Source organism: Halobellus salinus, assembly GCF_014646875.1.
Classification (GTDB): domain Archaea; phylum Halobacteriota; class Halobacteria; order Halobacteriales; family Haloferacaceae; genus Haloquadratum; species Haloquadratum salinum.
In genome coordinates this window covers 1-113,484 of sequence record NZ_BMOC01000001.1, presented here as the reverse complement: position 1 = coordinate 113,484, position 113,484 = coordinate 1, and the positions used below count along the sequence as shown (strand labels likewise).

At 67.6% G+C, this 113,484-nt stretch carries 108 protein-coding genes, 1 tRNA gene and 1 pseudogene (1 of these 110 only partly in view); 58 read left to right on the top strand and 52 right to left on the bottom strand.

The genetic code is table 11. From position 1 onward, the window contains the following. On the top strand, positions 1-1,184 hold the 3' portion of the coding sequence (locus IEX72_RS00535; RefSeq protein WP_188785382.1) for an iron-containing alcohol dehydrogenase family protein. Its footprint begins 31 nt before the window's first position; the window shows 1,184 of its 1,215 coding nt (coding positions 32-1,215); the start codon falls outside the window, past its left edge; it ends in the stop codon at positions 1,182-1,184. 15 nt (positions 1,185-1,199) lie between these two features. On the opposite strand, the gene IEX72_RS00530 is transcribed toward IEX72_RS00535, so the two are convergent. Continuing rightward, positions 1,200-1,787 (bottom strand): hypothetical protein, encoded by a 588-nt coding sequence (locus IEX72_RS00530; protein WP_188785380.1) that lies wholly within the window; start codon positions 1,785-1,787, stop codon positions 1,200-1,202. 115 nt (positions 1,788-1,902) lie between these two features. Here IEX72_RS00530 and IEX72_RS00525 point away from each other — a divergent pair, with 115 nt between their 5' ends. After that, complete coding sequence (locus IEX72_RS00525) at positions 1,903-2,517, top strand: molybdenum cofactor guanylyltransferase (RefSeq protein WP_188785378.1); 615 nt, start codon at positions 1,903-1,905, stop codon at positions 2,515-2,517. Between the two features lie 29 nt (positions 2,518-2,546). Here the strand turns inward: IEX72_RS00525 and yqeC are convergent, their stop codons facing one another. The 4 genes from yqeC to IEX72_RS00505 form a co-directional block, all read right to left on the bottom strand. Further along, positions 2,547-3,284, bottom strand: coding sequence for a selenium cofactor biosynthesis protein YqeC (gene yqeC, locus IEX72_RS00520; protein ID WP_188785376.1), 738 nt, complete (start codon positions 3,282-3,284; stop codon positions 2,547-2,549). A gap of 84 nt (positions 3,285-3,368) precedes the next feature. Next, on the bottom strand, positions 3,369-3,740 hold the full coding sequence (locus IEX72_RS00515) for a CBS domain-containing protein (protein WP_229663679.1): 372 nt from the start codon (positions 3,738-3,740) through the stop codon (positions 3,369-3,371). 62 nt (positions 3,741-3,802) lie between these two features. Next, on the bottom strand, positions 3,803-4,675 hold the full coding sequence (gene epsC / locus IEX72_RS00510) for a serine O-acetyltransferase EpsC (RefSeq protein ID WP_188785374.1): 873 nt from the start codon (positions 4,673-4,675) through the stop codon (positions 3,803-3,805). A gap of 206 nt (positions 4,676-4,881) precedes the next feature. Then, entirely contained in the window at positions 4,882-7,302 is a 2,421-nt protein-coding gene (locus IEX72_RS00505; RefSeq protein ID WP_188785372.1) for a heavy metal translocating P-type ATPase, read from the bottom strand. A gap of 264 nt (positions 7,303-7,566) precedes the next feature. On the opposite strand from IEX72_RS00505, the gene IEX72_RS00500 reads away from it, so the two are divergent. Genes IEX72_RS00500 through IEX72_RS00490 form a run of 3 tightly spaced genes read left to right on the top strand, consistent with a single transcriptional unit; the run spans position 7,567 to position 9,888 of the window. Beyond that, positions 7,567-8,580: a zinc-dependent alcohol dehydrogenase gene (locus IEX72_RS00500; protein ID WP_188785370.1), complete on the top strand. Its 1,014-nt coding sequence runs from the start codon at positions 7,567-7,569 to the stop codon at positions 8,578-8,580. Continuing rightward, positions 8,577-8,984 carry a 6-pyruvoyl trahydropterin synthase family protein gene (locus IEX72_RS00495; protein ID WP_188785368.1) on the top strand — a complete coding sequence of 136 codons (408 nt, stop codon included), beginning with the start codon at positions 8,577-8,579 and terminating at the stop codon, positions 8,982-8,984. Before IEX72_RS00500 ends, IEX72_RS00495 begins: the two co-directional genes overlap by 4 nt. Before the next feature lie 4 nt (positions 8,985-8,988). Continuing rightward, a complete protein-coding gene (locus IEX72_RS00490; protein ID WP_188785366.1) occupies positions 8,989-9,888 on the top strand; it encodes a class I SAM-dependent methyltransferase in 900 nt (299 codons plus the stop codon). 104 nt (positions 9,889-9,992) lie between these two features. Here IEX72_RS00490 and IEX72_RS00485 read toward each other — a convergent pair whose 3' ends face one another. The 7 genes from IEX72_RS00485 to IEX72_RS00455 form a co-directional block, all read right to left on the bottom strand. Next, complete coding sequence (locus IEX72_RS00485) at positions 9,993-11,597, bottom strand: hypothetical protein (RefSeq protein ID WP_188785363.1); 1,605 nt, start codon at positions 11,595-11,597, stop codon at positions 9,993-9,995. Continuing rightward, positions 11,594-12,469: an ABC transporter ATP-binding protein gene (locus tag IEX72_RS00480; RefSeq protein ID WP_188785361.1), complete on the bottom strand. Its 876-nt coding sequence runs from the start codon at positions 12,467-12,469 to the stop codon at positions 11,594-11,596. The genes IEX72_RS00485 and IEX72_RS00480 overlap by 4 nt, the downstream gene beginning before the upstream one ends. Before the next feature lie 355 nt (positions 12,470-12,824). After that, positions 12,825-13,634, bottom strand: a complete 810-nt coding sequence (locus IEX72_RS00475) for an ABC transporter permease (RefSeq protein ID WP_188785359.1) — start codon at positions 13,632-13,634, stop codon at positions 12,825-12,827. Next, complete coding sequence (locus IEX72_RS00470) at positions 13,624-14,544, bottom strand: ABC transporter permease (RefSeq protein ID WP_188785357.1); 921 nt, start codon at positions 14,542-14,544, stop codon at positions 13,624-13,626. The genes IEX72_RS00475 and IEX72_RS00470 overlap by 11 nt, the downstream gene beginning before the upstream one ends. After that, positions 14,544-15,674 (bottom strand): ABC transporter ATP-binding protein, encoded by a 1,131-nt coding sequence (locus IEX72_RS00465; protein WP_188785355.1) that lies wholly within the window; start codon positions 15,672-15,674, stop codon positions 14,544-14,546. Before IEX72_RS00465 ends, IEX72_RS00470 begins: the two co-directional genes overlap by 1 nt. Before the next feature lie 70 nt (positions 15,675-15,744). Then, positions 15,745-16,920 carry an extracellular solute-binding protein gene (locus IEX72_RS00460; protein WP_188785353.1) on the bottom strand — a complete coding sequence of 392 codons (1,176 nt, stop codon included), beginning with the start codon at positions 16,918-16,920 and terminating at the stop codon, positions 15,745-15,747. Positions 16,921-17,021: 101 nt separating this feature from the next. Then, the gene (locus IEX72_RS00455) at positions 17,022-18,536 is read right to left on the bottom strand and encodes an aldehyde dehydrogenase family protein (RefSeq protein WP_188785351.1); all 1,515 of its coding nucleotides are present in this window, start codon (positions 18,534-18,536) and stop codon (positions 17,022-17,024) included. 433 nt (positions 18,537-18,969) lie between these two features. On the opposite strand from IEX72_RS00455, the gene IEX72_RS00450 reads away from it, so the two are divergent. Then, positions 18,970-20,169: an iron-containing alcohol dehydrogenase gene (locus IEX72_RS00450; RefSeq protein ID WP_188785706.1), complete on the top strand. Its 1,200-nt coding sequence runs from the start codon at positions 18,970-18,972 to the stop codon at positions 20,167-20,169. A 46-nt stretch (positions 20,170-20,215) separates the two neighbouring features. Here IEX72_RS00450 and IEX72_RS00445 read toward each other — a convergent pair whose 3' ends face one another. Next, positions 20,216-21,013, bottom strand: a complete 798-nt coding sequence (locus IEX72_RS00445) for an IclR family transcriptional regulator (protein WP_188785348.1) — start codon at positions 21,011-21,013, stop codon at positions 20,216-20,218. Positions 21,014-21,879: 866 nt separating this feature from the next. On the opposite strand from IEX72_RS00445, the gene proC reads away from it, so the two are divergent. The 4 genes from proC (at position 21,880) to IEX72_RS15330 (ending at position 26,094) form a co-directional block, all read left to right on the top strand. After that, on the top strand, positions 21,880-22,653 hold the full coding sequence (gene proC / locus IEX72_RS00440) for a pyrroline-5-carboxylate reductase (RefSeq protein ID WP_188785346.1): 774 nt from the start codon (positions 21,880-21,882) through the stop codon (positions 22,651-22,653). Then, the gene (gene proB, locus IEX72_RS00435) at positions 22,650-23,477 is read left to right on the top strand and encodes a glutamate 5-kinase (RefSeq protein ID WP_188785344.1); all 828 of its coding nucleotides are present in this window, start codon (positions 22,650-22,652) and stop codon (positions 23,475-23,477) included. The genes proC and proB overlap by 4 nt, the downstream gene beginning before the upstream one ends. Further along, entirely contained in the window at positions 23,474-24,838 is a 1,365-nt protein-coding gene (locus IEX72_RS00430; protein WP_188785343.1) for a glutamate-5-semialdehyde dehydrogenase, read from the top strand. The genes proB and IEX72_RS00430 overlap by 4 nt, the downstream gene beginning before the upstream one ends. A gap of 212 nt (positions 24,839-25,050) precedes the next feature. Next, positions 25,051-26,094, top strand: a complete 1,044-nt coding sequence (locus tag IEX72_RS15330; protein ID WP_268238866.1) for a PAS domain-containing sensor histidine kinase — start codon at positions 25,051-25,053, stop codon at positions 26,092-26,094. A gap of 31 nt (positions 26,095-26,125) precedes the next feature. Here the strand turns inward: IEX72_RS15330 and msrA are convergent, their stop codons facing one another. Next, positions 26,126-26,653, bottom strand: a complete 528-nt coding sequence (gene msrA / locus IEX72_RS00420; protein ID WP_188785339.1) for a peptide-methionine (S)-S-oxide reductase MsrA — start codon at positions 26,651-26,653, stop codon at positions 26,126-26,128. A 257-nt stretch (positions 26,654-26,910) separates the two neighbouring features. On the opposite strand from msrA, the gene IEX72_RS00415 reads away from it, so the two are divergent. Both IEX72_RS00415 and IEX72_RS00410 read left to right on the top strand, forming a co-directional pair. Next, on the top strand, positions 26,911-27,231 hold the full coding sequence (locus IEX72_RS00415; protein ID WP_188785337.1) for a rhodanese-like domain-containing protein: 321 nt from the start codon (positions 26,911-26,913) through the stop codon (positions 27,229-27,231). Positions 27,232-27,242: 11 nt separating this feature from the next. Next, positions 27,243-27,653 carry a desampylase gene (locus tag IEX72_RS00410; RefSeq protein ID WP_188785335.1) on the top strand — a complete coding sequence of 137 codons (411 nt, stop codon included), beginning with the start codon at positions 27,243-27,245 and terminating at the stop codon, positions 27,651-27,653. A gap of 57 nt (positions 27,654-27,710) precedes the next feature. On the opposite strand, the gene IEX72_RS00405 is transcribed toward IEX72_RS00410, so the two are convergent. After that, entirely contained in the window at positions 27,711-28,202 is a 492-nt protein-coding gene (locus IEX72_RS00405) for a hypothetical protein (RefSeq protein ID WP_188785332.1), read from the bottom strand. A gap of 250 nt (positions 28,203-28,452) precedes the next feature. Between IEX72_RS00405 and IEX72_RS00400 the strand changes: the two genes are divergently transcribed. The 3 genes from IEX72_RS00400 (at position 28,453) to IEX72_RS00390 (ending at position 31,143) form a co-directional block, all read left to right on the top strand. Further along, positions 28,453-28,671: a hypothetical protein gene (locus IEX72_RS00400; protein WP_188785331.1), complete on the top strand. Its 219-nt coding sequence runs from the start codon at positions 28,453-28,455 to the stop codon at positions 28,669-28,671. A gap of 2 nt (positions 28,672-28,673) precedes the next feature. After that, positions 28,674-29,900: an ABC transporter substrate-binding protein gene (locus tag IEX72_RS00395; protein WP_188785328.1), complete on the top strand. Its 1,227-nt coding sequence runs from the start codon at positions 28,674-28,676 to the stop codon at positions 29,898-29,900. Between the two features lie 121 nt (positions 29,901-30,021). Continuing rightward, a complete protein-coding gene (locus IEX72_RS00390; protein ID WP_188785705.1) occupies positions 30,022-31,143 on the top strand; it encodes an MFS transporter in 1,122 nt (373 codons plus the stop codon). A 48-nt stretch (positions 31,144-31,191) separates the two neighbouring features. On the opposite strand, the gene IEX72_RS00385 is transcribed toward IEX72_RS00390, so the two are convergent. The 4 genes from IEX72_RS00385 to IEX72_RS00370 all read right to left on the bottom strand — a co-directional run bounded on the left by IEX72_RS00385 (position 31,192) and on the right by IEX72_RS00370 (position 36,408). Further along, positions 31,192-32,490 carry a hypothetical protein gene (locus IEX72_RS00385; RefSeq protein ID WP_229663678.1) on the bottom strand — a complete coding sequence of 433 codons (1,299 nt, stop codon included), beginning with the start codon at positions 32,488-32,490 and terminating at the stop codon, positions 31,192-31,194. A 111-nt stretch (positions 32,491-32,601) separates the two neighbouring features. Further along, entirely contained in the window at positions 32,602-34,302 is a 1,701-nt protein-coding gene (locus tag IEX72_RS00380; RefSeq protein ID WP_188785326.1) for a potassium transporter TrkG, read from the bottom strand. A 1-nt stretch (position 34,303) separates the two neighbouring features. Further along, the gene (locus tag IEX72_RS00375; RefSeq protein WP_188785324.1) at positions 34,304-34,993 is read right to left on the bottom strand and encodes a potassium channel family protein; all 690 of its coding nucleotides are present in this window, start codon (positions 34,991-34,993) and stop codon (positions 34,304-34,306) included. 167 nt (positions 34,994-35,160) lie between these two features. Further along, the gene (locus IEX72_RS00370) at positions 35,161-36,408 is read right to left on the bottom strand and encodes an MFS transporter (protein WP_188785322.1); all 1,248 of its coding nucleotides are present in this window, start codon (positions 36,406-36,408) and stop codon (positions 35,161-35,163) included. A 424-nt stretch (positions 36,409-36,832) separates the two neighbouring features. On the opposite strand from IEX72_RS00370, the gene IEX72_RS00365 reads away from it, so the two are divergent. Then, positions 36,833-37,492: a helix-turn-helix domain-containing protein gene (locus IEX72_RS00365; protein ID WP_188785320.1), complete on the top strand. Its 660-nt coding sequence runs from the start codon at positions 36,833-36,835 to the stop codon at positions 37,490-37,492. Between the two features lie 120 nt (positions 37,493-37,612). Here the strand turns inward: IEX72_RS00365 and IEX72_RS00360 are convergent, their stop codons facing one another. Both IEX72_RS00360 and IEX72_RS00355 read right to left on the bottom strand, forming a co-directional pair. After that, positions 37,613-38,389 (bottom strand): MOSC domain-containing protein, encoded by a 777-nt coding sequence (locus IEX72_RS00360; protein WP_188785318.1) that lies wholly within the window; start codon positions 38,387-38,389, stop codon positions 37,613-37,615. Positions 38,390-38,417: 28 nt separating this feature from the next. After that, entirely contained in the window at positions 38,418-38,672 is a 255-nt protein-coding gene (locus tag IEX72_RS00355) for a hypothetical protein (RefSeq protein ID WP_188785316.1), read from the bottom strand. Positions 38,673-38,795: 123 nt separating this feature from the next. On the opposite strand from IEX72_RS00355, the gene IEX72_RS00350 reads away from it, so the two are divergent. After that, positions 38,796-40,169 carry an aminomethyltransferase family protein gene (locus IEX72_RS00350; RefSeq protein WP_188785313.1) on the top strand — a complete coding sequence of 458 codons (1,374 nt, stop codon included), beginning with the start codon at positions 38,796-38,798 and terminating at the stop codon, positions 40,167-40,169. Between the two features lie 290 nt (positions 40,170-40,459). Here IEX72_RS00350 and IEX72_RS00345 read toward each other — a convergent pair. From IEX72_RS00345 to IEX72_RS00325, 5 genes and pseudogenes are all read right to left on the bottom strand, one after another. Next, a pseudogene (locus IEX72_RS00345) lies at positions 40,460-40,813 on the bottom strand (RNA-guided endonuclease TnpB family protein); the annotation flags it as partial. A 121-nt stretch (positions 40,814-40,934) separates the two neighbouring features. Continuing rightward, positions 40,935-42,182, bottom strand: a complete 1,248-nt coding sequence (gene glyA, locus IEX72_RS00340; protein WP_188785311.1) for a serine hydroxymethyltransferase — start codon at positions 42,180-42,182, stop codon at positions 40,935-40,937. Between the two features lie 205 nt (positions 42,183-42,387). Then, positions 42,388-43,257: a methylenetetrahydrofolate reductase gene (locus tag IEX72_RS00335; protein ID WP_188785309.1), complete on the bottom strand. Its 870-nt coding sequence runs from the start codon at positions 43,255-43,257 to the stop codon at positions 42,388-42,390. Positions 43,258-43,473: 216 nt separating this feature from the next. Next, positions 43,474-44,568 carry a hypothetical protein gene (locus IEX72_RS00330; protein WP_188785307.1) on the bottom strand — a complete coding sequence of 365 codons (1,095 nt, stop codon included), beginning with the start codon at positions 44,566-44,568 and terminating at the stop codon, positions 43,474-43,476. Positions 44,569-44,703: 135 nt separating this feature from the next. Further along, entirely contained in the window at positions 44,704-45,657 is a 954-nt protein-coding gene (locus IEX72_RS00325; protein WP_188785306.1) for a succinylglutamate desuccinylase/aspartoacylase family protein, read from the bottom strand. Between the two features lie 124 nt (positions 45,658-45,781). Between IEX72_RS00325 and IEX72_RS00320 the strand changes: the two genes are divergently transcribed. The 4 genes from IEX72_RS00320 (at position 45,782) to ilvA (ending at position 53,730) form a co-directional block, all read left to right on the top strand. Then, on the top strand, positions 45,782-46,516 hold the full coding sequence (locus IEX72_RS00320; RefSeq protein WP_188785304.1) for a creatininase family protein: 735 nt from the start codon (positions 45,782-45,784) through the stop codon (positions 46,514-46,516). A 371-nt stretch (positions 46,517-46,887) separates the two neighbouring features. Continuing rightward, entirely contained in the window at positions 46,888-49,482 is a 2,595-nt protein-coding gene (locus tag IEX72_RS00315) for a GcvT family protein (protein ID WP_188785302.1), read from the top strand. A gap of 401 nt (positions 49,483-49,883) precedes the next feature. Further along, positions 49,884-52,436, top strand: coding sequence for a GcvT family protein (locus IEX72_RS00310; RefSeq protein ID WP_188785300.1), 2,553 nt, complete (start codon positions 49,884-49,886; stop codon positions 52,434-52,436). Between the two features lie 13 nt (positions 52,437-52,449). Next, positions 52,450-53,730 (top strand): threonine ammonia-lyase, encoded by a 1,281-nt coding sequence (gene ilvA, locus IEX72_RS00305; protein WP_188785297.1) that lies wholly within the window; start codon positions 52,450-52,452, stop codon positions 53,728-53,730. 87 nt (positions 53,731-53,817) lie between these two features. On the opposite strand, the gene IEX72_RS00300 is transcribed toward ilvA, so the two are convergent. After that, positions 53,818-56,463 carry a hybrid sensor histidine kinase/response regulator gene (locus tag IEX72_RS00300; protein ID WP_188785296.1) on the bottom strand — a complete coding sequence of 882 codons (2,646 nt, stop codon included), beginning with the start codon at positions 56,461-56,463 and terminating at the stop codon, positions 53,818-53,820. A 211-nt stretch (positions 56,464-56,674) separates the two neighbouring features. Between IEX72_RS00300 and IEX72_RS00295 the strand changes: the two genes are divergently transcribed. Beyond that, a complete protein-coding gene (locus tag IEX72_RS00295; RefSeq protein ID WP_188785294.1) occupies positions 56,675-57,118 on the top strand; it encodes a universal stress protein in 444 nt (147 codons plus the stop codon). Between the two features lie 38 nt (positions 57,119-57,156). Here the strand turns inward: IEX72_RS00295 and IEX72_RS00290 are convergent, their stop codons facing one another. Beyond that, on the bottom strand, positions 57,157-57,318 hold the full coding sequence (locus IEX72_RS00290; RefSeq protein ID WP_188785292.1) for a hypothetical protein: 162 nt from the start codon (positions 57,316-57,318) through the stop codon (positions 57,157-57,159). 482 nt (positions 57,319-57,800) lie between these two features. Between IEX72_RS00290 and IEX72_RS00285 the strand changes: the two genes are divergently transcribed. Further along, a complete protein-coding gene (locus IEX72_RS00285) occupies positions 57,801-59,567 on the top strand; it encodes a BCCT family transporter (RefSeq protein WP_188785291.1) in 1,767 nt (588 codons plus the stop codon). Between the two features lie 283 nt (positions 59,568-59,850). On the opposite strand, the gene IEX72_RS00280 is transcribed toward IEX72_RS00285, so the two are convergent. Then, a complete protein-coding gene (locus IEX72_RS00280) occupies positions 59,851-60,069 on the bottom strand; it encodes a hypothetical protein (RefSeq protein WP_188785290.1) in 219 nt (72 codons plus the stop codon). A gap of 57 nt (positions 60,070-60,126) precedes the next feature. Continuing rightward, a complete protein-coding gene (locus tag IEX72_RS00275; protein WP_188785289.1) occupies positions 60,127-60,696 on the bottom strand; it encodes a hypothetical protein in 570 nt (189 codons plus the stop codon). 93 nt (positions 60,697-60,789) lie between these two features. Between IEX72_RS00275 and IEX72_RS00270 the strand changes: the two genes are divergently transcribed. Then, a complete protein-coding gene (locus tag IEX72_RS00270) occupies positions 60,790-61,209 on the top strand; it encodes a hypothetical protein (protein ID WP_229663677.1) in 420 nt (139 codons plus the stop codon). Here IEX72_RS00270 and folP read toward each other — a convergent pair whose 3' ends face one another. Next, complete coding sequence (gene folP / locus IEX72_RS00265) at positions 61,210-63,687, bottom strand: dihydropteroate synthase (protein ID WP_188785288.1); 2,478 nt, start codon at positions 63,685-63,687, stop codon at positions 61,210-61,212. A 246-nt stretch (positions 63,688-63,933) separates the two neighbouring features. On the opposite strand from folP, the gene IEX72_RS00260 reads away from it, so the two are divergent. Next, positions 63,934-65,649, top strand: coding sequence for a formate--tetrahydrofolate ligase (locus IEX72_RS00260; protein ID WP_188785287.1), 1,716 nt, complete (start codon positions 63,934-63,936; stop codon positions 65,647-65,649). A gap of 57 nt (positions 65,650-65,706) precedes the next feature. On the opposite strand, the gene IEX72_RS00255 is transcribed toward IEX72_RS00260, so the two are convergent. Beyond that, entirely contained in the window at positions 65,707-66,303 is a 597-nt protein-coding gene (locus IEX72_RS00255; protein WP_229663676.1) for a hypothetical protein, read from the bottom strand. A gap of 188 nt (positions 66,304-66,491) precedes the next feature. Between IEX72_RS00255 and fdhF the strand changes: the two genes are divergently transcribed. Further along, a complete protein-coding gene (fdhF, locus tag IEX72_RS00250) occupies positions 66,492-68,627 on the top strand; it encodes a formate dehydrogenase subunit alpha (RefSeq protein WP_188785286.1) in 2,136 nt (711 codons plus the stop codon). A 360-nt stretch (positions 68,628-68,987) separates the two neighbouring features. Here the strand turns inward: fdhF and IEX72_RS00245 are convergent, their stop codons facing one another. Beyond that, a complete protein-coding gene (locus IEX72_RS00245) occupies positions 68,988-70,868 on the bottom strand; it encodes an aldehyde ferredoxin oxidoreductase family protein (RefSeq protein WP_188785285.1) in 1,881 nt (626 codons plus the stop codon). An 82-nt stretch (positions 70,869-70,950) separates the two neighbouring features. Then, on the bottom strand, positions 70,951-71,331 hold the full coding sequence (locus IEX72_RS00240) for a Rid family detoxifying hydrolase (RefSeq protein ID WP_188785284.1): 381 nt from the start codon (positions 71,329-71,331) through the stop codon (positions 70,951-70,953). A gap of 221 nt (positions 71,332-71,552) precedes the next feature. Between IEX72_RS00240 and IEX72_RS00235 the strand changes: the two genes are divergently transcribed. The 5 genes from IEX72_RS00235 (at position 71,553) to IEX72_RS00215 (ending at position 77,391) form a co-directional block, all read left to right on the top strand. Then, complete coding sequence (locus IEX72_RS00235) at positions 71,553-72,947, top strand: NAD-binding protein (RefSeq protein ID WP_394354587.1); 1,395 nt, start codon at positions 71,553-71,555, stop codon at positions 72,945-72,947. A gap of 42 nt (positions 72,948-72,989) precedes the next feature. Further along, on the top strand, positions 72,990-74,855 hold the full coding sequence (locus tag IEX72_RS00230; RefSeq protein WP_188785283.1) for a BCCT family transporter: 1,866 nt from the start codon (positions 72,990-72,992) through the stop codon (positions 74,853-74,855). 155 nt (positions 74,856-75,010) lie between these two features. Continuing rightward, positions 75,011-75,937 carry a D-2-hydroxyacid dehydrogenase gene (ddh, locus tag IEX72_RS00225; protein ID WP_188785282.1) on the top strand — a complete coding sequence of 309 codons (927 nt, stop codon included), beginning with the start codon at positions 75,011-75,013 and terminating at the stop codon, positions 75,935-75,937. 116 nt (positions 75,938-76,053) lie between these two features. Continuing rightward, complete coding sequence (locus IEX72_RS00220) at positions 76,054-76,998, top strand: bifunctional 5,10-methylenetetrahydrofolate dehydrogenase/5,10-methenyltetrahydrofolate cyclohydrolase (RefSeq protein WP_188785281.1); 945 nt, start codon at positions 76,054-76,056, stop codon at positions 76,996-76,998. A 228-nt stretch (positions 76,999-77,226) separates the two neighbouring features. After that, positions 77,227-77,391 (top strand): hypothetical protein, encoded by a 165-nt coding sequence (locus tag IEX72_RS00215; protein ID WP_188785280.1) that lies wholly within the window; start codon positions 77,227-77,229, stop codon positions 77,389-77,391. A 260-nt stretch (positions 77,392-77,651) separates the two neighbouring features. Here the strand turns inward: IEX72_RS00215 and IEX72_RS00210 are convergent, their stop codons facing one another. Next, positions 77,652-78,323, bottom strand: coding sequence for a potassium channel family protein (locus tag IEX72_RS00210; RefSeq protein WP_188785279.1), 672 nt, complete (start codon positions 78,321-78,323; stop codon positions 77,652-77,654). Positions 78,324-78,413: 90 nt separating this feature from the next. Between IEX72_RS00210 and IEX72_RS00205 the strand changes: the two genes are divergently transcribed. From IEX72_RS00205 to IEX72_RS00195, 3 genes are all read left to right on the top strand, one after another. Continuing rightward, entirely contained in the window at positions 78,414-79,109 is a 696-nt protein-coding gene (locus IEX72_RS00205; RefSeq protein ID WP_188785278.1) for a DUF7114 family protein, read from the top strand. A gap of 76 nt (positions 79,110-79,185) precedes the next feature. Then, positions 79,186-79,257, top strand: a tRNA-Thr gene (locus IEX72_RS00200). Positions 79,258-79,354: 97 nt separating this feature from the next. Then, positions 79,355-79,558, top strand: a complete 204-nt coding sequence (locus tag IEX72_RS00195; RefSeq protein WP_188785277.1) for a hypothetical protein — start codon at positions 79,355-79,357, stop codon at positions 79,556-79,558. Between the two features lie 61 nt (positions 79,559-79,619). On the opposite strand, the gene IEX72_RS00190 is transcribed toward IEX72_RS00195, so the two are convergent. The 4 genes from IEX72_RS00190 to IEX72_RS00175 form a co-directional block, all read right to left on the bottom strand. Beyond that, positions 79,620-80,876, bottom strand: coding sequence for a DUF5305 domain-containing protein (locus IEX72_RS00190; protein WP_188785276.1), 1,257 nt, complete (start codon positions 80,874-80,876; stop codon positions 79,620-79,622). A 4-nt stretch (positions 80,877-80,880) separates the two neighbouring features. Then, positions 80,881-82,044, bottom strand: coding sequence for a signal peptidase I (locus IEX72_RS00185; RefSeq protein WP_188785275.1), 1,164 nt, complete (start codon positions 82,042-82,044; stop codon positions 80,881-80,883). A 153-nt stretch (positions 82,045-82,197) separates the two neighbouring features. Next, positions 82,198-83,163, bottom strand: coding sequence for a hypothetical protein (locus IEX72_RS00180; protein ID WP_229663674.1), 966 nt, complete (start codon positions 83,161-83,163; stop codon positions 82,198-82,200). A gap of 85 nt (positions 83,164-83,248) precedes the next feature. Then, positions 83,249-84,793: a DUF1102 domain-containing protein gene (locus IEX72_RS00175; protein WP_188785274.1), complete on the bottom strand. Its 1,545-nt coding sequence runs from the start codon at positions 84,791-84,793 to the stop codon at positions 83,249-83,251. A gap of 415 nt (positions 84,794-85,208) precedes the next feature. Between IEX72_RS00175 and IEX72_RS00170 the strand changes: the two genes are divergently transcribed. The 3 genes from IEX72_RS00170 to IEX72_RS15080 all read left to right on the top strand — a co-directional run bounded on the left by IEX72_RS00170 (position 85,209) and on the right by IEX72_RS15080 (position 86,971). After that, positions 85,209-85,784, top strand: coding sequence for a DUF7344 domain-containing protein (locus IEX72_RS00170; RefSeq protein WP_188785272.1), 576 nt, complete (start codon positions 85,209-85,211; stop codon positions 85,782-85,784). Positions 85,785-86,348: 564 nt separating this feature from the next. Next, a complete protein-coding gene (locus IEX72_RS15085) occupies positions 86,349-86,675 on the top strand; it encodes an EamA family transporter (RefSeq protein ID WP_229663673.1) in 327 nt (108 codons plus the stop codon). After that, positions 86,672-86,971 carry a DMT family transporter gene (locus IEX72_RS15080; RefSeq protein WP_229663672.1) on the top strand — a complete coding sequence of 100 codons (300 nt, stop codon included), beginning with the start codon at positions 86,672-86,674 and terminating at the stop codon, positions 86,969-86,971. Before IEX72_RS15085 ends, IEX72_RS15080 begins: the two co-directional genes overlap by 4 nt. A 46-nt stretch (positions 86,972-87,017) precedes the next feature. On the opposite strand, the gene IEX72_RS00160 is transcribed toward IEX72_RS15080, so the two are convergent. Together IEX72_RS00160 and IEX72_RS00155 are read right to left on the bottom strand one after the other, a co-directional pair. Next, on the bottom strand, positions 87,018-87,368 hold the full coding sequence (locus IEX72_RS00160; RefSeq protein ID WP_188785270.1) for a hypothetical protein: 351 nt from the start codon (positions 87,366-87,368) through the stop codon (positions 87,018-87,020). A 60-nt stretch (positions 87,369-87,428) separates the two neighbouring features. Next, positions 87,429-88,070, bottom strand: a complete 642-nt coding sequence (locus IEX72_RS00155) for a metal-dependent hydrolase (protein WP_188785267.1) — start codon at positions 88,068-88,070, stop codon at positions 87,429-87,431. 133 nt (positions 88,071-88,203) lie between these two features. Here IEX72_RS00155 and IEX72_RS00150 point away from each other — a divergent pair, with 133 nt between their 5' ends. After that, positions 88,204-88,689: a hypothetical protein gene (locus IEX72_RS00150; RefSeq protein WP_188785265.1), complete on the top strand. Its 486-nt coding sequence runs from the start codon at positions 88,204-88,206 to the stop codon at positions 88,687-88,689. A 67-nt stretch (positions 88,690-88,756) separates the two neighbouring features. Here IEX72_RS00150 and IEX72_RS00145 read toward each other — a convergent pair whose 3' ends face one another. Together IEX72_RS00145 and IEX72_RS00140 are read right to left on the bottom strand one after the other, a co-directional pair. Beyond that, positions 88,757-89,779: a cell division protein FtsA gene (locus IEX72_RS00145; RefSeq protein WP_188785263.1), complete on the bottom strand. Its 1,023-nt coding sequence runs from the start codon at positions 89,777-89,779 to the stop codon at positions 88,757-88,759. 73 nt (positions 89,780-89,852) lie between these two features. Continuing rightward, positions 89,853-90,749, bottom strand: coding sequence for a DUF7139 domain-containing protein (locus tag IEX72_RS00140; protein WP_188785261.1), 897 nt, complete (start codon positions 90,747-90,749; stop codon positions 89,853-89,855). Positions 90,750-90,894: 145 nt separating this feature from the next. Here IEX72_RS00140 and IEX72_RS00135 point away from each other — a divergent pair, with 145 nt between their 5' ends. Then, complete coding sequence (locus IEX72_RS00135) at positions 90,895-91,584, top strand: riboflavin synthase (RefSeq protein WP_188785259.1); 690 nt, start codon at positions 90,895-90,897, stop codon at positions 91,582-91,584. Positions 91,585-91,615: 31 nt separating this feature from the next. Here the strand turns inward: IEX72_RS00135 and IEX72_RS00130 are convergent, their stop codons facing one another. Then, positions 91,616-92,620, bottom strand: coding sequence for a PrsW family intramembrane metalloprotease (locus IEX72_RS00130; protein ID WP_188785257.1), 1,005 nt, complete (start codon positions 92,618-92,620; stop codon positions 91,616-91,618). 242 nt (positions 92,621-92,862) lie between these two features. On the opposite strand from IEX72_RS00130, the gene IEX72_RS00125 reads away from it, so the two are divergent. From IEX72_RS00125 to IEX72_RS00085, 9 genes are all read left to right on the top strand, one after another. Next, positions 92,863-93,237 (top strand): DUF7532 family protein, encoded by a 375-nt coding sequence (locus tag IEX72_RS00125; protein WP_188785255.1) that lies wholly within the window; start codon positions 92,863-92,865, stop codon positions 93,235-93,237. Next, positions 93,234-94,763, top strand: coding sequence for a DUF402 domain-containing protein (locus IEX72_RS00120; RefSeq protein ID WP_188785253.1), 1,530 nt, complete (start codon positions 93,234-93,236; stop codon positions 94,761-94,763). The genes IEX72_RS00125 and IEX72_RS00120 overlap by 4 nt, the downstream gene beginning before the upstream one ends. Positions 94,764-94,890: 127 nt before the next feature. Then, entirely contained in the window at positions 94,891-96,120 is a 1,230-nt protein-coding gene (locus IEX72_RS00115; RefSeq protein ID WP_188785701.1) for a translation initiation factor IF-2 subunit gamma, read from the top strand. A gap of 21 nt (positions 96,121-96,141) precedes the next feature. Beyond that, positions 96,142-96,594 (top strand): twitching motility protein PilT, encoded by a 453-nt coding sequence (locus tag IEX72_RS00110; RefSeq protein WP_268238865.1) that lies wholly within the window; start codon positions 96,142-96,144, stop codon positions 96,592-96,594. A gap of 3 nt (positions 96,595-96,597) precedes the next feature. Continuing rightward, positions 96,598-97,176: a DNA-directed RNA polymerase gene (locus tag IEX72_RS00105; RefSeq protein ID WP_188785251.1), complete on the top strand. Its 579-nt coding sequence runs from the start codon at positions 96,598-96,600 to the stop codon at positions 97,174-97,176. Beyond that, complete coding sequence (spt4, locus tag IEX72_RS00100) at positions 97,177-97,374, top strand: transcription elongation factor subunit Spt4 (protein WP_188785249.1); 198 nt, start codon at positions 97,177-97,179, stop codon at positions 97,372-97,374. A 3-nt stretch (positions 97,375-97,377) separates the two neighbouring features. Then, positions 97,378-97,935, top strand: coding sequence for a GTP-dependent dephospho-CoA kinase family protein (locus IEX72_RS00095; RefSeq protein ID WP_188785247.1), 558 nt, complete (start codon positions 97,378-97,380; stop codon positions 97,933-97,935). Between the two features lie 97 nt (positions 97,936-98,032). After that, a complete protein-coding gene (locus IEX72_RS00090) occupies positions 98,033-98,350 on the top strand; it encodes a 30S ribosomal protein S24e (protein ID WP_188785245.1) in 318 nt (105 codons plus the stop codon). Positions 98,351-98,366: 16 nt separating this feature from the next. After that, positions 98,367-99,977, top strand: a complete 1,611-nt coding sequence (locus tag IEX72_RS00085) for a bifunctional N(6)-L-threonylcarbamoyladenine synthase/serine/threonine protein kinase (protein ID WP_188785243.1) — start codon at positions 98,367-98,369, stop codon at positions 99,975-99,977. A gap of 52 nt (positions 99,978-100,029) precedes the next feature. On the opposite strand, the gene IEX72_RS00080 is transcribed toward IEX72_RS00085, so the two are convergent. Further along, on the bottom strand, positions 100,030-100,527 hold the full coding sequence (locus tag IEX72_RS00080; protein ID WP_188785241.1) for a zinc ribbon domain-containing protein: 498 nt from the start codon (positions 100,525-100,527) through the stop codon (positions 100,030-100,032). Between the two features lie 88 nt (positions 100,528-100,615). Between IEX72_RS00080 and IEX72_RS00075 the strand changes: the two genes are divergently transcribed. Next, positions 100,616-101,560 carry an NAD-dependent epimerase/dehydratase family protein gene (locus IEX72_RS00075; protein WP_188785239.1) on the top strand — a complete coding sequence of 315 codons (945 nt, stop codon included), beginning with the start codon at positions 100,616-100,618 and terminating at the stop codon, positions 101,558-101,560. Between the two features lie 84 nt (positions 101,561-101,644). Here IEX72_RS00075 and IEX72_RS00070 read toward each other — a convergent pair whose 3' ends face one another. Continuing rightward, complete coding sequence (locus IEX72_RS00070; protein ID WP_188785237.1) at positions 101,645-102,568, bottom strand: NAD-dependent epimerase/dehydratase family protein; 924 nt, start codon at positions 102,566-102,568, stop codon at positions 101,645-101,647. A gap of 304 nt (positions 102,569-102,872) precedes the next feature. Continuing rightward, entirely contained in the window at positions 102,873-104,318 is a 1,446-nt protein-coding gene (locus tag IEX72_RS00065) for a carotenoid oxygenase family protein (protein ID WP_188785235.1), read from the bottom strand. Between the two features lie 127 nt (positions 104,319-104,445). Between IEX72_RS00065 and IEX72_RS15325 the strand changes: the two genes are divergently transcribed. From IEX72_RS15325 to IEX72_RS00035, 7 genes are all read left to right on the top strand, one after another. Beyond that, complete coding sequence (locus IEX72_RS15325; RefSeq protein ID WP_268238863.1) at positions 104,446-104,574, top strand: hypothetical protein; 129 nt, start codon at positions 104,446-104,448, stop codon at positions 104,572-104,574. Position 104,575: 1 nt separating this feature from the next. Next, positions 104,576-105,391 (top strand): hypothetical protein, encoded by an 816-nt coding sequence (locus tag IEX72_RS15410; protein ID WP_326838249.1) that lies wholly within the window; start codon positions 104,576-104,578, stop codon positions 105,389-105,391. Between the two features lie 45 nt (positions 105,392-105,436). Continuing rightward, positions 105,437-106,093 carry a DUF6517 family protein gene (locus IEX72_RS00055; RefSeq protein ID WP_188785233.1) on the top strand — a complete coding sequence of 219 codons (657 nt, stop codon included), beginning with the start codon at positions 105,437-105,439 and terminating at the stop codon, positions 106,091-106,093. Between the two features lie 83 nt (positions 106,094-106,176). After that, the gene (locus IEX72_RS00050; protein ID WP_188785231.1) at positions 106,177-106,497 is read left to right on the top strand and encodes a helix-turn-helix domain-containing protein; all 321 of its coding nucleotides are present in this window, start codon (positions 106,177-106,179) and stop codon (positions 106,495-106,497) included. 124 nt (positions 106,498-106,621) lie between these two features. Then, on the top strand, positions 106,622-106,909 hold the full coding sequence (locus IEX72_RS00045) for a DUF5808 domain-containing protein (RefSeq protein WP_188785229.1): 288 nt from the start codon (positions 106,622-106,624) through the stop codon (positions 106,907-106,909). 59 nt (positions 106,910-106,968) lie between these two features. After that, entirely contained in the window at positions 106,969-107,628 is a 660-nt protein-coding gene (locus IEX72_RS00040) for a non-canonical purine NTP pyrophosphatase (protein ID WP_188785227.1), read from the top strand. Positions 107,629-107,730: 102 nt separating this feature from the next. Further along, on the top strand, positions 107,731-109,596 hold the full coding sequence (locus IEX72_RS00035; protein ID WP_188785225.1) for a PINc/VapC family ATPase: 1,866 nt from the start codon (positions 107,731-107,733) through the stop codon (positions 109,594-109,596). A 23-nt stretch (positions 109,597-109,619) separates the two neighbouring features. Here IEX72_RS00035 and IEX72_RS15075 read toward each other — a convergent pair whose 3' ends face one another. Beyond that, positions 109,620-109,805: a hypothetical protein gene (locus IEX72_RS15075; protein WP_229663671.1), complete on the bottom strand. Its 186-nt coding sequence runs from the start codon at positions 109,803-109,805 to the stop codon at positions 109,620-109,622. Further along, positions 109,780-110,163, bottom strand: a complete 384-nt coding sequence (locus tag IEX72_RS00030; RefSeq protein WP_229663670.1) for a hypothetical protein — start codon at positions 110,161-110,163, stop codon at positions 109,780-109,782. Before IEX72_RS00030 ends, IEX72_RS15075 begins: the two co-directional genes overlap by 26 nt. 103 nt (positions 110,164-110,266) lie before the next feature. On the opposite strand from IEX72_RS00030, the gene hisE reads away from it, so the two are divergent. Continuing rightward, entirely contained in the window at positions 110,267-110,569 is a 303-nt protein-coding gene (gene hisE, locus IEX72_RS00025; RefSeq protein WP_188785216.1) for a phosphoribosyl-ATP diphosphatase, read from the top strand. Here hisE and IEX72_RS00020 read toward each other — a convergent pair. The 3 genes from IEX72_RS00020 to IEX72_RS15475 all read right to left on the bottom strand — a co-directional run bounded on the left by IEX72_RS00020 (position 110,566) and on the right by IEX72_RS15475 (position 112,999). Next, the gene (locus IEX72_RS00020) at positions 110,566-111,219 is read right to left on the bottom strand and encodes a potassium channel family protein (protein WP_188785214.1); all 654 of its coding nucleotides are present in this window, start codon (positions 111,217-111,219) and stop codon (positions 110,566-110,568) included. The genes hisE and IEX72_RS00020 overlap by 4 nt on opposite strands. 3 nt (positions 111,220-111,222) lie before the next feature. Beyond that, the gene (locus IEX72_RS00015; RefSeq protein WP_188785211.1) at positions 111,223-112,671 is read right to left on the bottom strand and encodes an APC family permease; all 1,449 of its coding nucleotides are present in this window, start codon (positions 112,669-112,671) and stop codon (positions 111,223-111,225) included. A gap of 79 nt (positions 112,672-112,750) precedes the next feature. Then, positions 112,751-112,999, bottom strand: coding sequence for a Rossmann-fold NAD(P)-binding domain-containing protein (locus IEX72_RS15475; protein WP_394354584.1), 249 nt, complete (start codon positions 112,997-112,999; stop codon positions 112,751-112,753). 97 nt (positions 113,000-113,096) lie between these two features. On the opposite strand from IEX72_RS15475, the gene IEX72_RS00005 reads away from it, so the two are divergent. Continuing rightward, a complete protein-coding gene (locus IEX72_RS00005; protein ID WP_188785209.1) occupies positions 113,097-113,279 on the top strand; it encodes a hypothetical protein in 183 nt (60 codons plus the stop codon). The last annotated feature ends 205 nt before the right edge of the window (positions 113,280-113,484 follow it).

Here is a 113,484-nt window from a genome sequence, read left to right as displayed (position 1 = left end):
ATCGCCCGGGCACGATCCGGGTCGGCACCGGGTGTGTCGACGAACTGGGCGCGGAACTCGGCAGCCGCGGGCTCGACCGGGCGCTGCTCGTGGCGGGGCGGACCGTCGGTACGACCCCTGCGGTCGTCGACCCGATCCGGGCCGGTGTCGGTGACCGACTCGTCGGGGAGTTCCCGGAGACGACCCCCGACAAGACGCTCGGCACCGCGCTCGCGGGGCTCCGGGCGGCACGGGCACACGACGCCGACGCGGTCGTCACGGTCGGCGGCGGCAGCACGCTCGACACCGCGAAAGTACTGTGTGCCCTCTCGACGCACGGCGACGCCGCCGCACAGGTCGCCGAGGAGGCGGTCGAAACGGGCCACCTCTCGGTTGCGGACGACGCCGACCCCCTCCCGATGCTCGCCGTCCCGACAACGCTCGCGGGTGCGGACCTCTCGGATCTGGCAGGGATCACGCTCACCCTCGACCGCGAGGTCACCGGGAACCGAACCCCTCCGAGCGGCGGCGTCCGCGACCCGCGGCTGATGCCGACGGCGCTGTTCTACGACGCCGACCGCTACCGGACCACCCCGACCCCCGTCCTCGCGGCGTCGGCGATGAACGGCTTCGACAAGGGCGTCGAAATGCTGTACTCCCCGCTTTCGACCCCGATCACCGATGGCACGGCCGCCCGCGGCCTCCGATTGCTCCGGTCAGGACTCGGGACCCTTCTCGACGATCCGATGGACGGCGACCGACTGGCCGACGTGCTCGCGGGGGTCGTGGCCGTCCAGTACGGCCTCGCCGGCACGGAGGGGTACCGCGCGTCGATCATTCACGCGTTCGGCCACGGCTTCTCCCACGGCTCCGGCGTCCACCAGGGCACCATCCACGGGATCGTCGCCCCCCACGTGCTCCGGTACGTCTTCGACCGGGTCGACGGCCGTCGGGACCTGTTGGCGTCGGCGCTCGGCGTTGCAGGCGCCGACGCGGATCCCGCTGAGGCCACCATCGACGCCGTCGCGGGCGTCCGTGACGACCTCGAGCTCCCCGCCCGGCTCCGCGACCTCAATGGCGTCGAGCGGGCGGATCTCCCGTCGATCGCCCGAGCGATCCGCGCCGACGACCTGCTCGGTGTCGCGCCCGACGGGATCGACCCGAGCATCGACGGGATCGAGTCGGTCCTCGACAACGCGTGGTAGCGTCCCGAACACGGGTCAGGCGTCGGCGTCTACGTCGGCCTCGTCGATCGCCGCCGCCAGCCGCGACCCCTCGGGGACGGCCTCGCGGAACGCGGCCGACTGCACGTCGACGTCACCGTTGACCGAGCAGAAGCCGAGCCCGCCGTGAGACGCGTTATCGAGGTTTACTAGAAACGCCACCGTCCGGGCGGCGGAGACCCCATCGACCGAGAGTTCGGGGGCAACTGAGGCGTAGAGCGACCGGTGCTCAAGCACGTGTTCGACACACCCGACTGTCGGCGCAAAAAGCAAAAGCAAACGAAGCCCGGGACCGTCACGACCCAGCCGGGTTCGGAGGTCGTGGGCGTCATCCCGGAAGAAGTACCGTTCGGCCCGTCGGTACTGCCGGAGGATCTCGTTGGCTCCCGACGCCATCCGGACGGCGGGATCGGCCTTCAACTCCGCGAGGTAACTCACCCGTTCCGGCGGCGCAGTGCGGGCGTAGACGTCGACAACGCCCCGGGTGCCGTAGTGGTTGTACGGCTCCTCCAGCCGGATTTCGGGGTCGTCGAACGTAGCCTCGAAATGGTCGACCACCGCCGTCGCCAGTTCGTCCTCCCGCATCGTCGGAAGGGAGTCTCCGCGCGGATATATGAACTCGGGTGTCGGCGCCGACCCGCGGCCGCCACCGCGACCCGTCACTCGTCACTTTCTTGCGCCACGGTCGGGAAGTTCGGGTATGCGCGCAAGCCTCGTACTCGCGGGCGGTCGCTCGACGCGGTTCGGCGACGCCGACAAGGCGGTCGCCGAGCTCGCGGGGACCCCGATGATCCGCCGGGTGGTCGACAGGGTTGCAGGCGCCGTCGACGAAGTGGTTATCAACTGCCGCGCCGATCAGGTCGACGTCATCCGCGACGCCCTGGGTGGGAGCGGTTTCGACCCGGCGTTCGCGGTCGACAGAGACCCAGACGAGGGGCCGATGGCGGGGATCGCCCGCGGGTTGGAAGCGGTTTCCGCGGCGTACACGTTCGTGGTCGCCTGCGATATGCCGTTCGTCGACCCCGCGTTCGTGGAGTTCCTGTTCGAGCGGGCCGCCGGCCGCGACGCCGCGGTGCCGCGCCCCGACGAGTGGTACCAGACCACACAAGCGGTCTACCGGACCGACGCGATGGCGGCGGCGTGCCGGCGGGCGCTCGACCGCGACGCACACCGGATCGTCGCGCCGCTCGCAGACCTCGACGAAGTCGTGATCGACGGCGACGAAGTCGACCGCGTCGCGGCCGCCGACACCTTCGACAATATCAACACCCGCGAGGAGTTCGCGGCGGCGAACGACCGATTCCGGGAGGCGTAGGCGGGTCCGACCGGCCACCGGCGCCCCGGTCACACCACGTCGACGACGGGATCCGCGGCGCGCATCTCCGCGAGCACGACCCGCGGCACGTTGACCCGGTCGTGGATCTCCCTGGCGACCTCGCGCGCGCTCGCTTCGAGGTCGGAGTCGTCGACCATGTTCAGTAGTGGAACGTACGTCGCGCCGTTCGGCACGTCCTTCCGGCCGCCGCGGTCGCTCGCGAACACGTCCGCCACGGCCGCGGCCGTGATCTCCTCGCCCGGTTCCAGCCCGGTGATCCGGTTCACCTCCGGGACCCGGTGGACCAACCCCTCCGAGAGCGGTTCGCCGACGACGTGAGCGCTCGCGATTGCAACCACCGTGTCGGCCGTTTCGGGGAGCCGTGGTTCGTGGTCGTCGGGCGCTTTGAACCGCCGCATCCGGGCGCCGTCGGCCTTCACCAGCATCGGCACGTCGAAGTCGGCGACGCGGTCGATGGTGTCGGGGTCGTACCCGCGGTACCGGTCCTCGCGTTCCTGCTCGGGCACGACCCCGAGCGGCCACTCGTCGGGGTCGGACCGGTCGAGTGCGGCCTCGACGGTCCCGACGGGGTCCTCGGTGATCACGACCCGTCCCGCCCACTCGTCGAAGATGGGGATCCGGACGGTCGCGGTGACGACCGCACGGTCCAACCGTCCGCCGAGCGCCGCCATCGTGGTTTTTTTGCCCCCAGCGCCGACAACACAGGTCGTCCCCGTGGCGGCTCCGAGCGCGCCGACGATGTCCATACCCGTGTCACGCCGCCGGCCCGCTTGAATCGTGTGGTCGGCGACAGCGACCCGCACCGCGGACCGACCCGGTCTCGGCGCCGCCTACGAGATCTCCGCGGTGATATCCGTCGAGGAGACCATGCCGACGAAGTCGTCGTCGACAACCGGGAGGTGGCTGATGCCGAAGTTCTCCATCATCGCAGCCGCCTCGGTGAGCCGCAACCCCGGCGGCACGGTCTCGACGGCGTCTGTCATCACCGCCGAGACGGGGGTATCCGCGGGATCTACCCCCTGTGCGACGGTGTCGATCACGTCAGTGCTGGTCACGATACCGACCTCGGTCGTCGGGACCAGGAGCGCGTTGATGCCCTCATCACGCATCAGGCTCGCGGCCTCAGCGACACTCGCGTCCGGGGTGATGGTCACGAGCGGCGTCGACATCACGTCGCGAACGGGCGTCGAACCGTTTGACATAGGTGTCCCGATGCGGGCGAGTGGCTTCGGTTTTTCGTCCGCGGTGTCGGGGGCGACCCTGACTACCCCTGGTAGCGCTTCCGCTCTTGGGTCGGGTGATCCTTGATATACACCTTGGTGTGGTCCGGCACGTCCTCAGTGATCCAGGAGTTGGCGCCGATGCTGACGTGGTCGCCCACCGTGATCGACCCGAGGACCTTCGTGCCCGCACCGATCACGACGTGGTCGCCGATGTCGGGGTGGCGTTTGTAGTCCTTCTTGAGCGCGTGTTCGTCGCCCTCTTCCTCCTCGAAATGGAGCGCCCCCAGGGTCACGTCCTGATAGAGCCGGACCCACTCCCCGACGGTCGCGCTCTCGCCGATGACAACGCCCGTGCCGTGATCGATAAAGAAGTATTCGCCGATCTCCGCACCCGGGTGGATGTCGATCCCGGTCCGGGTCTTGGCGTACTCGGTCAACTCGCGGGCGTACTCCTCGGCGCCGATGTCGTAGAGCACGTGGGCGACCCGCTGGACCGTGATCGCCAGGAACCCTGGATACGATCGGACGATCTCCATGTACGTCTTCGCGGCGGGATCACCCTTGTACGCCGCCTCGACGTCGCGTTTCAGCACGCGGCGGATCCGGGGCAGGCTGTCGAGGAGCGCCGACACCGTCTCGCGCGGACGCGTCTCGCCGTCGGAGTACGGACAGATACCCGCCCTGAACAGGTCGCCGATCGTATCGAGGTGGTCCAACACCGCGAGTTCGTCGCGGGCGAGTTCGGGGGCGTTCCAGCAGGTGGGAAACAGCAGTTCCTGTAGTAGCTCGACCTCCTCCCGACGGTGGTTACGGTCCGGAAAGCACGCCGTCACGCCGGTCGGGAACGGCTCGGAATCGTCCTCGTAGGCGGCAGAGAGCCGCTCGTGTGCGTCACCGTCGTATCGGTACTCCATACGTCCATTCACTCCAGGACGGTATTATATTTGTCCGGTCGGCCCTCACGGTGGCAGTCGCGGTCTGGGTGGCCGACTCCTGGACAACGAGGGTCCCGATGTTGGCGGGCGTGCCGGCTCGCTCGCCACCCGTGTACGGCGACACGTCGTCGCCGGCGGGATTGATCGCGTCGTTGAGCGGCGTTACCGACCGGAGCGCCTCGTCGTCACTCCCTCTCGGGCCGCAACCGCGACAGCCGCATCGCGTTTGCGGTCACGCCGACGGTCATCCCGGCATCGCCCGCGAGCACCGCGAGCCAGATCGGGACGTAGCCGAACGGCACTCCGACCGCGAGCAGCGCTTTTACGCCCAGGCTGGCCCAGACGTTCTGCCGAATCACCCTGGTGGCGTCGCCCGCGAGTTCGTAGAGGTACGGGAGCTTCGAGAGGTCGTCGGCCAGTAGCGCGATGTCGGCGGTCTCCAACGCGGTGTCGGTTCCCGCCGCACCCATCGCGATACCGACCGTCGCCGTCGCCAGCGCCGGCGCGTCGTTGATGCCGTCGCCGACCATTGCGACGCCGCCACCGCCGTCGCGCCCGTTGACGAGGTCATCGATCGCCGCGACCTTCTCGTCGGGCAGGAGTTCCGCGCGGAACCCGTCGACCCCGACCTCGCTGGCGACCGCGCGGGCGGTCCGCTCGTTGTCGCCGGTCAGCATCACCGTCCGCGAAACGCCGACGTCGCGCAGCCGGGCGACCGCGCGGGCGGCACCGGGTCTGACTTCGTCGGCGACCGCGATCACCCCCTCGATCTCGGTGTCGGTATCGCCGGACTGCGTCCGGCGGCCTGCCGGGCCGTGCCCGGCTCTGCCGACCAAGACGACCGTCTTGCCCTCCGACTGGAGTTCGGGGACGATCCCCGCCAGAAGGTCGACGCAGTCGTTCCGCTCGCAGAGCTGTCGGGAGGTCGTCGTCACCGTCCCGCCATCGGTCGCGGCGTGGACGTGCGAGAGGTCGAACCCGAGCTCCTCGAACAGCCCCGGCTTGCCCGCCACGTGGGGGGTGTCGTCCAGCCGACCGCGGACGCCCTTCCCGGTGAGGCTCTCGAACCTGTCAACGTCGGGTGCCGCCGACTCGGCGATCCCGGCGTCGCCCGCGGCGGCGACGATCGCCTCCCCCACCGGGTGTTCGCTCCGGGCTTCGAGCCCGCGGGCGCACCGGAGCACGTCCTCCTCCGAATTCCCGTTCACGCCGATCACGTCGGTCACGGCGAGCTCGCCGGTGGTGAGCGTGCCCGTCTTGTCGAACGCGACCGTGTCGACCGCGCCCATCGCTTCGAGGTGTGTGCCGCCCTTGATCAACACGCCGTTCTTCGCGGCGCTTGTGATCCCAGAGACCACCGAAACGGGCGTCGAGATGACGAACGCACACGGACACGCCAACACGAGCAGCGTCAGCCCGTAGACCAGCGCGGTCGGCCACGTCACGCCGAACACGAACGGGGTCGACAGGGTGACAACGATCGCGAAGGCGACGACCGCGGGCGTGTAGTACGCCGAGAACCGCTCGACGAACTGCTCGCGGTCGGTCGTGTCGGCCTGGGCGTCCTCAACCAGCCCGACGATCCGCGAGAGCGTGGTGTCGGTGGCGGCCGCGGTGACCCGGACCTCGAGGTAGCCGTTCTCAACGAGCGTGCCGGCGTAGACGTCGTCACCGGTGGTCTTATCCACCGGGACGCTCTCGCCGGTGATCGGCGACTGGTTCACCGCGCTGTCGCCGCCGACCACCTGCCCGTCGGCGGGGATCTTCCCCCCCGGCCGCACCACCACGACGTCGCCGGACGAGACGGCGTCGACCGGGACGGTCGCCTCTGTTCCGTCCCGTTTCACCGTGGCCTCCTCCGGGGAGAGGTCCATCAGCTCCCTGAGGGAGTCGCGGGCGCGGTCCATCGAATATCTCTCGAGGAGTTCGGCGAGGCTGAAAAGCACCGCGAGCGTCGCGGCCTCGAAGTACAGCGCCTCGCCGAACCCGACGCTTGCGAGCAGCGCCCCGAGGATCGCAACCGACATGAGGAAGTCGATGTCGAGTTGCAGGTGGCGCGCGGAGTAGTAGCCGCCCCTGAGGATCGCCTGGCCGCTCACCGCGACAGCGAGGACGAAGAGGGCGTCAGCAAGGTGGAGTTCGCTCCCGAGCACCGAGCCGACCTGGACGTTCGACCCGGTGACGAGGAACTCCAAGAGCAGGCCGACCCCGAGGACGACCGCGCCGATCCACGTCTTCACCGCGCGGGGGCTCCGCCAGACCGACCCGCTGTGTCCGCCTCCACCCTCGGCGTCGGCCTCGGGTCCCGTTTCGGTCACCTCGTACCCCGCCCCGCCGACCGCGTCGACGAGGTCCGGCACCGACACCGACCCGGCGTCGTAGGTGACCGTCACCCGACCGGTTGCGGGGGCGGTGTCGCGGTCGGAGACTCCTTCAACCCGGTCGAGAGCGGCCTCGACTTTGTTCGCACACGAAGCGCAGTCCATCCCCGGCACCTCGAACCGCGCGGTCGCTGCCTCTCGGCCCCCCGCGCCGGGGTCCGAGCCGCCGTTCACAGGGCTGTCTGACGGCCCCTTCCGCGCCCGGTCCCGTGTCGAAGGTGGCATTACTAGCCCAGAGCGGCTGGGCTCGTATTAACGTAGCTGCTATTCCCCCCGGACTGAATGATATTCCTTAGTACTATTCCGACGCCGAATTACTAACGTCGGGCTCGAACGACACCCGTCGCAGTGGCCAACAGCATCATAACGCTGCGGCCCGGACTTGTAGTACCCACGGCGTATGTGTGTCGAACTCGTTCAAACCGAACGACCGCCCGGTGTCGTGCGCCTGGATCTGTGTCCCGAAGGCGCCCGCCTCCTCCTCACGCGATGAACCGACACTCGCTTTATTTCACCGGTCCGTCGTCGGCGGCAATCAGGCCCACATCGGTCGAGGTGGCCGCCGACGAGGTGCTCGTGGAGACGCGCGTCTCGGGGATCAGCACCGGGACTGAACTCCTCATCTATCGCGGCGACGCCCCGACCGACCTGCCGGCCGACGAAACATTAGACACCCTCGACGGCGACCTCTCCTTTCCGGTCCGCTACGGGTACGCGGCCGTCGGCGACGTGGTTGACACCGGCTCCGAAGTCGACGACGAGTGGGTCGGCCGGACGGTGTTTGGGTTCACTCCCCACGAAACCCACTTTTCGTTGCCACCCGAGCGGCTCCTGACCGTGCCGGAGTCGGTCGCCCCCGAGGCGATGGCGACGTTCCCGTCGGTGGAGACGGCGACGTCGCTGGTGCTCGACGGCCGGCCACGGGTCGGCGAACGGGTGGTGGTCTTCGGCGCGGGCGTTGTCGGGTTGTGTACGATCGGCGTCCTGTCGTCGTTCCCGCTCGGTCGCCTCATCGCGGTCGAACCCATCGAGAGCCGCCGGAAGCGGGCCCGGGAGATGGGCGCGGACGCGGCGGTCGCCCCCGGACGCCTCGACGGCGTCCTCGACGTTGACGCCGACCACGACGGCGCTGATCTGGTGTACGAACTCTCCGGCACCCCGACGGCGCTCGACGACGCGGTGGCCGCGGCGGGCTACGACGGCCGCGTGATCGTCGGGTCGTGGTACGGCGACAAGCCGGCGACCCTCGACCTGGGGTCGACGTTCCACCGCGACCGGATCTCAATCGAGTCGAGCCAGGTGAGCACACTCGCGCCCGAGGCCCGCGGCCGGTGGGACAAACCGCGGCGGGCCGAGACCGCGGTCGAACGCCTGCGGGAGATCAACGCCGACGACCTCGTTACCCACCGCGTGCCGTTCACCGACGCCCCCGAGGCGTACCGCCTCCTCAACGACCGCGACGACAACGTGCTCCAAGTACTTCTCACGTATTCGAACTCATGACACGACCCCACACCGACCAGGCGTACGAACTGACCGTCACCAGAGCGTTCATCGCACAGCACTACCTCACGGTCCCGAACCCCGGGCCGGAGGGCGAGGTCAACAGCCACCGCTTCAGGGTGGAACTCCGGTTCGCCGGCCCGGAACTCGGCGAGTACGGCTACCTCGTCGACATCGACGCGGTGGACGACATCCTCGACTCCCTGGCGGATCGCTACCGGGACACGCTCCTCAACGACCTCCCGGAGTTCGAGGGACTGAACCCCAGCATCGAACACTTCTCCCGGCTGTTCGGCGACCGCGTCGCCGGCGCCCTGTCGAACCCGACGCCGACGCACCTGACCGTCCGGATCTGGGAGGACGACACGTCGTGGGCGAGCCACACGCGACGGCTCGACGGGTAGCCGGATGGAGCACGCCCTGCCGCGGTATCTGGAGTCGAAGCGGTCGGTCGACGAGCGGGCGCTGTCGATGCGGGTTCGCGACCGGTTTCTCGACGCGCTCCCGCCGGCGCCCACCATCCTCGAAACCGGGTGCGGGACGGGCGTCACCGTGCCCCGACTGGTGTCGTGGGGCGTCGACGGCGGCCGGTACGTCGGCGTCGACGCCGACGACCGGATCGTTGCGTTCGCGCGTCGCGTCCGCCCGAAGTCCCTCAACCGCGCGGGGTATACGGTCTCGGAGGGGTCGCCGCCGGCCGGAGACGGGACCGGCCGCTCGACCGACCCCGACCCGGAGTTCACGGTTGAGGGCCTCGCGGTCGGCTTCGAGACCGGCGACGCGCTTGAGGCGCTGTCGGCCGCCGAGGGCGTCGACGCGGTGATCGCTCAGGCGTTCGCCGACCTGGTTTCCCCTTCGGAACTGGTGTCGGCGGTCGAGTCCGCGCTCCGGCCCGGCGGGGTGGCGTACCTCCCGATCACGTTCGACGGCGGCACCATCGTCCAGCCCGACCACCCGGCCGACGACGCGGTTGAGGCGGCGTACCACGCCGCCATCGACGGCCGCCCGGGGCGGGACGTTCGGGCCGGGCGGCACCTCATCGACCTGTGCCGGAGCCGCGATGGCGACCTGCTCGCGGTCGGGAGTTCGGACTGGATCGTCCGCCCGCGCGGCGGCGAGTACCCGGCCGACGAGCGGTACTTTCTCGACCGGCTGCTCGGATTCGTCGAGGGGACGGTCCCGGCCGGTGACCGGACGGTCGAGGCGTTCGACGACTGGCTCTCGACCCGCCGCGACCAACTCGCCCGCGGCGAGTTGACCTACGTCGCCCACCAGTACGATCTACTCTACCGGACGCCGACCGGGTGAGCCGGGCGGCGATCGGTCCGGTGGCCTGTAACGACCACTCCCGCTGTGTCCCGCCGAGCGCTGCCCCCGTCGACAGCGCCCGGCGGACCGAGATCACGTGATCGTTACTGATCGACCGTGTACCGACGGTACCGACGGACCGCGTACCGGTAGCACCCGTACGGGACGCCCAGGGTGAGCAGGAGATACACCGCGAGCCCGGCCGTGGTGGCCGTTGTGAGCGCGACCCCAGAGAGGGCGTACCACGTGACGACGAGCGCGATCGCGGTCCCGCCGCCGACGACCGCGAGGTACGAGACCGTGACAAGCGTGGACGGGACCACGGTCTCCGACCCCCAGAACTCCCGTTCCTCGGAGATCGGATACGCCGTTCCGATGCCGACGGCGAAGGCCGCCGCCGGGAGGCACAGCACGCTCCCCACGACTCCGAACGCAGCGGCCGCGAGGGGTGCACCGAGCCACGCCCCGATCCCCGACAGCAGGCAGACCACCGGGACTCCGACCGCGAGTCCGGCCACCATCCGTCCCCGGACGATGGTTCGAGCGTCGGTTCCGGTGAGGAGCAGCAGGGGGAGCTGCGGCCGGTCGTCCCCCAGCGGGTTCAGTCCGAACGTCGCCCCCGCGAGGTACGTCCCGAGGCCGGCTCCGGTTCCGGCGACCAGCAGGCCGAGGGCGTCGCCGGACGACTGGACGACCGTCGACCCGATCGGGCCGAAAAAGAACACCACGATCACGAGGTGGCTGACCTCCTGGGGATGCCGCACAGCGCGAACCAGATGCCCCCACGCGATCCGCCCGCTCCGGGTCGCAGCGAACGGCCTCGGCGCGTCGAACCCGCCGGAGCCGGTCCGGCCTGTCCCCCCAGACTCGACCGTCGTGTCGCTGTACCACAGCGCCGTCGCCTGTCCGACCGCCACCGTCAGCCCGACGGGCGTGAGCACGAGAACGCCGGCGAGGACGGCGACCGCAGCGGGGGTGACCGGCTGCGACAGCGGCGTCCCCACGAACGCGAGCGCGACGTACTCGGTAACCGGCGCGACCGCGACGGTGTCGAGGAGCGACGCAACCGCGGTCGCGTCGTCCGCGAGCAACTGCCCCGCCATCTGTGATCCCGCGACCGCGAGGAGCACGCTCCCGACGCCGACCCACTTCGCCACGCGGCGGACGCGGGGCAGCCGGCGGAGGAGGCGCAGCGCGGCGATCCCGACGGCGTACCCCCAGACGGCGGCCCAGCAGACGGTCGGGACGGCGACGGCCGCAGCCGTCACCACGAGCGTCGGCGACCCGAGCCCGAGCGCGAACGCGACGACTGTCGCCGCGACCGGCAGCCCGATCCACACCGAGAGGCGGACGATCTCCGACCCGATCAGTCCGACGACGACCGCACGCGGGTGCACCGCGGTCAAAAGTAGTGCCTCGGCCTCCGACCCCCCGATCCGCTCGACGGTTCTGAACGCCGCGATCGAGACGAGGGAGACCGGCAGGAGTGTCGCCGCAGGGGCGAAAAACGGGATCGCGGAGACCGAGCGCGCGGCGCGCCCGATCAGGTACGTGGTCGGAAGCGTCACCACGAGGCCTCCGACGAAGAACAGGGCCGCGACCGCGAACCCCACGAGCCGCCGCCAGTCGGCGGTGGCCCGGCGCACGCTCCGGCGAAACTCCGCACGGGCGATGCGGCGGCCGTGACGCAGGTCACGCCGAACCGTCATCGCGCGTCAGTCCCCGTGCCGCCGGGCGAACCTGTTCTGTCATCCGCGTCTGCCGTCGCCGGGTCGCCCGGTGTGTCGCCCGTGTCCGTCGTCGCCTGCTCGTCCCGCCCGTCGTCGTCTGGTCGTTCGGCGCCGCCGGTGACCGCGAGGAACGCGTCCTCGAGCGAGCCACCCTCCCCCTCGGCGCGCGAGCGGACCGCCTCGGGTGTGCCCTCCGCGACGACCCGTCCGTCGAACAGCACCCCGACTGTGTCGGCGACGGCCTCGATCACCGGGAGGATGTGCGTCGAGAGGAACACGGTGGTTCCGGTGTCGCGGAACTCCACGACCGACTCGCGGATGCGGCGGGCCGCCCGGGGATCGAGCCCCGAGGTCGGTTCGTCTAAGAACACCACGTCGGGGTCGTGGAGGACGGTCTGGACGAACGCCGTCTTCTGTTTCATCCCCTTCGAGTACGCCCCGATCCGCTTGTCGGCGTCGTCCGTCAGGTCGAACCGGTCCAGATACCGGTCGATCCGGTCGGCGGCGACGTCGCCGGGGAGGTCACGGAGGTCGGCGACGTACTCCAGTTGCTCGCGCGCGCTGAACTCCTCGTACAGCGGCGGCGTCTCGGGCAGATACCCGACGCGAGGCGCGAACGCCCGGCGGTCGGCGACGTTGACGCCGTCGATGCGGACGGTGCCGGCGTCGGGCCGCGCGAGTCCGGTCAGGATCCGCATCGTGGTGGTCTTGCCTGCGCCGTTCGGGCCGAGAAAGCCGTACACCGTCCCGGTCGGAATCGAGAGCGACACGCCGTCGAGCGCCACCTCGCTGGCGTAGGTCTTCCGAAGGTCAGTCGCCTCGACGGCCGGATCCGAACTTCTGGAGGGCATCGATACCCAGTGGTTCGGATCCGACCGACTAACAAGTGTGGATGGGTGCACTGCGGGTTTCACCTTCGCTACGTTCGAACCGACAGCGCCACCGTGCGACGGCGACCGGGGGACCGTCGTACGGGGGAACCGCGGCACGTGGCAGCCGGGAGACGACCGGAGTCGGGACCGAACGCCGTCACCGACAAGTCCCGGAATCCCAGTCGCGCTTTCCAAAAACTACCAGAACAGAATACATTCTATAAATAGTAGGGTTCTTCAGCATATTGGAAACAGATCGATTCTATCGCACGAATACAACTAGATCAAAATACATATTTTGAAATGTATAATTCGGAGGTGAGACACAGTCACCTCATCCGAGACGCTTCGCGACGAAATCGATGTTCATCGCCAGCGCCGCCACGGCGAGCCCGACGACGGAGATCAGGATGAGGAACGTCGACACAACGCTCACCGTCGGCGTGAGCGACTGTCGGAGGGAGTTCCACGCCAACACCGGGATGGTCTGGGTCTGGAAGTTCGACAGGAACAGCGCCATCACGAACTCCTGGAGGCTGATGATGAACGCGAGCAGCGCCGACACGACGATGCCGTTCTTGACGTTCGGGAGGACCACGTGGACGAAGGCCCGGATCGGGTTCGCACCCAGATCCATGCCGGCGTCCCGCAGCTGCCAGTCGAAGCGCTGGAACACCGACTGCATAACGAAGAACACCAGCGGCGTCGCCCACAGGCTGTGAGCCAGGATGATTCCGATGTACGACGACTGCAGCCCCAGCGCGCTGAAGTACACCAGCAGGGTCACCCCCAAGATCACCGGCGGGATCAGGAGCGGCAGGATCACGACCGGCGTCAACAACCCACCCAGCCGCCCCTTCCGGGCTTCGAGCCCGAACGCAGCGGTGATCCCCATAAACGTCGCCAGGACGGTGGTCCCGATCCCGACTATGAAGCTGTTGTCGAACGCCCTGAGCCACTGGATGTCGGCGAAGAAGGCGCCGTACCACCGCAGCGAGAAACCCTCCGGCGGGAACTGGAGGTTCCCCGACGCCGAGAAGGACGTCGCGATCACGATGAAAATCGGCAGGAGCATCGCCACGAAGATCGTGGCGTACCCCAGCCGGAACGCGGCGACGCCCAACCTGTCTGACTCAAGCCGCATCCGAGACGTCACCCCCGAACCGGCCGAGGACGGCGTAGATGACCACGATGCTCACGAACATCAGGACGAGCATGATCGTCGACAGCGCGGTCGCGACCGGCCAGTTGAAGTTGAGCAGCATCTGCTCTTGGACTTCCAGCGCGAACGGCCGGTCGCTCCCCGCGCCGAGCAGTGCCGGGGCGGAGTACGCGCCGACGCTCCACGCGAAGGAGATGATGGTCGCGACGGTGATCCCCGGCATAATCTCCGGGAGGACAACCTCGAAGAACGACCGTGCGCGGCCGGCGCCGAGGTCCCGCGCCGCCTCGACGAGTTCCCACTCGACAGTCGAGAGAACGCTGTAGATTGCGAGCATAGCGTAGGGGAAGACGATGTACACCTGCCCGACGACGACGCCGAGCGTGTTCGGCACGACCTGTACCGGCGCGCTGAGCAGCCCGATCGCGAGCAGGAGGTTGTTGGCAGTGCCGTTCGGGGCGAGCAGCGGCACCCACGCGTACGTCTTGATCACGAGCGTCGTCAGGAGCGGGAGCACGACCGAAAACAGCAGCGCCGACTTGAGCAGGCCGTCGGCGCGCCACGTCGCGTACGCGTAGAACGTCGCGAGCACGACTGCCACCGCGGTCGCGATGATGCCGAGTCGGAACGAGTAGACGATGATCCCCTGGAGGAGCCCCGACTGCAACACCTCGAGGTACGAGGCGATCGTGAACGTCCCCTCGGCGTACGGGAGACTCTGGGACTGTTCGCTGACGCTGATCCGGACGAGCATCGCGAACGGGACGACGAAGATCAGCAACTCGAACAGGATCAGCGGGCTCATGAGGAGCAACGACCGCCGGGACCCCGACTGGGCCTCGAACGGCGCCCAGAGCCGATCCAGAGTCGAACTTCCGGTTTCGACGCTCATCACTCGTCCCTCACGCGGCTGCCGTCGGGACGGAACACCAGGATGTCGTCGGTGTTCCACCCGAGTTCGACCTGCTCTCCCTCCTCGATCCCGGTCTGGTCGGTCACGCTCTGCTCGACGAACAGGTGCTCGCCGCCGGTGTCGACCACGTAACGGATACTCGACCCGCGGTAGATGGTGTTCTCGACGGATCCGACGACGGTGTCACCGCCGGTCCCGTCGGCGCGGGCCGCCGTTCCCTCCCGCTCGTTGGCCCCGTTCGACCGTCGGATCTGCATAAACTCCGGGCGGAGCGAGACCGTGAACGACGCTCCGGGCTCGACTGCGTCGGCCGCCGGCACTCGGATCGTCGCGCCGAACTCCGTGGAGAGGCGGCCGTACTGGTCGTTGACGTCGGTCACCTCGCCGGCAACGAAGTTGGTGTCGCCCAGGAACTCCTCGACGAACCGGTTCGTCGGGTTCCGGTACACCTCGGTCGGTTCCCCGACCTGCACCAGTCGGCCGTCGTTCATAATTCCGATCCGGTCGGCGAGCGTGAACGCCTCGTTCTGGTTGTGGGTGACGTAGACGAACGTCTTGTCGAACTCCTTGTGGATGTCCTTGAGTTCGATCTGCATCTCCTCGCGGAGCCGCTTGTCGAGGTTCGACAGCGGTTCGTCCAGTAGGAGCACGTCAGGGTCGACCGCCAGCGACCGGGCCAGGGCGACGCGCTGTTTCTGCCCCCCGGAGAGGTCGGTGGGACTGTGCTCCTCGTACCCGTCCATGTGGACGCGTTCGAGCATGTCGCGCGCCTTCTGCTGGCGCTCGTCCGTGCCGTCCCCGCGCATCTTGAGCCCGAACGCGACGTTCTCTAAGACGGTCTTGTACGGGAACAGCGCCCAGTTCTGGAACACCATCGAGGTGTCGCGGTCGTACGCCGCCTGATCGGTGACGTTCTCGCCGCCGATGTACACCTCGCCGGACGTGGGCGTCTCGAGCCCGCTTATCATCCGCATCGTCGTCGACTTCCCGCACCCACTGGGGCCCAGCAGGCAGAGTAGCTCCCCGTCGCGGATCGACAGGTCGACGTCGTCGACCGCCTGGAGGTCCCCGTACGACTTCGAGATCCCCTCTAAGGTTATATTTGACATCTGGTGTTGCCCCGTGAGTACGCCTTCCCGCGTGCGATCCGGCCGTGTAACAGTAACTCACCAGACATCCCTAGTTGGAGCTCGCCTCCATCTCCGAGATCCGGTCGGCGAACGTCTCGAAGTTCGAGTTGACGTACTCGAAGTCGGGCCACGCGATGAGTTCGGCCTCCTCGCTGTTGTTCGGGAGGTCTTCGTCGAGTTTGTCGGTAGCGTACTCCATGTTCTCGTTGGTGAACAGCGTGGGGCTGTTCTCCGACCACGCCGTCTGGGTGTCGGCGTCGAGCAGGAAGTTGAGGAAGTCCTCCGCCATCCGCCGCTTGTCGGTGCCGCGGACCGGACACCAGTGGTTGACGAACCCGCTGTTCCGCTCGGGGGCGGTGTGGCTCAGGTTGTCGTAGTCGTCGATGTCGAAGGCGGTCTGCTCGTAGTACCACTGGGCGTAGTCGATGATCCCGTTCTCGAAGAACTGCCAGATGTCCTCGCCCGAGGTGGCCCACCCCTCGATCGGCCACTCGCTCCCTATGTAATCGAAGACCTCCATCGACAGTTCCTCGTCGTAGACCTCCCCGGCGAGTTCTATGTCGTCCATCGCGACCGCGGCGTCGTGCTGGGGGAACCACCAGAAGCCCTTGTCGATCCCCAGTCCGTTACTGTTCTGGACCGTATCGGAGGCGAGGTCCGACCACTCGGTCGGCTCGAAGTCCTGGTCGTTCCGGTAGATCAGCGTCGTCGGCGCGCCGTCGATCGGAACGCCGAATTCCGTCGTCCGGAAGTCGGTGTAGTAGTCGATGACCTCGTCCATATTGGGGACGTTCTCCGACCGGACCGGCAGGAAGAGGTCGTCGGCGCGGCCGAGGAGATAGAAGTATCCCTCGGTGATCGTGACGTCGAACGGCGGTTCGTCCTCCGGCGCCGACCGGATCTGCGCGAGGATCTCGTTCCACCCGCGGTTGACCTGGAGGGTGCCGCCGGTCCGCTCCTCGTACATCGGTTTGATCGTCTCCTCGAAGCGGTCAGCGTAGTTTCCGCTCCAGACCATCACCCGGAGCGTCTCGCCGCTGAAATCCGGGCCGCTCCCGCTGTCACCGGCTGTGCCACCGTTGCCACCACCGCCCCCGCCGGCGAGTGCGGAGCAGCCGGCGAGTGCGGTCGCGGTCCCCGCACCCGCGGCCGCCAGGAATGTCCGACGACTGGAACGGGTGTAGTCTGTCGACTCTCCCTCGGAACGCTCGGTACCATCAGACATAGGTATATGATTGTCTTTGGAGCATATTATAAAAAAGTGTCCGTGGTCGAACGGACAGCGTGGCCTCCGGCCCGTGACGGGGAAGTGGCGAACACGCCGCGCTACAGTTCGGGTTCGTCGAGGTTCACGTACACGCTCTTCTGGCGCTGGTAGTGGTCAAGCGCCTCCAGCCCCAGATCCTTCCCGAAGCCCGACTGCTTGAACCCGCCGTAGGGGGCGTCGGGCATGATCGGCCCGTACTCGTTGACGTACACCAGGCCGGCGTCCAGGTCGTCGGCGGTCTGGTGGACCAGCGACGTGCTCTCGGTTCCGATCCCGGACGCGAGCCCGTACTGCGTGTCGTTCGCCAGTTCGATCGCCTCGTCGTACGTCTCGAACGTCTGGATGGTCTGGACCGGCCCGAAGATCTCCTCGGACCCGACGGTCGTGTCGTTCGTCACGCCGCCGAAGACGGTGGGTTCGACGTAGTGACCGCCGGCCAGCGCCGGATCGTCGGGCGTGCCGCCGCCGCAGAGCAACTCGGCCTCCTGCTTGCCGGTCTCGATGTACTCCGTCACCGTCTCGAACTGACTCGCCGAGGTCAGCGGCCCCATCGTGGTCTCCTCCTCGAGCGGGTCGCCCAGGACGTAGGATTCGGCTGCCTCAACGAACCGCTCGGTGAACTCGTCGGCGATCGACTCGTGGACAAGCGCGCGGGAGAACGCGTCGCAGATCTCGCCGGTGCTGTAGAAGATGCCGTCGGCGACCGACTGTACGACCGTGTCGAGGTCGGCGTCGGGGAAGACGACGAACGGGGATTTGCCACCGAGTTCGAGCGTCACCGGCGCGACCCGGTCGGCCGCCGCGTGCATGACCCCGCTACCGACGCCGGTGCTGCCGGTGAACGAGATTTTCCGGACGTCGTCGTGTCCGGCGACCGCCTGCCCGACTTCGCTTCCGGATCCCGGCAGGACGTTGAGCACCCCGCCGGGGAAGATCCCCTCGGAAAGTTGGGCGGCCCGGATCGTCGACAGCGGCGTGTCGCCCGCGGGCTTCAGCACGCAGGCGTTCCCCGCGGCGAGCGCGGGGCCGAGTTTCCACGCGGCCGCCCACAGGGGGTAGTTCCACGGCACGATCTGCCCGACGACGCCGTACGGCTCCTGTTTCGTGTAGAGGTGGAGGTCGTCGCCGGCCGGCACCTCGCTGCCGCGCTGTGCGCGAACCGCCGAGGCGTAGAACTCCAGGGTGTCGATCGCGCCCTCGACCTCGCCGCGGGCCTGCGAGATCGGCTTGCCGCAGTCCAGACACTCCAACAGCGTGAGTTCCTCGACGTGGTCCGCCAGCGCGTCGGCCCACTCGAACAGCCGCTTCGAACGGTCGCGGACGCTCGCGCCGTCCCAGCCGCCCTCGAAGGCGTCCCACGCCGCGTCGACCGCGTCGTCGACGTCGCCGGCGTCACACTGCGGCACGCCGACGATCGACTCCCCGATCACGGGGTCCTCAACTCCCCGCTTCGGTCCGTCGGTCCGGCGTTCGCCGTCGATCCACGCGCCGAACTCGATGTCGGCGGTCGCCTCCCGGTGTTTCGAGCGGTGGCGATCGGCGATCGTGCTGCTATCCGCTTCTGAACTTCCCATACACCCTCTCTTCATCACCGAGTGAAAAAAGTTCCCACGACACGGGCGGCACTGTTCAGATGAGGGCGGTGCGACTGGAGACACCTCGAAAGCCCCGCTTCGCTTGAGTCGGGGAGCTCGCTGCGCGCGCTCCCTGCGGTCGCGTGCTTGTGTCGCCCGCTTTCCTCCAGCGAAGCGCCCCTTTCAGTCCCCGCCGGCGGCCGGTTAGCCAGCCGATGGGCGGGACTGAACGGGGGCTTTCGAGGTGGCCACAGGGTCACCAGCTTCTCTGAACACTACCACACGGGCTTCCTGCCGACAATAAACACGTAATTACGTCTTCATCACATACTTTTTTAAACTGGGTTAACGGAGCTTACATACGGATGCGACATCATAGCCGCAACTGTCCGACGAGCAGCATGGAATGCCCGTCCGCGTGGAGGCGCGGGCGATGAGCCTCGGCGAGTACACCTTCTCGTTCCCGATCTGGGTCGAGTTCGGGAACGGGAAGAGCGAACGGACCGGCGAGGTGATCGACGCGAAGGGGTGGGAGAGTGCGCTGGTCGTCACCGACCAGGGGATCAGAGCGACCGGTATTCTCGACGGTGTTGAGTCCTCGCTTGCCGCCGCAGGGGTCGACTACGAGGTGTACGACGATGTCGAACCCAACCCGACAGTGGCGATGGTTCACGACGCTCTGGAGACGCTGAACGCCGGCGGCTTCGACGTGGTTGTCGCGGTGGGCGGCGGCAGCGTCATCGACACCGCAAAGTGTGCGACCCTTCTGAAGACCAACTCCGGTGAGCTCTCGGAGTACGAGGTGAACGACCCCGAAGACGTCACCACGGGCAGCATCGCCAACCACACGCACCCGCTCATCACAATCCCGACGACCTCCGGAACGGGGAGTGAGGTGGACTACTGGGCCGTCATCACCGCCCCCGACAGGGAGTTCAAGATGGCGATCGGCCAGCCCCCGCTGTACCCCGACGGCCCGTACCTCGGCGCCGACATCTCGCTGGTGGACCCCGAACTGACCGCGTCGCTGCCGCCGCGGCAGACCGCCGCGACCGGGTTCGACGCGTTCTCCCACGCCCTGGAGAACCACGTCGCCGCGGGCGCTCCGGAACTCGTCAAACCCTACACCACACACGTGATGGGGCTCGTCCCGGAGTACCTCCCCGACGCGTACGAGACGGGCGACATGGAGGCTCGCGAGCAGCTGCTGTTCGGATCGCACACGGCTGGGTTCTGTGAGAACTTCGCCGGGTTCGGCGCGATCCACTCGCTGGCGGAGGTGACCGGCGGAATGTACCCCGAGATCCCGCACGGCGAGGCCATCGCGGTGTTCACGCCGCCGGTGATGCGGTACAATCTGGAGGAGTACCCCGGTCGGCACGCCGAGGTCGCCGAGGCGATGGGGCTGGACACCGACGGGCTGTCGGACGTCGAGGCCGCCCACGAGGCGGTTGAGGCTGTTGAAGCTCTGATCGACGACGTCGACCTCCCGTCCAGCCTGCGCGAACTCGGCGTCGACGAGGCCGACCTCCCGGAGATCGCCGAGAAATCCCTCGACACGATCGAGATCCACGACAACCCCCGCGACGCCGACGCCGAGGACCTGCTCGACGTCGCCCGCGACGCGTACTGACACCCGAAACGGTCCGTTCGATTCCGTTTCATGTCCGCGCCGCAGCCTACGTCCCGGTCGCGGCTGCGAGCTCGGATTCCAGCGAGTCCACGACGTCGTCCAGCGCCCGCGGGATCTCCCGGTTGAGCACCGGCCCGTCGATCCGGTACGTCGGCCCGGAGACGCTGAGCGCCCCCAGAACGGTCCCGTCGGCTCCGGTCACGGGCCGTCCGACGCTCCGGAGTCCGTCGGTGTAATACCGGTCCCCGACGGCGTAGCCCCGTTTGCGGGTCCGCCTGAGTTCCTCGAACAGGTCTTCGCGGGACGTGATCGTGTGGCCAGTCAGCGACGCCAACCCCCACTCGTCGACGATGGCCTCGACGCGCTCCCGGGGGTACGCAGACAGGATTGCGAGCCCCGACCCGGTGGCGTGGATCGGGTAGTAGGTCCCGATGTTCGCCCGATACCGCTTGGAGCCGCCCTCGGTCCCGTACTTCGCCCACTTGTGGTACGACTCCGCGACCGTGATCACCCGACCGTGATCGTCGACGACGAAATCACACTCCTCTTCGGTGCGTTCGGCGAGATCCTCGACGGCGGCTTTGACCGCCGAGAACCAGTACCACCGTTCCCGGGCGTACTCCCCGAGGTTGAGGAATTTGAACCCCAGGTGGTACACCGCCCCGGATTTGGTGAGGTAGCCGGCGCGTTCGAGCGTTGTGAGGTGCTTGTGCGCGGTGCTTTTCGCCATCCCGTGGGCGTCGACGATGTCGGACACCCGCGCGCCGTCGGCCTCCCGGATCGTGGCGACGATCTCCAGCGATGTCCGGGTCGTCTTCACCGTGCGTTGATCGGGGTCTGCCATCCGTGTGGCCGTCACACTCGACGTGACTAATAATTTCGTATATTCGAACCACTCCCCGACCGACAGAACCGAACTCTCCAACCTCGCGGGGTCCTCGCTGGCCAGCCGTGTTCCGACCCAACCCCGTCCCGTTTTCGCCGTTGACCGTGGTCGTCGGGCCCGCCGCCGTCAGAGCACCCCGGCCACCCTGCCGGAGTCTTGCGGTTCACCACCCTGTCGGAACGCCACACCCACACACCGTGGCAACGACCCGGAGACCGAATCCCCTCCCGACACCCCTGCCGACGCGATGCTATGTCACCCCGGCCACCCCACATTACGGGGCTGTCTCCTCCCGGCCTGGGTCCCTCCGGAGCGCACTTATTCGATATCATCGAACTTTTATATAACACGCGACCGACGACGCAGTAACATGTGTACCTATGTTAGGCTGTGGGCCCCAGACCCGAACGGGCGGCCCGCATCGGTGCTTCGACACGGCCGGAAGTGCTTGTGACACGTACGGGGTGCTCCCTGCCGAATATCTTATCTCTAAGCAAACAGTTCGTAGAAAATATCGAAACACCAAAATGAAAATTACGAATTAGAAGAATTTTTGATCGGTTTCGATTGATTTTCCGAACGAAAATATCTGCTGAACTATGTATATAGCAAACAAACCATTCGCTTCGTATTCGCACGGCCCCGGGATCGTCTTCCCCCCCCAGACCTCGGAGTCGCCGCCGGTTGCACGCGCCTGGCTCCCGCCCCCAGTGAGATCGTGTGCCACGTTCGATCGAAGCCCGTGCAGACCCGTGCGGCGCCACGCCGTCCCCGGCGCGAAACCAAAGTTCGTATATCGGCGGCCCCACCTACGGGAGAGTACAATGATCGACGTCAGCGTGATCGGCTGCGGAAACATGGGCGGCGCCCTGCTCACGGGGCTCTCCCGGGCCGGCGGCTACCGGATCACGGCCTACGACGTGGACCCGGACGCCCTCGAGGCGGTCTCGGAGCACTGCGACCGGACGACGACCGATCTCGGTGACGTCCGCGATTCCGAGGTCGTCGTGCTCGCGGTGAAGCCCGATATCGTCCCGCTCGTCCTCGAAGATCTCGACCTCCGACCGGGCCAGACGCTCGTCACCATCGCCGCCGGCGTCTCGCGCGCACAAGTCGGTGCCGAGACCGACGCCACGGTCGTCCGGATCATGCCCAACCTCGCAGCGGAGACGCGGGCGATGGCCGCGGCGGTGTCGTGGGACGACCCCGACGAGCACGTCGGTCAGATGCTCTCAGACCTCGGCGCGTACGTCGAGGTCGACGAGGACCTGATGCACGTCGCCACCGCGCTGAACGGCAGCGGCCCGGCGTTCGTTTTCTATCTGATCCAGGCGATGCAGGAGCGTGCGGTCGAGGAGGGGCTCGACCCCGACGACGCCCGGACGCTCGCCGCCCAGACATTCAACGGCGCCGCCGAGACCGTGCTCCGATCCGATCGCGACCTCGATTCGCTGATCGACGCGGTCTGCTCGCCCGGCGGGACCACCATCGAGGGGATGGAGGTGCTGTTCGACAGCGACGCCGACACCGCCGTCGGCGACGCCCTGACCGCCGCCCGGAAACGCTCGGAGGAACTCGCGGGAGCGGACGCGGAATGAACGCCGTCGCAGCCGAGGAGGTGACCCGCGCCCGAACGCTCGCTGCGAACGCCGGACGGGTCGTGGTCAAAGCCGGGACCAACTCCCTCACGAACGACGCTTCGAAGCTCGACGACGGGAAACTCGACAAGCTGGTCGACGACATCGCCGACCTGATGGCTCGCGACAAGGAGGCCGTCTTGGTCTCGTCGGGGGCGATCGGCGCCGGCAAGGGGCGGGTCGGATTCGACCCCGACGACACCGTCGAGGAGTCCCAAGCGGTCTCGACCATCGGCCAGAGCCACCTTATGCGGCGCTACACCGAGAGCTTCGAGCGGTACGGGTTGACGGTCGCCCAGATCCTGGTGACTGACAACGACCTCGAGGACCCCGAGCGGTTCACCAACTTCAAGAACACCATCGAGACCCTCCTGTCGTGGGGTGTTGTACCGATCATCAACGAGAACGACGCGGTCGCAACAGCTGAGATCCGGATCGGCGACAACGACATGCTTTCGGCGTCGGTATCAGTCGCGGTCGGCGCCGACCTGCTGGTCACGCTGACCGACGTCGACGGCGTCTATACGAGCAACCCCAAAGACGACTCCGACGCGGAGCTGATCGACGCAGTCGGGCGGAACTACGACGAAGTCGAGCGGATCGTCGAGGAGACCGCAAGCGGCTCCTTCGGCGGGATCCGGACGAAAGTCAAGGGGGCTCGAACCGTGAGCGAACACGGGATCCCCGCGATCATCGCCCGCTCGACCCGCCCTGACGTGCTCGAAGCCATCGCCACCGAACAGTCCGTCGGAACCATATTCGTCCCCGTCAACGACCACGTATGAGCGAACACACCACCACCGATCGATCCGCCGAAGCCAAGATCACCGACGCACAGTCCGCGGCCTTAGCGCTCGCGAACCTCCCCGAGTCGACCCGGAATGACGCGCTGCACGCGGTCGCCGACGCGATCGAAGACAACGCCGACGCCATTCTCGACGCCAACAACCGGGACGTCGAGGCCGCCGAGGAACTGCTCGAAGCCGGCGAGTACACCCGGGCGTTCGTCGACCGGCTGACGCTTTCGGCGTCGAAGCTCGACGGCATCGCGGAGATGGTCCGCAGCGTCGCCGGCCAGGACGACCCCCTCGGGCGAACGCTCGCGGCCCGCGAACTCGACGACGACCTCGAACTCTACAAGGTGTCGGTGCCGATCGGCGTCCTGGGTGCGGTGTTCGAGTCCCGCCCCGACGCCCTGGTACAGATCGCCGCTCTCAGCCTCAAGTCCGGGAATGCAGTCGTGCTCAAGGGCGGCAGCGAAGCCACCCACTCCAACCGGCTCCTCCACGAGACCATCGTTGAGGCCGCCGCCGACGCCGGGGGTGAGGTGTCGGACGGGTGGGCCCAGCTCATCGAGGCCCGAGAGGACGTCCGGACGCTGCTCGAACGCGACGACGCCGTCGACCTGCTCATGCCCCGCGGGAGCTCGTCGTTCGTGAGCTACGTCCAGAACAACACCTCGATTCCCGTGCTCGGCCACACCGAAGGTGTCTGTCACGTCTACGTCGACAGCGAGGCGGAGTTGGGGATGGCCGAAGACGTCGCCTACGACGCGAAGGTCCAGTATCCCGCGGTGTGTAACGCCGTTGAGACCCTGCTCGTACACGAGTCCGTCGCGCAGACGTTCCTTCCGGAGATCGCTGACCGGTACCGCGAGGCGGGCGTCGAACTCCGCGGCGACGAGCGCACCCGCGAGATCATCGACGCCGAAGTCGCAATAGAGGACGACTGGCGGACCGAGTACGGCGACCTGATCCTCGCGATCACGGTCGTCGACTCCGTGGCCGATGCGATCCGCCACATCAACGCCAACGGCTCGAAACACACCGAATCGATCATCACCGAAGACGACGACGCCGCGGCGCGGTTTATGCGCGGCATCGACGCCGCGAGCGTGTTCCACAACGCCTCGACCCGGTTTGCCGACGGCTACCGGTTCGGGCTAGGCGCCGAAGTCGGCATTAGCACCGGCAAGACCCACGCCCGCGGCCCGGTCGGACTGGAGGGGCTGACCACCTACAAATACCACCTGGAGGGTGACGGCCAGTTGGTCGCCGCCTACGCCGGCGAGAACCCCCGGCCGTTCACCCACACCGAGTTCGACGGGGCGTGGACACCCGGGCGGCTGTCGGACCGGGACGCCTGATACTTCGTCCCACGGACGGGGACCGGCGCTGGTCGACGGAACACGGACGGGGACCGGCGCTGGTCGACGGAACACGGACGCTCCTGTCCGGCCGTTGATCAAACGTCCGGTTATGTGACTGGGAGGCGAATACACCCGTGTTTAACCCGGTGAGAGTTGCGGTTGTCCGATGGATATAACACGCGTCCGTGGATGTGTGTTGGTGTCACACCGTGTCAAACCGACAGACGGTCGACGGCACCCCGTACGACCACCTCCTTGAGCACGTCCAAGACTCGGTCGTGGAGTTCGAGATCGTTGAGGGTGACCCGATCGTGCGTGAGGCAAACGCCGCGTTCGTCGAGACGTTCGGCTACGCCATCGACGACATCCGGGGTGAACCGCTCAACGACTGGATCGTCCCGGAGTGGCTCGACGCGGAAGCCCGCGCCCTCGACAGCCGGACGGCCGCCGGAGAAACCAACCACCAGCGGGTGAAACGCGAAACCGCGACGGGGCTTCGGGAGTTCCGCTACCGGGGGATTCCCTACACTGAGGGGGAGGCGGAACTCGACGGGTTCGCGGTGTACACCGACATCACGGAGCTGACCTGGACCGAGCACCGACTCCAGGTCCTGACCCGGGTGCTCCGGCACAACCTTCGGAACGAGTCGAACGTCATCCTGGGCCACACCGCCCGGTTGCTCGACCAACTCGGCGCGTCGTCGACGGAGGCGGTCGGGGCGGCGGCCACGATCGAGACGGCGGCTGCGAACCTGGAGAAACTCACCCGCGAGGCCGACGAGATCGATTCGCTGCTCTCCGCCCCGGAGTTGGACGCCGGCGGGATCGACTGCGTCCCGGCCGTCTACGACGCGGTGTCGGAACACCGGCAGCTGTTCCCGCGCGCGGAGGTCGTCGCGGACCTCCCCGAGCGGCTGGTTGTCCGTGGCGACAGCCACCTCGAATCCGCGATCCACGGCCTGATCGACAACGCGATCGTCCACAACCCCTCCGAGTCGCCGTACGTCGAGGTGTCGGCGGCGGCGCTCGGCCCGCGGTGGGCCGCCATCCGGGTGGCCGATGACGGGCCGCGGATCGCAGAGCACGAGCGCGCGGTGGTGACTGGCGACGCGGAGCGGACCCGGACGCGACACGGCAGCGGACTCGGGCTGTGGCTGGTGAAGTGGGTGACAGAACGCTCCGGTGGGGAGCTCTCGTTCGAGGAGAGCGCGTACGGCGGCAACGTCGTCCAGGTTCGGCTTCCACGGACCTGAGGGGTGGCTCCCGGCTTCGCCGGGACCGACGCTACTGCGCGACGTTCTCCGCGAACCGGTTCCGCACTTTCTCGACTTTCGGCTTCGCGTGCATCCGGCAGTACGCGTCGCGCGGGTTCTTCTCGAAGTAGTCTTGGTGTTTCTCCTCGGCCCGCCAGAACCGTTCGAGGGGTTCGACCTCGGTCACGACCGCGTCGTCGTACTCGGGGGCGAGCGCGTCAATGTACGCCTCGGCCTGCTCGCGCTGGGTCTCGTCGTGGTACAGCACGATCGAGCGGTACTGCGACCCCACGTCCGGCCCCTGGCGGTTCAACTGCGTGGGGTCGTGGGTCGCGAAGAACACCTCCAACAGGTCGTCGTAGCCGATCCGGTCGGGGTCGTATTCCACTTGGACAACCTCCGCGTGGCCGGTGCGGCCGGAACAGACCTCACGGTAGGTGGGGTCGTCGGTGTCGCCGCCGGCATACCCCGACGTGACCGACTCCACGCCGTCGAGGACGTCCATCGCAGCCTCGGTACACCAGAAACACCCGCCGCCGAATGTGGCTTCGGTTGGCATACGCGCCGTTTGGGTGCCGATCGGTATGTAGCTGACGCGCGTTGAGCGCCGATCGGAACAGCCCGGCATACACGGACTCTCCGGTGGCGGGGTCGCGCGCTCCGAAACCGGTTTACTCGGAGGCCGTCTACGCGGTGGTATGACGGACACCGATCCGACAGTCGCCGTCGAACCCCGCCACGCGACCGGCGACGGGGCCGCAGCCGAACAGCACGGGCGTGCAACGAACAACGGGCGCTCTCCGACGGGGCAATAACATGGTCGAGGAAATCTCCACCGAGGACGTCAAACAACGGATCGACGACGGGACCGACACCCAGATCATCGACATCCGGTCGCCCGCGGAGTTCGAGCGCGGCCACATCCCCGGCGCGAGGAACATCCCGCTGGCGGAACTCCCGCGCCGGGTCGACAACGTCGAGTGGGGCGACGACGTGGTCGTGGCGTGTCCCATCGGCCAGTCGTCGATCCAGGCCGCCCGGCTCATCGGGAGCTACGAGGGTGTCGACAACGCGTCGGTCAAGAGCATGGCCGGCGGGTACCGGGAGTGGTCGTACGACCTCGAACCCGGCGACTGACACCGAGTTCCGTGCTCTCGTTCACCCGCGACGCCTACGACGCGATCGTCCGCCACGGGCACGGCGGCGGCGACAGAGAGGTCTGCGGCGTGCTCGCCGGCGACTACGGCGACGGGGAGAGCCACGTCACCGACGTCTCCCCCGTCGAGAACGCCGCTGACACCCCACAGACCCGGTACGCGATGGACCCGGAGGAACTCCTCGCGGTGATCGACCACGTCGAGGACGCCGGATCGGACGTCGTGGGCTTCTACCACACCCACCCCGCGGGGCCGACACACCCCAGCACGACCGACGTCGACCGCGCGACGTGGCGGGGGTACTCCTACGCCATCTGTGCGTTCGACGGCCACCCCTTCCTGGGGTCGTGGCGGTGGCGCGGCGGCGGCTTCGCGGGCGAGCGGGTCGCCATCGAGGGGTAGGTCGAGCACCCTCCCCGCCGGCGGTCGGCGGCGACGGGCCCTGCGGAATCGACCGTGCTACGCCCCGCCGGCTTTAGGCCGGCAGGCCGCGACGAACCGCTCGACGATCGATTCGAACTCGGCGACGTCGACGTCGGAGCCGACCCGCTCGAACGGGACGGTCGTCGCGTCGTGCGGCACGCCCCGCAGGGACTGGAACGCCCGCTCGAACTCGTGGTAGTCCGCCGCGTCCCACCCGACCGCGTCAACGTCGGGAGCGTTGTCCAGCACCATCCTCGCGGGCCAGACTTTCAGCGTCCCACTGACGTTCGCGGTGAACACGCTTGGGTCGTTCCGGTAGCCGGCCTGGTGGGCATCCACTTTCGCTTGGAAGTTGGCGTGTTTCGCCTGCCCGATGGACACTCTGTCGCCGATGTCCGTGGCGAACTCGTAGAGTTCGACGAACGCGTCGGCGGTCGCCGCGGTGACGTCACCGTTCGCTCGCTTGCGGTCGATATCGGCGAACAGCTCCGACTCGGATTCGACGTACGCTGGGCCGGTTCGGGTCACAGTCTCTGCCCAGCCGCGGCCTGGACACAAATAGCTGCTCATCGGCCCCGGCGACGTGCGGGTTCCGTCGGTGTCGCCCGGCGGCCCGCGGAGCCGGCGAACGGGGAGTGCTGCACCCGACCGTGAGTGCTGTTTCGTTTGGAGTGCTTCCGGCGGGACCAGTAGGGAGACCGAGTTGGAGGGCCTCACACACCCGCACAGTCCCGCTCGGTGTCGGCGCGGGCGCTCGTCGTGGACGGCTTGTGGCGTCGTGCTGAACGGTCGCGACGAAGCGCGGCTCGCGGCCGCAATCGCGGCTGTTCGGGACCACGCGGCCGGTGAGGCGACCGTGATCGACCACGCGGCCGGTGAGGCGACCGTGATCGACCACGCGGCCGACAGCACCGACCCCGATGCGGTGGCGGACCTCGTCGGTCGGAGTGACCGGGACAGACCGTCAACCTCAACAGTTCACTACACCTCGAAATAACTGTGAGAACGTACGGGACGGTCGACAGGCGGCAGTTTCTGGCGGCGGCCGGGACGGCCGGCGTCGGGGCGATTGCGGGCTGTAGCAACGACAACGGCACCACAGCCGGCGACGCCGGCGACAGCGACGAGGAACCGATCAGGGTCGGAGCGATACAGCCGCTCTCGGGGAACTTCTCGGTGTGGGGGCGGGTCCACGCCTCGGGGCTCGCGTTCGCCGTCGACGAAATCAACCGGGACGGTGGCGTGCTTGACGGCCGGGAGCTGAACGTTATCGAAGCCGACTCCGGGAGCGATCCCGCCGAGGCGGCGTCGATCTTCGAGCGGTTCGCCGAACAGGAGGAGGTTGTAGCCGCCACCGGACCGGTGAGCTCCGACGTGGGGATCCGCACCGCCCGCACCGCCGAGGAGCTCGGAATCCCGATGTACATGCACCTGGCCGGATCGAGCGACACCATCACCCCGGAGACGCGGCACGCCTTCCGTGTCGGGCTCCTCCCCGCAGAGCCGACGATGCGGGCACAGGCGGCGCTCGCCGAGACGCGGGGGTACGAGTCGATCAGCGCCATTGTCGCCGACTACGCGTGGGGGCGTTCCGTTCGATCGGCGATCGAGGCGGCCTTCGCCGTCGACGTGGACATCCAGGTGGCCCCCGTCTCCGAGAGCGACTTCTCCACGTACGTCCGGCAGATCCCCGACGATGTCGGGATGGTGGTGACGAGCGGACACCCGCCGGGCGTGCTGACGATCACCCGGCAGCTCTACGAGTTGGGCTACGACCCCGAGGTCGTGACCGGCTCCTCGTGGCCGCCGGACGTGGTGCGGTCGACGCTGGGTGCGGACTCCGAGCGCGGGTTCACCCACGTCCACCTCGCCGACCCGTACAGCGACGAGTTCGCCGAGGTCGCAGAGCGGTACGCCCGGGCGGTGGGCGCGCAGTTCAACACCCACACCGCCCACGGATACGTCACGGGCAAGCTCATCGCCCAGGCGATCGAGAACGCCGGCGAGGCCGACCCCGAGGCTGTCACGGAGGCGACGCGCGCCATCGAGTTTGACACGCTGTTTGCGAACCCGATCCAGTACGCCGACTCCGGGGAGCTCAAAAACCAGATCCAGGTGTACAGCACCATCACCGGCGACCCACCGTCGCACTACCCCGAGGGCAACTACGGATACACCGAAGTGTTCCGAACCGACCCGCTGCCGGCGATCCCGGCAGAGGCCTGACGCGCGGTCGGTCCTGCGCCCGCGAATCGGAAACCACGTCAGGGAGCCCCGCCGACACGAGGACGTGACCGAGTCGAACGGGGTGAGAGAGTCGGTGGACGCGACCGGCTACGCGCGCCGGATGCTGGTGGTCGTGTCCCTGGGGTGGGCGACGCTCCAGACCGGCCGGTTCCTGCTGTCACCGCTGCTGCCGACGATCATCACCGACCTCGGGATCACCGAGGCCACTGCGGGGATCGCGCTCGCGATCTTCCAGGGCTCTTACGCCGTGGTCCAGTACCCCAGTGGAGAGTACTCCGACCGGTGGAACCGGACCACGCTGATCGTGCCCGGGATGGTGGTCATCGCGGTTGGGTTCGGGCTCTTCGGGCTCACCACCGGGTTGGTGACGTTCCTGCTCGCGTCGACGGTTGTCGGTCTCGGGAAGGGGCTGTTCGCCATCCCCTCGCGAGCGCTACTCTCGGATCTCTTCACCGATGACCGCGGCCGCGCGCTCGGGATCTATGCCGCGGGCACCGACGCCGGCGGGCTGTTGTCCTCCGGCATCGCGGTCCTCGCGTTGACGTACTTCACGTGGCGCACGCCCTTCTTCCCGATCGCGGTCGGACTCGCAGCCCTCACGGTCGTCTACACCGTCACGACTCGGGACGGGTATCACGTGGGGGAGACGACGCTGGACCTCCGGAGTACGGTCGGCCGGTTGGTCGAGAGCAACCGGCAGCGGGAGACCCTCGTCGCCTTTTCGCTGTTTTATTTCATGGTCGGCGGGTTCATCAACTTCGTTCCGACCTACCTCGCGCGGGCGAAGGGGTTCTCAGAGAGCCTCGCGGGACTGACGTTCGCGATCGTCTTCGCGGTCGGGTTCGCGGTCAAACCCGCCGCCGGGATCCTGGGCGACCGGATCTCCCGGCGGGCGGTCGCGGTCGGGGGGCTGTCGGTCGCCGCAACAGCGATGACCGCACTCATCCTCGTTGGGTCCACCCTCGCGATCTGGGTCGCGATCGGGGTGTTCGCGCTCGGGTACAAGACCGGATTCCCGCTCGCGGACGCCATCATCCTCGACGGCGCGCCCGCCGACGGAACGGGTGCCGATTTGGGGGCGGCGCGGGCGCTGTTCCTGATCGCGAACGCCATCGGGCCGGCGTATGTCGGCATCGTCGCCACCTACGCCAGCTACGACCTCGCGTTCGCCGGGTTCGTGGTCTGTCTGGTCGCCGCGGCCGCGCTGTTGGCGAGGCGGTGACGCCCGGGCGAGAGCGGGTCGGTGGGGCAGGCGGTGTCCCGCTGGCCGTCACCGGAGTTCGTGGCCGCAGGCGCACTCGCCGATGCAGTACGTGGTGCCGCCGCCCGGGAGCGCCACCCCCAACCGCGCCAGCGACGCGAGCAGGCCGTTCGAGGTGTCGGTGTCGGGGCGGACCCGACCGGCGGTCGCGCCGTATGGCTTCGACCCAACCGGGATGGTCCCCGCGACCGCCCGCTCGGCGTGATCGATCACTTTCACTTCGTCGTCGCTCTGGACCGGAACGTAGAGCTTCTCGCGGGCGGGACCCCACGTGCCGACGAACCCCGACCCGCCGAGATCGATTCGGCCGGCGACCTCGCGCGCGGCGAGGTCGATCACGGTCACGTCGTCGGAGCCGGGGGTGAAGACGTACCCGAACTCCGAATCCGGCCCGATCTCGCTTGTCAACGGGCGCGCCCCCAACCCGTCGTCGGCGGTGAGCCGAACCACCTCCTCGGGGGCTTCCGGGTCGCTCACGTCCCAGATGCTCTCGGTCCCGGTGTCACCCCCGCTGTTCTCCACGAGCAGCGTGTTGCCGTCCCAGGCGACGGTGTTCATCCACGGGGCGACGGCGTCGGCGTCGGCGTCGGGGTCGACCGACACCTGGGTCACGATCCCGAAGTCCTCGTAGTCGATAACGGTCAGGGTGTCGCCGAAGATGTCGGGGACGTACGCGTACTGTCCGTCGGGGTGGATCGAGACGTCACACGGCCCGGGGCCGTCGGTGTCGCCGCGGCCGCCCTCGTCGGTCCGGTCGAGTTCCGCCGTCACCTCGCCGAAGGTGTCGGAGGTGGGGTCGGCGTCCACCCGGTACTGTGTGTGGGCGGGTTCCCGCGCGCTCACCACGAGGTGCTTTCCGTCCGGGGTGACCTCCTGCCAGTTCGCCCCCGATCCGGTGTCCAGCGACGCGACCTCCGACAGCGACCCGGCGGTGACCGCCCGAACCCCCCGGTCGACGTTCAGCCACACGACGTCGTCACCGTCGGTAAGCAACCCGGGAAGGTACTGGTTTGAGGGGAACGACGCCGTCGCGCCCAGATACGTCGTGGCCACGACGTCGTCGGCGTCGGTGTCGATCACGCTCACGGTCATGTCGCCCGTATTGAACACGTACACTGTGGGTGGCCCCGGCCCGTCGTCTGCGTCCCCGGACCCGGGGATCGAACGGGAACACCCGGCGGTTGCAGCGGCACCCGCCGCTGCCGATCCCGCGAGCAGCGTCCGCCGGGAGACGCCGTCGTCGTCCGGATCGATGTCGTCTGTTCCGCGGTTGGGGTAGAGCACCGGGTCCGCAGTGTGGTCGCACATGCGTCGTGATACCACCTCAGGGCGGATAGAGACACCGGCTGCGACCGTCGCGGCCGGGTGTCGGACGTTGGAGGATGCGACGTTTGCCGACGTCGAACGGTCCGGAGGGAGTTACGGGTCCACCCCGGAAATCGCGGCCCGGACGAACACGAGCACCGGGATGATCTCCAGCCGGCCGATCCACATGTGCAGCACGAACATCCCCTCCGCCACCGGCGACATCGTGGGGCCGGTGATCCCCGACGACAGCCCGACGTTGCCCTGTGCGCTCGCGACCTCGAACAGCGCGTCGGCGTAGCCGAACTCGGGACCGGCGACGTTCACAAGCACGAGGCTCCCGACGGCGAGCCCAAGCAGCCACAGGATCGTGACGATCGCCGCCTCGCCGAACTCCCGTTCCATCGTCTCGCGGTCCAGCACGCGGCCGTCGATCCGGGCGGTGATCACCGCGTCCGTCGGGAGAAACACCCGCGAGAACTGCCAGGCGATCCCGCGGGCGACCGTGTACCCCCGAACGATCTTGATGCCGCCCACGGTCGACCCGGCGGCGCCCCCGAGCACCATCGCACCCACGACCAGGATCTTTCCGCCGGCGACCCACCGCCCGATCGGCGCCGACTGGAACCCGGTGGCAGTCAGGGCGCTGATCCACTGGAACGTCGAATCCCGGATCGCGTCGAGTTGGGCTGCCGAGACCGGATCGACGGCGAACGGGAGCACCGACTGGGTCGCGAAGGCGTCCGGCACCGTCGACACCGACGTCACGTTCTGGACGGACAGGACGACCACACCCGCCCCAAAGAGCGCGAACAGCCACCGGGTCTGGAGGTCGGCCGCGAGTTCCCGGAGGCTCCGGTCCCGGAGCACCACGTAGTGGACGGGAAACGCGATCGCGCCCGCGGTCATGATCGGGAGCAGCGCCACCTCGACCAGCGGGGCGTTGTACGTCGCGATCGAGTTGTCGGTGACGGAGAACCCGCCGGTCGTGAGCCCGGTCATGGCGTGGTTGAGCGCCTGCCACGCCGCCTCCGGGGCCGACAGCGACGCAGCGTACGCGCTGCCGCTGCCGCTGCCGCGGATCGCCCCGAAGAGGAGCACGAACGAAACGAGGGTGTACCCGACCACGAGCTTCCACACGGTCCGGACGGTCGAGACGATACTCGGGTGGATCTTCTCCTCGCGGGCCTCGCTCCGGTAGAGCGCGTAGCTCCCGCTGCCCGGACGCGACAGGATCGAGACGGTCAGCACGATCACGCCGACCCCGCCGACCCACTGGATGAACGACCGCCACCACTGGAGCGTCCGCGGGAGCGACGGCTCGTGGACCGCCATCGTCAGGCCGCTGCCCGTCCACCCGCTCATCGACTCGAACAGGGCGTGCAGCGGATTCCGGAAGTACGCCAGACTGGAGCGCGTGGTGGTTCCACCGACGCGGATCGGCTCCCATCCGCTCGTGGCGAGCCCCGCAGGGACGAACGTGTCCATCACCGCCGGCGGGGTCACCCACGCGGCCAGGACGAAGGGGAGCGCGCTGAAGACAGCCACCAGCAGCCACCCGCCGGCGGCGATGACCATCCCGTGTTTCATCTGTGGCGCCGGCGCGTCGGCGAACCCGCGGGCGGCGAGGCCGCCGACGCCCGCGGTCACGCCCCCTGCGAGCAGGAACGCGAGCGCGGCGTGGTACTCGCCGACCCCGAGTGCAACGACTGTGGTGAGCGTCATCAGCCCTGCCGTCATCAATAGCAGCGACCCGATGTCCCGCGCAACGATCCGGAACTCCCTCCGGAACGCGCCACGGCTCCGTTCGGACATTTCAGCCGTGGTCCTCGAAGTGGCCGAACACGTCCGTTACCCCGGGAGTCGCTCCCGCGCCGGCGTACACGGTGAGGAGGTCGCCCGCTCGGATGCGGGTGCTGCCGCGAGGCGTGATCAGTTCGGGCCCGTCGTCGCCGTCACGTTCCACGGCAACGATCAGCGTGTCGCCCCCGAGAAGCCCGGCATTGTTGGCCTCCCGAAGGGTCTTGCCGGTGATGGGCGCGTCGGCCTCGGCGGCGATCTCGAACACCTCCGCCTTCTCGCCGATGTGCATGAAGTCCACGATGGAGGGGTATCTGACCGCGCGGTAGAGATACTCCGCGATGAGCCGCTGGGGGTTCTGCATCGTGTTGACGCCGATCTGCCGGAAGAGACTCATGTGCTCGGGGTTGTGGACGACCGAGACCACCTCCGGAACATCGAGTTCCAGCGCCAACAGACAGACCATGACGTTCGTCGCGTCCTGGTCGGTCGTCGAGATGATCGCGTCCGCACGGTCGGTCCCGGCGTCCAGCAGCGTCTCCTTCGTTGTCGCGTCGCTGTTGAGCACGAGGCAGTCGTACTGGCGTGACGCCCGTTCGGCCCGTTCCTCGTCGCGTTCGATGACGACGACCTCGTTACCGCTCTCGGTGGCGATTTCGACGAGTGGGCTGCCGATGTCCCCCGCCCCGACGATGACGATGTACATCCGACAGCGGATTCACCAGGGGCAGTCGAAAAACTACCGCCTCACGACGATTGCCGCCGAACGCCACCTCCGTTGACGGCGTTCGGCGGGACGTGCGTGCTCTGTCCCACACCGTGCGCGCCGAGGTCGGCTCCGCGACTGATCGGGGGAGTGGCCGGTTCCACCCCTCACGCGGGCTCGGGTGCCCACCACGCCAATACGGCCCCGGCGACCGCTATGGCGCCCGCCACCAGGAACGCGACATCGAACCCCGCGGCGTCGACGACGGCACCACCGACGATGGGCGAGACGAACGCGCCCGCCAGCCCGACGCTTGTCTGGAACGCCACCGCGGTCGCCGCCACGTTGGCGTCGACGAGCTCTCGGACGTAGCTAAACGAGAGCCCGATCGTGAGCTGGATTGCAAAGCCCACACACAGGAGGGCACCGACGACCACCGGCACCGACCCGAGTCGGGTGAACGCCAACACCAGCGGCGCCGCCACCCCGAACGATCCGAGGACGACCGGTCGCCGCCGTCCGCCGAACACCCGATCCGAGAGCACTCCGCTGGAGACGCGCGAGAGCACGCCCACGGCGGGAAACACCGCGATGATCGCCCCGCTGGCCGCCAGCGACAGCTCGATTTGGTCGGCCAGGTACGAGGACCCCCACGAGTTGACGAACAGGTACAGCGCGTAGCTCAGAAACCCCAGACCCCCGGCGATCCACACCGGTCGGCTCCGAAGGACGGTCCCGAACTCCCCGAGCGTGGGGGCGTCTGCGCGGGCGCCGCCCAACCCGCGGCTGGTGTGCCAGAACAGCCCGAACCCGGCGAGCGCGACGCCGGCGTACGCCGGAAAGATCGCGGGCCACCCGAACCGCGCCGCAAGGAGGGGTCCGGTGCTCTGGCCGAGCGCGAACCCCAGCGGGCCGCTGGCGGTGAAGACCCCGACCGCCGTCGCCCGGTGGGCGGGCTCGACCGCGCGGCTAACGATATCGATACCGGCGTTCCACACGACCACGTACGCGACGCCCGCAACGATGCGAGAGGCGATCAACGGCCAGTACCCCCCGGCGCGTCCGGCGACCCACCCCCACACCCCGGCCACGAACAGCGTGAACACCGCAGCCGCCATCACCCGCCGGGAGTCCGTCCGGTCGAGCACCGCGCCCGCGGGGAGGCTCGTGACGACCGCGGTCCCGAACATGGCCCCCACGAGCAACCCGGCCAGCGTCGACCCGACCCCGAGGGAGTCGCGGACAAGCGGCGTGACGCTGGCGGGGGCGATCTCGTACGCCGCCATGCCGGCGGACACCAGCGCCGACCCCACGACGAGACCGTACGCCGTCCAGTCGCGGTCGGTTGTGGCTGGGGCCGAACCCCTGTCTGCGGAGCCGTCGCCGTCGGCGACCGCGTCGCGTTGGGGCGCCATTGCTTCCGAGTCTGTGCCCCGGCAGACATAAATCGGGCGTTACGCGGGCGGTGGGTCGCCGAGCGAAAGTTGGCGGACAAACCACGCGGGCGGGACCCGAACGGGCCGCGGGCTCGCACCGCTGTCTCCCCACTATTCGCACTGAGGCCGCTCCTACCGAAACAGGACTTCGGCGACGGGAGTCGGACGTTTTCCGTTCCGACACTCGTGGGGTGATATGGCGTCCCCGGCATCACACTACCGGAGCGACGACGCTCGGCGCAACCGATAGTATAACACGGGAGGGCTGCGAATCCGGCAGCAAGACAGCCGTCGCGTCACTCCGGCCGCACCGTCGACCGCGTTCCGACCGCTCGCGGACGCTCCACGGCGGCTCGACCGCGCCGATCTCGGCCTGACGTGACACCGGCGGCCACTGAAGCCTATGTCGATCACAGCCAAAGTCCACATCAAGCACGACTACCTCTCGCTCGCTCCCACGCTGCGGGCTCTCGACGGTGTCAAGATCCGCGTGATCACGCAGGGGACGACCGACCCGGGGACGACGTACTTCCCGTTTCTCATCGAGTACAACGACGCCGAGACACTCGAAGCGACGCTCGCCGAGGACGGGACGGTTGAGGCGTTCGAGTTGATCGACCGCACCGACGACACCGCGATCTACTACATTCAGCACACGCCGCAGACGCGGCTCATAAGCAGTATCGTCACCGAGGAGAACGGGTTTCTGGTCCACACCGAAACCAAAGACGCCGGGTGGTTGGTCCACCTGCTACTGCCGGACCGCGCCGCGTTGAACACCATCTGGGAGTACGCGATCGCCAACGACATCGCCCTCGACATTATCGAGATCTACAGCAACGAAGACGCCGGTGGGGAGTCGTCGTACGGCCTCACCGACGAACAGCGGACGGCGCTCCGACTCGCGTTCTCGGAGGGCTACTTCAACGAACCTCGGGACATCTCGCTTGGCGAGGTGGCCGATCGGATGGGGCTGTCGTCGACCGCGATGAGCGGTCGGCTCCGGCGCGGGATGCGGAACCTCATCGCGGCCACGATCGCCGAGCGCGAGCGGTCCGGGTGACTCGACGGAGGGCCCGACACGGGGCCGCACACGGTGTTCGGTGCGGTTCCCGAGACCCGTTTTCGCCCCTGATCGCCCCGAGTTCGGAGCGGTCGCGACCCCGCCACCCCCGCGTCCGGGTCAGTCCCTGTTGACGTCGGTCACAGCGTCCCCGACCCGGAGCGTCGGCCGGCTGGCGGCCTCCGGAACCCGCGCGAGGATCATCACCGCGAAGAAGTGCTCGAACGCGTCGGGGTCGGCGAACTCCGGGAACGTCTCCCGGCGCTTCCGGACGAACCGCCGTCTGAACGCCGGCACCGCCTCGCCCGTGTCGGGGTCCCGCGACGGCACGACACACCGGCCACACGGCGTGATCCCCTCGAACCGCACGCCGCCGACCGCGAACGCCGGGGCGTCGTCGCCGACGAACCGGTCCTCCCAGAACGCGGGGACGCCGCTCACTTCGACGTTCGCGCGGAGTCGGCGCCGGACGCTCTCGACGGTTAGGCCGTCGAACCACGACGCCACGGCTTCGAGCGTCGCGGTGCTGACCACCGATGGCCCCATTCCCGGACGGTCCACGAACCCCCGATCTTCGTTCCGTTCGAGCGTGATCCCGTCGCCGAAGACGTCGCTAAACCACGCTGACGCGCGGTCCCGTTCCGCCGGGAGGGTGAACTGCGCCGTCTCCCTCGACTCCGTCCCGACGCTCAGCGTCCCGGACTCGGGATCGAACGCCGCGTTGAGGTCGTGGACCGCGGCGGTTCGTTTCCCGTTGAGCGGGTCGTTGTCCGCGTCTCCGAGCGCGTACTCGCGGTCGCCGCCGAGCGTCCCACCCGCCCGCACGCTCGCGGTGTCGACATCGATACCGTCCAACCCCTTCACCGGGTAGATCCGGAGGCGTTCGAGCCGCGCCATACCTCCCTATGGGTGAATACCGGCATCATCATTTCGTTCCGCCCACCGGCCGCAGCGAGGTGGCGCCTTTGTCGTATCCGAGCCAGGCGCCGAGCACGACCGCGGCCACGATCAAATACACCGGGAACAGCGCCGCGAGGACGTACCCCAGAGCCAACGGCGTGAGGGCGCCGGTCCAGTGGAGTGACCCGACCGTGATGAGTCCGAGGACCGCGCCGGCCACCACCCCAAACCGGTACGCGCTGTCGGCGTCCGGGTCGGGCGGGGGCCGTTCGTCTTCCATACGTTGTGTACGGACCTGACAGTCATACATCGTTTGTCGGCCGTGTTCCCCTTGGCGACCGGGATAAAAATACGGTACTATCAGGGTGACGTTTTATGAGGATCTGTGTCCTCCCTCTATGAGATGTCAGGAGACGCTGACCATCCGAACTTTCCGAGTGTCGATCAGTCCGATCGTTCCGTCCCACGGAACCTCCGCCAGACGGGCGATCCGGGGATTGAGATGCTCGTTTCGACCCGCGTCCGTAAATCACCCTTCTTCCACAAGTCGTTCAACGAGAACAGCGCGTGGCGCTGTACCGTGTATAACCGGCTCTATCACCCGCGCGGCCTCGTCGAACCCGAAGACGGCGGTGCGATGAAAGAGTACGACGCACTGACTAACGATGTCACGCTGTGGGACGTCGCGGTCGAGCGACAGATCCGCGTGAAGGGCCCCGACGCCGAAGCGCTGACGAACTACGTCGTCTCCCGCGACGTGACCGGCATGGACCCGATGGACGGCAAGTACGTCATTCTCTGTAACGAGGACGGCGGCGTGCTCAACGACCCGGTTCTGCTGCGCCCCGAGGAGGACGAGTTCTGGTTCTCCCTTTCGGACTCGAACCTGATGCAGTGGCTTCAGGGCGTCAACGTCGACAACGACTTCGACGTCGAAATCGACGAGATCGACGTCACCCCGATGCAGATCCAGGGGCCGAAGGCGCTCGATGTGATGGTCGACGTCGTCGGCGAAGAAGTCAAAGACGTCCCGTACTACGGTCTGATGGAGGCCGAGATCGGCGGTGCCGACGTTCTCATCAGCCAGACCGGCTTCTCCGGCGAGGAGGGCTTCGAGGTCTACGTCAAGGACGCCCACGAGGACGCCGAGAAGGTGTGGGACCCGGTCCACGACAGCGTCGTTGACCACGGCGGCCGCCAGATCGCGCCCGGCCACCACCGCCGCATCGCGGCCGGGATCATGTCCTGGGGGCAGGACCTCGACTTCGAGACCTCCCCGTTCCAGGTCAACCTGGGCTACCAGGTCCCCGACGACAAGGACGCCGACTACATCGGCAAGGAGGCCCTCGAAGAGCAAAAAGAGCAGATCGAGAGCGGCGACTACCCGTTCACGCACAAGCTCATCGGCCTCAAGATGGCCGGCGAACCCATCCGCGACTACGCGCCGGACTTCTGGCTCGTCTCCGACCCCGAAACGGGCGACGAGTGCGGGTACATCACCTCGCCGTGGTGGAACCCGGACCTAGAGACCAACATCGCGATGGGCTACGTGCCCGCCGAGAAGATCGAGGAAGTCACCGACACGCCGCTCAACGACGAGATCTACGACGAGGAACTCGACTTGGAGTTCGAGGTCCACCTCCCCGACGAGTACTCCGAGGAATCCGGCGAGCCGACCTTCGCCACCGTTGCAAAGGTTCCGTTCAAGGAGTCGGTCAACCCGAGCGCCCGCGAGCAGGCCAAACTCAACGCCCGGAAGGAAGCCGAAGGCGAATAACTTGACATCCTCCCCGCGTTAAAGCGCGAGGATTCCCCGAAGGGGATATTCAGGTTGCGCGTTTCCTCGGGTCTCAAGTACGCTTTCGCGTGGAACGTCAGCGGTAGCCGTCCAGTTGTGACCAAGGACGTGCTTTCCAGCGCGTACAGCCCTGTCAATGGGGCCTTCCTCCCCGCATACAGCGGGCGTCAACAGCGTGGAACGACGTTCCACGAGCAATCGGGCGTAGCCCGATGATGACGACTGGCTCTTCACTCAGCGAGGTCGCACGGTTCGCGTCAGCCGAACTGCTACGCCGTGCACGGTTCTCCCTCCCGTTGTGCGATGTTCTCTGAAGCGTTCAGGTCGGCGTGGCGTTTCCGTCCACACTCCGAACACGAAAAGTGGTCGACATCACGAGTTCCCATCGAACCACACGCCGAACACTCCTGACTGGTATGGGAGGGGTCAATCTTCTCGACACGGATACCAGCGCGTTCGGCTTTGTACGTAATGAACTGTTGGAGTTGGTGGAAGTGCCACGAGTGGACACCCGACCACGAACTGTTCTCGCGGATACCTTCGAGGTCTTCTATCCGAACGACGGGGTTCTCGAACTGTTCCGCGAACGTGATGAGACGACGGGAGAGTTTATGATTCAAATCCATATCAGGCTGTGCTATCGACGGTGGTTCGTGAAAGGCAGTGTCGGATTCATCCCCGCACTAAAGCAGGGGCTTTCTCCTCGATTCTCCGTAACGGGGTGACACCCGGCGGGACACGGTATCAGTCGTACAGCGGGTACTCGTCGGTCAGCGCTTCGACCCGTGCCGCCACGTCGGCGACGACGCGCTCGTTGTGAGGGTCGTCGACGACCTTCACGATCAGGTCGGCGACCTCCCGACAGGTCGACTCCGTGAACCCGCGCGTTGTGAGCGCGGGCGTTCCGAGCCGGATGCCGCTGGGGTTGAACGCAGAGCGGGTCTCCCCCGGGACCGTGTTGGCGTTCATAACAACCCCTGCAGACGCCAGCGCGTCCTCAACTTCCTTCCCTGCGGTGTCGGGGTGGGACGGACGGAGGTCGGCCAGGATCAGGTGGTTGTCGGTGCCGCCCGAGACGAGACTGAGGCCGTGCTCTTGGAGGCGCTCGGCCATTGCGGTAGCGTTGTCGATTGTCTGTTGGGCGTACGCCTCGAACTCCTCGGAGAGCGCCTCCCCGAACCCGACCGCCTTCCCGGCGATGCAGTGCATGGCGGGACCGCCCTGTGTGCCGGGGAACACCGCGTTGTCGATGTCGTCGGCGTACTCCTCGTCGCACATGATGATCCCGCCGCGGCCCGCGCGGATGGTCTTGTGGGTCGACCCCGTCACGAAGTCCGCGACACCGACCGGCGACTCGTGGACGCCCGCCGCGACGAGCCCCGTGATGTGGGCGATGTCCGCAAGGTGGTAGGCGTCGACCGCGTCCGCGATCTCCTGGATCCGCCCGAAGTCGACCTCCCGGGGGTACGCGGAGTAGCCCGACACGACGATGTCCGGTTCGAACTCCTCGGCGGTCGCTTCGAGCCCCTCGAAGTCGACGTACCCGGTGTCGGGGTCGACCTCGTACTGCTCGACGGTGTAGGTCTGGCCGGCGAAGTTGGCGGGGTGGCCGTGGGAGAGATGCCCACCGTGCGTGAGGTCGAGCGAGAGGATCTTATCGCCCGGCTCCAACATCGCGAGGTAGACGCCCATGTTCGCCTGCGAGCCGGAGTGGGGCTGGACGTTGACGTGGTCGGCGCCCCACAGCTCTTTGGCGCGCTCGATCGCGAGTTCTTCGACCTCGTCGGCGTACTCACACCCCGCGTAGTACCGCTCCCCGGGGTATCCTTCGGCATACTTGTTCGTGAGGGCACTTCCCTGGGCTTCCATCACGGCTTCGGAGGCGTGGTTCTCGCTTGCGATCATAGCGAGGGTCTCGTTCTGCCGCCTGCGCTCGCCATCAAGGGCGTCGGCGACGGCCGGATCGGTGTCGCGAACGGTTTCGTTCGGCATACACATACTGACACGGGTCCGAGTCGGATAATTCTGCCTTTCCGCACAGTCAACTCCCGATCAGTGTGACACCCGAACGACCGGTTGTGGTCGGTCGCAGCACAGCCCTCAAGCGAGCGCCCGCGCCACAGTGAGGACACTACCGATTCACCGGCCACCCTCGACCCGTGTGAACGACGGCCGCGACCCGGCTACGGCAACCCTGTCAGTCCTCGAGCCGACCGCGCCGCCACCCTTCGAGGTCGGGCGTCTGGTTGAACGTATAGATGTGGAGGCCGTGGATGTTGTAGGTGTCGTCGCCGACGTACGGCCCCAGCCCGTCGATCAGGTCGTCGGGCCTGTACCGTCCGCGCGACCCCACGAACTGTTTGACGAAGCCCACGAGCCCGGTGGTCTTCCGCAGGAACTTCACCGAGTCGCCGACGCCGACTTTTCGCGAGATCTTCAGGAGCTTCTCGTATTTCATCACGCCGGGGATCCCGATCTCGACCGGGAGGTCGACCCCCCGTGCGCGGATCTCCTCGATCCACTCCAGGATCGCCTCTGAATCGTAACACAGCTGCGTCACAATATACGTCGCGTACGGCGCCTTCTTTTCCATCGACTCCGTGAGTTCGTCCTCGGAGATGAAGTCGTGGCCCTCGGGGTAGCCCGTGATTCCGACCTCGTCGAACTCGTAGTCGATATCGTCAAGCGCGACGAGCAGGTCGTACGCGGACTCGAACTCCCCGACCGGGTCCTCTTTGTCCCCGCCCGGCACGAAGATGTCGGTGACGCCGGCCTCGGTGAGGCGACGGGCGATCTCCTCGAGCTGTTCGGGGCCCTCGATATACCGCGCGGCGATGTGGGGAATGACGTCGTACCCCTGCGCGGCGGCCTCCTCGGAACGCTCGACGGTCTTTTCGATACCCAGTTTGGGCGAGGTTGTGATCGCGACGCTCGCTCCGTCGGGGAGGTGCTGGATCTCGTCTTCGAAGCTGTCGAACGGCATCAGCTCGAACCGGGCGTTGGTCAAGAGGTATTCGGCGCCGTCCGCAGTGGACGTTTCGGCTCCGCGTTGCGCTCCAAGTGACATTATCGGAAGAACGGGCGGGACCCACTTTTGTTTATGGGTTCACCACCCCTGCGGATGGTCCACGCCGGCACCCCGGCGTCGTTCGGCGACGATTGTCGACAGTTTGCGGTTCGCGCCGTCGACTGACGGGACCATCTGAGCTTCTGAACCACGGGGTGACAAAATTCTTATGAAAAGTCCAGGCCGAACGGTTCGCGCTTCAGGGCGGGGAGGACCTCAAGCCGAGTCGGGCGCACACTGGCGGATCCGGTCGGCGACGACGTTGACGGTGGCGGGTTGGTCGGGGTCGCCGGAGACCCGACCGACCACCAGATCCAACACGTTGAGTTGTGTCAGGAGCTGCCGCGTCCGGTCGTACTCCAGGCCGACTTCCCGCTGGACTTCGTGCACCGTTCTGGCGTCAACGACGGCATCAACGACGTCGTGGAGGGTGAGCGCGTCCGGCAGCCCGATGCCGTCGGCGACCAGTTGTTCGTCGGGCAACGATGTGGCTCCGGTACCGTCGTCGGTCCGGCGGCCCTGACCCGCTGGCTCCGCTGTCCCATCTGTGGCCCCGGCGCTGTCGACCGACGCCGTGTCGGTCGCCGTCTCGGCGCCCGTGCCGCCGTCGCCACGTTCCTCGTCGGACGCTGCCCGCGTCCCGTCGGCGGTTTCGTAGGAGGTCGGCGAGTGGACTCCCGCCTCGGTCATGTACCGGCGGACGGTCTCCGCGGAGACGTCCATGTCGATCCGGCGACTCATTTCGGCGAACGTCTCACTGGTCTCGTAGAGCCGACGGAGGTACGGCGTGTCGTCGTACGCCGGAACCGACTCGTCGCGGACGGCAGCGAGACGCGTGCCCCCCGCCACCATCGTAGAGTCGTCGCTTCCGGGTTCTCCCGTGTCTGTGGTCGCGTCGTCCGGCTCCTCATCGCTCGTCGTGCTTGAGGCGTCGTCGCCACCGACGGTGTCGCCCTCGCGGCTCCGACCCCCGTCGTCGCCGATTGTCACGGTGAGTGTCACCACAAGCGAGTCCCCGTCGAGGCGCACGTCGGTGGGGTCGACTGAGACACGGGGATACCCCGCCGGGAGCGCCTCGGCCGGGTCCGGGAACGCCGGCGCGCGGAACGTCACCGAGAGGCCGTCGCCGACCGCCACGTCGGCCGGTTCGAGGTCGCCGGGCGCCCCCACAGCAACAGTAACGGTGGCGCGCAGCGACCCGTCCCCGCCGCTCCCCGCCGCTTCGGTCCGGCGGACGGACCGACCGTCGTCGTCGAGGTGCTCGATCACTCGCGCGAGGGTCTCGAACGGAGAATGTGTCCGCGTCGCCATATCACTACGACAAACTAACACATTGTGATTGGTTAACGATGCGTGTGGAATGGTGAGGGTCTTCAAGTTCGGAAGGGCCCGCGCGACCCGTCCCGCCCGGATCCAACCCGAGGCAGATGGCCCGCAGGAGGTGGGTTAGGGCTCCGTTGCGATGCTCGCGATCCGCTCGCCCGTTACCACGACGCCACCGCGGGCCGCCGAGTAGATCACGCCGTCGGCACCGGCGGTGGCGGTTTCCAGCCGTTCGAACGACGACGGGTCGAACACGCCGCCGAGCGCTTCGCCTTCGGTGACCGCCTTGCCGACGTGTTGGTCCGGTCGGAGCTCGAACAGCCCCGATGTCTGGGCGATCACCCGTGGTGCGTTGTCGCGGAGGAGCCGCTGGTCGGGTGTCGCAGTGGGTGACTCCGCGACCACTCCGAGTTCCCGGAACACGTTCCAGACCCCGTCGACGCCCGACGCGACCGCGGACCGCTGGACCGTCCGGCTGTTGGAAAGCTCTGCAGTGATCGCGGGGACCCCCGCTTTCGCGGCCGCCAGTCGGAACTTCCCCGCGAAGTCGTCACCGCCGACCGGATCGGTGTCCGCGAGCAGGAACTCGGTGCCGAACGCCTTCGCGAGCGCGCGGGCCTCGTCGTCGTCGGCGCCGAACCGGACGTGTTCGAGCATCTCCGGCATCCCGGTGTGGAGGTCAACCGCGGCGTCGGCGGCCTCCACGAGCGGCCAGACGTTGGCGACGAGCCGCTCCTGGAAGCTCCCGGTGGCGTCGCCGGGCCAGATCCGGTTGAAATTGGAGTTGAACGCGTCGTACGCTTCCGGCGTCAAATACGACCGGTGGTCGAACGCGATCGGGTTCGCCACCGGAACCGCCACCACTGTCCCCGCGATCTCGGCGTCGACGAGGCGGGCGTGGAGTCGACGGAGCGCCGCCGGTCCGTTGAGCTCAATGCCGTGTTGGGCCGCCTGCACGAACACCGTCGGCCCCGTCCCGCCCTCGTATCTGTGGACGGTCACGGAGACGTCACGCCCCGAGGGGAAGTGCCCGAGCTCCCGGTCGGTCGCGGTGTGCGTTACGGGTTCGTAGTCCATACGCCGTTGGGGGAAGCCGCGGCGTAAAAACCCCGTGACGGCCGGTTCGGCGCCGGCGACCGGGCGACTCACCCACCGGCCGCCACGCCGCGGTCTTTATCGGGCCGCTGGGCCACGTCCCCGTATGCACCTGGCGCGCGAATCCTGGACCGACGCCGACGCGGCCGACACCACGCTCGCGGTCCTCCCGGTCGGAAGCACCGAACAGCACGGCCCCCACGACCCGCTCGGGACCGACGTGCTCACCGCCGAGGCGGTGGCCGAGGCAGGTGCCGACCGGTACACCGACCCCGTCGTGGTCGCGCCCGCGATTCCCGTGGGGATCGCCGAAGAGCACCGCCGGTTCTCCGGCACGCTGTGGACCTCGGAGTCGACCTTCCGCGACTACGTCCGCGACGTGGTCGGCAGCCTCGCCGCCCACGGGTGGGACCGCGTGGTGGTCGTCAACGGCCACGGCGGCAACATCGCGGCGCTGAAGGAGGTCACGGCGCGGATCGTGCGCCACGACGACGCCTACGCCGTCCCGTTCACGTGGTTCGACGAGGTCGGCGAACACACCTCGGACATGGGCCACGCCGGGCCGCTCGAAACCTCGATGCTCCGCAACACCGACCCCGAGACGGTCCACGACGATCGCCTCGAAGCCGCCGCCGCCGACGGCGCCGACGGGTGGGGCGAGTGGCAGGGCCGGGTCAACCTCGCGGTCGACTCCGACGAGTTCACTGACAACGGTGTCGTCGGCGACCCCCGCGAGTCGAGCGCCGACCTCGGCGAGGAACTCTTAGACCGCTCGAGTGAGGCGCTGTGCGATCTCTTCGACGCCGTCAGGGACCGCGATCCGACCTCACGAACCGATTAGTGAAACACAACCCATCGAGGAAACGACACGCCGTCGCGGCCGAAGGCTCGACACCGGGGCAACGGCGTCCCGGTGCGGCCGTGGAACGGCCGCCGTACGACGCGTCGCCGCCTGCTCGCCGGTCGCGCCGTCCAGCGCCAATCGCCGCCTGCTCGTCGGCCGCGCCGTCCAGCGCCAATCGCCGCCTGCTCGTCGGCCGCGCCGTCCAGCGCCAATCGCCGCCGATCCGTTTGTCCCGTTCATAAACCCCCGTACCAGTACACCCGTCGGAGCGGATCCCCCACCGCGAGTCGGTAGGGGCGCTCTCCGGGGCGTTCGGCGCGGTCGGACGGCACCTATTTGTGGACCCACTCGTTATGTCGCAGTAGAGTATGAAGACCACAGACAGCGTACCCGAACGAGCCGGCACCGTGATCGTCGGCGCCGGGATCGTCGGGTGTAACGTCGCCTACCAGCTCACGAAACTCGGCCGCGACGACGTCGTCGTTGTTGACCAGGGACCGATGCCAACCACCGGCGGGTCGTCGACCCACGCGCCGGGGATCATGTTCCAGACGGCCGAACCCAAGGAGCTCTCACAGTTCGCCGACTACAGCCGTCAGGTCTACTCCGACCTGGAGGGTGCAGACGGCCAGCAGGCGTACAACGAGACCGGCGGTATCGAGGTCGCCCGCACCGAAGACCGGATGGACTTCCTCCAGCGCCGCGTCGAACACGCGAAGGCGTGGGGGATCGACGACCCACAGATCCTCTCGCCCGAGGAGGTCACGGAGAAACTCCCCCTCGTCGACGCCGACGAGATCCTGGGCGGCTACTACTCGCCGACCGACGGGCAGGTGTCGGGGGTCGTGGCGTGCGACGCCCTCGCTCGCGAGGCCATGGAGCGGGGCGCGGAGTTCGTTCCCCACACGCGGACCGAAGATGTCGAGACCGAAAACGGCGAGATCACCGCGGTCGTGACCGAGAACGGCACCATCGAGGCCGACGACGTGGTGCTGGCGACCAACATCTGGGCCCGCCAGCTCGGCGAGCGACTCGGCGTCCACCTCCCGGTGACGCCGGTCGAGCACCAGTACACCATGACGGAGTCGCTCGACGAGCTCGCCGACGCCGCGGTCGACATCACCGACCACCCGCTGTTCGAGAACTACGAGAACGTCTCCGGCGAGAAGGCAACGCGCCTCCTCGTTGGGCCGGACCGCCCGATCCTTCGGGACCAGGACAACGCGATGTACTTCCGGACCCACGGCGACTCCTACGGAATCGGGTCGTACAACCACGACCCCATCGTGCCGGACCCACAGGATCTCGGCGGCAACGACCCCGACGGCGAGCAGGGATCGGTCCACGAGTTCACCGACTACCACATGGACAACGCCACCCACCCCGACCGCCCGGACAAGGCGCCGCGGCAGGCGAGCGACGAGCTCCTGCCCGCGACCGGGGGGAAAGATCTCGAGTTCAAATACAACGGCATGTTCGCGGAGTCCCCGAACGGCCTCCCGGTCCTGGGGCCGGTTGAGGAGTACGACGGGCTGTGGACCGCCCTGGCGACCTGGGTCACCCACGCCGGCGGCGCGGCTCGTGCGCTCGCAACGTGGATGGAGCACGGCGTTCCGAAGCTCGACGGCGAGCCCATGGATGTCGCCCACTGCGACGTCAACCGGTTCGACGACCACGAGGGCAGCTGGGACTTCGCTCGCGACATCGGCGCCGAGGAGTACCGGATCGTCTACAACATTATGCACCCCAAGTGGGTGTGGACGGAGAATCAGCGTGACATCCGACGGACGCCGATGTACCACTCCCACAAAGAGCTCGACGCGGAGCTGTGGGCCGAAGCCGGGTGGGAAGAGCCCCAGTGGTTCGAGTCCAACGCCGACCTGCTCGCCGAATACGGCGATCAGATCCCCGACCGCGACGAGTGGACCGGCACGTACTGGTCGCCGATCGAGGGCGCCGAAGCGCTGAACGTCCGCGAGAACGCCGGCCTCCACGACATGACCTCGTTCAACAAGATGGAGGTCGTCGGCGCCGACGCCGGGGAGTTCATCCAGTCTCTCTGTACGAACGACATGGACCTCGCCGTCGGCGACGTGAAGTACACGCTGATGTGTAACGAGGCCGGCGGCGTCCGCGCGGACATCACCGTCACCCGGACCGACGAGAACCGCTACCTGATCCTGACCACCGGCCGCGAGGTCGGAAACAACCACATCGCGTGGGTGCGGGAGCACTCGCCCGACGACGTGGTGGTCAACGACGTGACCTCCTCGCTCGCGGCGATGGTCTGCACCGGCCCCAACGCCCGGAAGATCCTCTCGGAGGTCACGGACGTCGACCTCTCGGACGACGCGTTCCCGTTCTTCACCAGCCAGCAGTTCTTCGTGAAGAACGTGCCCGTCACGGCGCTGCGGGTGTCGTACGCCGGCGAACTCGGATGGGAGCTGTACACCCCCTCCGAGTACGGCGAGCGGCTCTGGGAGATCCTGCTCGACGCCGGCGAGGAGCACGGCCTCCGGCCGTACGGCAACGGCGCGCTGAACGCCCTCCGCATCGAGAAGGGGTTCCGGTTGTGGGGCGAGGACCTCCACACCGAGCACACCCCATCGGAGGCCGGCCTCGGGTGGGCGGTCGACATGGACACCGACTTCATCGGGAAAGAGGCGCTCGCCGGCGGGGAGACCCCGGCAGCCGCGGCCGACGGCGGCGAACCCCGCCACCAGGTCGCGTGTCTGACCCTCGACGACACCGACGAGACCATCCTCCCGCACCGTCCGGTGTTCGCGCCCGGCGACGACGACACCCTCGGCTACGTGCACAGCGCGGAGTACGGCTACTCCGTGGGCGCGTGCGTGGCGTACACGTACCTCCCGCCGGAGTTCGCGGCCCCCGGGACCGACGTGGAGATCCTCTACGAGGGCGACCGCTACGAGGCGACAGTTCGAGAAGAGCCGCTGGTATAAGAAACAGCGTCTAAAACCGCCGAAAACAGTGCGGGGGCAACCCGGAAGCCCCCTCGCGCTCGCGGGCGCTGACTCGCTGCGCTCCTCGGCCTCCGGTCTGTGGTGCTTGCGTCGTCAGCGCCCGCGACCGCCCGGCCCCTTCCAGTCCCACCCGATAGCGGCTCCTCGGCAGCAACCGCGCAACCAAATCCGACGGACGGCGACCCGCGGCATCCGACCACCACCCCCTCGCCGTCCCCTGCCTTCGACCCGTCACCTCGCCGGTCTGTCAGGCTGTGGTTCGCGCCTGCGTGCGCGGTGTGTCGTCGTCGACCACCGACCCGGATACAGCTAATATCCACGGAAACACGGGTTTACCGTTGTCTTTATGCCCGTGACAGGACCACCGACGGACGAGAACGATGAGTACATCCGAACTTCCGTCACAGGCCGAAACCGTCGTCATCGGGGCGGGTGCGGTGGGCTGCAGCGTGGCCTACCACCTCTCCGAGTTGGGCGCCGAGAACGTCGTCGTGATCGACCAGGGTCCGCTGCCGGTCACCGGCGGGTCATCGGTCCACGCGCCGGGGATCATGTTCCAGACCTCCCCCTCGAAGATCCAGACCAAGACGGCGTACTACACCAGCCGGCTCCTCTCCGACGCCGGCGTCTACGACGAGGTCGGCGGGATCGAACTCGCCCGCAGCGAGAAGCGGATGGATTTCCTCCGGCGCCGCGTTGAGTGGGCGGAGTCCTACGGCCTCCCCGAACCACAGCTCCTCTCGCCCGAGGAGGTCACCGACCACCTGCCGATGGTGAACGAAGACGAGATCCTGGGCGGCTACTACTCGCCCACCGACGGCCGCGTTGACGGCATCTCCGCACTCCAGTGGTACGTCGACAACTCCGACGCCGACTTCTACGGCAACACCGAGGTGGCGGACCTCGACGTCGCGGGCGGGCAGGTCAACGCCGTCGAGACCGACCGCGGCACGATCGAGTGCGAGCGGTGCGTGATGGCCACCAACAACTGGGGGTACCAGACCGCCCAGATGGCGGGGCTCGACCTCCCGATCGCGCCGGTCGAACACCAGTACGTCGTGACCGAGCCGATGGAGGAGTACGCGGACGTCGACGGCTCGGTCGGTGACAACACGACCGGGCTGGAGGTGCCCGGCGAGCGCACGATCGCTGAGGCTATGAGCCAGGGCCCGACACAGCCGGTCGGCCGCGACCAGGACAACTCGCTGTACTTCCGCAACCACGGCGACTCCATCGGGCTGGGATCGTACAACCACGAGACGCTCTCGGTCGACCCCGACGACATGGGCAAAAATACGGAGGACCACCAGGCGTCGGTTCGCGGATTCACGACGGAACACTGGGAGCAACCGACCCACGCCGACCGCGAGAAGTCGGCGAAACAGGCGTTCGACGAACTCCTGCCGGCGACCCAAGACGCCGACTACCTCGCCACCGAGAACGGCATTTTCGTGTTCACACCGGACGGAATGCCCGCGGTCGGCCCCACGGCAGCGGTCGACGGCCTCTGGAGCGCGCTCGCGATCTGGTGGACTCACTCCGGCGGCTACGGCCGGATCGTCGCCGAGTGGATGGAGAACGGCGTTCCCCGGCTTCCCTCCGGCCCCGTCGACACCAGCGGGATCCACGTCCGCCGGTTCGAGCCCCACGCCGGCGAGAAGGAGTACTTCGTCGACAAGGGCGCAAAGCGGTACCAGCAGGTCTACAGCATCGTCGAACCCCGGTGGCAACCCAGCGAGCACCGCGGGCTCCGCACCAGCCCCTTCTACGAGCACCAACAGGAGCTGGGCGCGGAGTTCTACCAGTCCGGCGGGTGGGAGACCGCCCAGTGGTACGACTCGAACGCCGACCTCGTCGACGACTACGAGGAGTTGATCCCCGAGCAGGACGGATGGACCGGGATCAACCGCTCGCCGATTGAGGCCGCCGAACACCTCCACACCCGCGACGCGGTGTCGATGTTCGACATGACGTCGTTCAGCTCGATTATGGTGGAGGGCCCGGACGCGACGGAGTTCCTCCAGCGAGTGTGTAGCAACGACGTCGACAGTGCGGTCGGGAAGGTGCGCTACTCGCTGCTCCTGAACGAGGGTGGCGGCATCCTCGCGGACATCACCGTGGTCCGACTCGACGACGACCGGTACATGCTCACCACCGGCGGCGGGTCGTCGCCGGGGATCCACGGCGGGTGGCTGGAGCAACACGCCCCGGACACTGTGTCGGTCCACATCGAAGAGGGCGGAAAGTCCACCATCGGGCTGTGGGGGCCGAACGCCCGGCTCCTGCTTCAACGGTGTACCGACGCCGACATCTCCAACAGCGGGTTCCCGTATTTCACCGCGAAACAGCTCTACGTCGGCGAGGTGCCGGCGGTTGCGTTGCGGGTGTCGTACGTCGGCGAGTTGGGGTGGGAGCTGTGGACTCCCGTCGAGTACGGCCGCCGGCTGTGGGAGACGCTGTACGAGGCGGGCCAGGACCTCGACGTGCGGCCGATGGGTGGCGGCGCGCTGTCGTCGATGCGGCTGGAGAAGGGCTACCGGCTGTACGGCACCGACATCGACACCGACGCCAACCCTTACGAGGCCGGGCTGCCGTTCGCGGTGGATATGGACACCGACTTCATCGGGAAAGAGGCCTTAGCACAGGCCAAAACCGAGGGGATCGACACCAGAGCCACCCCGATCACGCTGGATGACTCGACCGACATCCTCCGGACGGGCTGTCCGGTCCTCGTCGACGGCGAGGCCCAGGGGTACGTCCAGGCCGCGGACTTCGGGTACAGCCTCGGGAAGTCGATTGCATACACGTACCTCCCCGCGGCGTACGCTGAGGCTGGCACGGCCGTCCAGGTGCGGAGCGAAGGCGAACTGTACGACGCGACTGTCCGGGACGAGCCGCTGTTCGACCCCGGTCGCGACAGGATCATCCGGTGATGGCGGGGACACGATGAGCGAGTCCGACGCCGACGCCGACGCCGACGCCGGTACCGTGGCTGCCGAAGAGCTCCCGGTCCGGTACGTCGACATCGAGCGGGCGCGGGAGCGGCTCGACGACGACACCGTGGTCAAGCAGACCCCGGTCGAGACCAGCACATCGCTCGGAGAGTTCGTCGACGCGGAGGTCTACCTGAAGATGGAACACCTCCAGTGGACGGGATCGTTCAAGACCCGCGGGGCGTATAATAAGATCAGCCAGGACGTTGACGCCGGCGTTGACGAGTTCATCGCCGCGAGCGCGGGCAACCACGCCCAAGGGGTCGCGCTAGCGGCGACGAAGTGCGGCGCCGACTCCACAATCTACATGCCCGAGGACGCCCCGCAGACGAAGGTCGACGCCACCCGGGGGTACGGTGCGACGGTCGAACTCGTCGGCAAGGACTTCCAAGAGACGATGGCCCACGCCCAGTCGGCTGCCGAGGACAGCGACGCCGCGTTCGTCCACGCCTACGACGACACCGACATCATCGCCGGGCAGGGGACGCTCGGGGCCGAGATGTACCACGACTGCCCCGACGTCGACACTGTGATCGTGCCGATCGGCGGCGGCGGCCTGATAAGCGGGGTGTCGACCGCGATCAAACACCTCTCGCCGGACACCCGCGTGGTGGGCGTCCAGGCCACCGGCGCGGAGACGGTCCACGAGAGCCTCGACAAGGGTATTCCGGTCACGCTGGACGAAGTCGACACCATCGCCGACGGCATCGCGACCGGCGGGATCTCCGAGGCGACGCTCCGGATGATCCAGGCCAACGTCGACGAGGTCGTCACCGTTTCCGACACCGAGATCGCCCGCGCGATCCTGCTGGTTATGGAGCGCGCAAAACAGGTCGTTGAGGGCGCAGGCGCGGCGTCGGTCGCGGCGTTGCTCAGCGACGACCTCGACGTCGCGGGCGAGACCGTGATGCCGCTGCTGTGCGGCGGCAACCTGGACATGACCCAACTCCAGACGGTTCTGGTCCACGCGTTGACCCAGCGGAAACAGCGGATCCGACTCCGGGTCCGGATCGACGACCGACCCGGGAAGATGGCGGATATCTCCGGAATCATCTCCGACCAGGAGGCCAACATCTTCGACGTCCGCCACGACCGCGGCGTCGAGAATCTAGAAGTCGGCGACGCGTACCTGGTGTTCACCGTCGAGACCAGCGGCGCCGAACACGCCGCGTCGATCGTCGACGCCATCGAGGAACGCGGCTACAGCGTCGCGGACGTGACCCGGGAGACGTAGCGGTCCCGTCCGCGGTGGGGGGTCCCGCCGGAGTGTCCTCTGTTGTGGCCGGCAACGCCGAACGCAGCGGTCACGCGCCGATGTCGATCACTCGTCAGCGAACGACACGCCGGTGACCTCGAACCGTGCGCCGCCGTCGGTTCCCCCAGTCGCCGCAACTTCCCACCCGTGGGCCTCGGCGATCTCCTCGACAATGCTCAGCCCGAACCCGGTCCCCTCGTCGGTCGTCGAATAGCCCGCCTCGAACGCGTCCTCGCGGCCGTCCTCCGGAATCCCCGGCCCGTTATCCCCCACGTAGAAGCCGTCGTCGAGTTCCCCGATGGTGACGGTCACGTCCGGGCCTGCGTGTTCCACTGCATTCCTGTAGAGGTTCTCGAACAGCTGTCGCAACCGGCTCGGATCCGCGCGGATCGACGTATCGGTTTCGACACGTAGCGTCGCGTCGGCCGACGCGACTGTCTCCCAGCAGCGTTCGGGCATCGAACCGAGGTCGACCGGCTCCGTCACGCCGACCGGATCGCCCTGTCGGGCCAGTCCCAGCAGGTCGTCGATGAGCGCGGCCATCCGGTCGTGCGCGTCGGCGACGGCGTCAAGATGACTGCTGTCGCACGCCTCGCGGGCGAGCTCCAACCGGCCGGTGGCGACGCCGAGCGGGTTTCGGAGGTCGTGGCTAACAACGCTCGCGAACGCGTCGAGCCGCTCGTTCTGCCGCTCCAACTCCCGTTCCCGGCGCTTCTGTTCGGTGATGTCGGTCCCGATGACGTATACCCGGGAGTAGTCGTCCGCGCTTTCGGCGGGCACGAACATGTCGACGAGTTCCCGGTGGGTTTCGCCCGACAGCTTCCGACCGGTCACCTCCGCTCTGAACCGCGTCTTCCCGTCGGCGACGGCGGCCCACTCGGCTGCGAGCACCTCGGTGATCCCGTCGCCGAACAGTTCATCAAGGTTGTCGATCAGCGCCTCCTTCGACGAGGCATCGTAGTACTCCACGGCGTTCTGATTGACACCGATGACCTCGACGCGCTCCATCAGTCGGGAGATCTCCTCGGGGTTCTCAAGCAGGTACGACTCGACGTCATCGACGTCGGATGCGATCTCCTCCAGGTGGGTCACCGCCCCGGAGAAATCCTCTTCCCAGATGGTCAGCGGATTGTTCTCGAACAGCGACTGGTACCGGTCGCGCTCGCGCTGGAGTTCCAGTTCCCGGTCTCTGTGTTCGGTGATGTTCTGAACCGTTCCTCGAACGCGCACCCGGGATCCAGCCTCGGTCTGCGGGTCTCCCCGTAGCCGGACCCATCGACACCCGCCCGCCGACGTGCGGATCCGCGCGTTCACGTCGAACGACTCGCCGCGTTCGACCGCGTCTGTCAGCGCGTCCCGCACGAGCGACCGGTCGTCGGGGTGATAGCTCCGGATGGCGTTCTCAACGGTCACCTCGCGGTCTGCGGGACACCCGTGAATCTCGTACATCTGCTCGGACCACGTGAGTTCGTCGGCGACGATGTCGTACTCCCAGGCGCCGACGTCCGCGATCGCCTGTGCCTTCCTGAACAGGTCGTTCTGCCGCTCCAACTCCCGCTCTCGCCGCTTGTACGTGGTGATGTCGGCGTACACACAGTAGCCGTCGATGTCGTTGTTGTCCGGAACTGAAACGTTTCGGAACCGGAAGTCGCCGACGCCTTCCGGGGTGCGTCTCCGAACCTCCTCGTCGACCATGTCACCGGCCAGCACGCGGTCGTTGAGGCGGCGTGCCTCCTCGCGGTTCTCCGGGGAGACGAGAAGGTCGTCGACGCACTCGCCGGTTGCCGCCGCCGCATCCTGCCCGAACCGCCGCGTGAACGCCTCGTTGACGTCGATAACGGACGGGTCCCCGTCCTGAAAGGCGTACGCGACCGTCGGCTCGGGAAAGTTCTCAAACAGGGCCTGCAGTCGGGTGTTCTGGCGTTCGACCTCGCGTTCGTGGTGTTTTCGTTCCGTGATATCGGTGTACACCGCGAACGCGCCCGACCCGTCGGCGTACATCGCGGTCTGCAGGAGGAACCGGCGGGTGCCGTCGGCGGTCGAGCGCGTTACCTCCTCGGAGTAGAGGCCGCTCTCGGCTTGGACCCGCCGGTTGAGGCGATCGATCTCGTCCGAGTCGGCATCGGGAATAACGTACTCGTCGAGCGACTCGCCGACGATGTCGTCGGCGGCATACCCGAACACCTGGGTGAAACTCGGGTTGACGTGTTCCACCACCGGCGTCCCGCCGTCCCACTCAACGTCGACTACCGCCTGCGAGAGGTTCTCGAAGAGCGCCTGAAACCGGCGTCGCTCCTCGTCGAGTCGGCGCTCGGCCCTGACCTGACTCACTGCGTTGGTGATTCGGTTGGCCAGGAGTTCGTACTGGTCGGTCCCCGACCCCTTCTGGAGGTAGTCGGTGACGCCGGCGGAGATCGCGTCGCCGGCGACGTTCTCACTGCCCTGACCGGTGAAGAGCACGAACGGAAGGTCCGGGTGTTCCGCCCGGACAGCGGTGAGAAACTCGATCCCGTTCGTGGCGGGCATGTCGTAATCGGACACGACACAGTCGAAATCGGCCGCAGCGAGGCGCTGTTTGCCCTCCCCAGCGCCGCTCGCGGTCTCGACGACAAACCGGTCGTCCTGTCGTTCGAGGAACTCCGCGGCCAGGTCCGCAAACTCCGGTTCGTCGTCCACGTGCAGAATACGAACCGTGTTTGAGGTACTGCTCACACCTGTGAGACACTGCCACCCCTACTTAAAATTACGTCCAACCACGGGGGGACGGTTCACTTGCGCTGACCCCACGACCGGGGGCGTGGCTCACGCCGCGTGACCGCGGGCGTCTCATCGCACTTGCCGTCGATCTCACTCTCACCCAAACACCACCGCGGTTTTCGCGGAAAGTTATTTGACAACGGGTCGTGACGGTTGGCCCGGAGCGATGTACGACCACATACTGATACCGTACGACGGGAGCAACGAATCACGGAAGGGCGCAGAGCACGGGATCGAACTGGCGGCAGCGCTCGGCGCGAGCGTGACCGCCCTCTACGTCATTGACCTCCCGGGGGCTCCGAGGGCCTTGGCGCTACGTGACGACGAAGAGGAGATGCGGGAGCAGTACCGCGAGTACGGGGAGGAGGTGCTTGACGAGATCAGCAGCGTCGCCTCACAGAACGGTGTCGACTGTTCGACCGCGTTCCGAACCGGGTCGCCGGCCGAGGAGATCACCGACCTCGCCGACGAGGAGGACATAGACGCGATCGTGATGGGCTCGGCCTACCGGGGGATGGTCGGCACGATCCTCGGTGGAACGGCCGACAGGGTCGTCAGGACCTCCCGCGTACCGGTGATAACCCAGCGGATGCAGATGGACGACATCTGAGGGGAGATGCCGTCCCACGGGCGCCGGACCCGTTGGCGTCAGTCCGGCACCAACCGGTTCTCGCGGTAGTAGATGACGATACTGGCGCTGAGAAACAACACCCCGGCCAGCCCGTAGTCCTCCAGCGTCATCGCGAAGAGCGCCCCGCCGAAGAGGGCGAGAACCACGACGATCGCCGCGTTCGCAAGCGACGTTCTCATACAGGAACCAGACGGGGCGGTCTGTATAAACGTAGTGTTGGCCCCGCCGATCCCGCCCGCAACCACACGACCCCCGGCCCGAAACACAACGTGTCAAATAAGTATTTATACTGTTGCCGGCAGGCCCATAGAAATCGACGATTTCGCGCGTGTGACGCGCTCGTGACGGTGTTTCGTCCCGTGCGGCGGGCTGAGGGGCGGCCGCGGCGCATCGACATCTCGCCGAACTGTGGCCAACACACCAGCACGCTGGCTAACATTTATTACAATAGAACAATTGCGGGTCTATGAGGTTGTGTAGCACTCCGCTAAGAGGAGAACACCAACCACGTCGGTAGTGGGCACCCATCACAGTCGCACCGTCACGTAACCCAACCGCACGCGGAACGAACCGAGCACAGGTGATAAATCACGACGCTCGGCCGCAAGCCGCACGATAATGACGAACAGAAAACACCGATCCGGCAGAGTGGAGGTATCGTATGTCTGACAGCGACCAAACGGGCGAGATGTCCGACGGGCTCCAAGTAGAGCTCTTCCACCCGGACTCCGACCGGGAGCCGGGAGACACCAACATCCAGAAATTCGGATTCGACATCCACCCGGTCGTCTTCCCGGTCGCGCTCGCGCTCATCGCGCTATTCATCGCGGTCACGATCGTTCTCGGTGACAGCGCGTCAGCCGCGTACACGTGGCTGTTCAACTTCATCGGGGAGAACTTCGGCTGGTTCTATCTCCTCGCGGTGAACATCTTCATCGTGGTGTTGCTGTACTTCGCGTTCGGGAAGTTCGGCAATATCAGGATCGGCGGCGTCGAAGCCGAAAAGGAGTTCAGCGACTTCTCGTGGATGGCGATGCTATTCAGCGCGGGTATGGGGATCGGCCTGATGTTCTTCAGCGTCCTCGAACCCGTCTTCTACTTCACCAGCGTCCCGGCGTTCTGGGGCGCCGAAGCCGGCACCGGCGCCGCGGCCTCCGCGGCGATGGCTCAGACCTTCTTCCACTGGGGCTTCCACCCGTGGGCTATCTACGGCCTCGTCGGGCTCGGGCTCGCGTTCTTCTCGTTCAACCGCGGCCTGCCGCTGACGTTCCGGTCGATCTTCTGGCCGCTGCTCGGCGACCGAATCTACGGCTGGCCGGGGCACGTGATCGACCTCGTGACCGTCTTCGCGACGCTGTTCGGGCTGGCGACCTCGCTGGGTCTCGGCGTCGCGCAGGTGAACACCGGAGTACAGTACGTCACGACCGACATCCTCGGTATCCTCGGCAGCTTCCCCAACAACACGCTCACCCAGATCGCGCTTATCGCGCTCATCACCGGCATCGCGACCCTCTCTGTCGCCGCCGGTCTCGACAGCGGCGTCAAACGGCTCAGTACCGTCAACCTTTATTTGATGTTCGCGCTGCTCGGGTTCCTCCTCATTGTCGGCCCGACCATCTTCGTCCTGGGGACGTGGGTCGAAGGGCTGGGCGCGTACTTCGGGAGCCTCCTCAGCCTCTCGTTCTACCGGGGCACGATGGGCGGCGGCGCCGGAACCGTCTCGGCGTGGACCGTCTTCTACTGGGGCTGGTGGATCGCGTGGTCCCCCTTCGTCGGGATGTTCATTGCGCGCATCTCGAAGGGTCGTACGGTCCGCGAGTTCGTCCTCGGCGTCCTGTTCCTGCCGTCGATGTTCTCGACCATCTGGCTCGCGACGTTCGGCGGAAGCGCGCTTAGCGGCGCGATCGGGGAGGGCACCAACGGCGTCGTGGGCGCGTACAACGAACTCGGCTACGCCACCTTCGAGACGCTGGGGATGTTCGTGATGCTCAACCAGTTCCCGCTCGGCGCCATCTCAGCGTCGATCGCGACGCTGCTCGTCATCACGTTCTTCGTCACCTCGTCGGACTCGGGCTCTCTGGTCATCGACCACCTGACCTCGGGCGGCAAACACGACGTCCCGAGAGCCCAGCGGATCTTCTGGGCGGTCACCGAGGGCGCCGTCGCGGCGATGCTGCTGTACGGTGGCGGCCTCAGTGCCCTCCAGACGGCGGCCATCACGACCGGGCTCCCGTTCGCGGTGATCCTGTGTCTGATGTGTTACACCGTCTACCTCGGCCTTGACAACGAGTATCAGATCCTCGAATCCGAGGAGTTCGCCGAGCGCATCCAGGACATGACCGAGGAAGGCGATGTCGACATCGCGACCACCGGCGACGAAGTTGTCACGGACGTTCAGGGGGGTGACGACCCGGTCAGTGGCGACTGACACCGGTTTGATCCCCTCGCTCCGATACCGACGATAGCCCGCAACTGACGACACCAACCGGCTGTTCCGCTTCGCGGTCCGGTTTTCACAGAGTTAACGACCCGAGAAACGGCCGACCGCGTGCTTTTTGTGTCCCGTGCGACGACGACCCGTCAGCGACGCCCCGGCCGCCGATCGAAACGCCCGTGTCTCACCCGCTTCACCGCGGTGGGTCTCACTGTGTACCGGCCAGCACCGCCGACGGGGGTGGACGTTCGGTGGAGCGAGGCGAACGCTCTCCGTCTCAGTAGTAGTCCCACTCGTCGTCGGTGTCACCGTGGCTGACGCTGTCGTCGTCGGTCTCGTCGTCCGGCCACTCGACGCCGCCGCCACGGAGCTGTTTGTACGCGTACGCTCCCATTGCGACGAGCATCAGCGCCAACACCAGCGTCCCGGCGATGGCGGCGGCCTGGGCGACGAACTCGAATGAACCGCCGAACACTTGGAGTACGAACGGCGCCATACAGTGTGTAGCGCGGCGACCAGAATGAGTCTTACCCACGACAGACTCCCGGCGGCCTCATCCGCTCGCTTCCGTCTCGACGGTGCGTTCCCCGTGAACCCACCGCCGTGTCGGTGCGCCCAACCCCGCGGCGGCGCCCAGCAGCCACACCAACACCGCTGGGAGTGTCGGCAAGAGCAGCCACGGTAGAGCGCTGACGACAGCCCCCGCGACGGCCCCGTGCCACGGACGGCGCTCCCCTTCGACCTCCGTGAGGTACGTCCCGAACACGAGGTATCCGAGGCCTGCGAACCCGACACCCACGACCGAGACGACCAGGGACCACCCCTGTGCGAGCCACAGGCTGCCGACCCCCGCCCGGGCGAACTGGTTCAGCGCGTATCCGCCGGCGAACGCGACGAAAAAAAACGGGATGGTCCCGTACAGCACCGAAAACGGGGACTCCTCGATGACACGGTCGACCGCACGGTCGACGAACCCGCTGCGAGTGACGAGCAGTCCGAACCCCGCTACCAGGACAGCCAGAAACGAGATCCCCGCGTAGACTCGCCCCGACAGCCCGAGGATCGCTGACAGGTCGCCGATCTGGGCGGTGGTGGCGGTGCCTGCGGCCGCGTCGTAGGTCATACTCTACTCTCGGCGGATTCAGGTGAAAACCTGTCGACGGTCGGTCGCCGGTGCTGCCGACCCTTTTTTAGTTTGCAAACCCATTAAGAGAGTATGACAGGGCAAATACGGGCGTTGCTCCGTATGACGAAACACATCGGCGAGCGGGTCGCCAAGCCACTCCGGCGGGGCGATGGCCCCAACAAGTTTCGGCTGTCGGCAATGGACACGGCAACGACCACGTACGACGGGGACGACGGGTGGGCGAAGCGGCCCCCAGCGGTCCTCGAATGCCCGCGGTGCGGCGGCGACATCCTCCAGCACCACTCCCGTGACGACATCGACTGCCCACACTGCGTTGCGGAGTTCAGCTACCAGAAGTTCCCGGAACTCGAACTGAACCACCTCACGTGTCCGGTATGTCGCAGCGAGATGGCGCACGGGCAGCGCCACCCGGAGGCGTTCGACCTCGTCGAGTGGGCGACGTGTAACGGGTGCCGGTACCACTGGGAGTTCAAGCACTCCTACTCGTAGCTACGACTCCGGATCCAACTCCCCGGTTGCCGCCTTGATCGCCGCGACGTTTTCGGCGACGTCGTGGACGCGAACGACGTCCGCGCCCCTGTCTGCGGCGAGTGCTGTCGCCGCGATCGTCGGCGTCAGCCGGCCGTCGTCGGCGACGTCAGCCCCCGCGAACATCGACTTCCGGGAGTGGCCGAGCATCACCGGGCACCCGAGCGCCGCGAACTCCCCGGCGCGGTCGATCAGGTCGTAGGACTCGGCGGGGGTCTTCCCGAACCCGCAACCCGGATCGATCACGACCCGGTCGCGGTCGACGCCGGCGCGCTCGGCCCGCAGGAGCTGTTCGGTCAGTTCGTCGAGGATGTCGTCGACCACGTCGTCGTACACTGGGGTGATGTCTGGATCGACCGGGACGGAATGGCTGTGCATCAGGATCAGCGACGCGTCGTGGGCGGCGATCACCGCGGGCATCGCCGGGTCCGCGAGTTCCGAGACGTCGTTGACGATGTCGGCGCCGGCTTCCAGGGCGGCGTCGGCGACGGCGGCCTTCCGGGTATCAACCGAGATCGGCACGTCGAGGTCGGCGACGCGTTCGATCACCGGCACCACCCGGTCGATCTCGGTGTCGACCGGAACGGGCTCGGCGCCCGGCCGAGTGCTCTCACCGCCGACATCGACGATGTCGGCACCCGCTTCGAGCATGGCCTCCGCGCGGTCGACCGCGGCTTCGACCGCCTCGTACTTCCCCCCGTCGTGGAAGCTGTCGGGGGTGACGTTGAGAATCCCCATCACCGCGGTGCCGTCGGCCGCGATCGGGTCCAAGTCGGCGCCCGCGGTCCGGTCATCGGGATCGAGCCGCGCTTGTACCTGCTCCGACACACGGCGGAGCCCCAACCCCTCGTCGGCTAGCGCCGCCGCGAGTTCGCGGAACTGCGTGGTCGTGCCCGCGAGCACCGTCGCGACCAACTTCTCGGGACTGCCGGCGTCAGAGCGGTGACACCGACCGCCGACCGCCGACAGGCGCTCGGCAACGCGTTCGGCTTGGTCGGGCCGGAGGAACGTCCGGAAGAGCCGGCGGTCAACGTCGTCGCCGTCCACCGGTCCGCCGCGCTCGGGGCGTTCGGCCCCACCGGCACCCGTGCCCGTGGCTGCGTCGGCGTCGAACGCGGCGCCGACGAAGGAGTTCGTGGTGTGGCCGGTCCGCGTGCGGGCGGTGGGGACGAGCAGCCGCGTCCACCGGTCCCGCGCCTCCGCGACGGCGTACAGCGACCCGGTCACGAGCACGAAGTCGTCGGGACCGGCAGCGGCGACCGCGCGCTCGGTGGCTTCCGGCACCGACGGGACGGTCTCGACGCTCCCGGCGTGCGCCGAGAGCGCGTCGGCCAGGTTCGCGGGATCCTCGGCGCGGTCAAGTTCCGGCCGGGTGGCGTACGCCGCTGTGATCTCGGGGTATGACTCGATCATGCGCTCGTAGTCCTTATCGGACATCGCCGCGAACACGAGGTGGAGGTCGTCGTAGTCGTATCGCCCGACGAGATCCGCGATCGTGGCGGCCGCACCGGGATTGTGCGACCCGTCGAGCACGGTCACGGGCTCTGTGTCCATGATCTCGAAGCGGCCGGGCCACGTCACCGACCGCAACCCCGCTGCGATGGCGTCGGGATCGGCGTCGGCGACCTGGCGGGCGAGTGTGGCAGCCACGCCCGCGTTGGTGGCCTGGTGGGCGCCGAGAAGCGGGAGGTTGGCGTCGACCGACCACCCCGGTCCGCGGATCGACACCTCGTTTTCGACCGGCGACCGCATCCCCGTCTCGACCGCGCCGACGTCTGGGTCGGTGTCGTCGGGGCCCACGGTGACCGCGTCGGTCACCTCCCGGATCGCCGCCAGCGCGTCGCCGTCGGCACCGGTCACAAGCGGCGCGTTCTCGGGAGCGACTTGTGCCTTGTCGCGCGCGATCTCCTCGACGGTCTCCCCCAGGAGTTCGGTGTGTTCGAGGCTGACGCTCGTGACCGCGCTTGCGACCGGGTTGACCGCGCTCGTGGCGTCGTACCGGCCGCCGATTCCGACCTCCAGAATCGCCACGTCGACGTCCATCTCGCTGAAATGGCGGAGCGCCACCGCGGTCAGCACCTCGAAGTGGGTCGGTTCGTCGTCGTCCTCGCGGAGCCGGTCGATGCAGGGGCCGATCTCCTCGGCGTACCGGGCCAGAAGCGACTTGGGGATCTTGCGCCCGTCGACGCGGAGCTGTTCCCTGAAGTCGTTCAGCCCGGGCGACGTGAACAACCCGACGCTCACTCCTGCATTACGGAGAGCGCCATCGAGCATGCGCGCGGTGCTTCCCTTCCCGTTCGAGCCCGCGATCTGCACGCAGTCGACGTCGAGGTGGGGGTCGCCGAAGTGCGACAGCATCCGCGCCGTCGTGTCCACGCCGAGTTTCGGCCGGCGCTGTTGGAACGAGGTGAGGTAGTCCGCGGCCTCGTGGTAATCCATACGCCGTATTCGGCGTCGGTCGCCTGATTAAGCTATCGACGGACTGTCGCCGGCGGGGTCGGTGCTGCGACGCTGCCGAGCGCTCGGCCCGCTCGGACCGCCCGCTCCCGGGCGTCCCGGAGTGTCGAGGCCTCGCCTGCGGGACCGCTCGCCGGCGTTCAACCGAAACACGTCGTATCAAACGGCTGGTGTTTCGGCTCCGACTCCGATACCCTTAGGTGACATCCCCGGACACTCACGATCATAATGTCAGACGACGACGGTGGCTTCCCGACAGATTATGAGATCGCACAATCGGCCGAAAAAGAGCATATCACCGACGTGCTCGACTCCTGGGGAATCGGGAGCGACGACCTGGAACTGTTCGGCGACTACAAAGCGAAGCTGAGCCACGACGCGGTAACCCGACTCCGTGACAACGCCGACAACAACGACGGCAACCTCATCCTCGTAACGGGGATGACCCCAACCCCGATGGGGGAGGGCAAGACCGTGACCACGGTCGGCTTGGGTCAGACACTCAACCACGTCGGCGAGGACGCCATGATCGCGGTCCGCGAACCGTCGCTCGGGCCGGTCTTCGGTGTCAAGGGCGGCGCAGCGGGCGGCGGCTACTCCCAAGTGCTCCCCATGGAGGACATCAACCTCCACTTCACGGGTGACCTCCACGCGCTCACCTCCGCGCACAACCTCATCTCCGCCATGCTCGACGCGAAGCTTTCTCAGAGCGACGAGTTCGATATCGACGTCAACGACGTCTCGTGGCCCCGCTCAATGGACATGAACGACCGCGCGCTCCGGAACATGGTCATCGGGCTCGGGGAGAGCGGCGGCACGCCCCGCGAGGATCGCTTCCTCCTGACGGCGGCGTCGGAACTGATGGCCGTCCTCTGTCTCGCCGAGGACCTCGGCGACCTCAAGGAGCGCGTCGCCCGGATCATCGTGGCCTACGAGAAGGACGGCGGCGTCGTCACCGTCGACGACATCGACGCGACGGGGCCGGTCACGATGCTGCTGAAGGACGCCATCAAGCCCAACCTCGTCCAGACCATCGAGGGCACGCCCGCGTTCGTCCACGGCGGCCCGTTCGCGAACATCGCCCACGGCACCAACTCCCTGATCGCCGACAAGACGGCGTTCGGGATGGGCGACTATCTGGTTACGGAAGCCGGGTTCGGCTCCGACCTCGGCGCCGAGAAGTTCATGAACATCGTCTGCCGGCTGGGCGACATGACTCCGAACGCGATCGTACTCGTCTCGACCGTGCGCGCGCTGAAGTACCACGGGATGGGGATGTGGCCCGCCGACCTCGACGCGGTCCAGGAGGCCGGCGTCGAGGAACTGGAAGCCGGCTTCGCCAACCTCGACAAACACGTCGCGAACCTCCAGAAGTTCGGTGTCGACGTGGTCGTCGCCCTGAACCGCTTCCCCGACGACACCGACGAGGAGGTCCAGACGGTGCTCGACCACTGCCGGGAGGACCTCGGCGTTCAGATCGCCGAATCCAACGTGTTCGCGGAGGGCAGCGAGGGCGGCGTCGACCTTGCAGAGCACGTGATCGAGGCGGCCGAAGCGTCCGACGAGGACGACTTCGACCACCTCTACGCCGACGAGGATTCGATCAAAACAAAGATCGAGACGGTCGCGACCGAGGTCTACGGCGCCGACAGCGTCAACTACGTCGGCAGCGCCGAAGAGGACATCGAGCGCATGGAAGACCTCGGCTTCGACGACATGCCGGTGTGTCTCTCGAAGACCTTCCACTCGCTGAGCGACGACGCCTCGAAGAAGGGCGCACCGACCGGGTGGGAGCTCGACGTCCGCGAGCTGTACCCCTCCGCGGGCGCGGGCTTCCTGGTCGCGCTGACGGGTGACGTGCTGGACATGCCCGGCCTGCCCGCCGAACCCGCGGCCGCCGGCATGGACATCGACGAGGACGGCAACATCAGCGGCCTGTTCTGAGGCGGAGAGCGCGACCTCGGCGTCTGCGACGCGGTTTCTTCTCTCGGCTCGACCACGCTACTCCTGCCCGAGCACCCACAGCGCCCGGTAGAGATCCCACAACGAGCACTCACACCGGTCGGCGACCGCCCGATAGGTCGCCAGATACCGCTCGTACGCTTCGATCGTCGGCGGGTCCGGGTAGTCGGCGTCGAGTTCCCCCGCCTCCCGGAGCAGCCCCCACTGCCGCTCGTCGATCACGACGTAGTTGTCGGGGTCGATGAACTGGCAGAACGCCGACCCGATCGGCACGTCGACGCCGGCGAGGTCCGTGAGGTGCGACAGCATCCCCACGGCGTCCTCGGCGTCAACGGCGGCGCCGATGGCGTCGTGGACGTCCTCGTAGTCGTTGTCGTTGTAAGCGGCCTCGAGCGCTCGGCGGTCGCGGTCGGAGAACCCGCCGAAGAACCGGCGGCCGTACCACTGGACGACCCACTCGGCGTCGCGCCACCCGTAGTCGCCCCCCTCGAACATGTCCGGGAGGAGCTCGCGGTGTTCGTCTTCCACCATCGAAAACGGCTGTACCTCGGGATAGGTTTGGGTGTGCTCGGCGACGATGTCGGTAGTGAGGTTCACACTCGGGGTACTCCCGCCGGCCGCCTCAACGTTTCCCATCGGCGGCGCGTCCGCGCGGGACCGTCCCCGGAGGCGACCCCTTCGCCACGGCAACTCGAACGGCTGTTATGTTGACACGTTCGGGAACGACGTGAGAACCTATGCGTCGCGGTGTGTGAGCGGAGCTGACCGACCGCTCCGATTCAGCATAACAACATTCATACTTCGCCATTGCTATACTGTTGATAATGTCTTCTGAATCAAACGGCGAATCCGAAGGACCGACCAAGACGATCTGCCCGTACTGCGGTGTGGGTTGCGGAATCCAGATCGCACAGGACGACGAAGGCGAAGTCTCGTTCCGCCCGTGGGGTGATGCGCCGGTCAACGACGGTAGCATCTGCATCAAGGGCGGCGCGGCGACGCAATCGGTCAACCACGAGGACCGCCTGACCGACCCCCTGCTCCGCGACGACGACGGTGAACTCCGCGAGGCGTCGTGGGACGAGGCCTACGATGTGATCGTCGAGAATATGGAGCGCATCCGCGAGGACCACTCCGCGCAGGGAGTGGGCTTCTACGGGTGTTCGAAGGCGATGAACGAGGAGAACTACCTCATCCAGAAACTGGCCCGACGCTACGGCACCAACAGCGTCGATACCTGCACCCGGATGTGCCACTCCTCGACGGTGTACGCCCTCAAGAACAGCCTCGGCGAGGGTGCGATGACGAACAGCATGGCCGACCTCGAAGAGGCGGCCGACGTGTTCTGGATCCAGGGCGCAAACCCCGGCGAGCAACATCCCATCGCCAACAGTCAGTACTTCCGGCAGGCGGTACTCGAAGGGGCGACCGTCATCCAGGTCGACCCCCACGCCAACAAGACCACGCGGTCGTTCGAGATCACCGACACCGACCGCCACATGCACCTCCAACCCGAACCCGGGACCGACATCCCCCTGCTCAACGTCGTCCTCAAGACGGTCCTCGAAAACGACTGGGTCGACGAGGAGTTCGTCGCCGAGCGCACGGAGGGCTTCGAGGACCTGAAAGAGACGCTCGAAGACTTCGACAAGGAAGCCGCCGCCGAGGAAGCCGGCGTCCCGCTCGAGGACATCGAACTCGCCGCCGAGAAGTACGCGATGGCGAACAACGCCGCCATCTTCACCGGGATGGGGATGAGCCAGCACACCTGTGGCGTCGACAACGTCCAAAACGAGATCAACCTCGCGCTGGTCACGGGCAACCTGGGCCGACCGGGGACGGGCGTCAACCCCCTGCGCGGCCAGAACAACGTCCAGGGCGCGTCGGACGTCGGTGCGATGCCGAACGTCCTCCCGGGGTACCGTGACGTCTCCGATCCCGAGGTTCGTGCGGACGTCGAGGAGGTCTGGGACTTCGAGATCCCATCGGAACCCGGCCTGACGAACGTCGAGGTCTCCCACGAGATCGGCGACACGATCCACGGACTCTACATCATGGGCGAAAACCCCGTCATGAGCGAACCCGACACCAACCGGGTCGAGGAGCGCCTCGAAGAACTCGACTTCATGGTGGTACAGGACATCTACAAGACCGAGACCGCCGAGTACGCCGACGTGATCCTTCCCGCAACGTCGTGGGCGGAACGCGACGGGACGGTGGTCAACACGGACCGCCGGACCCAGCGGATGCGCGGCGTCGACAAGGTCCACCCGAACACCAAAGACGACCTCGAGATCCTGTGTGACGTTGGCAACCGCCTGTTCGGCGACGGCTCCTTCGACTTCGACGGGCCCGAGGAAGTCTTCGAGGAACTCCGGCAGGTAGCCCCCATCTTCTACGGTATGACCTACGATCGCATCGGCGAGGAGGGGATCCACTGGCCCTGCTACGAACCCGGCGACGAGGGCGACGCGTACCTCTACAGCGACGGCTTCACTACCGAGAGCGGTCTCGGCCAGATCGAAGGCGTTAGACACCAGCCGCCCAAGGAGACCCCCGACGAGGAGTACCCGCTCATCCTCACGACGGGCCGGATCATCGAACACTACAACACGGGGACGATGAGCCGACGTTCCAAGACGCTCAACCACGTCGAACCGGAGAACTTCGTCGACGTCCACCCCAACGACGCCGACCGCTACGGCATCGAGGACGGCGAATACGTGACCCTCAAATCCCGGCGCGGCGAGATCGAGGTCGAGGCGCGGGTCACCGAGGACACGAAGGAGGGTACCGTCTGGACGACGCCGCACTTCGCTGACGCTGCGGGCAACCGCCTCACCAACGACGTCCTCGACGAACGCGCAAAGATCCCCGAGTACAAGGCTGCAGCCGTGGAAATCGAGGTCAGCGTCACGACCGACGACGCCGACGCCGCCGACGCGCCCGCGGACGACTGATCCACCGCCGGAACCCGATTCCGACTTTTTTATAGAAAAACGAGGAGAAAACCCACGACTTCAGCCGTGGGATGAATCCGACAAATTCTTGCCAAACGACACCGTAACGTAATTAGTGCGTGGAGAATTGGCAGTTGACTCGGTGTTTGCCACGGTTCGTAGCCGAAATCAAAAGGTAAGCCGACCACGCCGACTGTCGTTAACCAATCAGGTAACTCGAAGCCCGTTATCGGTACGAGTAACGGCTTCGTGGCAGAGCCAGTGGCCGACAGTCCACAAACCATAGATTCCCACCCATCCGAATCGACGGGAGTAACATAAGAACCTCGGGAAGCCCACGACTTCAGTCGTGGGAGGATGTCACTTCGTCACCGGCTCACGAGCCACGGGCGTGTCGTCGTCGACGACGTCAAGCAGGTTTAGCCGGTCGAGCAGCCCCCGGGTCGGCACGCCGTGTTCGTCCCACTCGCGGGCCGCGTAGTACCGCTGTCGGAGTCGGTCGAACCACCCCGTGTCGATCCCGCGACCGTCCGCGGGGCCGCCACTCACCGGGCGCTGGAACGCCGCCGGCAACGTCTCGTCGCCGGCGTCGAACCCCTCGCGGACGTTGAACAGCCGCGTGAGCGTCCAGGCCCGCTCGCCGATCCGGAGGAGTTCCGCCGGGTCGGTGGGGGCGGCAGCGTCGACCGTGGCGAGCCACTCGGCGCCGAGGTCGTCTTCCAGGACAGCCCCCGCGAAGTCGTCGGCGATCAGGCTCCAGAGCGCCGCGGTGATGGTCTGTTCGCGGATCACCACCCGGACGCGGTCGGTGTCGTCCCAGTCGTCGCCGAACACCTCGGTCTCGGCCGGGAGCGATCGGCGGTGACACGCGCCGCGGTCGCTCGTGGCGTACGCAAGCGCCATAGTCGGCGACCCCCGCGGGTCGTAGGCTGGCACCTCCATCGACTTGATCGTAGGGACGAGATCGGCGCCCCCCAGCCGATCGGCGGCGGCCTCGACCCCATCGGCCAGGGCGTCGGGAACGCCCGGCTCGCGGGTCGCGATCGCCTCGATGGTCGCCCGAGCGGCGTCGTGGTCGCCGAACGAGAGGGCCGCGTCGGTGTCGAGCCCCAGACTCGCAGGATCGACATCATCAGAATCGCTTTGCGATTCTGATTGGCGGACGGGAGCTTTGCTCCCGTCAACGTCGACGACGCCCTCCTCGGCCGCGCGGATCGCCCACGCGACGGCGTTGCCCGCACTGATGACGTCGAGTCCGAGTCGGTCGCAGGTCTTTCCCAGCGCCGCCACCGCGTCGAAGTCGTCGATCCCGAGCCCCGCCCCCAGCGACATCGGGGTGCCGCCCCGTGGCACCGACTCCCCGGCGTCGGTCTCGACGCGGAACCCGCCCACGATCCCCGCCTCGTCGCGCTCGCGATCGACCGCGGCTTCCTTGACCGCCTCGATCCCGATGTCGCCGGCGCCGTCGAAGGATCCCTCCTGCCACCCACGGGTGGAGAGCACCCCCACCTCGTCGGCGAAGTCGACGGTCTCCAAGGTCGCGCTCGCGGCGTGCCACCGTCCCACGTCGGTCTCGCGGTACCGCCGCTCGTAGGCCTCCCGGAGGGTCGCGACCTCGGGTGCTGGATCCGGCGGGGAGCCCCGCGCGACGACAGCTTTCAGTCGCTTCGCGCCCATCACCGCCCCCGCACCCCCACGACCCGCGTGGTGGTCGCCGCCGTCGGAGGCGATCGTGGCGTATTTGACCCGGTTCTCGCCCGCGGGCCCGACGCAGGCGACCGTGCCGTCGAGGGCGTCGCAGGTGTCGACGACGTCACGCCCCCAGAGGTCCGCGGCCGGCGTGAGCGCCGCCTCGCCGTCGTCGAGTTCGAGCACGACCGGCTCGTCGGACTGCCCGGTGACGGCGACCCCGAGCGCCCCGTCGAGCGCGGCCACCAGGTCGTTGGCGAACTCACCGCCGCTGTAGGAGTCGAGGAAGGTTCCGGTCAGCGGCGAGCGGGTGATCGCCGCGAACTGCGTCTCGCCGGGGAGCAGGCCGCTGAGCGGCCCCAGCACGAACAGCAGATAGTTGTCGGGGCCCAGCGGGTCGGTGCCGGGTTCGAGCCGGTCGTAGAGGTACCGCGCGCCGAGGCCCTTGCCGCCCACGTATTCGGTCAGCCACCGCTCCGGGATGGGTTCGCGCTCGACCGTGTGATCGGTCAGATCGACCCGGAGGAGGTCGGCGGTAGCCGCGTCGGTCATACCCGGGGTAGCACACGAAGATTGATTAAGCGTTTGTTACGGCGTCGGTCGGAGATCGTGGCTCGAACGCAGGCCCCGGTCCTTACTCCATCGTCGCGATGGCCTCGATCTCGACGGCGGCACCCTTCGGGACCGCGCCGGCGCCGACGGCGCTGCGGGCGGGCGGCGCCTCGTCGAAGAATTCGCTGTAGGCCTCGTTGAACTCGTCGAAGTCGTCGATGTCGTCGAGGAAGACCGTGGTCTTCAGCAGGTCCGACAGCGACAGCCCCTCGGACTCGAGGATGGCCTCGACGTTCCGGAGACACTGTCGCGTCTGGTCTGCGACCGGTTCGTCGTCAAGCAGGTCGCCGTCGGTTGTCAGCGGGAGCTGCCCGGCGGTGATCAGGATGTCGCCGTCGGTTGTCGCTTGGCTGTACGCGCCGACCGCGGCGGGTGCGTCGTCGGTGCTAATGGTCCGTTTCATACACGGCGAACCTCCCCGGCTGCGAACTTAAAAACCGGTGGGACGCCTCCGCTCGGACTCAACGTATCAAACACGTCACCTTCTATGTGGCGAGTCCGGCTGGGGCTCCACACCGGTCCGCGGTGTCGTGACGACGCGGCAGTACTGTTTTATCACATATCCGCGAAAGAGCGGTAGTGGTTGACTCACAGGGCCAGCCGGACGAACGCCCATTCGAGCGGATGTTCTACCCGGTTGAGCGGATCCCGTTCGTCGAGTGGCGGGAGTTCTCGGGCGCGAAGCCAACCGTGACGCTCGTGGCTGCGGTCACGGTGCTCGCCTTTGTCACCGGGCTCTCGAACCTGAGCCAGCCGCAGCTCGTCGTCGACGGGCCGCTCGGGGGTATCGTCCCCGGCACACGGATCTTTGTCCGGTTCGCCGGCGTGTTGTTCGCGTTCCCCCTGGCCCTCGTGACGTTCGGGCTCAGTCGGCGGCGGCGGATCGCGTGGCTCGCCGCCTTGGTGTTGGTCCCGCTGCTCGCGGTCTTCCCGTTTCTCACGGGGCGGCCGACCGAAATCCCGCTGTTTTTCCTCATCGTGGTGACCGTCCCCTTCCTGATCGCCAACCGCGGGGAGTTCGACACCGCGCTTGCGCTGTCATCGCTCCAGGTCGCCTCGCTGACCTCGATTCTCGGGGTCGTGGTCTACGGCACCATCGGGTCGTACGGCCTCCGCGAGCAGTTCATCGAACTCCACAACTGGGGCGACGCCTTCTACTACGTGATCGTCACCATCGCGACGGTGGGGTACGGCGATATCACCCCGCGAACGGTCGAGGCGGAGCTGTTTTCGCTATCGGTGATCCTGCTCGGGACCGGCGCGTTCACCGTGGCGGTCGGCGCTCTCGTCGGTCCCGCGATCGAGTCCCGGATGGCATCCGCGTTTGGAACCATGACCGCATCAGAACTCGCACTCCTCGAGGACCACGTGGTGGTGCTCGGCTACGGCGACGTGACCGAATCGTTCCTCGACCAGGTCGCGGACGGCACCGACCTGGTGGTGGTGACTACAGACACCGACGCCGCTGCGCGGCTGTCGGACGCCGGGATCGAGGTGCTGACCGACGACCCCACCGACGAGTCCGCGCTGGTTGACGCGCGGGTTGACGCCGCACGCGGCGTCGCGGTCGCGAGCGACGACGACGCGGCCAACGTGCTCGCAGTGCTGGCCACACGGAATGTCAACTCCGACGTCAGGATCGTCGCGGTCGCGAACGGCGACACCCACGTCGACAAACTGGGCACTGTCGGCGCCGACGAGGTGATCGACCTCCGGTCGATCGGCGGTCGGCTGCTCGGGGCGACGGTGTTGGATCCCGACCGTGACGGCGACGCCGGGTCTCCGCTGGAGGGGTTGCTCGGGCGGACAGACGGCGACTTCGCCGGGGTCGCGACCGCCGATCCCGACAGCGAGACTTCCGCTGCCGGCACCGACGGCGAGACTTCCGCTGCCGGCACCGACGGCGAGACTTCCGCTGCCGATCCCGACAGCGAGACTTCCGCTGCCGATCCCGACGGCGAGACTTCCGCTGCCGATCCCGACAGCGAGACTTCCGCTGCCGGCGATACCGAGCCCTGACGCGTCAACAACATAATACACCTCCCCCACAACGTGTCCCGTATGAGCACCGTTGACATAAGCGACGGGCGAAAGACCGTGGCCGGCGCGTTCCTGTCGACCTTCGTCGGATCCGGCGCGGTCGTCCTGGTGGGGTTTTTCTTCCCGGCGCTTGTCGGCGGTGTCATCGGCGGCCAGACGTGGCTGGTGCTCGCGCTGCTGTTTTTCGGTTCCGGCTTGGGGTACATCGCGGTGCTTCCCCACGACAGCGATGGAACCACGGAGTCGACCGGTTCGGCGCTGCTCGCGGTCCGCCGGGGATCGGTCCGGTCGTTGCTCGGAGACGTCGTTGCCGCCCACGATCCGGCCATCCTCGGACTCCCGATCGCGGTCTTTGCGGGGTATTTCGCGCTCCAGTTGGCGTTCCCGGCGACCACGACGGCCGCGATCAACGGGCTCACCGACGGCATCCTCCGCGGAATGGGACCGATGCTGCTCGGCGTTTCCCTTCTTTCGGTGCTCTACTGCGGAGCGCTACTGTTCGGGCCGTGGGGCGATATCAAACTCGGCGGCGAGGACGCCACGCCGGCGTACACCTACCCGACGTACTTCTCGCTCGTTTTCACTGCGGGGATCGCCGCGGGTATCGTCTTCTGGGGCCCCGCCGAGGCGCTGTTTCACTACCAGCAGCCGCCGCCGTATTTCGACGCTCCGGCCGGGTCGTCGGCCGCGGTCAACGCCGCCTTAGTGTACTCGCTGTTCCACTGGGGGGTGTCGGCGTGGGCCGCCTACGCCGCAATCGGGATTCCGATCGCGTACTTCGTGTTCCAGCGCGGCGCCCCGCTCAGAGTGTCGTCGATCCTGACGCCGTTTCTGGGTGTCGACGGGTTGGCCTCGCCGTGGAGCCGGCTGGTCGACACCCTGGCGGTGTTCGCCACCATCGGCGGAATCGCCACCTCGCTCGGGCTCATCTCCCAACAGTTTCTCGCGGGGGTAGCGTTCCAGTGGGACGTGCCTCCCAGCGACATCGGGCCGGTTCTCCTCGTCGGCGGGCTGGCGACGGTGTTCGTGCTCTCTGCGGTCTCGGGGCTCCACCGGGGCATCCGGCGGATATCCGGGCTCACCGTGGTCCTGTTCGGGCTGTTTGCGCTCCTGCTTTTGACGGTCGGCCCGCGGGGGTTCGTTGTCGACCGCGGCACCGACGCGCTCGGGTCGTACGCGGTACACGTCCTGCCGATGAGCCTGTTCTCCTCGGGGTCGTGGGTGACGGAGTGGACCGTCTGGAACTGGGCGTGGTGGTTCTCGTGGGCACCGTTCGCGGGGACATTCATCGCGGCGCTGTCGCGCGGCCGGCGGATCCGGACCGTGGTGTTCACCAGCGTGGTCGCTACCTCCGCGGCAACGGGCGCGTGGTTTCTGATCTTCGGCGGCACCGCGCTGTCGCTCCAGCGCGGCGGCGGGGCCGACGCGCTGGGAGCCATCACCGAACGCGGCGGCTCCGAGGCGGTCGCGGGGTTCCCGCTCCTGTCGTCGCTCCCGCTGGGCGAACTCCTGGCGTTTCTCTTTCTGTCGCTCATCGTCGTGTTCATGGTCACCTCCGCGGACACCTCGACGCTCGTCACCGCCATCCTGGCGTCGCGGCGGGAGGTTGCGCCCTCCCGGGGGAGTATCGTGCTGTGGGGCGGTTTCCAGGCGGCCGTCGCGCTCTCCGTGCTTCTGGCCGGCGGCGGCGAGACCCTCCAGGCGCTGGCGGTTCTTACGGGCGCGCCGTTCGCCGTGTTGGCCGTGCTCGCGCTCATCGGGTTGTCGCTCGCGCTGTACCGCGAGGAGCGCGGCCGGGGCCACGCCTCGATCGTCCGACAGGCGCTGGATCGCCTCCCCACCATTCAGGCCCACCACGACGTCGACCCCCCTGACCGGGAGTCGTGACGGTACTGTTCACCCGGGAGTGAGGTTGCTGAGAACGAGACATCGGGGGCTTCCAGTCCCACCCGAGAGCGGTTCTCCGGTCGGTCGTCGCCTACCTAAACACGACCGTCGTGACCAGGGATACATATTAGACGGTCCGCGGTCCTGGCTCCGGTATGCGACTCGACACGCTCGGGGTTGATGAGTCGGTCTCGATTCTGTTCCCGCCGGAGATACTGGTCGAGGAACTCGCCGGACTTCCGGTCACGACGACCGTTGTCAACGGATCCCACGGCCTCGACGACTGTCAGGCGGTGGTCACGTTCGACTACTGGGACGCCTGCGACGACCTCGGGTGGGTCCACTCCATCCAGTCCGGGGTCGACCAGTTCCCGTTCGACCGGATGCGGGCGGCCGACGTCGCGCTCACCAACAGCACCGGGATCCACGGCGACGCCATCGGAGAGACCGTCGCGGGCTACGCGCTGGCGTTCTCGCGCCGGCTCCACGAACACGTCGCCAACCAGGGGGAGGCGACGTGGTCTCCCCCGGAGTGGGACGACGCGTGGACGGTCCGCGGCGAGCGCGCGTGTGTAGTCGGGCTCGGAACCCTCGGCCGCGGGGTCGTCGACCGGCTCACCGGACTCGGGGTGGAGATCACGGGGGTCAGGCGGACGCCCACTCCGGAACCCGGCGTTGACGAGGTGTACACGCCGTCGGAGCTCCGGGATGCGGTGTCGAACGCCCGGTTCGTCGTGGCCGCCGTTCCGCTGACCGACGACACCCGGGGGCTGCTCGACGCCGACGTCCTCGCAGCGATGCGCGAGGACGCCTACCTGATCAACGTCGCCCGTGGTGCGGTCGTCGACCAGCCCGCCCTTGTGAGTGCCCTCGAAGACGGCGAGATCGCGGGTGCCGCCCTCGACGTCTTCGAGACGGAGCCGCTCCCCGACTCGTCCCCGTTGTGGGGGATGGACGAGGTCATCGTCTCGCCGCACTGTGCGGGTTTCACTCACCGGTACCACAAACACGTGGGGTCGATCGTGGCCGAAAACGTCGAGCGGCTCCAGGTCGGCAACGACCTGATCAACCGGGTCGTGTGAACCGCCTCGCCCGTCGGCGTTGCGAGCGGCCCGACGGTCCGCGAGACACTTCAACAGGGTGAGTATTCACCGGGTTGAAACATTCCCGAGGGTGTAGAATAGACGACCGACATCAGATGGATCAGCACGCGGCAGCAGGGACGGGGGCGACGGAGTCGACCGACCCAGCGCCGACCCTCCTCGACGGTAACGCGATCGCCGACCGGACCCACGACGACCTCGCGTCGTCGGTCGACGCGCTCCGTGATGCGGGTGTCACGCCGACGGTAGCGCTCGTCTCGATGACTGAGTCGGGTGCGGGACGGACGCACGTCTCGATGAGACAGCAAGCGTGCTCGGAGGTCGGGATCCGGTGTTGGGTCTGCGAGATCGATCCCCGCCAGCCCGCGGCCAGCCTGTTCGACAGGCTCGCCGAGCTGAACGACGATCCGGCGGTCCACGGCGTGTCGGTCCAGTCTCCGCTCCCGGATCACGTCGACCGGCGAGCGGCGGCCCGACGGATCCACCCCTCGAAAGACGTTGCGGCGACCCACCCGGAGAACCTCGGGCGCCTTTTCGCGGGGGCCCCCCGGTATACACCCCCGACGCCCGCCGGAATCCGTCGGCTACTCGACGCTTACGGAATCGACACTGCGGGGAAACGCGCGGTGGTCGTCGGCCGGTCGGAGACCGTTGGCCGCCCGATGGCGACCCTGCTCTCCGGGCGTGGACCGGGCGGCGACGCCACGACGACGGTGTGTCACTCCCGGACCGAGAACCTCGCGAGGGTCACCCGGTCGGCGGAGATTCTGGTCGTCGCGGCCGGGCGTCCGGAACTCGTTGACGCCGAAATGCTCTCGGAGGGTGTTGTCGTGGTCGATGTCGGGATCAACCGCGTCGACGCCGGGGCGGCCGCGGGTGGACAAGTCGTCGGTGACGTCGACTTCGAGAGTGCAGCGGAGAAGGCGGCGGCTATCACACCGGTTCCGAGCGGGGTCGGCCCGCTAACTGTCGCGATGCTTCTGTCCAACACCGTTGACGCTGCGAGCCGCCACTCCGGGGTTGACGTCGACCTCCCGTGAGGGGTTCGGCGCCAACTCGGGTGTGGCCCAATCGTCTCTTGTGTGAGCGTCCCCCGGCCGTGGGTGCTCCGACCGACCTCGTTGCAGACGGTACTGTTTCGTTCGACGTCGTGGCCACAATATTGAAATGAATTCAACTACTGCCGTTCGATACAGAATAGGCTATAAAAATACCCGAACGAGTACTAACGAAGTCTCATAGGGGTGTGGTCCCTCCGTACAAATACAATGGCTACCGCACCCAAGCGATCCGCCGAACGCACCGACCTCGAAACCGACTTCTACATCCCTGCCGCGTCGATTCCGTCGGCCCGCAGCACAGTCGAATCGCTCCTGACCCGGTACCTCGGCCGCCACGGTCGAGTCCTCATCCCCGACACGTACAACAAGTAAATTGCCTCGGGGTCGACTGGTTCGAGACGCGAAGCGTCTCGTGATTCCCGCGTCTTTAGGCGCGGGAGAAGGTCAATTTTGCAGGACGGCGCCGGCACTGTCCGGTGTGCGTCTGACGCAAATTTAAGTGTGTCACGGCGAACCGATCCGGCGGGCGTGCACCGACGGCCGCGTCACAACGGTCGCCGCACCAGCGTCGTGCGCCCGACACGTGACCGTTGCACCCCGGTTCGGCGCCGTCGCCCCCCGGCGACGGTGCATTACGGTTTCTGCTTCGACTCGCCGAGCAGCGCCGCCTTCGCACGGTCGAGTCTGTGCTGCTCGACCACCAACGCGAGGTGGTCGCCGGGTTCGACCGCGGTGCCCGGCAGAGGGATGGTCATCGCCCCCCGGCCGCGGCCGTGGGCGTAGATCCGCCCAAAGTCCTCGAGGTCGATGTCGTTGACTTTTCGTCCGATCACCGGCGCACCCGCCGGGACTGTCACCGTCGTGAGCCGGAGCCCCTCGGTGAGTTCGCCGATCGCGTTGAAGTTCCCGCCCAAGAGCGCGGTCTTCGCACCCGCTGCCCCGAGTCTCTCGGGGTAGATGAGCTCGTCAACGTCCTCGGCGTACTGGTCGTAGATCTCCTCGCGGTAGTCCTCGCTGATCCGCATCACAACCCGGCAGCCGTACTCCTTCCCGGCCATACACGCCGCGAAGTCCACATTGGGGTCGCCGGTGAGCCCCGCGACCGCGGCCGCGTCCGCAACACCCGCTCGCTCCAGGACCGACTCGTTCTTGCCGTCGCCTTCGATGACGTCGAACTCTGCCTCGCGGGCGCGTTCGACCTTGTCCGGGTTGTTTTCGACAATCACGACGGCGTGGCCTTCCTCGTGAAGGATCCGGGCCGTCCGCGCGCCGACCCGCCCGTACCCGACGATCACAAACGTCATACGACACCGTAGCACACGCGGGTACAAAAACGTGGACCCGGCGTCGTCGGTTCCAAAGGTCTTTGCCGCTCCCGCCGTTACCTGCGTTCGATGGACGACGCCGTGCGGGTCCGCGAGGCCGCGTGCGAGGCGGTCGACAACATCGAGCCCGACCGACTCCGCGAGGTCCTGCTCGAACGGCTCTCGGACGCGCCGATGACACCGGCTGTGTTGACGCTTGTGAGCGCCCGCGCCCCCGAAACCGGGGTGGATCCCGACACCGACGGACTCGCCGAACGCGCCGCCGGGGTGCAGCTGATCTACGAGGGGCTTCGGCTCACCCGGTCGCTCGCGTGGGCGGAACCCTGGACGGAGACCATCGACACCGACGCGGGAGATATCGACGCCGACCTCGACGTGCTCGCGGCCGACGTGTTGGTTTCCCGCGGGTTCTACCTGCTCGCACGCACCGACGCGGCGGGCCGAGCGGTCGACGTGGTCCGGGCGTTCGGCCGCGACCAGACGCTCGCGCGGGGCGAGGGCGCCGACGTCGGCTCCCTTGACCGCAATCTCGAAGCCGACGTGTTTGCGCTCGCCCTGGCGACGGGGATGACCGCGGTCGGCGCGACCCCGCCGCCGGCGGCCGTGGAGTACGCCGCCGAACTCGGCCGCGACTGCGACGCTGACGGGGAACTCGCGCCGGCCGACGCCGCGTTCTCGGAGGCGACTACCGAACGCATCGCGTCGCTGTCGGCGGTCGGCGGGGCGTCCAGCGACCGGGTTCCCTCGTCGGCGACTGACTCCTGAGGCCGGCACCGCGGATCGGCCGACGGCGGCCCCGAATCGAAACGTCTAAAGACGATTCCGGGTTACGACAATACGCGCCTGGGTAGCTTAGCGGTAAAGCGCGTCCTTGGTAAGGACGAGACCCCGGGTTCAAATCCCGGCCTAGGCTCTCCCCGCCGTACACTCCTTGTACACACGCCGGCAGGTCTTTCGCAACTCCCGACTGAGACTTCGGATATGACTTCCCGTCCGGGTGAAAGAACGAGATGAGCCTCGTGACCGCGTACAACGGTCTACCGGTTCGCGTCGGCGTGTACCTGCTCGTGTTCTGGCCGACTGTCGGGTACTACGTGTATTCCGATTCGGAGACAGGGGGGCTTTCCGATCCGCGACTCCGTGGCGTCGCCTTCGGGTTCCTGGGCATCCCCGGATTGCTCGTCGATCTGTCTATCGTCCAGCGCCAGAACTGACCTCTCTCCACAGCCCCGCCCCGTTTCGACGAACTGAGACCTCGCATCCGCCGTGTCCGGGCTACTCCGCCGATCCGGCGTCGGTCGCCGAGTCGGCCCCGTCCGGCCGGTCGCTGTCCACCCCCGTCTCGGTATCGGGTGACGGCTCCGACTCGTCACCGTTGTTGACTTCGCCTGCGTCCTCTTCGGCCGTCGATTCCGTCCCGGTAGCGGCCTCGGCCTCAGCCTCGGAAGCGCTGCCCGTCGGCGATGGCGGTCGATACGCGTAGAGAAGGTCACCGGTGACAGCGTAGAACACGCCCGTGTCGGGGTCCTCGACCACGCCGGTGTCGTTGTCGATCGCGAAGTCGACCAAGTCCCCGAGGCTCGACGCCTCCGCTTGCGGGCGCTCAAACACCGGGTCGGGAAGCCGGATTCGCGTGATCCACTCGGCGAACTCCGAGCGGTCGTCGCGGTAGGAGAGATACGCCTCCTCCTCGGGCGTGAGCGCGAGTTGCGTCCGGACTCGAGCGTACACCAGCGCCCCGGTTCCGACCATCCCCACGAGAAAGACAAGTGGGCCGCCGATCGACCGGAGGGGGCCGTAGCTCCGCTGGCGGGTGATCCGTTCGGTCCGTTCGGGACCGCCCGACTGGAGCCCCGGGTTAGACACTGCGTACGTGCTCTCACCGGGCTCTATGGTCATCTCGATGGTTCGGGTGTACGTCGTGGGCTCACCCTCAAATGTCCCGTCCACACCGACCTCTGAGACGACGAGTACCTCCGTCGTTCCGGGCGCGGCGCCGAGTTCCTCTTCGATCGACGCCGCGGTCGCGCCGGCCGAAGAGGTGTTGAGAACGACCGACACGGCGACGGTCTCCCCGGAGCTCACCCCGGAGAACCGCCTGCTCGCGAGCGGTTCCCGGTCGCTCCAGTAGACCACCTCGCCGTCCTCGCCGACGTTCCGGATAACGAGTTCCGACGTGACATCGACGGAGACGTTGCTGGCGGTGGCCGCGGTGTACCGGGTCTCGATGTCGATATCGAGTTCGGGCGCGATCCGCGTGAAGTACGTGCTCCGGTCGTTGAGAACCGCCCCGGTGGCGAACACGGAGTTCGGTTGGGTCACCTCCGCGGCGTGGACGTACTCCGTCTCGACGGTGAGCGGGGACGTCGTCCGCGTCTCCGTTGTGGTGCCGGGTTCGACGTGAGTCGTGTACACCAACCCGGCGCCGGCCGCCGCAACGAGCAGGCAGACAATGGCGATCGCGGTGAACTGTGCGTGCAGTACCGCCCGACTACGGAGCCGTGTTTCGCTGGGTTGTGTCGAAGAGCTCATTCGGTCACCTGTATAGTTCTCGGAGGAACCGCCGGTATGACGAGGAGTGCGCGCGCGACTCCCGAGAGCGGATCCGCGCGGGCCCGCCACGGAAGAGGACGACGCCGAGTACGACGATGCTGCCGCCCAGCAGCGCGTCGATCGCGAGCAGCGGCGCCCACGGATGGACGCCGTAGAGTTCGTCGATCACGCTGGGTGGCAGAACCGCGAGGTATCGGTGTTCGGCGACGAACAGCCGGTAGTAGCCGGTCTCTTCAGGGGCTGACAGCGTCACCGCGGTGGTTGCCTCGCCGCGGCTCCCGACGTACACCCGCCGGGGATCGACGTCGACCCCCGGACTCCCCGGCGTGACGTAGGCGTACACCGGAATGAGTCCGGCGTTGGGGGCGACGTACTCGATCTCCTGGCTCGTGCCGCGCTCGATGACTGTGGGGTCTTCCGACTCGAACTCGGCGCTCACGACTCCGTACTCCTGGGTGCCTCCGGGGACGACCATGGCCGCGGTCGCGGTCCCGATCAACACAAGCGCCAGGACGAGCACGATCGCGAACACCGACGTACCGTCGTTGCGCGAGCGGTCCCGTTCGGGGCGGTCACGACTCCCGCGGTCGGTGTACCAATCGACCGCGTACGCGGCCGCCGAGAGCCCGAAAAGGATGTACGCGAGCCCCTGGGTGCCCTGGAGCGACCGGACGCCGAACGTGACCGCGAGCCACGTCTGCACCGACCCGAACGCGGCCTGAAAGCCCATCGCGACCGTGCCAAGGTGCGGGATGACGACGACGCCCCCGCCGACGCTGAGCGCCTTCGCGACGATCTCGGCCTCTTGGACAATGGGTTCGCCGCCGTCCTGGTCGGAGAAGGGATTGTTGTCCCCTCGAGTGACGTACCCGCGTTCGGTCTCCGCGACCACGCGGTGGGTCGTTAGCCCGCCGCCTTGGATCTCTTGGGCCTCGAAGGTCACGACGTCGCCGGGGCCGATGTCGCCCGCGACCGCGGTGGGGATCGCGACGAACCCGTCACCGGGGTCGAGCGTCGGTTGCATGCTCCCGGTCTCGACGAAGCTGAGGAGTATCGGCTGCCCGAGGAACTGCCCGACGACCACCGAGAGGACCACGACCGCGACACCCACTTGAAGTGTGAGTGAGAGGATTCGTTTGGGGGACATGTGGTGTCTGACACCGTCACCGTCACCGCCGGCGGCCGTCGGCGTGTGCGGAGGCGGCCCGACGGCCTCGCTTCGATGGTGTCATCGAATCATTATAAATTCGTGGTTCACGACCGGCTGCCACCCCGTGTGTGGCTCGGGGGAGACGGGCCTTCATTCGTCGACAACGTCGCCCGCGAGCAGGATGAACGCGCCGATGAACCCGAGGCAGAACCCGAGCAGGTGGACGTAGAGGTTCACGACGCCCCCAGTCCCGGTGGGGTCGGCGGGGAACCCGACAACCGGATACCCCACGAGCAGGACCACCCCCGCCACGAACAGGTCGCCGTCCCCCGGCCGAGACGTCACGGCCCGGAGCCGTTCGCGGGTTGGCAGCCGACGCCCCCCGTCGGTGCTCATCACGTAGACGACCCCGATTGAAATCCCAGCGCCCGCCGTCGCGAGCCCCGCGAGCCCGACACCGGTGGTGGACACCGGCAGCGCCAGCAGCGAGATCCACCCAACGAGGAGAAAAAAGACCGCGGGAAGCGCCCGCACGGACGCGTCAGGGGCGAACCGCTCACAGGCGTACGTCCAGAGCAGAAGCGGGAGCAGCCCCAGGAGCGCCATGTTAATCCCCGAAAACCCGAACCCGACGGCGTTCCGCGGCACGGCCAGGTTCAACGCCGAGAGCGCGACCGGGAACGCGAGCAGGAACGTCGCGAGCGCGGTCACGAAGAGCCGCCGCCGGTCGCCGATGACCGCGAGGGCGTAGCCGACGCCCGCGAGCAGCCCGTACCCCACCAGGTTCCCCGCGAGGTGCGTTGCCCGGAGGTGGACGTAGTGGGCGGTGAACGCCGTTGACAGCGTGGGGTCTGTGTAGTCGAACGCGAGCGACCGGCGGAGTTCGATCGGGAGGGCGAAGGTGGCGACCAAGGCGGCCGGGACCGCGCAGAGAACAGCCACGTCGATGGCGCGGACGCCCGCGACCAACTCGGACCGGAAGCCGTCGGCGCCGGTCGCGGCGGCAACCTCCTCGCCACGATCGGCGTCGGAACTCCCGCTGTTGACCTCGCCGGACCAGTCCGCGGCTGTCGTGCGGGCGTCATCGGACCGGCCTCGCGTCACGGCGTCACCCACCACCCGCCCGCCGCTCCGGTGTCCGGTGTCCGGTCTCGACGGACTCCCCTCGGGGTGCCCCGGCCGCACGGTCGGTGAGTCGCGGTCACTGTCGCGAAATCCGCCGGACGAGTGGGACGGCTGCGGTGACGATTCCGACGAGTAACGCCAGCCCAGCGAGGCCATCGATGTCGACGCCGCTCGGCTCCAGAACCGGACTGTCGGACCCGGTGTCTTCGGGCGTCGCCGCGCCCTCTGGGCGTTCGGCTGCGGGGTCGGTTCCGGCGTCGGGCTGTTCTACGAGCAGCGTCTCCACCTCGGCGTCGTCGACAGAGAGGGTGACCTCGCCCGCGGTAGCCACCTGCCCGGTGAGCTCGACCGTCGTTGACGCGCCCGGATCGAGCGTCACCCGTTCGGCCGCGACCGTCTCGCCGTTGGCGGTGAGCGTAACCGTGCGCTCGCCGGCCACGCCCCCGCCGTTCGTGACGGTCGTGCGCACCGTGACCGACTCCCCGGGCGCGACGACTGAGGCGTCGGTCGCCGTGTCGGTGACGTCCAACCGTGGCACCCGTTCGCCCACGGCGAAGGTGGAGAGATCGTCGGTTCGCGCGCGGAAGTGGACGCGGTCGTCGGGGAGGCCCCGCTGGCGGGCGGCCGGCCCGTCGAGGGGGTCGGTCGGCAACCGCTCCCACCCGCCGGTGTCGGTCCGGCGGTAGAGCGCCACGTGTTCGGGGGCCACCCCCGCGCGATCGAGGTACGCGGGATCGGCGCTGAATCGCAGCGTCGTGCCGTCGGCCCCCTCGGCGTCGAAGCTGTGTTGCAGCGAGAGGTACGCCAGCGAGCGCGGCCGCCTTGCGGCGTCCAGCGCCCCCGCCTCGTCGAACGCGTCGGGGCTGCCGGTGACGTCGAGTTCGAGGTCCCCGCCCGGAACGCCGGCGAGTTCGATCCGGTCTACGGTGACGTTCCCGCCGTCCATCTCCATCCCGCCGGCGTCGAACGTGACGTCCCCGCCGGGGCGAGTGTCGGTCGCGACGAACTCCCGCTCGTTCGTGGCCGGCGACATCACACTCACCGACGGGCTGTTGCCGTCCCCATCGCCGCCCGACGACACCGACACGTCCTCGGGATCGACGACCTCCGCGCGGATCGAGAACTCGTTGGCACCGAGTTGCGTGCCCGCGACCTCGCCGCGGGCGTCGATCCGGAGGCCGACCGTGACCGTCTCGTTCGGCCCGAGCGTGACGTTGTTGGGTTCGCCCTCCAGGGTGCTGTCGACTGTCCCCTTGACGGAGTCGCTGTCGGGGACGAAAGTGACGTTTTCCCCGCCGTGCTCGATCCAGACCCGCGCGTACTCGTCAGCGGTGTACGTGATGGTAAAGACGCCGTCGGCCGACGCGAACGTGTCGGGGGTCACACCCTCGAACTCCGCCGAGAGCTTCGGGTTGGTGGGCGAGATGTCGATCACGACCTCCTCGGCGTCGTTCAGGTACGCGTACTTCCCGTTCGGTCCCTCCGCAGGCTGGACCGTGAGACGGTCCTCCGCGACGGTGTCAGCGGGGTCGTCAAGCACCGCTGCCCCCGTGGTGAAGACGAGCGATCCCGCTGCTACGAGGGCGACAGCGAGAATCACGGTGCGGCGGCGAGACAGCATCAGTGGCTCCGGGAGAGTTTATTCGGGTAGGGGTTTCGTTATGGTGTGGTTGAAACTGCCGAAGGGATCGCTTGATGTGGGTAGTCCACCCCTTGCTGGGACTGTCTCGGTTGCAACTGTTCTGCTTCCGTCTCATTCCTGCCCGATACGCAAAACTGCCAACACCCCGTTGTCCGTGAGACGGCGGCCGTAGGCCGGGTGTGATCACCGTTCCGCTTGCACTCCCGGCCACGGTCGTGCGCCGGCGTTGTCTCCCCGCTTGGGAACTCCACTCGCGACAGCAACACCGGGTCGTAGGCTCTGAGACAGCGTCGTTCGAGCGAAAAACGCGGCCGACCCCTGACCACCATCTCAAACAAAATATGTAAAAACATCACGGGGTTTATGTCTATAGGTTCTCACGTATCGGATGTGAATGGTGTCGCCAATACAAGTAGACGGAGGTGATGGGCTGGCGGCGGAACTATCCGAGGACGAACTGTTTGAGGTGCTCTCGAACCGACGGCGGCGCTTCGCGATGCACCTGCTGAAACGGGAGTCGGAGACGGTGGAGATCGGCGACATGGCCGAGCAGATCGCTGCGTGGGAAAACGGCGTCGACACCGCGGAACTCACCGGTAGCGAGCGCAAGCGGGTGTACACCGCGCTCCAGCAGTCGCACCTGCCAAAGATGGAACGGGTGGGCGTCGTGGAGTTCAACAAGGACCGCGGCGTTATCGAACCCACGCCCGCACTAGAGAACGTCGACCTGTACATGGATGTCGTCGAGGGGCGGGAGATCCCCTGGAGCACCTACTATTTGGGGCTCTCGACCGTCGGGATCGCGCTCACCGCCGCGGTATGGGTCGGCGCGTGGCCGTTCGCGCTCCTCCCGGACGCGGGGTGGATGCTCGCGATCGTCGTTGCGTTCATCTCATCGGCGGTGATACACAAACACTACACCGCCGAGATGAAGACCGGCGAATCCGAGGAGCCGCCGGAGCTCCGGTGACCCGACGCGGTCGCCGTGATGGACGAGTCCGCTTGACACTCCGCGACCGAGGTGGAAAATACCGAGACGCGGGGGACCGCGTATCTCGTCCTCCCCGGGTAAGGGACGGCGCGCTGTCGACGGCCGAGGGTCGCGACGCCATCGACGCGACGACCGACCACGGCTGGTACGTGGCGCCGGACGCATACACGCGGGTCGTGGGGACACCAGGGTCGTTCCGGCCGGACCCCCGTCACGCGACCCCGTGTACGTCGCCGGAGCGTGACCGCTCTGACCCCGACGGCGCGGCTCCGACCCCGACGGCGCGGCTCCGACCCCCCTCACACGCTCTCGGGGCGAACGGACTCCTCCCACCGTGGGCAGTAGAACGACCCGTCGTCCTACCGCGGGGACGTCGGGTCGGGCAGGTCGCCGTCCCCGTCGGCCGGCGGGTCGCGCTTGTCGGCACTCCGGTGTGAATACTCACACCACGGACAGGTGCGCATATCCGACGACGGGTCGCGGTCCACGCATTGACCGCGGCCGACGGGAGTACGTGGACCACACCGGGGTCAGTCGGCGGGCGTGAGTATCTACCGCGTGCTGTTCACGACCGCGGCGATCGCACCCTTTGCGCTCCGCAACCGCGGCGGGTTCCGGGCGATTTCGCGGCGCGACCTGAGGGTCGCCGTGGTGTCGGGGGTTGCCCTCGCGGTCCACTTCGCGAGCTTCTTTGAGAGCTTAGAGCTGACCACGGTGGCGGCGCCGGTGACGCTGATCACGACACAGCCGGTGTTTGTCCGCGTCGGCGCCGCGGTGCTTGTTGACGAGCGGCTCTCGGTCGGGACGGCCGCCGGCAGCGGTTGTCGCTCGCCGCGTACACTTTCACCGTGTACACCGCGTGTGCGGTGACTCTCGGATCGGTCGCGGTCGAGACGGGGGCGTCGCTGTCAGGGTACGCACGCCGGGAGTGGGTGCTGTTCGTCGCGATGGCGCTCGTCCCCGGAGTGGTTGGACACACGGTACTCAACTCGGCGCTGAGATACGTGCGGTTGACCGCGGTCAGCGTCTCGTTGCTGTGCGAACCCGTCGCGAGTACGTTCCTCGCGCTGGTGCTACTCAACGAGGTTCCGGGTGCCGTGACGGTGCTCGGCGCCGCGGTCGTGTTGGTTGGGATCGCGGTCACGACCCGCACCCGGTCGGGGTGACCCACGGGTTCCGAGTGCAGCCGTGGCTACAGGTCCCGCCTTGCGGTCAGTCGAACGCGCTGCTGTCGGTCGGCTTCGTCTGCCGCTTCCCGTGGATGTAGTAGGCGAAAAAGCCGGAGATACCGGTCGTATACGGCATCACGATCGCCATCTTCGAGAACGCGCCGCCGGGAAGCACGGGTGGTTCAGGAACGACTCCGGTCACGCCGGTAACGAAGATCACGAGCGACACTCCGGCCGCGAGCGCGAAGACGGCCTCCCCGACGCGCAACAGCTCGGGGCTGTAGCCCGCTGGTCGGTAGCCACAGACCGGACACCGATCCGCGTCCGTCGGGATCGACTCCTCACACTTGTCGCAGGGCGCGGTCGCGCCTCGGTCGTCGGGATCCGACACCATACCCGAGTGGAGGGGATCGATCGTCTTGAGCCTGTTTCACGCCGCAACCCGCCGGCGCCGTCACCGGAAGTCCTCAACGAACCGCGCGGGGAGACGGTTGACGACACGCTCTGGGAGTGCGTCGACGACCGCCTGGGTGACGATCACCATCGGTTTGCGCACAACGACGTACACCGCGGAGACTCCGACCGCGAGGAGGACGCCCGTCTCGACGACGCCGTCGACGGTATACACCACGGGCGCCGCGAACGCGACGGCGACGAGCAGGTCTTCGGGTGCGCCGTCGTACCGCACCCACCGCCGCGGCGGGATCCACCGCGCGTGGTGGTGGCTGTAGACCGCGCGGTCGGACTCCCCGCGCCAGGGCTTCAACTCTAGCCCGCCGCCGACCGCGTCCATCGCGGAGTGAACGCCCGCGGCGATCAGAAACAGCGCGATCGACGTGGGTCCCACCGCGGACTCGGAGACGACTGCGGCGGCGACCACCGCCACGACCACCGCGACCGCGGCGGCGACATTGAAATACACCGGGAAATGTAGCGTCCGCCGGTGGCCCGAGTAGAGGTCGAAATCCGGAAAGATGCCACCGAGAGCGGCCGCCGCCACGGGCGTCAGCGAGGCGTCGGCCGCGCTCTCCGGGAACATTGCCCCGACCAGCACGGCGAGTGCGACGCCCACGAGGGCGTGCGTGGTGGCCATCATCGGTGCGTCTACGGCCAGCGACGTCAAGACCGTTTCGTCGCCGGACCGCCCCGCTGCCGGACGGCCCGACCCCGGGGCCGGACCCCACCGACTCGGCGATACACCAATTACGACGGTGTCCGTACACCCGGATATGGACTGCCCTCGGTGCGGGACCCGACTCACGTGGATCTCACTGGACGGGGACCTGCAGTCGGTCTACTGCGAACAGTGTGGCTTCGCCGATGTCGAGTCCGACCACACCCGGGCGTCGGCCGCAGCGGAGACGTGGGACGACGCGCTCCGACGGTTTCGAACGGCCAACGCGGTGGACGAGTCGGCACGGACTGCCGACACCGAAACGGAGAGAAGCGACACCGACGCGGACCGCGACACCGAAACGGAGGGAAGCGACACCGACGCGGACCGCGACACCGAAACGGAGGGAAGCGACACCGACGCGGACCGCGACACCGAAACGGAGGGAAGCGACACCGACGCGGACCGCGACACCGGAAGCCCCGACGGGGAGCAGGCAAGCGACCGTGGTGCATCCCTCGACGGTGCTGACGCGACGCCCCACCCGCAGGCCGCAGAGTCCGACCACTCGGAGGATGACGACGGGGCCGAGGAAGCGTAGCTGGTTGGCGACCGACCCTGTGGCCGGCGACCCCGGACGCGCGGACAGACCGGTCGGTGACTCCGTGTCAGTCCTCGGACTGCTGTTCCGTGGCCGCGCCGCCTCCGCTCGACTCCTCCTCGGAGCGGGCGGCAACCAGGGCCCCGCGAGCGACGCTGTACAGCGGGTCGTCGACGCTCTGGACATCGCTGATGCTGAACGGGATGTCGACGTCCTCGAGATGCTGGGCGAACAACTCCTCGAACCCCTCTGGGCTGGACGTGCCGCCTGTCACCACGACGGGCACGTCGAGGCCCTCCTCGACGTCTTCTTGGTCGACCTCCTGGGAGATCATCTCGATCACGTAATCCAGCAGGTTCTCGTAGTAGATCGACAGCGCGCCCTCGACTCCGCCGACATCAGTGGTGAAATCGAGCGTGAAGTCGTCCTCCTTGATCGACGTGACCTTGTCAACGGGCGTGCCGGTCGCCTGTGCGGCCTGGTGGTCGATCCAGTCGCCGCCGCGGGCGATCGAGAATTTCATGACCGGCACCGCGTAGTACGCCAGGCAGATATTGGTCATCCCCGCGCCGAAGGAAACGCCCAGTCCGGAGAAGTTGTTGTCCGCGAGTTCGCTGTAGATCACCGCCATCCCCTCGTTGATTGGTTCGGGGTCGAATCCGGTGTCTGCAAGCATCGACTCCAGGGTCTTCTGGTGGTACAGCGTCGAAAGATCCGAATCGATCGGATCCGCCGGCGAGGAGAAGAAGATCTTCTCGCCCTGCCTCTCGGGCGTGCCCGCCACCTGCTCGGTTATGAGTTTGATCATGGGGATCGCCGAGGCCTCCTCGCTCGAGAGGATGCCCTGTTCCATCGGGCGCCGGGTCTCCTTGTTGAAGATGTTCGCGAAGTTCAGGGCGTCGTCGCCGACGACGTACACCTTGTCATCCTTCCGGATGTGCAGCACCTCGCTGCGGGAGAGCATCTGCTCGGCCATGTCACTGTATTCGATCTCGACGAACGAGTTCCGCTGCTGTACGAAGGTGGTGCCATCCCCCTCGGGCCGGGAGGAGATGATGTTCATCGTGCCGACGTCTAAACCACGGGCCATACGTCCCCCTCAGAAGGCGTCAATAAAAACCTTCAGTGTGAACCGTTCCCACGCCACGAGCGGCGTCGCCCGTTCACCGAAACAGCGACCGCACCCTGTCGATGATCCCGCCGCCGTCGTCTACGGACTCCGACTCCTCGCGGGTCGCCCGAAGTTCCGCTAGGGCGGTGGCCTGTTCGCCGGTTCCGGAGGTACTGCTCTCGGTCTTCGGCCCTTCCCCGCGGAGCCCCCGAAGTCCTGCGACCGCGTCATCGACGCTCTCCCCGCGGGATTCGGTCGTGTTTGCGGCACTGGCGCCGGACATCTCGACGTCGTCGGTCTCCGGGGAGCGGATCGTGATCGATCGCCCCGAGTCGCGCTCGACACCGCCCCAGTTGACCTCCGCACCCGACATCGCATCGTCGATGTCGGCCTGGACCTGCTCGTCGGTGACCGTCTCCCCGGCGTCAACGCCGCCCGTCGCGGCCCCGTCACCGTTTTCGTCGAGTTTTTCGCGGGCGAGGCGCCGGCCGGTTTGCTCGGCGTAGTACCCGGAGAGTGCGGTGCCTGCGGTGGCGACGACCGCAACGGCGCCGAAGGCGTAGAGGCCGACGACCACACTCGCGTTCGGGTACCACGCGTCGGGATACACCTGTGCGAACCGCGCGGTGGCGACGAGGCAGAGTCCGACGCCGGCGGCACCCACCGCGTCGATCCGACGGGAGACGGGCAAAAGCACCGTCACGCCCAGCAGGACCGTCGGGATCCCCGCAGCACCAGTCACAACTGCAAGCTCCCTGAGGACGAATTTGAACGTCCCCGCGGGGTCGGTGGTGGTGCTCCAGAGGAAGGTCGCGATCGAGACGACAACGAGTCCCACGCCCGCGAAAAAGAGCGCGAACCCCGCATAGACCGTTCGGCTGTCGGTCACCGGCCCGATGAACCGGCGGTGCCACTTGTGGAGGCGTGCGGCGAGTCCGTTTCGCTCCATACGTGTACGATTGCGACGAGGAGCAAATAGTTTCGCCCCATGCGGGCGCCGTTTTGCGACCGGACGTTGGACTCGCGCACTGGCCACGACGCCCCGCTGGGCCTGGTTCCGAGACGTTTTTCGGCGCTGTGCCCCAATACGGCGTGTGTTCACCGGAATCATCGAGACCACGGGCACCGTGGTCGAGGCGACCAAAGACGAGGGCGGCCGCCGGCTCCGTATCGCGGCCGACGGCACGGAGTCGGACGCTGCTGCGGCGACTCACGCCGACGACACCGACGCAAGCGTCGCGGACGCACCACTCAGCTACGACGACCTCCACCACGGTCAGTCGATCTCGGTCAGCGGCGTGTGTCTCACCGTCGAGGCGTTCCAGACCGGCCCGACGCCCGAGTTCGAGGTGTTCCTCGCCACGGAGACAGTCGAGAAGACGTACCTCGGGTCGGTGGCGGCGGGCGACGCCGTGAACCTCGAACGCGCGCTTGCGGCCGACGCCCGGTTCGACGGCCACCTCGTCCAAGGCCACGTCGATACCACCACCGAGATCACCGGGATCGAGCGGGTCGGTGACGACTGGGTCTTCGAGTTCAACCTCCCCGAGGAGATCGAGCGGTACATCGTCGGCAAGGGGTCGATCGCGATCGACGGGATCAGCCTCACCGTCGCAGAGCGCGGCGCCGACCGGTTCGCGGTTGCGATCATCCCCACCACATACGACCTCACCAACCTCTCGGAGAAGTCGGTCGGCGATCCCGTCCATCTTGAGGTCGACGTGATCGCGAAATACGTCGAGCGGATGATCGAGGGGTACGCGGATCGGATCGCCGGGGAGTGACCCCCGACTCGACGGTGTCTTCGTCGCCCGGTCACTCGAATTCGGTCAGTTCCGACTCGAAGTCGGTCTCGGTCCGCGCCGGCTGGTGGGCCTCCCGGTAGCTGTCGCGGTACTGCTGGATCTTCCCGAGCAGGAACAGTGCCAAGATTCCGTCGTAGATGATCACGTAGATCAGGAAGGGTGCGAGCCCCGAGAGGCCGGTGAGTAGCCCGATCACGCCCGACCCGATCCCGACCGTGGCGTTGTACGCCGCGTGGACGAACGCCGCGAGCAGGACTCCCTTCACCACGATCGGCCCCCGTTGCCCCGAGTTGAATTTCGCGAGTCCGAGGTAGTAGCCCGCGATCGCGGAGTAAATAACGTGTCCCGGGCCGGCCAACGCCCGGACTGCGGTGATCCCACCGCCCGCGCCGATCAGCCCCAGTCCGATGTCGAGCCCGGTCGCGGGGAGCTGACGGGTGATATACAGCGCGTTCTCGATGACGGCGAAGCCCAGCCCCGCCATCGCGCCGTAGACCGCGCCGTCGAGCACGGCGTCGAACCGGTTGTCAGTGTAGGCGTACAGCCGGACTGCGAGCAGTTTCACGACCTCCTCGACCGGCCCGACGACGACGAAGAAAAACAGCACCATCCCCACCGCGCCGAGGCCACCGAAGTACGGCCGGAGGACGGTGTTGAGCACGGCGGCGAAGTTCGCGGTCAACACGCCGAGCAGGAACGTTGCAACGAGCAGCGACAGCGGTTCGCTTGAGGTGACGTCCGTGGAGTAGACATACGCCGCCAACCCGACCGCCGGGACGGCCGAGAACACCGTGAGCACCCCGATCTCGGGATCGGTGATCGCTGCGAACCCCCCGATCCCGACGAGGAGGAGGAACGCGATCCCAATAACGGCCAGCCGGGCGGAGCCGGCCGCCGCCCACCAGACGACCGCCGAAACCCTGTCGAGTCGGCTACGCACCTCCCAGGTGGCGACGTCGTAGAGGTCCATCGAGTCCTCCGCCGCCTCCTCGACCGGATCCCGCGGCTGGCTCATTGGAATTCGATTGCTAGCCCGCGACCTAATGTCTTCGGCCCGGAGAACCGCCGGAACCGTCGCGTGGCGAACAGCCGGCACACCGGTGTCCCCGCGCCGGCGTGCCGGGCAACCGCGACCCGCCGCGGGGCGACCCTTAGATCACGCCGGGTGTGGCCCCGTGATCGCATATAACCCTCCGTCCGGTGCCCCCGACGCGACTGGCGGGATTCAAACCCCGCCGGACCCTACCGCTTCTCACGATGCACTTCGACCAGCGAACCCAGGCGGCGCTCCGGGACGTCGGCCTTGACGACGCGGAGATCCGGGACGCGTCCGACGCCGTCGCCGCGGCCGTCGAGCGCGACGCCGACCACCTCGAGGAGTTCTTCGACCGCGACGTGCTCTACTCGGACATGGACATGGCCCACACCGCCGGCGGGATCAACGAACACACCGTCGAGTACCTCGACCTCTTCACCCACGGCAGCGACCTCCGCGGCTACCTCCGGTTCGGGACGTGGGGCGTCCCCGTCGAGGGCGGTCGGGTGCTCTCCGACGACGTGGTCGAACTCTCGCTCGGGGCGACCGTCCACGACCGGGTGCGGTTTGCGGTCGACGGGGACGCCCTCCGATGAGCGGCGACGAGTCGACGGCGGGTGCTGAGGGAGATGGGAGCCCGAACGTCCGGATCCGCGGGATCTACACCACTGCCGTCACCCGACTGCTGCTCGACACCGACGCCCAAGTGGTCGGGGCGTCCGAGCCGATCCGCGAGCGATTCGACGCCGACTTCGGCGACGGCCCCCACGACGCGACGGTCGCGACCACCGACGACAGACAGGGCGTCGGCGTCCACGGCGGCGCCGACGCCATCGCGGCGGTCGAGGCGGTCCTGGACGTCGGCCGCGACACCTTCGCGTGGGACGACCCCACGCCGCCCGGTGCGGTGTTCGACGCCCGCGTGACCGACACGCTCGGCTCCGGCGCGGTCTGTGACCTCGGCGCCGCGGAGGGGTTTCTCCACTACAGCGCCACCGACGCGTCTGTTGAAGACGGCGACACACTCCGCGTCCAGGTGCGGGAGAGCGCGCCGCCGTGGACCGACCGGCGCGCGGAACTGGGAACGGGAATCCGCGCCCGCAGCGGCTTTGTGACCCTGACCCGCGGCCGCGAGGGCGTCACGGTCGACACCCGCGACGACGCCGCCGGACGGGAACTCGCGGGGATGACCGACCTCCTCGGTGTCGAGGTCCCCGACGGGTGGGGCATCGAGTGGGCCCACGCCGCCACCCGCGCCGGGATGGACGGACTGGAGGCCGCACTTGACGGCGCGGCCGACCGGGCGGCGGCGCTGGAAGACGAAGACGCGCTTGAAGGCGGCTCGAGTGGCAACTCGACCCCCGACGCCGGTTCGGCGCCCGGACGTGTGGCCACTCCCGAACGCGGCCGGTGGGTGTGGTTCGGCGGCGAGTCCCGAGCCGCGCTCGACGACGCCCGCCGCCGGGTGGCGCCGACGATGCCCGGCCATCACCGCACGAAGGCAGCGAGCGAGGCCGCAAGCGCCGGCGTCGACCTCGCGGAGGCGCTGTGTGGGTCGGAGTTCAGTGACGACGCCGACGCCTCCGACGCCTCCGACGCCTCCGGTGACTCCGGCCCGGAGTTTCCCTTCAACGTGGTGACCCGGCAGTTCGGGCCGACTGCGGGCGACACCGTCGCGATCGGCCACGGCAAGCCGGACGGCCGGGCGTTCACCCTCGGTCGCGGCGAGGTCACCGACTGGGATCCCGACGGCACCCTCGAAATCACCCGCAAAATGTCCGGCAGCGGGACGTACGACGCGCTCGGGACCGAGCGGACGCCGGGCGACACCGCCACCACGAAGGTCCGGGAGGGCCGGTGGTGGTACCCCACCGTCTACCGGAGCGACGGGGGCGAGTCGAAGGGGACCTACGTCAACGTCTGTACGCCCGTGGAGTGTTTCCCCGACTCGGTCCGGTACGTCGACCTCCACGTCGACGTGGTGAAACGCCCGGACGGGACGGTCGAGCGGGTCGACGACGACGAACTCGACGCCGCGGTCGACGCGGGTCACGTCCCCCCGGCGGCCGCGGAGAAGGCCCGGTCGGTGGCAGCGAGCCTCGAGCGCGCGCTGTCGGAGTGAACACGGCCCCCAAACCGCCTGCCACCCGGTCGCACGGGTCTCGATCCGGTCTCGCGCGGCGAGAACAGCAAGTTTATCACTCGCTCGCGGCGAAAGATTCCCCAAGATTCTCTCTAGGAGGTCAATGGTGACACAACAAACACAGCAACCGGAGGTGAACATCGGACTCGTCGGCCACGTCGACCACGGCAAGACGACGCTCGTCCAGGCGTTGTCGGGGTCGTGGACGGATCAACACTCGGAGGAGATGAAGCGCGGGATCTCGATCCGACTGGGCTACGCCGACGCCACGCTCAGGAAAATCGACGGTGTCGAGCCGCCGGAGTGCTACACGGTTGAGGAGACCGGCCCCGACGGGGAGGCGACCGAACGGCTCCGGACCGTCTCGTTCGTCGACGCACCGGGCCACGAGACACTTATGGCGACGATGCTCTCCGGGGCCGCGATCATGGACGGCGCGGTCCTCGTTGTCTCCGCCACTGAGGACGTCCCCCAGGCCCAGACCGAGGAGCACCTCATGGCCTTGGACATCATCGGGATCGACAACATCGTTATCGCCCAGAACAAGATCGACCTCGTCGACCGCGAGCGCGCGGTCGAGTCCTACGAGCAGATCGAGGAGTTCGTCTCCGGCACTGTCGCCGAGGGCGCGCCGATCGTGCCCGTTAGCGCCCAGCAGGAGGTCAACATCGACCTCCTGATCGACGCCGTCGAGCGGGAGATCCCCACCCCCGAGCGCGACGAGACCGAGGACCCGCGCCTGTTCGCCGCCCGGTCGTTCGACATCAACCGCCCCGGAACGACCTGGACGGACCTCGCCGGCGGCGTCGTCGGCGGGTCGGTGGTCCAAGGGAAACTCGAAACGGGCGCGGAACTCGAACTCCGCCCCGGTCGGGAAGTCGAGGAGGGCGGCGCCTCGGAGTGGCGCCCGATATCCACCGAGATCAGGTCGCTGCAGGCCGGCGGCCAGTCGGTTGAGGAAGTCTCCCCCGGCGGCCTGTGTGGCATCGGGACCGGACTCGACCCCAGTCTGACGAAGGGTGACGCCCTCGCCGGCCAGGTCGCGGGCGAACCCGGGACGCTCCCGCCGACCCGCGAGGAGTTCACGATGGGCGTCGAACTCCTCGATCGGATCGTCGGCGAGGACGAGGGCTCCGTCGAGGAGATTTCGACCGGCGAGCCGCTGATGCTCACCGTCGGCACCGCCACCACCGTCGGGTCGGTCACCAGCGCCCGCGGCGACGAGGCGGAGGTCAAACTGAAGCGCCCGGTGTGTGCGGAATCGGGCGCTCAGATCGCAATCAACCGACGAGTCGGCGCGCGGTGGCGGCTCATCGGGATCGGGACGCTGCAGTGAGAGAGTCCGTCCGTGCCACGAGTGACCGATCGTGACGCGGACACTCGCGGCGACGCGGAGGACGCGCCGACGGTGATTCTCGACACCAACGCGTTGATGATGCCGGTCGAACTCAACGTACGGGTGTTCGACGAACTCGACCGGGTCGTCGGCGACGCCGACCTCGTCGTTCCGGGGCCGGTCCTCGCGGAACTCGAGAAACTCGCCGCCGCGGGCAACGGGACGGAGGCGACCGCCGCCGCGGTCGGCCGCGACCTCGCCGACCGGTGTCGCGTGGTCGGGACCGAGGCGTCGTACGCCGACGACGCGGTGGTCGAACTCGCAGCCGACGCCGCCGACCCCAACGACGACGATGCCGGAAACGCCGGCTACGCCGTCACCAACGACAGGCCGCTCCGCGACCGATTGCTCGAACGCGGTGTTCGTGTGCTCGGTTTAAGGGGCCGAACCACATTGCAGATAACAGAACCATAACGCATGTACAAACGGGTACGACTCACAGACACAGTCGAGGTGCCCCCGCGGCACCTCGCGGACGTGACGCCACAGCGGGTCAAGCGGCTCCTGCAGGACAAACTCGAAGGCCGGATGGACGAGGACGCCGGCAGCGTCGTCAGCGTTGTCGCCGTTCACGACGTCGGCGAGGGGACGGTGCTCCCCGGCCGCGCCGGCGTCTACTACGAGGCGGCGTTTGACGCCATCACTTTCGACCCCTCGATGCAGGAAGTCGTCGACGGGGAGGTCGTCGAAGTCGTGGAGTTCGGCGCGTTCGTCGGCATCGGGCCGGTGGACGGCCTGCTCCACGTTTCCCAGATCTCCAACGAGTATCTGGCGTACGACGAGGAGAACCAACAGCTCGCTTCGACGGAATCGAACCGCACCCTGAGCGTCGGCGACTCGGTCCGCGTCCGGGTGGTCACAAAGAGCATCGACGAGCGCAACCCCCGCGACTCGAAAATCGGGCTGACCGCAAAGCAGCCGGGGCTCGGGAAGCACGGGTGGCTGGAATCCGAGCGACAGGCCGCCACCGCCGCGACCGAGGCGGAGGGGCAGTAGATGGCCGAATCCCGCCTCGCCTGCCGGGAGTGTCACCACATCAACCACGGCGACGCGCAAGCGTGTGACAACTGTGGCTCCAGCAGCCTCACCGAGGACTGGGCGGGGTACGTCGTGATCACCCATCCGGAGCGCTCGGAGATCGCCGAGGAGATGAATGTCGCCGAACCCGGCGGCTACGCGCTCAAAGTCCGCTGAGCGATGCTCTCCCTGCCGCCGGAGCTGCGCGGCGCGTTCAAAAACCCGTTCGGACCGGTGTATACGGACCCAGCGGCGCTGCTGTCGGACGCCGGTCGCCCAGTGATCGCGGTCGGCGACGTCGTGGCCTACCACCTCCGGGCGGCGGGCCACCCGCCCGCGGTCGCGGTGATCGACGGCCGAACCGAACGGGAAGCGGTCACAGCGGAGATCCGCGAGGCGCTGTCGGACCCCGAACGACGCCGCGATGTGGCGAACGAACCCGGAACGCTGGGCGAGCCGCTGTTGGCCGCGCTCGCCGACGCCGTCGCCGGGTCGGCCGTCGACCCAGAGGCGGACGTCGATCCGATCACCGTCGTCGTCGACGGCGAGGAGGACCTCGCGACCCTCCCTGCGGTCCTCATCGCACCGATCGGGTCGACAGTCGTCTACGGCCAGCCGGGGGCGGGGATGGTCCGCGTCGCGGTCACGCCGGAAACGAAAGCGGAGATGCGGTCGCTGCTCGAACGGATGGACGGCGACGTCTCCGGCGCCGTGTCGGCGCTCGGCGTTGACGAGTGAGCGGGTGTCGGGGCTCCCGGTTGCGGTCCGCCGGGGTCGCGTCCCGCCCTTCGAAATCCTTTTACTCCTTTCCGGTGGAAGGTAGAGTAACTGAACGATGGAAATCGATATCATCTCCGAGGACGACAACCCGATGCTGCATCGGTCCGACGTCCGCTTCGAGATCGCCCACGAGGAGGCGACGCCGTCTCGACTCTCCGTGCGCGACAGCCTCGCAGCGAAACTGAACAAAGAGTCCGACGAGGTCGTCGTTCACGACCTCGACACCAAGTTCGGGATGCGGAAGACGGTCGGCTACGCGAAAGTCTACGAGTCGCCGGATTTCGCCCGCGACATCGAGCAGGACCACATGCTCGACCGGAACAAGATCGAAGCCGCCGACACCGACGCCGACGCCGACGCCGAAGAGGCCTGAACCGGCCCCACTTTCGATGCGAGTAGTCGGACTCGAAGGCACTGCGTGGGCCGCGAGTGCGGCGCTGTACGACACCGATTCCGACGACGTCCATATCGAGTCCGACGCCTACGAACCCGACAGCGGTGGAATCCACCCGCGGGAGGCCGCCGAGCACATGGGGACCGCGATTCCCGAAGTCGTCGCCGAGATCCTCAACGTTGCCGCCGACACCGGCGAGGGTGACGCCTTCGACGTTGACGCGGTCGCGTTCTCCCGCGGGCCGGGACTGGGACCCTGTCTCCGGGTTGTCGGCACCGCGGCGCGGGCGCTCGCCCAAACGCTGTCGGTGCCGCTGGTCGGCGTCAACCACATGATCGCCCACCTCGAGATCGGCCGGCATCGCTCGGGCTTCGACTCGCCGGTCTGTCTGAACGCCTCGGGCGCGAACGCCCACCTGCTGGGCTACCACGACGGCCGGTACCGGGTGCTCGGCGAGACGATGGACACCGGAGTCGGCAACGCGATCGACAAGTTCACGCGCCACCTCGGGTGGTCCCACCCCGGCGGCCCAAAGGTCGAACAGCGCGCGCGAGAGGGACAGTACCACGACCTCCCGTACGTGGTCAAGGGGATGGACTTCTCCTTCTCGGGCATCACCTCGGCCGCGAAAGACGCGATCGACGGGGGCGTCCCGGTCGAAGACGTCTGTTTCGGGCTCCAAGAGACGGTGTTCGCTATGCTGACCGAGGTCTCCGAGCGCGCGCTGTCGCTGACCGGCACCGACGAACTGGTTTTGGGTGGTGGGGTCGCCCAGAACGACCGCCTGCGGGAGATGCTCGAATCGATGTGCGAGCAGCGCGGCGCCGACTTCTACGCGCCCGAGCCACGCTTCCTCCGGGACAACGCCGGGATGATCGCGGTCCTGGGCGCGAAGATGTACGCCGCGGGCGACACCGTCGCGGTCGCGGACTCCGGCGTCGACCCGAACTTCCGGCCGGACCAGGTGCCGGTGACCTGGCGCGCCGGCGAGGCGTCGGTGGCCCGCGACCCGACAGCGCCGGGGACCATCCGCGGCGCGGAGGCGACCGTGACGATCGACGGGGATCGGGTGGTGAAGCGCCGCGTGCCGAAGGCGTACCGCCACCCCGCCCTCGACGACCGGCTCCGCGGGGCGCGGACCCGCGCGGAGGCCCGACTCACGAGCGCCGCGCGCCGCGTCGGCGTGCCGACCCCCGTCGTCTACGACATCGACCCCGCTGAGGGCACGCTCATCCTCCAGCGGGTCGGCACCGACGACCTCGCCGCCGGGCTGACGCCGGCGCGATGCCGGGCGGTTGGGCGCCACCTTTCGACGATCCACACCGCGGGGTTCGTCCACGGCGACCCCACGACTCGAAACGTCCGGATCGGGGGCGACGGCGCCGCGGACGCCGTGTTCCTCATCGACTTCGGCCTGGGGTACAACACCGACCACGTCGAGGACCACGCCGTGGACCTCCACGTCTTCCGCGGGAGCGTCGCGGGGATGGCGACCAACCCGGGCCCGTTGCTGTCGGCGTTCGAGGCGGGCTACGCCGCCGACGGCGACGAGGCGGTGCTGGACCGCCTGCGGGAGGTTGCGGGGCGCGGCCGGTATCAGGGGTAAGGGACGGGCGGCGTCGGCCGCGCCCGAGCGGCCCCACGTCGAAGATACGGCCCTACTCCTCGCCGGACTCGTCGAGCCGCGCGGTACACCACGGGCAGAAGTCGAGGTCCGGGTCCAACTCCTCGCCGCACTCCGGACACTCCGCCCCGGCGGAGCCCGACGCCCGCCCGACCGTCGTGCGCCCCGCTCCGTCGCCGGGTCCGGTCTCCGGTTCCGACTCGAACTCCGCGGACGGCTCAGTGTCGGCCCGACCCCGAGGCCCGCGCTCCCGGTTGCGGGTGCCGCGCTGGCGCATCCGAGCGAGCACGTACGCGTCGGCGACGCTCGCGACACCGACCGCGAGAAGCGGTGCGACGTCCGCGACATCGCCCTCGGACCCCGACAGCAGCGCCCGCGCGGCCTCCGGCGGGACGAACAGCGCAGACACCGCGACCGCGGCGGCGAACCACCCGAGGCCGCGTGTCCACCGTCGGAGGTAGAAATGCCCCAGACCGGTGACGAGCGTGGCGAGCAACGCCGCAAGCCACGGCCGCTTCGACTGGCTGGCCATACCCGACCGTTCTCCCGCCGCCGATTAGGTTTTGCGGGTTCGGTCGCGCTACCACAACCTCTATTCGGCCCGCTCGACCAGACGCAGTATGAATCTGACCGGACAGCGGATCGTCGTCACGGGCGGCGCCGGGCTCATCGGCTCCCACCTCGCCGACCGGCTGCGGGCGGACAGCGACGTCGTCGTCGCGGACGACCTCTCGAAGGGGACTCGCGGGCGCGTCCCCGACGGCGTCGAGTTCGTCGAGGCCGACCTCACCGACGCGGACGACGTCGAGCGTCTCATCACCCGGGACGTCGACGTGGTCTGTCACCTCGCGGCGTACACGGACACCAACTACGAACGCCCCCGTCAGCTGTTCGAGGAGAACTCCGCCATGACCTACAACCTGCTCGAACGGATGGACGATGTCGGCGTCGACAACTTCGTGTTCACCTCGTCGTCGACGGTGTACGGCGAGGCGCCGCGGCCGACCCCCGAGGACTACGCCCCGCTGGAACCCATCTCCGTCTACGGTGCGTCGAAGTTGACCGACGAGGCCTTGCTGTCGACGTACGCCCACTCGCAGGGCATGACGGTCTGGTGTTTCCGGTTTGCGAATATCGTTGGCCCCAGACAACGGGGCAACGTGATCCCGGATTTCATCCAGAAGTTGCTTGCGGACCCCGGGACCCTGGAGATCCTGGGCGACGGCAGACAGGAGAAGTCGTACCTCCACGTCACCGAGTGCGTTGACGCGATCTGTCACGTCGTCGAGCACGCGAGCGGCTCGCTGAACACCTACAACCTCGGGACGCGGACGACCACGTCGGTCAACCGGATCGCCGACATCGTTGCCGACGAACTCGAGGTCGACCCGGAGTACACCTACACCGGCGGCGACCGCGGGTGGACCGGTGACGTCCCCAAGATGCGGCTCTCGATCGAGAAACTCGCCGCGCTCGGGTGGGAGCCGACGCAGTCCAGCGACGAGGCGGTCCGGCGCGCGACCCGCGAACTCGCCGCGGAGCTCCGGGCGGCCGACGGAGCGTGACCCGGATACCGGAGGGGCGCGTGACTGCGACCTTCGGGGCGGTGCCCGGGGCACCGAGACGCCGCTCGGCCGCCAATCCGCCGTTCAATCGCGGTCGAGATACGGCGCACACACCCGACGGACGCCCTCGCGGAACTCGATCTGCGGCTCCCACCCCGTCGCCTCGTGGATCTTCGAGATGTCCGCGCAGGTGTCGTGGACGTAGTTCGCGAGCGGGATCGGCTCGTACGTCGGGTCGACGTTGGTCCCGAGGACGTCGTTGATCATCTCCACCATCTCGTTGAACGAGTACGGATCGCCCGTTCCGAGGTTGTAAACGCCGTTGAGTTCCGCCTCCGCCGCCCGCGTCAGCCCCCGGACGATGTCGTCGACGTGGGTGAAGTCCCGCGTCTGCGACCCGTCGCCCCACAGCACCGGGGGAGTGCCGTTCGCGATGCCGTCGGCGAACTGCGACACCGTGTTCGCGTACTCCCCCTTGTGGCCCTCGTTGCCGCCGTACCCCTGGTAGACCGAGAAGAAGCGCATCCCCGCCAGCGTCAGGTCGTCGTAGAAGTCGCCGTAGTACTCCGCGTACCGTTCCCGGCCGAGCATGGACGCGTCGTACCCGGTGGCGGCTTCGAGGTCCATGTCCTCGGGGCTCGGCTCGGTTCGGCTCCCGTAGGCTGAGGAGGTTGAGGCGTACACGACGGTGTCACACCCGTCGGCGCGCGCCTGTTCGACCACGTTCACGAACCCCTCGATGTTGACGCGGGCGCCCTGCCGGGGGTTCTCCTCGAGCATCTGGCGGGAGGACAGCGCCGCGAGGTGGTAGACGACGTCGACATCGGTCGGCAGTCCCTCGTCGAGTACGTCCGCCTCGACGTATTCGACGTCGCTGTCGAGGTTCTCGGGCGTGCCGAGGTACCCGTTATCCAGCGCCACGACGTCGTTGTCGACGGCGAGCGTGTTCGCGAGGTTCGACCCGATGAACCCCGCCCCGCCCGTGACCAGCACGCGTTCGTTCTGCATACGCGTTCGACCCGTCGGGGACGTATAAAATTGCTCGAACGCTCGCAGGTACTGTGTGATCAAGAGTAACATTGCTGGCAACAGGATAGAGACGGCTTCGGAAGCCCCCGCGCTCTCGACTCGGGGGCCTCGCTGCGCGCTTCGTCGCTCACTACGTTCGCTCCTGCAGTGCTTTCGTCGGCCACCGTCGTCGAGAGCGCGGCCCCTTCCATTCCCACCCGAGAGCGGCTTTCGCCAGCAATCGTACCACAAAACACCACCCGCTCGTAGCGGTCCCACAGAATCGCCCCGTCGCCGCTGTCCACTACTCCGCGACCCGCACGTCCGGGAGGTACCGGCCGTGAAAGTCGAACGGGACCTGGTGCGGAAGCGTGACCCGCGCCCGCTCGGTGAGCGTGTCGCCGTCGAGGACCACCAGCCGCGAGGTGTCGTCGGCGTCGTCGAGCGCGACCGAGAGCACCACGCCGTCGTCCTCGGCGTCGCCGCCGGGGTCGGGCACGAAGATCGGTTCCCCGAGGTAGTCCCCTCCGTCCCGGTGTTCGACCGCGTCGCCGGTGTCGGCGTCGATCTTCAGCACGCCGTGGGCCCACCCGGTCGCGGGCTGGTCCATGCTCATCGCGTAGACGTAGCGGTGGCGGTGACACCACCGCGCGGGCGAGACCGTCGGCAGCGCCGTCCCCTGGTCGTAGAGGGTCTCGCGCTCGACGGTGGCGTCGCCGGGGCCGTACCGGCTGTCGCCGTCGAGCGAGACGGTGAACCGGTCCAACCGTCCCGCGAGTGTGTCGAGGTCGCCCGCGCGGAGTTCGTCGAGGTACAGCGAGTCGATGGTGGTCGCGTCCGGGACGGTCTCGAGGTCGAAAACGATCTCGTCGCCGCCGGCGCGCTCGAACGCGTTGACGTGGTGGAACCCGAAGGTCGGCTCCGCCGTCGGGGTCGCGACCGTCTCGCCGGTGGTCCGGTCGACCACGATTACCCGGGTTCCCCTGCCGGGCTCCCACTCGAACTGCTCGATGAACGGGTCCTGCCGGCCGGGTTTGAGGAACCGCTGGGGGTCGAGTCGGAGCGGGAACTCCGTGAGGAGCACGTACCGTGGGGTGATCGCGAAACTGTGCATGTACGCGGGCTTGTCGGTGTCGACGCTGCCGATGTGGTGGCGGTCCTGCGGGCCGTCCATCGCGTAGACGTGGTAGGTGCTGGTGCGGCCGAACTCGGTGTCGACGGTGAGGAGCCGCCCCGTTGCAGGATCCCGTTTGAAGTGTGCACAGGAGAGTTGCCCCGACGGCGCGGATCCCTCGTAGGTGACGTGACCGGTCGTGTCGAGGGTGTCCGGATCGACCACGACCCACCGCGGGGACTCCGTCAGCGCGAGAAAGTCGTCGCCGACCCGCTCGACGATGATGTTGGTGTTATCGTAGGGGCTCTTGAGGAACGTCGCCAGCCGCGACCGGAGCGTGGTTTCGCCCGTCGCGAACCCGCCGTCGAACTCCCCCGCCCGGGCGGCCTCGTAGGCGTCGGTCCGGAGGAACCGGTTGCGGTAGTGGACCTGCCCCTCCCCGGGGTCGAAGGTGAACCGGTACAGCATCGCGAGGCCGTCGAACCAGTGGTCGACGGCACTCCCGCCCGGGAACGAGAACGCGCCGGGACCGTTCCGAACGAGGCTGCCGGTGAGCCACGGTGGGAGCGATCCCTCGACCGACAGCGACGCCGCGGCCTCGTCGTGGAGCGAATGAAACCCTGGGTGATCCGCCATACAGACAGGTCGGGCTTGCCCGGCAAGTAGGCGTTGGCTCCGAGCGGCCGCTCCACGCCGTCGAATCTTGACCCGCCGGCAAAACACGACAAGAGTTAACACACAACAGCGCTAATACGGGGTCGTGATGAGCGGCCGGCAATCGTTCGTCTGTCAGGAGTGTGGGTGTCGTGTCTCGCCCGGGTCGTTCCGGGCGCGGTGTCCCGAGTGCGACGGCAAACTCGGGACCGGCGGCGCGCGGCGCCGGGCGGAGTGAGATGACCCGACCGGGCGACGACATCGACGCTACCGACGCTACCGACAACACCGACGACACTGGGACTACCGACGACATCGACGCTACCGACGCTACCGACAACACCGACGACACCGGGACTACCGACGACATCGACGCTACCGACGCTACCGACAACACCGACGACACCGGGACTACCGACGACATCGACGCTACCGACGACATCGACGCTACCGACGCTACCGACAACACCGACGACACCGACGACACCGGGACTGCTCCGAAGGCTGGAACCGCCGGGAGCGACGCCTCCGCTCGGAGTGAACGTCCGTCGGAGCACACCGCGCCGGACGCCGACGCCTCCCGGTCGTCGGCGGACCCCCGGCGGATCGGGTCGCTCGCGGTGACCGAGAGCGACGTGGTCGACGCGCTCGAAGCCACCGCGCGGGGTAATCGCGAGATCGTGCTCCGGGTCACGCCGCCGTTTTCGGGTCGGATGCGGGCGCGGCTCCACGCTGTTGGTGTCGTCGGCGACGACTCCGGCGGAGGCTCCGAGCAGGCGACGGAAGCGGACGACGAGACGCGCGCCGCCGAGCCGGCGCCGGTGTGCATCCCGCCCGAGCGGTTCGTCGCCGACCCGCCGACCTACCCCACTGTCGACGACACCGAGGACGATCTCCGGGCGTCGGACAACGCATACTCCCGCGAACGCCACCGGGAGCGCCACCGGACAGCGGTCGCGGAGTGGCGGCAGACGGTGCGTGCGAAACTGGTCGCTGCTGTGACCCTCCGCACCGACGCGGGGCCGACCACGGTGTCGGTGGCGTACCTCGGGTGACGCGGACCCGCGGTTTTAATCACGTCTGGGCGATAACTACGCGGTATGACACCGAATCGCCGGGGGGCTGCAGCCGTCGCCGTCGTGCTACTGCTGGTGACGAGCGGATGTATCGGATTTCTGACGGGGAGCGAGCCGCTGCGGTTCTCGGCGGAGCCGGCTGCGGTCTCCGGGTCCGCGGCGGACGAGGCGGGCTACGAGTACAACGGCACGCGCGAGCTCACGATTAACCGGAGCGTTGATATCGGCGGCCAGGAGCGCCGGGTGGTGGCCACGAACCGGATCGCCGGGTACACGAAAAGCGCCGACCTCGGGCCGCTCGGCGAGGCCGACGTCGGCGTGTTCAACATCGTCACGACCCCCGCAGTGGAGGTCGCCGGCCAGACGCTGAACCCGGTCGGCAGCTACTCGAACGCTCGGCTGGTGGAGTTCGTCCAACAGCAGTACTCCGGGTTGGGCGACATCCAGCGCGTGAGCCAACGGAACGTCACCATCCAAGGCACTGAGACCACAGTAACGAAGTTCTCCGCGACCGCGACAATCAAGCGCCAGGAGGTCGACGTCTTCGTTCACGTCACGAAGTATCGCAGCGGTGACGACTTTGTCGTCGCAATCGGGGTCTACCCGCAACAGCTCGAAGCCTCCGAGGAGCCGAACGTCCTCTCTCTGCTGCGCGCAATCGACCACCCGGTCGACGCGTAGTCACGCGCCGGCGGGAGGACTCCAGAATCAGCGCTGATATCCGGCAGGTTGGGTTTTTATCCCAGCGTTTGCGTCTCACCGGTATGCGACTGACGGTACCAACCGACTTCGACATCCTCGATGCGTTCGCCGACGGCCGCCGCAACAACGCGGCGAACCTGGCGTACGAACTCGACCGCGACCGGTCATACATCAACACGCGGCTGCCGGTGCTCGCGGACTACGGGCTGCTCGAACGGGTGGGGCCGGCGCCGAAAAGCGGCCTCTACGCCATCACCGAGAGGGGACTGGTGGCCGCCGACAACCGCGAGATCTACCGGACCGATGGTGTGGACTTCGACGACGTGGTGGCTCGAGCGGTGAACGCGTCGACGGCGCCGTCGACGTCGGTGGCTGACGACTGACCCGGCGGCGCGGTCTCGGCCGGATCTCCCGCCCGAGGGCGGTTTCCTGGCCAGCAATCGCGTAACGAACCACGACCCACCGGGTATGCCAAACGATTTACTTCCACCGAGCGTACGTCCCCGTATGGCTGACAAACCGAAACAAGGTGAGATCCTCGGCGTCCCGTACAACTTCGAGCGGCCCTCGCTCGGCCGACTGGTCTCCTCGCACTGGCAGCCCGGCGACAGTATGCTCGTCCAGAAGCCGTTCGGCATCGGCTACACACTCAACCTCGCGAGCTGGCGGTCGTGGGTCGTGCTCGCGGTGGTCGCCGTGCTGCTCTGGCAGGAGAACAGCACCGACGACACCGACACCGACACCGACACCGACGACGAGGACGAGGACGACCCGGTCGAAGTCGTTGTCGACTGAGGCGAGCCTCAGCACGGAACCGACGGGGCTTTCTCCCGCGCCGGCGCAGACTCTCGCAGATGCTCCGCTACGTCACGACCAACTCGGGGAAAGTCCGGGAGGCCCGGGCGTACCTCGACGGCGTCGAACAGTTGGACTACGACTACACCGAGGTGCAGGCCTCCGCTTTGGGGCCGATCGCGGCCACCGGCGCCCGGGAGGCGTACCGCCACGCCGGCGAGCCGGTGTTAGTCGACGATTCCGGGCTGTTCATCGACGGGTTCGAGGGGTTTCCCGGGCCGTACACCGCCTACGTCGAGGACACGCTGGGGATCGAGACCGTTCAGCGCCTCGCCGCGAGCGAACTCGACGCCCCGCAGCGGGCAGCGTTCCGGTGCGTGCTGGCGTACTGTGACGGCGACGAGTTCGCGGCCACCCCCGACCCGGTCGACCGCGAGGATCGGAGCGCCGCGGCGGCCGCAGGCGTCGAGGGCGTCGACGAGGATAGAGTCGCGTCGGCGGCCGACGACGCCCTCCCGGTGAAGCTGTTCTACGGGTCTGTTCGCGGCCGGTTGGTCGAACCCCGCGGCGACGGCGGATTCGGTTACGACCCCATCTTTGAGCACGACGGGCGGACGCTCGCGGAGATGCGCTCCAACGAAAAGAACGCGATCTCCCACCGGGGTCGCGCCTTAGCGAAGTTCGCGGAGTGGTTCGAGGCGCGGTCGGTCGGGGAGTAGCCGGCCCGTCACCGCCGCCGGACGGGTATCTCCAGTCTCTACGGGGGCGACCCGACGTCACGAGTCTATACCCTTATCAGTCCGACGGCCGAATTTCGGAGTATGCATATCGTACCGGACACGAGCGCGGTCATCGACGGTCGCGTGTCCGAGCGGGTCGAGTCAGGCGACGTGGCGACGGTATCGGTTCCGGAGGCGGTCGTCGGCGAACTCGAATCCCAGGCCAACGACGGTCTCGATGCCGGGTGGGAGGGACTCGAGGAGCTTCAGCGGCTCGCCGACCTCGCCGACGCGGGCGACACCGAGGTCCGGTACGTCGGCCGCCGAACCAAACCCAGCGAGTCGTCCGGCGCCCACGAGGGCGACATCGACGCGCTCATCCGCGATGTCGCCGAGGAGGAGGGCGCGGCCCTGCTCACAAGCGACGTGGTCCAATCGGAGGTCGCGAAAGCGAAGGGCCTCGACGTCGACTACGTGGAACCCCGGATCCGTGGCTCCGGCGAATTGATCATTGCGGACTTTTTCGACGACCAGACGATGTCGGTCCACCTCAAGACCGGCACGCGCCCGAAGGCCAAACGTGGTGCTGTCGGGGAGATGACCTACCAGCCCATCGCCGACGAGGTCACCGACGAGACCACGATGAAAGAGTGGGCTGACGACATCGAGGAAACCGCCCGGACCAGCCCCGACGGCTTTCTCGAACTCTCAGAGCCGGGAATGAGCATCGTGCAGTTTCGTGACTACCGGATCGCGGTCGCCCGACCCCCGTTTGCCGACGGCGTCGAGGTCACCGCGGTCCGGCCCATCGTCAAGACCGACTTAGACGACTACGAGTTTGCTGACGAACTCCGGGACCGACTCACGGAACGCCAGCGCGGCGTCCTGATCTCGGGGTCACCCGGCGCGGGGAAGTCGACGTTCGCGCAGGCGGTCGCGGAGTTTCTGACCGACAGCGACTACGCGGTCAAGACGATGGAGAAGCCCCGCGACCTCCAGGTCGGCCCCGACATCACCCAGTACACCGCCCTCGACGGCGACATGGCGAAGACCGCCGACTCGCTGCTTCTGGTGCGCCCGGACTACACCATCTACGACGAGGTGCGGAAGACCGACGACTTCGGCGTCTTCGCGGACATGCGCCTCGCCGGCGTCGGGATGGTGGGCGTCGTTCACGCCACTCGCGCGATCGACGCGCTCCAACGACTCGTCGGCCGGGTCGAACTCGGGATGATCCCCCAGGTGGTCGACACCGTGGTCTACATCGAGGACGGCCGTGTCGATACCGTCTACGACGTCACGACCGAGGTGAAGGTGCCCGAGGGCCTCACCGCGGAGGACCTCGCGCGGCCGGTGATCCAGGTCGCGGACTTCGAGACCGGGCGGCCCGAATACGAGATCTACACGTTCAACCGCCAGGTCATCACGGTGCCGCTCGACGGCACGGAGAGCGAGGAAACCGGCGTGAGCCGGTTGGCCCGCCAAGAGGTCGAACGCGAGATCAAATCGATCGCGCGTGGTCACGTCGAGGTCGAACTCCAGGGGCAAAACACCGCGATCGTCTACGTCGACGACGACGACATCTCCAGCGTGATCGGGAAGGGCGGCGGCCGGATCTCCGACGTGGAGAATCGGCTCGGAATCGATATCGACGTGCGGACGCACGACGAACGGCCCGGCGGTCGCGCCGGCGGTTCGGGCGCCCCCGGTGGGTCGGGCGGTGGCGCCGCCACCCCACCCGACGGCGACGGCATCACCGTCACCCCGGAGGTCACCTCCCGGCACGTGGCGATCCGACTGGACGAACACGTCGGCGAGACCGTGGAGGTCCGTGCGGACGAAGAGTACCTCTTCACCGCGACCGTCGGCCGCGGCGGCGAGATCCAAGTTTCCCGGGGCAGCGCGATCGCCGACGAACTCGAGGCCGCGATCGACCGAAAACAGCGGATCACCGTCCACCCGGCGTAACCGGCCGAGCGTCGGAATACTGTTCAGTGAAGCACATCAAGCAGGAAGATCGCGAGGACCCCGACGAAAAACAGCGTGGTCGGGGTCTCTGGCACCGTCCCCAGTAGCTCCTCGGTGACGAGGCACAACAGCGCGGCCGAGCCAACCGCGAGGACGACCGCGACCGGGGCGTCGGTCACGCCCTCAAGCGGGAGTACGCCGCCGGTCACCCCCGACGCGAGGCGTAGCCCGAAGACCGCCGGGACCGCGAGTTTCCTGGCCGCCCCCGTCCCGTCCGGCAGCGCCGGCGAACTGGCCGTCCACCCCGCGCCTCTCGACCGCCCCGCTCAGCCGGTGGCTGCCGAGTATCGTCACGACGCCGGCGGGGAACCCGAAAACGACGACAGCGGGCGCGCGTTCGTGGACTTCCGGCAGGGTGGCGACGGCGAGGGTGACGACCCCGGCCGCGAAGTGTTGGACGCTGCTCTCCATCTGCGGCCCCGGCGGGCGGTAGATCGCGACCACGCCGCCGACCGAGGCGGCGACGACCGCCAGCGCCGTGTGCGACAGCGCCTGTGGCAGCACCATACGAGCCATCCCGATCACAGCGTCAAGCGCGTTGCGAACGCACCCGGTGTGGCCCCGCCGGCCGAACCGGTCGACTCTTCCGCCGACCACGGTATCAGTGGGTATGGACGACGACACGCACCCACAAGCGGTGCTTGATGAACTGTTCGCCACAATCCAAGACCGGAAACAGACCCTGCCGGACGGATCTTACACCGCGTCGCTCTTCACGCACGAGAAGGGCGAAAACGCCGTCTTGGAGAAACTCGGCGAGGAAGCCACCGAAACGATCTTGGCCGCGAAAGACGACGACAGAGAGGAGGTGCTGGCCGAGAGCGCGGACCTGGTCTACCACCTGCTGGTGGTGCTCGCGATGGAGGACGCCAGCCTCGACGACCTTCGGGTGGAGCTTCGGGATCGGTTTTAGCCCTGCAGCAGGTTCATGACTTCGTCAGCGACATTGGGCTCGATGGCTACAACGTACTGGCGACCGGCGGTCAGCGTTGTGTTGGACCGGGCGATCCGCTCGCCGTTCGCGTCGGAGACGATCAGCGCCCCGTCGGGCAGCCGGACCTCCGCGAGCTGTCTGCCGGCGGCGGGGGCACCCTCCGCGATCCGGACGAGAATAATGTTGAGGTCGCCGGTTACGTCCGCCAGCGTCTGGACGTCGGAGCCAAGGACTTCGTTCGCGGCCACCCGCGCGCCGGCCCGCTCGGGGAACAGCACCGCGTCGACGAACCGGGTGTACGACTCGCCGGCCGCGCGGTCGATCCGCACGACCGTCCTGACCCCCGGAGCCAACTCCGAGGCGGCCAGACAGACGGCGAGGTTCAGCCCCGAATCACCGGTGAGTGCCGCGACCGCGTCGGCGCGGTCAACATCCGCTTGCTCGATGATTTCGGGGTTGCTCGCGTCGCCTTGGATGACCGTGGCGACCCACTCGTCGGCGATTTCGGCGACCACGTTCTCGTCGCGCTCGATTATGGTCACGTCGTGACCGCGGTCGGCGAGTATTTCCGCCGTCTGGAAGCCAACACGCCCACCGCCGGCGATGATCACGTTGCGGTCGCTGGTCATGGGTCAGTCGTCTACCTCCGGGCTCATTTCGGTGTCGCTTCCTGGCTCCGTGCCCGCCGAGGCCGTCCGCCCGGTCCGACCCCGCAACCGCCGGAGCACGACGTACGCGACGCCGCCCAGTGCGATCCACCCCGCGCTGAGCCCCAGTGCGAGCGGGTCGGTCCGGATCAGGAACTCCACCAACACCACCGTCAGAACCAGATTGAGCACCACGCCGATCAGCGGCGGTAGCGGGTACAGCGGCATCTCGTAGGGCCGGTACATGTCCGGCCGCTCCCGGCGGAGCCGAATCACTGCGACGTTCACGATGATGAACGACAGGAGGAAAAAGAGACTCGCCATGTTGCCCGCGCTCTGCGTCGGCAGCGCGACCGACCCGAGCATCACGACCGCACTCGCGAGAATCGCAACAAACGGAGTGCCGTACCGGTGGTGGAGTTGCCCGACCGACGGCAGCAACTGCCCCTCTCGCCCCATCGAGAACGCCACGCGGGAGGAGGCGATCACGACCGCGTTCAGCGCCGTCAGCGTCGAGAACACCGCGCCGAAAACGATGAGCGCGCCGCCGTTCCGAATGACCGGGAGACCAGTGGGCATGAACGAGGTCGCGGCGGCGGCGATCCCTGCCTCGCCGGCCTCCGCGAGTCCGCCGGAACCGAGGGTTCCAATCGCGACGGTCACCACTGCGAGGTAGACGACGACCGTCGCCCCGAGGCTCACGAAGATCGCCTTCGGGATGTTCTCGCGGGGGTTTTGGACCTCCTCGGTCACTGTGGTGATCAGGTCATACCCCTCGAAGGCGATGAACGTCAGTCCCATCGCCGGGAGGATGGCGAAGGCGCCGCCGCCCGCCGGGAACAGTGGCTGGAACTCCGCGCCCGAGAACATCGGCGAGGCGAGCCCGAACCCCACGAACACGACGAGGATGCTCACCTTGATGATCGTGAACACCGTCTCAGCACTCCCGCTTGCGGCAGTCGAGACCGCGTTCAACGCCACCAGCGCGAGCACGGCGACGAAGGCGAGCAAGAACGCCAGCGGGATCCCCGCATCAACAACCGGCAGCGCAACCGCGCCCACCTGACCCGGCGGCGGCACCACCCCGTAGACGTGGAGGAGTTCGAGGAAGTTCGGGGCGAACCCCAGGGCGTACAACCCGCCGGCGATCATGTAGGCGAACCAGAGCATCCACCCCATCACAAAGGAGGCGAGGTCGTCGAATATCTCCCGCACGAACGCGTACCCGCCGCCGCTTTTGGGGATCGACGCAGCGAGTTCTGCGTACGACAGCCCGGTAAAAGTGGTAACGATGCCGTTTAACGCAAAGACGAGGATCGCAGCCGGGCCGGCGATCTCGGCGGCCAGCCCGGTCAACACAAAGATCCCCGCACCGATCATCGTCGCGTCCAGCAGTCCGAGTTCGGCGTTCGGCGACCGGCTCTCACCGCTCATCTCTCCGGCCCCACCAGCGTAGTGATACCGATGTTCATCAATGTGTGTCGCGTTACTAACCAACACCACTCACGACGTTTTACAGTTGTGGCGAACAGTCGGAGTATGTCTGTCGGCCGGACCGACAACGGGTTGGGGTGGCCGACGTGGCCCGCTCCTGGAACCGGACGCCGAGGTCCCAGAGGTCGTCGTTACGCTGTGCCACGTTGATCAGAAGCGAGGTCAGCGACTCCACCCACGCGGCGTTCGCGGGCCCGCCGGCGTCGAGCACGTTGAGGTCGTTGACGTCCTCCACCAACCCCAGATTGGAGCGCACGGACGCCGCCACACTCCACCGGCGGTGCTGGACGGACCGTTCGCAGCGACGCGGGTGGGAAAGAGACTCTCCTGTGGGGGCTCTCAGACCGCGTCGGTTTTCACCCGCGATGTCGGGCCCGACAGCGACGTCGTACGCGATCCCTGACCTCCATCGTCGTCTCCGTGCCGACGACCTCCTGGCCACCTCCGTTGCGGTGGTGAACGATCACCTCGAACAACTGGGGGTGGCCACGGGGTACTCGGTGCGCGGAGACGCCTCGTTCCCCGCAAACGGGGCCGATCCGCCGTGATCAGCGTTTTGGAGGTGGAGCCTCCGGCCTCAAGGAGCGACCGAAACGTAGCAAAGGGAGTGAGTAGGCCGGAGAGGGAACCGACATAGTACGACACAACCGGCATACTCCGACCGACTGACTCCCGAATGTATAAGTACCGTCAGGTACTCTCTGAAGTTATGGATGTGCGTCGAACTGCCGTCGTGAAACTCGACCTTTCCGA

Coding starts and splice junctions, on each gene's coding strand:
- IEX72_RS00370 (WP_188785322.1), bottom strand. CDS start 36,408: ATGGCGCCCCAACGCGACGCGGTCGCCGACGGCGACGGCTCCGCAGAC.
- IEX72_RS00095 (WP_188785247.1), top strand. CDS start 97,378: ATGCTCTCCCTGCCGCCGGAGCTGCGCGGCGCGTTCAAAAACCCGTTC.
- IEX72_RS00320 (WP_188785304.1), top strand. CDS start 45,782: ATGCACCTGGCGCGCGAATCCTGGACCGACGCCGACGCGGCCGACACC.
- IEX72_RS00085 (WP_188785243.1), top strand. CDS start 98,367: ATGCGAGTAGTCGGACTCGAAGGCACTGCGTGGGCCGCGAGTGCGGCG.
- epsC (WP_188785374.1), bottom strand. CDS start 4,675: ATGGAGTACCGATACGACGGTGACGCACACGAGCGGCTCTCTGCCGCC.
- IEX72_RS00470 (WP_188785357.1), bottom strand. CDS start 14,544: ATGAGCGTCGAAACCGGAAGTTCGACTCTGGATCGGCTCTGGGCGCCG.
- IEX72_RS00245 (WP_188785285.1), bottom strand. CDS start 70,868: ATGACCGACGCGGCTACCGCCGACCTCCTCCGGGTCGATCTGACCGAT.
- IEX72_RS00505 (WP_188785372.1), bottom strand. CDS start 7,302: ATGCCACCTTCGACACGGGACCGGGCGCGGAAGGGGCCGTCAGACAGC.
- IEX72_RS00325 (WP_188785306.1), bottom strand. CDS start 45,657: ATGGACTACGAACCCGTAACGCACACCGCGACCGACCGGGAGCTCGGG.
- hisE (WP_188785216.1), top strand. CDS start 110,267: ATGGACGACGACACGCACCCACAAGCGGTGCTTGATGAACTGTTCGCC.
- IEX72_RS00125 (WP_188785255.1), top strand. CDS start 92,863: ATGCACTTCGACCAGCGAACCCAGGCGGCGCTCCGGGACGTCGGCCTT.
- IEX72_RS15325 (WP_268238863.1), top strand. CDS start 104,446: ATGAGCGGCCGGCAATCGTTCGTCTGTCAGGAGTGTGGGTGTCGTGTC.
- IEX72_RS00350 (WP_188785313.1), top strand. CDS start 38,796: ATGTCAGGAGACGCTGACCATCCGAACTTTCCGAGTGTCGATCAGTCC.
- IEX72_RS00315 (WP_188785302.1), top strand. CDS start 46,888: ATGAAGACCACAGACAGCGTACCCGAACGAGCCGGCACCGTGATCGTC.
- IEX72_RS00380 (WP_188785326.1), bottom strand. CDS start 34,302: ATGTCCGAACGGAGCCGTGGCGCGTTCCGGAGGGAGTTCCGGATCGTT.
- IEX72_RS00460 (WP_188785353.1), bottom strand. CDS start 16,920: ATGTCTGATGGTACCGAGCGTTCCGAGGGAGAGTCGACAGACTACACC.
- IEX72_RS00260 (WP_188785287.1), top strand. CDS start 63,934: ATGTCAGACGACGACGGTGGCTTCCCGACAGATTATGAGATCGCACAA.
- IEX72_RS00295 (WP_188785294.1), top strand. CDS start 56,675: ATGTACGACCACATACTGATACCGTACGACGGGAGCAACGAATCACGG.
- IEX72_RS00195 (WP_188785277.1), top strand. CDS start 79,355: ATGAGCCTCGTGACCGCGTACAACGGTCTACCGGTTCGCGTCGGCGTG.
- IEX72_RS00330 (WP_188785307.1), bottom strand. CDS start 44,568: ATGGCGACGCGGACACATTCTCCGTTCGAGACCCTCGCGCGAGTGATC.
- IEX72_RS00485 (WP_188785363.1), bottom strand. CDS start 11,597: ATGACGGTTCGGCGTGACCTGCGTCACGGCCGCCGCATCGCCCGTGCG.
- IEX72_RS00015 (WP_188785211.1), bottom strand. CDS start 112,671: ATGAGCGGTGAGAGCCGGTCGCCGAACGCCGAACTCGGACTGCTGGAC.
- IEX72_RS00210 (WP_188785279.1), bottom strand. CDS start 78,323: ATGACGTTTGTGATCGTCGGGTACGGGCGGGTCGGCGCGCGGACGGCC.
- IEX72_RS00290 (WP_188785292.1), bottom strand. CDS start 57,318: ATGAGAACGTCGCTTGCGAACGCGGCGATCGTCGTGGTTCTCGCCCTC.
- IEX72_RS00375 (WP_188785324.1), bottom strand. CDS start 34,993: ATGTACATCGTCATCGTCGGGGCGGGGGACATCGGCAGCCCACTCGTC.
- IEX72_RS00005 (WP_188785209.1), top strand. CDS start 113,097: ATGTCGGGCCCGACAGCGACGTCGTACGCGATCCCTGACCTCCATCGT.
- IEX72_RS00190 (WP_188785276.1), bottom strand. CDS start 80,876: ATGAGCTCTTCGACACAACCCAGCGAAACACGGCTCCGTAGTCGGGCG.
- yqeC (WP_188785376.1), bottom strand. CDS start 3,284: ATGGACATCGTCGGCGCGCTCGGAGCCGCCACGGGGACGACCTGTGTT.
- IEX72_RS00515 (WP_229663679.1), bottom strand. CDS start 3,740: ATGTCAAACGGTTCGACGCCCGTTCGCGACGTGATGTCGACGCCGCTC.
- IEX72_RS00455 (WP_188785351.1), bottom strand. CDS start 18,536: ATGGGAAGTTCAGAAGCGGATAGCAGCACGATCGCCGATCGCCACCGC.
- IEX72_RS00500 (WP_188785370.1), top strand. CDS start 7,567: ATGAACCGACACTCGCTTTATTTCACCGGTCCGTCGTCGGCGGCAATC.
- msrA (WP_188785339.1), bottom strand. CDS start 26,653: ATGCCAACCGAAGCCACATTCGGCGGCGGGTGTTTCTGGTGTACCGAG.
- IEX72_RS00335 (WP_188785309.1), bottom strand. CDS start 43,257: ATGTCACTTGGAGCGCAACGCGGAGCCGAAACGTCCACTGCGGACGGC.
- IEX72_RS00105 (WP_188785251.1), top strand. CDS start 96,598: ATGTACAAACGGGTACGACTCACAGACACAGTCGAGGTGCCCCCGCGG.
- IEX72_RS00120 (WP_188785253.1), top strand. CDS start 93,234: ATGAGCGGCGACGAGTCGACGGCGGGTGCTGAGGGAGATGGGAGCCCG.
- IEX72_RS00495 (WP_188785368.1), top strand. CDS start 8,577: ATGACACGACCCCACACCGACCAGGCGTACGAACTGACCGTCACCAGA.
- IEX72_RS00155 (WP_188785267.1), bottom strand. CDS start 88,070: ATGATGGCCACCACGCACGCCCTCGTGGGCGTCGCACTCGCCGTGCTG.
- IEX72_RS00040 (WP_188785227.1), top strand. CDS start 106,969: ATGCTCCGCTACGTCACGACCAACTCGGGGAAAGTCCGGGAGGCCCGG.
- IEX72_RS00450 (WP_188785706.1), top strand. CDS start 18,970: ATGAGCCTCGGCGAGTACACCTTCTCGTTCCCGATCTGGGTCGAGTTC.
- IEX72_RS00070 (WP_188785237.1), bottom strand. CDS start 102,568: ATGCAGAACGAACGCGTGCTGGTCACGGGCGGGGCGGGGTTCATCGGG.
- IEX72_RS00445 (WP_188785348.1), bottom strand. CDS start 21,013: ATGGCAGACCCCGATCAACGCACGGTGAAGACGACCCGGACATCGCTG.
- IEX72_RS00475 (WP_188785359.1), bottom strand. CDS start 13,634: ATGCGGCTTGAGTCAGACAGGTTGGGCGTCGCCGCGTTCCGGCTGGGG.
- IEX72_RS00065 (WP_188785235.1), bottom strand. CDS start 104,318: ATGGCGGATCACCCAGGGTTTCATTCGCTCCACGACGAGGCCGCGGCG.
- IEX72_RS00185 (WP_188785275.1), bottom strand. CDS start 82,044: ATGTCCCCCAAACGAATCCTCTCACTCACACTTCAAGTGGGTGTCGCG.
- IEX72_RS00020 (WP_188785214.1), bottom strand. CDS start 111,219: ATGACCAGCGACCGCAACGTGATCATCGCCGGCGGTGGGCGTGTTGGC.
- IEX72_RS00080 (WP_188785241.1), bottom strand. CDS start 100,527: ATGGCCAGCCAGTCGAAGCGGCCGTGGCTTGCGGCGTTGCTCGCCACG.
- IEX72_RS00385 (WP_229663678.1), bottom strand. CDS start 32,490: ATGTGCGACCACACTGCGGACCCGGTGCTCTACCCCAACCGCGGAACA.
- IEX72_RS00090 (WP_188785245.1), top strand. CDS start 98,033: ATGGAAATCGATATCATCTCCGAGGACGACAACCCGATGCTGCATCGG.
- IEX72_RS00480 (WP_188785361.1), bottom strand. CDS start 12,469: ATGCCCTCCAGAAGTTCGGATCCGGCCGTCGAGGCGACTGACCTTCGG.
- IEX72_RS00055 (WP_188785233.1), top strand. CDS start 105,437: ATGACACCGAATCGCCGGGGGGCTGCAGCCGTCGCCGTCGTGCTACTG.
- IEX72_RS00280 (WP_188785290.1), bottom strand. CDS start 60,069: ATGGCGCCGTTCGTACTCCAAGTGTTCGGCGGTTCATTCGAGTTCGTC.
- IEX72_RS00530 (WP_188785380.1), bottom strand. CDS start 1,787: ATGCGGGAGGACGAACTGGCGACGGCGGTGGTCGACCATTTCGAGGCT.
- IEX72_RS00390 (WP_188785705.1), top strand. CDS start 30,022: ATGCTGGTGGTCGTGTCCCTGGGGTGGGCGACGCTCCAGACCGGCCGG.
- IEX72_RS00365 (WP_188785320.1), top strand. CDS start 36,833: ATGTCGATCACAGCCAAAGTCCACATCAAGCACGACTACCTCTCGCTC.
- IEX72_RS00075 (WP_188785239.1), top strand. CDS start 100,616: ATGAATCTGACCGGACAGCGGATCGTCGTCACGGGCGGCGCCGGGCTC.
- spt4 (WP_188785249.1), top strand. CDS start 97,177: ATGGCCGAATCCCGCCTCGCCTGCCGGGAGTGTCACCACATCAACCAC.
- IEX72_RS00045 (WP_188785229.1), top strand. CDS start 106,622: ATGGCTGACAAACCGAAACAAGGTGAGATCCTCGGCGTCCCGTACAAC.
- IEX72_RS00170 (WP_188785272.1), top strand. CDS start 85,209: ATGGTGTCGCCAATACAAGTAGACGGAGGTGATGGGCTGGCGGCGGAA.
- folP (WP_188785288.1), bottom strand. CDS start 63,687: ATGGATTACCACGAGGCCGCGGACTACCTCACCTCGTTCCAACAGCGC.
- proB (WP_188785344.1), top strand. CDS start 22,650: ATGAACGCCGTCGCAGCCGAGGAGGTGACCCGCGCCCGAACGCTCGCT.
- IEX72_RS00525 (WP_188785378.1), top strand. CDS start 1,903: ATGCGCGCAAGCCTCGTACTCGCGGGCGGTCGCTCGACGCGGTTCGGC.
- IEX72_RS00465 (WP_188785355.1), bottom strand. CDS start 15,674: ATGTCAAATATAACCTTAGAGGGGATCTCGAAGTCGTACGGGGACCTC.
- IEX72_RS00050 (WP_188785231.1), top strand. CDS start 106,177: ATGCGACTGACGGTACCAACCGACTTCGACATCCTCGATGCGTTCGCC.
- IEX72_RS00035 (WP_188785225.1), top strand. CDS start 107,731: ATGCATATCGTACCGGACACGAGCGCGGTCATCGACGGTCGCGTGTCC.
- proC (WP_188785346.1), top strand. CDS start 21,880: ATGATCGACGTCAGCGTGATCGGCTGCGGAAACATGGGCGGCGCCCTG.
- IEX72_RS00430 (WP_188785343.1), top strand. CDS start 23,474: ATGAGCGAACACACCACCACCGATCGATCCGCCGAAGCCAAGATCACC.
- IEX72_RS00205 (WP_188785278.1), top strand. CDS start 78,414: ATGGACGACGCCGTGCGGGTCCGCGAGGCCGCGTGCGAGGCGGTCGAC.
- IEX72_RS00220 (WP_188785281.1), top strand. CDS start 76,054: ATGGATCAGCACGCGGCAGCAGGGACGGGGGCGACGGAGTCGACCGAC.
- IEX72_RS00030 (WP_229663670.1), bottom strand. CDS start 110,163: ATGGTGCTGCCACAGGCGCTGTCGCACACGGCGCTGGCGGTCGTCGCC.
- ilvA (WP_188785297.1), top strand. CDS start 52,450: ATGAGCGAGTCCGACGCCGACGCCGACGCCGACGCCGGTACCGTGGCT.
- IEX72_RS00175 (WP_188785274.1), bottom strand. CDS start 84,793: ATGCTGTCTCGCCGCCGCACCGTGATTCTCGCTGTCGCCCTCGTAGCA.
- IEX72_RS15410 (WP_326838249.1), top strand. CDS start 104,576: ATGACCCGACCGGGCGACGACATCGACGCTACCGACGCTACCGACAAC.
- IEX72_RS00235 (WP_394354587.1), top strand. CDS start 71,553: ATGTTCTACCCGGTTGAGCGGATCCCGTTCGTCGAGTGGCGGGAGTTC.
- IEX72_RS00140 (WP_188785261.1), bottom strand. CDS start 90,749: ATGGAGCGAAACGGACTCGCCGCACGCCTCCACAAGTGGCACCGCCGG.
- IEX72_RS00145 (WP_188785263.1), bottom strand. CDS start 89,779: ATGGCCCGTGGTTTAGACGTCGGCACGATGAACATCATCTCCTCCCGG.
- IEX72_RS00230 (WP_188785283.1), top strand. CDS start 72,990: ATGAGCACCGTTGACATAAGCGACGGGCGAAAGACCGTGGCCGGCGCG.
- ddh (WP_188785282.1), top strand. CDS start 75,011: ATGCGACTCGACACGCTCGGGGTTGATGAGTCGGTCTCGATTCTGTTC.
- IEX72_RS00490 (WP_188785366.1), top strand. CDS start 8,989: ATGGAGCACGCCCTGCCGCGGTATCTGGAGTCGAAGCGGTCGGTCGAC.
- fdhF (WP_188785286.1), top strand. CDS start 66,492: ATGTCTTCTGAATCAAACGGCGAATCCGAAGGACCGACCAAGACGATC.
- IEX72_RS00310 (WP_188785300.1), top strand. CDS start 49,884: ATGAGTACATCCGAACTTCCGTCACAGGCCGAAACCGTCGTCATCGGG.
- IEX72_RS00240 (WP_188785284.1), bottom strand. CDS start 71,331: ATGAAACGGACCATTAGCACCGACGACGCACCCGCCGCGGTCGGCGCG.
- IEX72_RS00130 (WP_188785257.1), bottom strand. CDS start 92,620: ATGAGCCAGCCGCGGGATCCGGTCGAGGAGGCGGCGGAGGACTCGATG.
- IEX72_RS00215 (WP_188785280.1), top strand. CDS start 77,227: ATGGCTACCGCACCCAAGCGATCCGCCGAACGCACCGACCTCGAAACC.
- IEX72_RS00160 (WP_188785270.1), bottom strand. CDS start 87,368: ATGGTGTCGGATCCCGACGACCGAGGCGCGACCGCGCCCTGCGACAAG.
- IEX72_RS00270 (WP_229663677.1), top strand. CDS start 60,790: ATGACAGGGCAAATACGGGCGTTGCTCCGTATGACGAAACACATCGGC.
- IEX72_RS00150 (WP_188785265.1), top strand. CDS start 88,204: ATGGACTGCCCTCGGTGCGGGACCCGACTCACGTGGATCTCACTGGAC.
- IEX72_RS00415 (WP_188785337.1), top strand. CDS start 26,911: ATGGTCGAGGAAATCTCCACCGAGGACGTCAAACAACGGATCGACGAC.
- IEX72_RS00360 (WP_188785318.1), bottom strand. CDS start 38,389: ATGGCGCGGCTCGAACGCCTCCGGATCTACCCGGTGAAGGGGTTGGAC.
- IEX72_RS00255 (WP_229663676.1), bottom strand. CDS start 66,303: ATGGGAAACGTTGAGGCGGCCGGCGGGAGTACCCCGAGTGTGAACCTC.
- IEX72_RS00355 (WP_188785316.1), bottom strand. CDS start 38,672: ATGGAAGACGAACGGCCCCCGCCCGACCCGGACGCCGACAGCGCGTAC.
- IEX72_RS00275 (WP_188785289.1), bottom strand. CDS start 60,696: ATGACCTACGACGCGGCCGCAGGCACCGCCACCACCGCCCAGATCGGC.
- glyA (WP_188785311.1), bottom strand. CDS start 42,182: ATGCCGAACGAAACCGTTCGCGACACCGATCCGGCCGTCGCCGACGCC.
- IEX72_RS00285 (WP_188785291.1), top strand. CDS start 57,801: ATGTCTGACAGCGACCAAACGGGCGAGATGTCCGACGGGCTCCAAGTA.